This is a genomic window from Paenibacillus sp. NRS-1781 (assembly GCF_050467745.1).
Taxonomy (GTDB): Bacteria; Bacillota; Bacilli; order Paenibacillales; family Paenibacillaceae; genus Paenibacillus; species Paenibacillus terrae_A.
Genome location: NZ_JBITPI010000012.1, coordinates 1 through 115343, shown reverse-complemented (window position 1 = coordinate 115343; position 115343 = coordinate 1). Strand labels below are relative to the sequence as shown.

Genomic DNA, 115343 nt, shown 5'->3' with positions numbered 1-115343 from the left:
TGCTGGAGGAACTGCGAGATTGTATGAAAAATGGTAAAACGACGGTCATTATCGCGACTCACATTATGGACGAGATCAAGCGCCTGGCCGATTATATTGTCCTGATGCATGAAGGACGGCTGCTCGGTAAGCTGGAAAAGGATCACCTGCTCGAAAATAGCAAGGAAATGTGGTTTGAGGGGACGCCAGAGGAAGCATCGGAGCTGCCGGGAGTTATAGAGACAGAGAGTGATGGCGGATTGCAGCGAATTATAACGTTGGCAGCCGGAGAAGCTAGCGTCATATTGGACCAAGCGGGTATTCGCCCGATTCGTATACGGAGTCTGGAGCTGGATGATATTTTATGGCATTGGTCTGCGGGACAATTAGCAGATGGCGAAGAGATTTTGGAGTAGAAGAAGGGGGCTGGGGATTCATGAGTATGCTGCAATTGGAGCAGGTAGTGAAGCAATATGGCAACCACACGGCGGTTAATGGCATTTCGCTGGATGTGAACGGCGGGGAGATTTACGGATTGCTGGGTGGTAATGGGGCTGGCAAAACGACAACGATGCGCATGGTGCTCGGCCTGATTTACCCTGATGGCGGAAGCATTCAATATGAGGGCAAGCCATATAGCAAGGAGCTTCAACGGACGATGGGTTATTTGCCTGAGGAACGAGGGTTGTATCCCAAGGTAAAGGTGAGCGAGCAAGTTAACTATTTAGGCAGGCTACGTGGAATGTCGGCTAAGGAGGCGGACAAAAGTTTGCGCTATTGGCTGGAACGCTTCGGCGTGCCTGAATATTACAATAAGCGGATAGAGGAGCTATCCAAGGGTAATCAGCAGAAAATGGGCTTTATTGCAGCCGTTGTGCATCGCCCGACGCTGCTCATTTTGGATGAGGCATTCAGCGGACTTGACCCTGTGAACGTCGAGCTGCTGAAGGATACGGTAAAGGAGCTGCGGGACGACGGGGCTGCAATTTTATTCTCAACCCACCGTATGGAGCATGTGGAGGAGCTGTGCCGCCATATTACGATTTTGCATCGTTCAAACACCGTTGTGCAGGGAAATGTGCGAGAGATTAAAGGCCGCTACCCGCGTGAAAAGGTTCGTCTCATCACGACTGGCGAAGTGAACGGGCTGGAACAACTGCCCGGCGTGCGCCGTGTAGAGCGAATGGACCGGGGTTGGATGCTGCATATTGAACAGCCGGATGCGGCCAAGTTCATTTTACAGACGGCGCTGGAGCAAACGGATGTAGAGCATTTTGAAATTAAAGAGCCTACGCTGAATGAAATTTTCATACGAGAGGTGGGTGATTCTCATGAATAGACTGGGTACGGTTATCGGTTTTACGTTTCGCCAGAAGGCGAGAACCAAATCCTTTGTCATTACGACGCTGGTGCTGGCATTGCTCATTACCATTGGCATGAATCTGCCGTATCTGATTTCTTTGTTTAAAGGAGAAGGGACGGGTGGCGCAGGGGGTTCCGGTAAATCTGCTGCTGAGCATCATCGTCTGGGACTGATCGCCGGAAGCCGGACTGAGATCGCGGATCAGCTGGAGCAATTTACGAAGGCTCAGTCTAACCCGGTAGCTACCTGGGTGCGTTATGACAACGCACAAGCTCCAGCAATGAAGCAAGCCTTGAAAGATGGGGAGCTGCAAGGCTATGTGGAGTTAGCGCAGCCTGCCGCAAAGGGAGAAGCTATTCCCAAGGTAGAGTATGTATCTATTGAAAAAGCGCCGTCCCCGGCTGTAATCACACTGCTGCAAACTGGACTTCAGGAGGCAAAGGTCAAGGCCATGATTGGCGGAAATGCATTGACCCGTGAACAGGTTCGTGAAATAAGCACGCCTGTAACCGTGGACAGCCGAGAAGTGAACAGTCCGTCTGAGGCAGGTCGTGCTGCCGGAACAGAGGACAAAGAAGCTTCGATGATTAACTACGGCTTGGTCTATGTACTCATGATTTTGTTCTTCACCTCGTCGATGATGACAGGCAATATGATTGCTTCAGAAGTGACTTCAGAAAAAAGCTCGCGTATCATGGAAATTCTCATCACGAGTGTATCGCCGTTGACCCAGATGTTTGGGAAAATCATTGGTATCTTTCTGGTGGGTCTGCTGCAAATTGCTGTTTTTGCCGCTGTGGTGTGCGCCAACCTCATGCTGCCGCATAACAGCGTTATCCTCAGTTCGGCCGGGCTGGATCTGTCGCAGTTGAATACCACAGTGCTTGGATATGGTCTGGTTTTCTACATCCTCGGTTACTTCCTGTACGCGGTATTGTTCGCTGCTGTCGGCTCCATTGTCAGCCGTACCGAAGAATTGGGGCAGGCGGTCATGCCGATTACCATGTTGTCACTGGCAGCCTTTTATATCGGTATCTTCAATATCGCCGCACCTGACACGATGTTCGTCAAGGTCGCCGGGTATATTCCGTTTTTTTCGCCGACCGTCATGCTGCTGCGGATTGGTCTGGAGCGGGCGAGCCTGCTGGAAATCTGGCTGTCACTTGCCATTCTGGTCGCCTCCATCTTGTTCTTCGGTTGGCTGGCCGCCAAGATCTACCGTACTGGCGTCTTAATGTACGGCAAGCGTCCTTCGTTCAAAGAGCTGCGTAAGGCGATGAAGGCGTATAAGATATAGGATTGAATTTGATTTGTGTGTGCCTGTAATACATGCTCACACTCGTCGCTACTCTCCTTCGCCTAAGAAACAGAGGTTGTGTGGTGCTTCTCCTTGGTCTTTCCGCGGTCGCGACGACTCAGCAGAAATCCGACCAGAGACGCCGTGGATTGCTGGAAAATCATCCCGAGCACAACAGGCAGCGCTACCGGGGCCGGGAAGTAGGTGATGGCAAGTACTGCTCCCGCGCTGATATTGCGCATGCCGCCGTTAAAGACAAGCGCCGTACGGTCCGCATTGTTCCACCGCATCAGCCCTGAGATCAGATAACCAATCCCATATCCGGTGGAAGCAAGGACGATTATGGATAGGCATACTCCGACAAGCTTAAGATTAAAATCGACCAGATAAGGCGCGATTACAGATCCGTTAATCATCACGACAAGAGCCATGGCCAGCTTGGAGAACGGACCCAGCCGAGGTCCCCACACCTGCTTGATCTTCCCTTTGGTCCATTCGTTCAGCACCATGCCGATGAGCGAGGGAACGACAATCATCCAAAATAGGCTCTGCATCATCGCCCAGGTGTCAAGCTGCACATCCGCTCCGACCAACAGGGACATCATGCCAGGCACGGCGAATGGAGCCAAAATCGTATCGATCAGAATAATAGCCAATGTCAGCGCCGTATTGCCTTTGTAGATGTTGACCCACACGAAGCTGGAAATGCCCGTAGGAATAGCCGCGCCAAGAATAAGCCCGGTAATCGTATATGGATCGTCGCCAAAAGCCAGATGTCCCAGCATCATGGCGAGAAGCGGCATGGCCAGGTGAAGAATAAACAGACAGGCGATCAGCGGACCGGGATGCTTTATCACATGGACAAAATCCTTGAAACCCATGCTGATGCTGCCTGCGAAGGTCATGAAGGCAAACAGCCAGGGAGAGAATTCGGTGTATTCCGTCAACGACGTACCGATCAGGACGCCAATGAGTATGCTGGTGGGCGTGATTAGCGGCATAGCTGCATTTAGTCTTCGATTCAACGTTCGGAGCATACAAAACTTCCTTTTTTAACCTTAAGTATAGACCTTGCACCCCCGATTCGTAAATGATCTGTGACTTGCGGTAGCCCGATAGAAGCAAATTTGAACGCTCCTGATGAATATAGATCAACCCTTCAAATTATTTCGGTATACCAAAGGAGAGCAGCCCATTATTTTTTTGAATAGTCTGGAGAAGTAGTACGGGTCCCTAAAACCGAGTTGTATGCTAATCTCTTTAATAGAAGCATTTGTTAAGTCCAAAAGCTGACTGGCCCTCTGTATCTTCATTCTTAAATAGTAATCGACTGGAGAGTAGCCGGTTGATTGCTTGAATATCAAGTTCAAATGCTGCCTGGATACCTGAACATGCCGACTAAGCTCCTCCAACGAGACGCTGGATTCCAATTGTTCGCTCATATAACGTGTTGCCTTATCAACATGGCTCTGGTACGTACTGTCTTCCTTGCGAAATGCAACAGATAAAACAAAACTCAGCAGATAACGAACAGTTTGCGACACTTGAACTAAATGTATAATAGAGTATGATTTGTTCAATAAAAGGTCGTAACACTGATGAAATAGCTCCAGTAGTTTGACTTCATCACTGGCAGCCATTGTAACATACGTTTTAAAAGGGTCAAACAATACCATGAAATCGTCCATTTGGTCCCCTTGGAGATGAAACCAGTAAATCGTCCAAGGATCTTCATCGTCAGCCCCATAAGCATGTGGCATGTCCCTGGGAATGTAAGCAAAGCTTCGCTCCGTCATACAAATGGTTATGTTATTCTCCGTTCGTACCCAACCTTTTCCGCTGGCACAGTAGATGAATATATAAGAGTCACAGCCATGCGTTCTTTCGCGAAAATGATGACGGGCATGGCTAAAGCAGCCTATATCCGTAATATATAGATTTCGTGTAAGCGGATTCAATTTTAATTTATTCAACATATAGGGTGGAAGGACATATAACCTTTCACCCTCAAATCCATCAGCTTTCTTATTCATAATCTATTCATCCCCCCAGTTGGGCGCAGCTCTAATGAAGAAATACGTATATAATCCATCATAAACAGTGGATTGTCAATTGTCTGTAATGCCGCTTACTTGTAAGCTCTGAATATAAGAGCGACTACAAAGGAGTGATGAATTTGAGCAACTTCGATGCTAAGGCACGCGTGTGGGAGGAGACCGTGCAGGTCCCTACGTACGGCATTGGCAAACCCGACAAAAATCCAATGTTTCTGGAGAAACGTGTCTACCAAGGAAGTTCCGGTCGAGTGTATCCGCATCCGGTAATTGATAAAATTGAGGATGATAAGAAGCTCGGAAATTATCAATTGGTTTTTCTGGAAAATAAATATTTGCGTATTGAGATCATGCCAGAGCTGGGAGGTCGTATTTATCGTGCGGTCGACAAGACCAACGGTTACGATTTTGTTTATTATAACAGGGTCATCAAACCAGCGCTCGTTGGCTTATTGGGGCCATGGATATCGGGAGGCATAGAGTTTAACTGGCCTCAGCATCACCGTCCCAACACTTACGGACCCGTCGAATACAAGCTGGAAGAACGTGAGGACGGAAGCGCGACAGTATGGGTGAGCGAAATGGATCGTATGTTCGGCACGAAAGTAACCGCTGGCTTTACACTTCAACCGGATAAAGCATACCTGAAAATTGGGGCCCAGCTATACAACCGGACTGCCGAGCCTCAAACGTTTCTATGGTGGGCAAATCCAGCCGTAGCGGTACATGATCACACTCAATCTGTTTTTCCTCCGGACGTATCAGCCGTGTTCGACCATGGAAAGCGAGATGTATCCCGTTTCCCGATCGCTACGGGCACTTATTATAAAATGGATTATTCTGAAGGTGTTGATATTTCCCGATATAAAAATATTCCTGTCCCCACCTCGTACATGGCCTATAAATCGGACTACAATTTCATAGGTGGTTACGACCATATGAAGCAAGCCGGGCTTTTGCATGTGGCCAACCATCATATTTCTCCCGGAAAAAAGCAATGGACATGGGGCAATGGCGAATTCGGCCAGGCATGGGAGCGGAATCTGACTGACGAAGACGGTCCGTACATCGAGTTAATGACGGGTGTATATACCGATAACCAACCGGATTTTACTTGGCTTCAGCCGTATGAAGAAAAATCGTTCACGCAGTATTTTATGCCTTATAAACATATTGGTATGGTCAAAAATGCTTCAATTGATGCAGCCGTAAGTTTGGACATGGATCGCAGCGAAGGGACAGCACAGATTGGAGTTTATGTGACTTCGCCATTTCTTAAAGCCATCGTGGAATTAAGCAGCCAGCGGAGAATCTATATTAAGGAATCTGTAGATCTGGAACCTGGTATGGCCTTTGTACAGAAGATCGATCTCTTGGCTGAGGATGAGGATAATGAACTATGCTTAACCGTCAAAGAAGCAGCAGGGAGGGAGCTGATTAGCTACCAGCCGAAGAAAAAGCAAGTTGAACAGATGCCAGCTGCGGCAGCTCCCCTGCCAGAACCGGAGGAATTAAGAACTAACGAAGAATTGTATCTAGCAGGACAACACTTGGAGCAATACCGTCATGCCACCTTTGAACCCGAGGCGTACTATCTGGAGGGCCTGAAAAGAGATAAAAATGACAGCCGCATAAATGTAGCTTATGGTACGTTGCTTCTTCGTAGAGGGTTGTATTTAGCAAGTGAAGCGTGCTTCCGTAAAGCCATTTCGCGGGTAACCTGGCGTAACGCTAACCCCTATGACGGTGAGGCCTACTATCAGCTTGGTTTATCGCTAAAGCACCAAGGGCGACTGGATGAGGCGTTCTCTGCATTTTATAAATCAGTATGGAATGCGGCATGGCAAGACAGCGGGTATTTCTCACTTGCGCAGATTGCGACGGAAAAAGGGAACTATGAAGAAGCATTGGAGCTGGTCGAGCGTTCGATCATCCGAAATGCTCGTAATTACAAAGCACGCAACCTTAAGTCGGCCATTTTTCGTAAGCTTGGCAACTACGAAGCGGCAATAGCTTTTTCCAGGGAAACGATTACGCTCGATATCGCCGATTTTGGAGCTTACCGTGAGCAGGCATTATCTTTAGAGGCTCTTGGGTTACGATCTGATGCTATAACGGTCTTCGAAGAATTGAAAAAATGGATGCGTGGAGATGTGCATAATTATATAGCAGTAGCATCGGACTATGCGGCGGCAGGACTTTATGAGGATGCGGCATTCGTGCTGGAAGGAGCTCCAGAGCAGGCGCAAACCTACCCTATGCTGCATTACGTTCAGGCCTTCTGCTATGCTAAAATTGGCAAGCACGAGCAGGCGAACAGGGCTCTCGCTCAGGCAGCCGAAGCAGTACCCGATTACTGCTTTCCTAACAGTTTGTTTGAGTTAGACGTGTTGCAATCTGCAATTCGAACGAAACCGGGGGATGGAAAGGCTCATTATTACTTGGGCAATTTACTCTATGATAAGAAACGGCACTTGGATGCCATTGCTTGCTGGGAAACTTCACGTTCCATTGATGATACCTACCCCGTTGTTCACCGTAATCTTGCGCTTGGATATTTTAACAAACAAGGCCAAATAGAGAAGGCTCGCCATTCGTTAGAGCAGGCCTTTGCAGGCAATACATCAGACGCGCGTGTTCTTTATGAGCTTGACCAGCTTTATAAGAAGCTGAACATCAAGGCTGATGACAGATTGAACTTGCTAGAGAGTTACCCGGAGATCGTTAAGCTTCGCGATGATCTGTTTTTGGAATATGTAACCGTTCACAATACGATGAAGCAGCATAGGATAGCGTTGTCCTTACTGACAGGCAGAACATTTCATCCATGGGAAGGCGGAGAGGGTAAGGTAACCGGACAGTATAGACTTGCCAAAATAGAGCTTGCCAAGTCCGACCTGAGGTCTGGACGGATTGAACAGGCTGTAAGAGGGCTGCGAGAGGCTTTAGTTTATCCGGAGAACCTTGGCGAAGGTAAGCTAAAGGGCTCCCAGGATAACGATATCTACTATTATTTGGGCTGCGCGTATGAGCGATTGAAATTAACAGATGAGGCAGCGCTGGCCTTTTCCACGGCCTCTCAAGGACTGGAGGAACCCACCAACGCCATGTATTACAACGATCAACAGCCGGATATGATATTTTACCAAGGATTGGCCTGGAAGAAACTCGGTCATGTCAAGGAAGGCAATCGCCGATTCAACAAGCTGATTGATTACGCTGAAAGACACTTGTTCGAACCCGTGAAAATGGATTACTTCGCGGTTTCATTACCCGACTTTCTTATTTTTGAAGATGATTTGAATATTCGTAATCAGATCCATTGTACTTATATGAAAGCACTTGGCTTGCTTGGATTAGGGCGACAGGACGAAGCTATTCTGCATTTTGAAGCGGTGCTTAAGCTGGAAGCTAACCATCAAGGAGCATTGAATCATATGGACTGGGAGGGGAGCTTAATTGAGTAATCTCTTGAAAAGGTTACCGCGCAAATTGACGATCACAATGTGGGATTTCTCTTGGTATACCATGACACAGGAAGGTGAGCCCTATAGCGATCTTGAAGCCCGTTTTAAAGAAGCGGTCGAAAGAGGCTACAATACGATCCGAATATGTGCTATGCCATTCATGTTGTTTACGGCAGATGGCAAACGCCCCGGACCCTTGGAGTTTGCGAGCCTTGGGAAAGTAGGCCAGCGTACGCGCTGGTATAACTGTCGCGGAGGCGCAGTGCTGGATGGGCATGCTCATTTGCTTGAGCTATTTAGACAAGCAAAGGCTCATAGCTGTTACATTATGTTATCCTCCTGGGAATATCAGCAGAGTCCCAGCTTTCTGGCTCATGCTGAGCTTAGAGATGAATTAGCTGCAATTCCACCTAAGGAAAGATGTATGACCATTGCAAGGTCGATGGATCAGTTGATTCGTTTCGTTACAGCGGAAGGCTATAGAAACCAGATTATCTATACAGAGTTGCATAACGAAGTGGAGTTTGGACAGTTAAACGCCGTCGCAACATCTGAAGGCATAGCAGAAACGAATATATCAGCGCTTATTGAAGCCATGCAGCCCTATGTAGAGGAAGCGGTTGGCTATCTTCGCCAATGTCATCCCGATATGATGATGACGGCCAGCTATACGTTAAATGAAGCCTACCCTAAAGCTTACGTCGCGCGCAATATGCAGGTTGCCCATTTTCATCTGTATATTAAAGGGGTGCTTAATGAGCTAATGGAAGCGGCAGGGCTTGATGATGAGCTGTCGCCATTCCCCAATCCCTTTGTACAATCCCTATTAAGAGAAGACGCACCTCCATTTGCAGAGTGGACCCTGCCTCCGGAGCAAAATTGGCGGATGGAAGGCAATCCGGTTGGCATGAGGCTTATTTATTTGCACGACTGGGTGGAACCCGATCAATGGGATTTATTTTTGTATGATCGGTATGGAGATCATAAAATGGCCATGTTGCAGAAGGCGGACTCCCGATTGGAAGAAATTCATGAATGGACCCGTCATTCCGGCATTCCCATTGTCATAGGAGAAGGCTATGTAGGCTACACGCCGCTGTACGCCCAATTTGAAGAAGGCCCAGTCGGTAAATTTATCGCTGAATATGTATTGCGAAAAGGAATGGCACTTGGATTCTGGGGAATGACCCTCTGCTCCAACTGTGCTCCGCATCATCCATTCTGGAATGATGTAGCCTGGCAGCGCAAGTGGAATCAATTTATCCTGAATTCAATATGAACGAGTGAGGGGAGTGAACTTCATGAGAAACTATCGAATTACGGTCACAGACGATCACAAGTATATTGTTAAAGGTCATATTCAGCTTGGCGGCACCCATCCAAAAGGAGAGGAGATCGGATTCACTAACTATTTTATGGAGAAGGATGGAGAGCCCTTTTTCGGCATTTGTGGTGAATTCCATTATGCCCGTTATGATGAACGCTATTGGGAAGATGAAGTGATTAAAATAAAAATGGGCGGCGTAAACATCATTGCAACTTATATTTTTTGGAACCTGCATGAAGAGGTTGAAGGTGTTTTTAATTGGAGTGGGAATAAAAACCTTCGCCGTTTCATCGAGTTGTGTGGCAAACATCAGCTATACGTTATGATTCGGATCGGACCCTTCAATCATGGTGAAATCCGAAACGGCGGTATGCCGGATTGGTTATTCGGTCGGCCCTTTGAGGTTCGTTCTAATGATGAGGGGTATCTGTTTTATACAAGAAGAATGTATAACCAAATCGGTGCGCAGGTTAAAGGATTGTTATATAAGGAGGGGGGGCCGATTATCGGCACCCAAATCGAAAACGAGCATTATCATTCATCTGCTCAGTGGGCATTGACTGTAGGAATTAATGATATGTGGTTAAACAGTGGAAGTGACGGTAATTCGCATCTGTTAAAACTTAAAGAAATAGCTCTGGAAGCGGGGATTGATACTCCGATCTATACGTGCACAGGATGGGGAGGAGCCACAACGCCTGTACCTGATATGCTGCCCCTATGGGGCGGATATGCCTACTGGCCATGGATCTACTACGAAGAGGGCCGTCTGGAGGGGATGGACGAGCATCCTGCGACACCGGAATACATTTTTCGAGACAAGCATAATAACAAGATTCCAAGGAGCTACAATTTCGAGCCGCTATATGCCCCTGAAGATTATCCGTACGCTTGCTGCGAGATGGGTGGCGGTATGGTTCAGTTTTATAAATACCGGTTTGCCTTTCCCTATCGCAGTGTTCCAGCGATGACTGTCATGAAGGTTGCAGAGGGCTGTAATCTGATCGGGTACTACATGTATCATGGGGGTTCGAATCCTAGGGGTAAGGTTAACCCGTTCACCAATGATCTGGCTACACCTAAAATATCCTATGATTTCAATGCCATGATCGGCGAATTCGGACAAGTAAGGGAATCATACCAAAGAACAAAGCTACAGCATTATTTTTTTTCAACCTTCCAAAAGCAATTCTCCCTAACGAAAACTATTTTGCCAGGCGATACGTCCCAAATGGACCCTTATGATGTAGATACCTTGCGATATGCAGTGCGCTCCAGTGCCGGATCGGGTTACCTGTTTCTGAATAATTTCCAAGACCATGTCGAAAATGTTGACCTGTGCGATTTTAAGGTAAGCATTGAGCTACCCGAGGAAACGATTGTCATACCTAGTCAAGGTGAGCTGACGTTAGGACGTGAAAGCTTCGCTATATTGCCATTTAATTTCAATTTGGATGGAATGAAGCTCAAATATGCAACGGCACAGCTGATAACAAGGATAGAAGAGGCTGGAGAAGTATATTATTTTTTCGTTGTACCGGAGGGTATGAAAGGAACCTATGCAATGGAGTCAAAAGATATGATCAGTGCCACCATCGACAAAGGTTCGATAGAGCAAATGGATGGGAGCACGATCATTAAGGTTGGGGAAGAGGAAGATAGTCTCATCCACCTGGTAGCTGAAAGTGGCAATAAAGTCTCCATCTACACGATGACTGATGAACAAAGTCTTAATTTTTGGAAGGTAAACCTGCAAGGTCGGGACAGAGTCATTGTGACAAGTGCCAATGTACTTGTATCTGGAGCTGAGATCAAGCTGGAATCAACGGATCAGGAGATGGTGACACTGAGTGTATTCCCGGATTTTGACACCCCGATCACATCCATTTCCGGTGGAGAGCTGCTTGAAATAACAGAAAGTGAATTATTTAAAACGTATCATTTAAAGGCTCCCAAGAAAGAAATACACTTCAATTTGAAAAGGGTTAATAACGATAAATTCACTCTTGATTTCAATGTAAATGCGTTTGACGGAATCAAGGAGGCTCTACTGCGTATCGATTATACTGGAGACATCGGTTATGCTTTCATTGATGGCGAACTGATTCACGATAACTTCTGCAACCATACGACCTGGGAAATGGGTTTGAAATCCTTTGAGCATCGGCTTATCGAACAAGGAATGTATGTGTATGTTTCCCCCATTCGAAAAGGCAAGGTTCTCAACAGCAATACGACCATGGCTGGCTGGAAAGAGACGACGGAGGAACGAATCGTGGACATCAGCTCGGTCAGCATTGTACCTGTGTATGAGATCAAAATCACCATGTAACCCGGGCAGTTTTCGATGTTGATCTCCAGATCGATGATGGTCCTCAGAATTACATATAACAATCGAAGTGAGCCCAAAGGGACACTTTTTATAAATTGGCTAGAGAAGTTCTAAATTCAATATAGTATAAATAAATTTATACTACAGTCACTCCCTTGGCGCTGGCTGTTTTACTAAAAAGAATAGCATCCATGACTGAAATAAAATGGTACAATTGATGTGCATTCTCCATGAGGAGGGATACCTGCATGACCATGACCATGGGACAGATTGTGAACCATCTGACCAAGGGAATAAGCACACCTCACACGACCGTAGATCTGCTTAACCCAGGGCATGTGGAGTTTGAAGTGCAAGGAATTGTAACCGCTTTCTGCGCGTCGCAGTATGTGATAGAAGAAGCTATTTCTCTAGGCGCAAATTTTATCATTACGCATGAAGGCATTTTTTATAGCCATCTGGGGATACAGGAAGGTTTACGGCATGACCCTGTCTTTTTGCAAAAATCCCGTCTGATTGCCGACTCGGGTCTAGGTATTTATCGTTTTCATGACACCATGCACTGTTATCAGCCAGATGGAGTGATGGTTGGACTTCTCCAGGCACTTGATTGGCACACCTATGTTGTGAAACAGCAGCCGACGTCCGCCATTTTGACGATTCCAGCTATGGAAGTTAAGGAGGTCGCTGAATATATCAAGGCCAAGCTTCATATTCGTTATGTACGGGTAGCTGGGGAGCTTTCCATGCCATGTGAACGAGTGGGGATTATGGTAGGCTACAGGGGCGGTACTGAACTGGCCATTCCGCTATTTCTAAATGAAAATGTGGATTTGATCCTTGCTGGTGAAGGACCCGAATGGGAAACACCAGAATATGTGAAAGACGCTGTCTATCAGGGCCGAAGTAAAGCCCTTATTATGCTGGGACATGCTGAAAGCGAAGCGCCTGGTATGAAATATCTTGCTGATGTACTTTCCGCCCAATTTCCAATGCTTCCCGTACACTTTGTTGAAGATCGCCCGGTGTTTCAAATATTGTAATCGAGAACACATCTATTGTGATGATCATCCCGCGCTATTGTTATTTCCGTTCATCAATTTTTATGAAATGGAGGCAAGATGATGGGAAGCAGAGTGATTACGCCATTCAACACAGACTGGGAATTTATAGAAGGAAATTTCACGGGTGCCGAGAAGATGGATTATAACGATGAGCAATGGCGGCTCCTTCAAGTTCCTCATGACTGGAGTATAGAACAATCCTTTGATCCACATATGCTGTATGGCGGGAATCAAGCTTATTTGCCCAGATGGTCTGTCGGATGGTACCGCAAGCATTTTAATGTGAAGCCCTCTTCTCCCAAACAGCGCGTTTACATACAATTTGATGGTATTCACCATAACAGTGAGGTTTGGATCAATGGGCATTTTGTGGGCAAGCGGCCTTATGGATATGTTAGTTTTCAATATGATTTGACTCCATATATTCGGTGGGATGAGGATAACGTGATTGCTGTCAAAGTGGACAATACGACTCTTCCGCCTGACAGATGGTATTCGGGGTCCGGTATTTATCGTCATGTCTGGCTGATTTGTACGGATTATATTCATGTAACCGAATGGGGGACTTACATCACCACACCTGAAATTTCGCCAGATGAAGCCAAGGTGAGTGCCAGAATCCAGGTTACTAATCATCATGAGCATGCTGTAGAGTGTAATATTGTGACTGAAATTCTGGACTCACAGGGACAAGTAAAAGGAAAAATTGAAAACCGAGTGACTCTATCGGGCTTTGAAGCGGGCGAAATGGAGCAAAAAACGCGGGTTTTAGAGCCAGAATTATGGTCACCGGAGAACCCGGTGCTCTATGAAGCTCAAACCATCATTTATTGCGACAATAAAGAGGTAGATTGTTATCGAACCCCTTTTGGCATAAGAGAAGTGAAACTGGACGCTCAAAAGGGTTTATTTCTGAATGGAAGCAGCTTGAAGTTAAAGGGAGTTTGCATTCACCATGATTTAGGCTGTCTGGGAGCTGCTTACCATGATACAGCCATGAAAAGAAGGCTACAGAAGCTGAAGGAAATGGGCTGTAATGCGATTCGTTTTGCCCATAATCCGATGGCGCCTGAATTGTTGGATCTTTGTGATCAGATGGGGTTCCTGGTAATGGACGAAGCTTTTGACAAATGGAAATCTCTTTCCTATGAGCATTTATATGATGAATGGTGGGAAAAGGACCTGGAGGCGATGCTCGTAAGAGACAGAAACCATCCCAGCGTTTTCATGTGGAGTGTGGGGAATGAAGTAGAGAACCAGGGCCAGCCGTCCATGCTCAGGATGCTGGAGCAGCTCGTTGCCTTTTGCCATGAAAAGGACCCTACCCGGCCTGTTACCTGTGCGCTTGAGCCGCATAATACACCGATCAGCCTGCGTGATGGTTCGATTGAAGCCAAGGTAGAGCATACCAGGCTGCTGGCACAACGAGTGGACGTTCTGGGGTTAAACTATCAGGAGCAGTGGTATGAGCACTACAGAAGCGCCATGCCGGATACACTAATCCTTGGAACCGAGACTTTCCCATACTATCGTGGTAAAGATAACCGGGTTAAAGGTTATTTGCCCCACAATCCCTGGTTTGATGTCGTTAATCATGATTATGTGATGGGTCAATTTGTTTGGAGCGGGATTGACTATCTGGGAGAAACAAGCTATCCCTCCAAAGGGTGGTCCTCGGGTCTGATTGATACTTGCGGGTTCCGCAAACCTGTATCCTATCTTCAACAAAGCTTATGGTCAGATGAGCCTATGGTGCACATTGCTGTACTTTACGAACGTATGAAGCCGGAACACAATCCATCGTGGACGATGCACTGGAAATCTCCGGGTATGGAAGATCATTGGACATTTCCTGAATACGGCGGAAAATTGGTACGGTTAGTTACCTTCACCAATTGTGAGCGCGTGGAATTGATCGTGAACGATGAATCTTACGGTGAGAGAAAGCTTGCCGATTACCCTGATCATTTAATCAAATGGGAGCTTCCCTATACTCCGGGCACCATCCGGGCTATTGGCAGTATTGGAAATCAGAAGGTCTGTGAGCATGAATTAACCACTTCCGGGCTTCCTTATGCTCTAAAGTTGGAGGTTGATCGGACGGTTCTACCTGCCAATGGTCATGAAATATCTCATGTGGAGGTAACTGTCTCAGATCAAGATGGAATCACTGTACCTAATCAGGAATTTGATGTGACCTTTACACTACATGGTGATGGTCGTATCCTTGGAATAGATAACGGCGATCTCACCCGTGATGAACCCTTCCAGGGAAACCAGATACGAACACACAGAGGCAGGTGTCTCGTTATTGTGCAATCCGGATATCTGGCAGGTGAGCTGTTGCTTCAAGCTTCAGCAGATGGAGGGTTGCAGGGAGAAACCAGACTAAATATTGAGCATGAATACAAATGACCATTCAATAACGGTGATGGCAGTGTAGCCGCTTCTGAAAAAATTCAGGAGCGGCTATTGTTAGTCTAGAAGATATCGGCTTTTTTTGATGTTTCTTTGATCCCATTGTGTCCTGTTACACCTTTGGCTTGGCCGTATCTCATGGTTTCTATTTCATCGACATCCGCTCCCTGATGGTAACCGCCAAACTCAAGGGAGGACTTCATTCAGCAGATGAACCTAAATCCGTAATGGATAACTTAACATCGAAAGTTACGGGGATTTGACTGAATTTATAATCCCAATCCTTCTTTACCTTTTTCCACACTTGAGGTTGCTCAATATACAAGTGCTCGCCAAAACCGGCAACATCGACTTTATATTCCGATTGTAGCTTATGCATAAGAGTTTTAAGCCTCCTTGTTACTTCTTTTTCAAACTCTTTCTCAGCCTTTTTGATGTTTTGTGTCTTGGTCGGGTCCATTTTATCATCCCAGTCTTCAATTAAACGCCCTTTGGATTCAATTTTGACATGAAAGGAGATGTCGTTTCCCTCAGTCACCTTAGTGGTTATTTTGCTATTTACCGATTTGATCTCATAAGTTATAGGTTGATTCCGCTCATCATATGTTTTAATAGCTCCACCCTCAACATCATCTTTAATCCAACTAATACTTTCCACGTCTTGTTGCCCCAAATTGCCGAGCCAGTGGCCGGTGTCTCCCTTAATAATACTGGCACCTGAAAATTCAAGTTCTCCTTCGGCTTCAATAATGTTTTGCAGGATATAGCTTTTTTTGGAATGCATCAGCCCATCCAATTCAGACAAATTGATCCCTCTCATTAACTTGCTGGTTCTGAAATGGTTTCGAATCATATACAATATATGGAAAGAAGGGACCTCGTCCTTATATTTTGTGACCAATGTGTTAGCTGCTCGTCCCTTACTTAAGAAAACCAGGCAACTCGGTCGAATATCATTATCACGAAGCACAAAATCCATTAATTGCTGCATCGCCTGTTGTTTCGCCAGTTCGGTAGAAACCACGATGACCTTCAAGTGGTGACCAATAATCGGGCGATCCAGGCGGATGGAGAGTTGCCGGAAGATTTCAAGTACAGAATCCCCGGTGCCAGCTATATTGATATAGTTTGGCCCTTGTCCACCTGCTTGTTTTGCCGCGTTTCCAAAAGACTTTTTGGGGACGATTTGCACAGTGGCAGTAATTTTATTTTTCTTGAAGTAATAGCTGCCTTCCTTCTCCAGGTCCTGCTCCACTGTGCTAGGCTCACCCTTATCCAGTGACAGTCCTGTATACATGCTTAGCTCCTCTATTTCTCTGCTGCTCCAGCAACCAGCTTGAGTTACCAGAAGAATGAAGGCAAGCAGCAAAGATAGGATATGTCGTCTATACATTTTGCTTCATTCCCTTCTTTCTTATTATTAAAATAATGGAAAGAAGTACCGGGACCAGAAAAAATAAAATAATTCCCATGTATCCGATCGCATCGCCCAGACTAAACACTTCACTCATACGTACAGGAACCATAGTGGAGATGAAAATAAGCGGGATTAAGACAAATACAGCATAACGATATTGAAGGCCAAACACCTGTGAGACACCTAAGGATGCATTGAAGAAAAAACTGCAGAAATTACAAAACATTTGCATCATCCAAATCACCAGCAGCGGAAACTCAAGACGTTCAAAAAGAAACCCCGGGATTTCAAAGCTGCGCATTAAATTAATGGTGGGCCAGGTACTTGTCACAGTAGAATCCACCGATAACCCGCCGACTACCATAACGACTGTCAAAAAGTACAATACCCAAGGAATGCTGATTCCTGCTACCATAGTCTTGGCCGCTTTTTCAGGGTGCTGCAAGAAAGCGACCAGTGTCATGATGACTTCACATCCAGTGAAAACAAGGACGGTCGATTTTAGTCCCTTAACTACTGGAAGAATACCGTTACTCAATACAGGACGAAGATGGTCAATTTCAAAGACCTTTAGGCTAAGGACAAAACAGAGGAGCAAAAAGAAAAGACTGATCGGGAGCACAATCTGGTATAACCGCGCGATGGGATTAATGCCTCCAAAAACCAGATAACTTCCCACCCAGATGAATGGAATTACAATCGCCCAGATGGGTGTCCCTTCAAGCAAAAAATAAATCGTCACTTCAGCTAAAACGCGAATCTCAAAGCCGGCGATGATTAGAAAATATATAATTAATAGCAGACTTAAAAATCCTCCAGGAATGATACCCACGATTCTTCTGGAGTATTGATACACAGTGTTACCGGGAAATTGTTGGCTTAATTTCACCATAAGCAAGACCACGAATATGACAATACATCCGCCGATCAGGACAGAAAGCCATGCATCAGGAGTCTTTACCGTCTCACTAACACCTCTCGGGAGTGTCAAAATCCCTGCGCCCAATACAGTATTGGTCAGGAATACTGCCGCCTGTGTGGATGTGATCTTATCATCAGAGCGTCTGAACACAATATTTCCTCCTTCCTTCGGGTGCTACGATTTGCGCTTGCTTTGCTGAGTTTTCATCATAACGGGTCTTCGTTTCATCATCGTCAAAGGAGCACGAATAAACAGATCCTTCCAGTCGCTTAGACGTATGGGTGTGAAAGGAGTAATATACGGTACCCCAAAGCTTTTCAATTTCGTCATATGGATACAAATTAACAGGAAGAACAATACCGTTCCGAACATGCCCAGAAGGGCTGCAAAGAGCATTCCGGCGAAACGTAAGAGACGCAGGGTAATGCCCGCGCTGTATGACGGTATCGAAAACGATGAAATGGCAGTAACCGAAACAACAATCACAAGGAAAGGGCTAACAATACCCGCATTGACAGCAGCGTCGCCGATGACTAAGCCTCCCACAATGCCCATGGCAGGACCAATAGGTTTGGGCAATCGTATGCCGGCTTCCCGCAGGATTTCGATAGAGATTTCCAGAATCATAACTTCGATGACAGATGGAAAAGGGACTCCTTGACGGGTCTCGATGATGCTAACGATCAGCTTGGTTGGAATCAAACCGGGATGAAACGATATAAAAGAGATATATAAAGCAGGACCCATAAGCGCTATAAAAGCTCCGAAAAATCGCAACACGCGTAAAAGTGTCCCTGGAATCCAGCGCTCATAATAGTCCTCGGGAGATTGGAGCAGCATGCTGAAGGTCACCGGAACAATAAGTGCAAAGGGAGTACCATCCAGCAGAATCGCTATTCTTCCTTCCAACAAAGCACTCATGACACGGTCGGGGCGTTCAGTGTTGTGAGCCTGCTGGAATGGACTTAAATAATTGTCTTCAATAAGTTGCTCCACATAACCGGATTCAGGTAAAAAATCCATGTCTATTTTTGAAATTCTGTCCTTCACTTCCTGAAGAAGATCCGGATTTACAATATCCTTGATGTACGCGATAACCAGATCTTTTTTGATTCTGCTTCCAACCTGAAATTTCTTTATTTCCAGACTTTTATTTAGGCCTTGACGTCTAAGCATCGAAGTGTTTTCACTTAATACTTCCGTAAAGCCGATTCTGGGACCCCGAAGTAATGCTTCAGAGGTCGGCTCATTCACGGGTCGAACGGGGCCGTTAGGGGGCCCGACCAGCAGTGCTTCATTCAGGCCTTCCATTAATAACACGGTATAGCCCAAAAGGATTAATTCGTACAGATTCTCCATATCTGCAACTTCACTGATTTGCGTAAGTGGCATCAAGCTTTCTTTTATAAAAGACTTACTTATGCTTTCCGATTGTTCCTGTTGGCCGTCAAGCATCAATACCTGCAATACCTGCTTGTTTATAAGCCCTTCATCCTGCATACCTTCTATGAAGATTAACACGGACCGTGCATGAAATTTCTTAGCCATAAACTCACGAAAATGCACATCACTATTCTCGCCTATAGCCTCTTGGAGTGATTTCAAATCGGCATCATAATTCCCTGAAATTTTGGAGCCTGTTGCCTGCTGCTGATCAGCGTGGTCTTTATCATCCATTGGACGGTCAGCAGGTTGTTTGGAATTCGCTCCCTTACTTCCTACAAGTGAATATATTGAGCGGTTTATATAATAAATCCCTAATGGAAAAATCAACGCGAGGGCTGCCTGAAATAATGTAGCCCAGCTTGGAATATAAGGTACTATTTTAGACCACATGATGATGACCCCCAAACAATTCAATTCATGTCCCCGTAGAATAGCAGGTTGTCCATAAAGTATTCCTTGTAAAGGATTTATTTACTCATTACTCTGTCTGATGACTTGCTATCTCTTCATAACACTTCCGAAGATGCAGAGAAGGAAAGGATATATATAGAAAATTTGGATGGGATAAATGGTAGGAGAAAGCAAAAAAAACCGCTTCTGGGGCATGTTGAATGGTTGTTCCATTCTTCCTGAGGACGGTTTCTTTGTCGATTAATCTATAAAATATATGATGTGGAGTGCCATAGAACTTAAGCTGTTCTGTAGAAAGGATTGCTGCGCGATTTAATTAACGGATAGGGATATCCCTTGTACTTTGACGTTTATCATGCCAATGGATAGGCCCGTATATTTCTCGATGGCTTCCCGAACATTCCTCTGTAATTCTCTGCCTACATCGTACATTCTTGTTCCGTAATGAACGACAATGCTTAAATCGACATCCAGTCCTGATTCTGTCACATGAAGTTCAATGCCATTGTGCAGGCTTTTCCCACTTAACTTGTTAGTGATTCCTTCGACGACTCCTGTTGACATCGATGAGATTCCCATTGTTGCCGTTGCTGTCTTGCCAATGATTTTAGAAATAGTATCTTTGGAAATCGCAATACTCCCCAATACGTTTTGAATTAACATGTAGATTCCTCCTCGCGTGGTTCGCCTCTTCATAATCTAGTGTGATCAGTAATCAGATGCTTTGAATCCATGGTAAAAAGTATTTACAACCAGTGCCGCCGCAGAATTTTTCGCAATATTGCCGTTCCTTACTTGTTGCCATGTTAGAAATAGTAACGAGTAGAGGACATTCATGATCCAATCTTTATCGATATGCGGGTGAAAATAACCTTTTTGTTGCAATATTTCAATCACATGCAGGATGGGTTCCCTTAGCTTCTGATCCGCTTCTTCAATATCCTTGTTGAAGTTGACGGATGCATCATGAGCAAGAAAATAAATTTTGTCTCCTAACGGAATAAGTGCCTCAATCAACTCTGGAATGTAATTTTCATAGTTTTCCTCGTCCAAGGAAATCCCTTTCATGGTTTCACTTACGACTTCGATGGCCCGAAATCCCAGATAAATCATCAGTTGCTCTCTGCTTTCAACATATCGATGCAATGTGGCAATACCAATTCCTGCATAATCAGCAATCTCATTCATGGAGGCGTTTGGCTTGTCAATAAGTAGCATGGTAGCTACATCCAAAAGGCTGTTAAGCCTCACTTGCTTGATCGTTGTCATGTCTTTCTTCATGGGAACTCCTTATTTATTTGATATCATATATTATTAATTGATAGTTTTTTGTATCATTTAATTGAATTTTAAATCAAATACTGAGAAGAGTCAAATAGGAGCATCCACTTTTCAAAAATCATCATAATAACTCAATTTCAGTTTCTTACCTGAATCCCTTGAATTTGAATAGGGAAATCCCTAAACATTTATAATTTGAACTATATTGTGACTGTGATCACATATAGCTCAATCTGCTGTATTTAGAATAGTAGCATAAGCAATATTCATAAGAACGTAGGAAATCTTGTCGAATGAATGGAGGACCGGTACATGACAAACGGTAAACAAAAGCTTGTTGTGATTGGAAACGGTATGGCCGGCATCAATACGGTCGAGCAAATTTTAAAATTAACGGATAAGTATGAAATTACGGTCCTGGGAAATGAGCCGCATCCGAACTATAACAGGATCATGCTCTCTTATGTACTGGAAGGTAGTAAGACGATTGATGATATCATACTGAACGATTTGCAATGGTACGAGGACCAAGGTATTACTTTATATACTGGGAAAACGGTGCGAAGCATCGACGGAGAAAGAAAGAGGATTTACACGGAGGACGGACTTGAAATGGATTACGATGTAGCTTTGGTGACTACTGGCTCTCAATCGTTTATCTTGCCTATTCCGGGAAAAGAATTACCAGGCGTCATCGGTTTTCGAGATATCGCCGATTGCTCGGCAATGCTTGAGGCGGCGAAAACCTATAAAAAGGCAGCAGTCATTGGTGGAGGGCTGTTGGGACTGGAAGCGGCTAAAGGCTTGGTCAATCTCGGCATGGACGTAACGGTCGTTCATTTGATGGAGGATCTGATGGAGCGTCAGCTGGACCCGGAAGCTTCTACGATGCTGAGGGCAGAACTAGAACGTCAGGGGATCAAGTTTGCTATGCAAATGCAAACTGCAGAGGTGTACGGTCAAGATCGGGTACAGGGACTGCGGTTTTCGGACGGAAGCGAACTGGAAGCGGATTTGGTCGTTATGGCCGTCGGGATCAAGCCAAATATTCAGGTGGCTGTGCAAAGTGGCATGGAAACGAACCGTGGAATTGTGGTCGATGATATGATGAGGACCTCCATGCCGGATGTATATGCAGTAGGGGAGTGTGTTGAACACCGAGGGATCTGTTACGGTCTGGTTGCTCCGCTGTTTGAACAGGGAAGTGTAATTGCCAAACATTTGGCAGGTGCGGATACCGAGGGCTATATGGGATCGGTGGTTTCTACCAAGCTCAAAATTTCAGGAGTGGACGTTTTCTCGGCTGGTGAATTCATAACTGCTTCTGAGCATACGGTGATTGTAGCCAAGGATGAGTGGAAGCGCACTTACAAAAAAGTGTTGCTTCGGGAAAATAGGATTGTTGGAGCCGTACTGTTCGGAGATGTGAGCGAATCTGCTAGTCTTCAGAAGTATGTGCGGCAGCAAACGTTGATGACAGATGAGATATATGGACAGCTCATGGGTACCGGATGCAGTAAAGACGGGGCTAAAACCTTATCCGCTGAAACGATGGCTGATGATGAAATTGTCTGCGGCTGCAACGGTGTGACCAAAAAGGCAATTGTTGATGCGATCCATGAAAATGGATTGACCACAGTCGACGAAATTAAGGCATGTACCGGGGCAACGCGGTCCTGCGGAGGGTGCAAGCCGGTCGTTGAACAAATTCTCCAGTATGTTCTTGGAGACAGCTTCAAGACGACAGCCAAGCAAGGAATATGTGGCTGCACAACATGGAGCCGGGATGAGATTGTAACGGCTATTAAAACCAAGGGTCTTACAACGACGCGTGAAGTCATGAATGTGCTTGGTTGGCATAATGATGAAGGATGCTCCAAATGCCGCCCGGCGCTGAATTATTACTTGGGTATGATGAACCCGGATACCTATGAAAATGAGGAAGATTCCCGGTTTGTGAACGAGCGGCTGCACGCGAATATTCAAAAGGATGGAACGTTTACAGTTGTGCCAAGAATGTACGGCGGTGTAACAACTCCAGAGGATTTGAAGAAAATAGCTGATGTTTCTCTTAAATACAACGTTAAAGTTGTTAAAGTAACAGGAGGACAGCGGCTGGATTTGATTGGTGTCCGTAAAGAGGATTTGCCTAAAGTGTGGGAAGAACTCGATATGCCGTCGGGATATGCCTATGCCAAATCTCTTCGTACGGTTAAAACCTGTGTTGGATCACAATTTTGCCGATTTGGTACACAGGATTCTATGGGAATGGGAGAATTGCTGGAACGGAAATTTGAAAGATTGGATTTTCCGGCAAAATTTAAATTAGCGGTCAACGGATGTCCGCGCAACTGTGCGGAATCATGTACAAAGGATATCGGGATTGTAGGCAATGATGGAGGCTGGGAGATTTTTATCGGTGGAAACGGTGGTATAAAAGCGCGGTTGGCTGATTCGCTCTGCAAAGTGAAAACGGACGATGAACTGATTGAGATTGTGGGAAGCGTGATGCAACTGTACCGGGAAACAGGCCAATATCTGGAGCGTACTTCGGAATGGGTGGAACGGACCGGCCTTGAAGAGATTCGGAAGGCTGTCGTGCACGATGTAGATCATCGCAAAGCTTTAATAGAACGGATCGAATTTGCACTGCAACAGGTTGAAGACCCATGGAAAAAGATCATCAACGATGCCGATTCGCGCAAAAATTTATTTGAAGTCGTTACACCGTCTGTTGTGTGAATGTATTTAAAATCATGCCTGGAGAAGGGAGCAATCAAGCGAATGATCAAACATGCTGAGTGGCTTATCGTCGGTCACAGTAAGGATTTTCCAAATAGAATGGGGCGGACGATTCGGTTGGATGATAACGAAATCGCAGTTTTCCGCACTTCGGAGAACAAGCTTTACGCTGTTGAAAATTCCAGCCCGCATCCTAAAGGGGGGCCGCTTACCGAAGCGATGGTATCCGGTCATTACATTTATGATCCGCTATGTGATTGGAAGATTGATTTGGAGACGGGTATCGTTCAAGAGCCTGACCACGGACAAATTAAAACATTCACCATTCGGGAAGATGGAGAAGAAGTGAAAATATCACTTTAATGCACTTTAATGCAAATAAGAAAAGGCTCGGCAGGAACAAGTCCTGCTGAGCCCTTTTCGTCTTGGATCAGGTAATGGTAATGCCTGCGCTCGCATAACCCACGACGGTGTTTACGAGGGAGAGTCCCGTAGCTGTTGCAGAGAAGACAAGGAGCAGGCGAGTCTGCGCAGTTACTGGTATAGCCAATCCGGTAGTGATGCCATTGGAAATGGTACCCAAGGCAATGATGCCAGTCAGTGGTGGAGCTAATGTAACGGTAGCCCCAGGGACCGCTGTAAAGGTGTTATCAGGTGTAGTCGAACTAAACAACTGGGCAGTAATCGTCGCGGTTGATCCAACGAGAGTTAGCGCAGCTGTTGTACTGAAATATCCAGCAATGGATGTAATTACACCATCCCGTGGTACAGAAAAAGCAAAGTTAATCAGTGGCCCTACAAGTGTACCTGTCAGGTCAATGACTCCACCTAAAAGACTAATCCCTGTTGCTGAGCTTCCAAAGCCGATCAAACTTGTGGTTCCAACCAGCCCGCCGAGAATGGTTGTCAAAATTGCTGGTCCACCCGAAGCAAATGGAATGATTGCCCCCGAACCGGTGGCTCCAGTAACCCCTGCTGTACCCGTGGCCCCTGTAGCGCCCGCTGCGCCCGTAGCCCCTGTAGCGCCCGCCGTGCCCGTGGCTCCAGTAGCGCCCGCCGTGCCCGTAGCTCCGGTAGCGCCCGCCGCGCCCGTAGCTCCGGTAGTGCCCGCAGCGCCCGTAGCGCCGACAGCGCCATCCGCGCCCGTGGCTCCAGTAGCGCCCGTAGCACCCCCGGCGGGTCCTGCCGCGCCCGTAGCCCCTGTAGCGCCAGCGGGTCCAACTGGACCCACAGCTCCTTGTGGTCCAGCAGCACCTACCGGCCCTGGTCCACCGACAGGTCCTGGAGCACCGCCAGGCCCAGCAGGCCCGCCAGGCCCGCCAGGCCCAGCAGGCCCGCCAGGCCCGCCAGGCCCAGCAGGCCCGCCAGGCCCAGCAGGTCCAGCAGGTCCAGCAGGTCCAGCAGGCCCTTGTGGACCGGGGGTTCCTGTCGTGCCACCCAACGCAATACTGATAGCCGTTTCGGCGCTTCTGATTGCACTGATCAAGCTGTCTTTAAGAGCAGGATCAAGGGGTTCCTGCAAAATAATAGACAATAAGACCTCCAGCAGTTGTTGCAGTGTTGTTCCAACACCGATCGGGGAGAAAGGAGTGGCTTCCGACGCTACGATAGCCAGTTCCAACGCCGCTAATAAATCTGTCTTAGCCGAGCCTCTAAGTCTCAATTTATGCGCGAGAGCTAATAAGCGCTGTAAAATCTGTTGCAATGAAGTTACATTAGCCGCAGACGGGTGTGCGAAAACGAGTGGGATGATGGCGACTAATTCCTTAATCAGCTTGAGAAGTTCTTCCGTTTCTCTGCTAATTTTAGGTGGTTTGCAGTCCTCGTCTTTTTTTGAAGCACCACTGAACCTGAACGGTTTTCTGTGTTTCATGTTCAAATATCTCCTCCTCACCATTCTCTCTACTGTAGAGGTGACAAGTGGATCATCGCCCCGCTTCGCAGATATAACAGTATATTTTCTGAAGCGAGAAGGGTGAATCACCACACAAAAATTATTATTGGAGGCTTGTACATAAGCTTTAAGAATGTGTACAAAGTATCGTGGACCGAACCAACAGGCACTGACGTTTCCCTGAACTTTATGCCAGAGGAAAAACGAATGTACGGCATTATTTTCTTCCCTAAATGGGTTCATGAGCATCCGGAAATCACTGTACGCTATCAGAACGATTTTATTCCGCTGATGGAAGAATCACGTGAAAAATACGAAACCTATCCTAAATTTGTTGTTCCTGAATTTGCAGATATTACATTCATAGAAAATGCGGGTGTAAACAACGAAGAATTGATTTCTCAAGCGCCCTACGCAGGAATGACAGACGATATTCGTGCAGGTAAGCTGCCAGCATAATCAAACATTTGCTGATGGTGCAAAGCCTGGGTCTTTGATAAGCAGTCTCAGGCTTTTTGTTGTGTGGATTGGAGAATCATACGTCACAGCAGATGTAATAAGCGGATACTTGCACCCGTTTCTTTTATTATCTTGCCGATAGTCCTTTATATTGACACAAAGACAACCCCGGATATCCTTATCCCGGGGATTGTCTTTATGCTCTCTTAGATCCAAAAATCATAAAACTGATCGCGGCTAGAACCCAGACACCCATACCGCCGTAGAGCATGATCAAGCCAAAGCCGTGCACAAGCGCTGCATGGACGACGGCTCCAGACGCATCCAGAGAGGACAGTTCTGGCAAACTCTGCTTGAGCGATACAGTATTTCCGGCAGCTATTTTTTCGGCTACAGACCGCAATTGCACTGCATTGAGAGTCCCGGAAAGGGCACCCTTCAAATAAGACAGAATACCTTCCTGCAAGATGAATCCCATCACAGCGATGTTGATGGCTAGACTGATGAATCTGGCACTCATATCTATACCGGAAGCCATGCCTGCACGGGCACTCGGGACAGAGCCGGTAGTCGTATTGGTCACAGGTGTGTTGGTTAAGCCAAGCCCAATACCAGCCAACAAGGAGCCAGGGAGCATGGTCAACCAACTGGCGTGATCGCTGCTGCTGCCATATTTCATCAAAATGAAGCCCATACCGAGGATGAACATACCTGATGGAATGACTATGCGCGGCTGATAGCGGAGCGAAAAACGCTCTGCCAGAGGCGGAATTACCAAGGTGGGCAGCGCATAAGCCAAGAGAGACAGTCCGGAGGCTATGATACCGTAACCCAGGCCACTCTGGAAATAGATCGGCAGATAGATCATGAACGGCCAGAAACTGAAGTTCATGCCGATGGAGCCAAGGAGAGCGCCAGAGAAATTACGTATCTTGAATACGGAAAAGTCAAACATTGGATGGGCGCTGAGCTTTTCCGCAAATAGAAAAATAATGAAGCTTATGGCTACTGCAACAAGGATGGTGATGGATGCTCTGCTGGTAAAGCCGAGTTCCGGCCCTTGCGTGATAAAGTATGCAAGGCCAAAAACTGTCAACGAAAGCGTGATGATGCCGATAATGTCCAGCTTTTTCACCTGCGGATCTCTGGACTCCTCTATGCCACCGAAAACAAGAATCAAAGTGAGGATGGTCAACGGAACGTGGACCAGGAAAACCCAATGCCAGTTCAGCACGGCCACGATCATGCCGCCGATGATAGGTCCAAAACCGAGGCCGATACCGAACACGATCCCCCATATGCCAAAGGCTTTGCTGCGTTCTTGTCCTTCCTGAAACCGATGTGAAAGAATTGCTATCTGGCAAATCTGCATCGCACCCGCACCTATCCCTTGAAGAAACCGGCTGATGATCAGAACCGATGTGCTTTGCGCCAAGCCACAAATCAAGGATGTAATACCGAACAAGACGAGGCTGATTATAAAAATACGCCTCCTTCCATACCGATCAGCCAGCGTTCCAACAGCCATCAGAACTGTGGCACATGCAATGGTGTAAGCGTTCATAATCCATTGCATATCCTTAAGATCGCCCTGCAATACTTTTTCCAGAGTTGGTAGTATCACTGGCACACTGGAAATTTCGAGGCCGAACATCAATGCGGACAAGCATATAGCAGCCAATGCAAATATATTTTTGCGGGAGAAGGGTAGGCTCACTGAGAGGTCCCCCCAGACTTTTGTTCACGGTCTGGACATCCGCCAGCGCAACTATAATATTGCACCTCATTTATTGCTCCTGCCTTATTTAAAACGTATTTGCTCAAGGGTAGCCATCCTTTCTATCTTTTCTGGTTTGGTTCACCTTATAGATGTGAATTTTATTATATATTCTAAATCATTCATTTTACATAGAACAATCAATCTATTATGATGATAATACAAAGTAATTAAATGAATTTCTCATATAAACATTAAATTTAAAGGAGAGAATTCAAAATTGGATCATATAGACAAACAAATCCTCTTTTATCTTCAAAGTCAGGCAAGGCTTTCAATGACGGAGCTAGGGAAATGCGTGGGTTTGTCCCAACCTGCTGTAACAGAACGAGTTAAACGAATGGAAGAAAAAGGGGTTATTCAGGAGTATCGCACTATCATCTCTCCTGAAAAAATAGGCAAGGATACGGCAGCCTTTATATTGTTTCGGACTAGAGATTGCCATGCATTTCTTGATTTTGTCCATACCTCTCCACATGTTGCCGAGTGCCACCGTATAAGCGGAGATCACAGTTATTTATTAAAAGTAGTGACCAACTCAACGCACACCCTGGAAGAGTTTAGTAACCAGTGCGATAAGTATGGAACCTACACGAGCCTGATTGTCATGTCGTCACCGATTGAGCATAGACTTCTCATTCATTCTCTGGAAGAAGCAAGTGGAGCTGCTCATTCAGAAAAAGATTAAGAATGAAAAAAGACAACCCCGGATATCCCTATCCCAGGATTGTCTTCATCACGAAAATGTATAGTTAAGCTGATTAAACGGGCGTTACGTCCTGAATCGCTTCTTCTTCTTTCCAAATCACGTTCTCGCGATAGTTTGATCCCCAATCGTACATCGCTCTCAGTACCGGAATCAGGCTTTCGCCATGCTCGGTCAGTGAGTATTCCACATGCGGAGGGACGACAGGATAGACCTTACGAAGAATGAGTTTATCCTCCTCCAGCTCGCGCAGCTGGTTGGTCAGCATTTTTTGCGTAATGTGGGGGATCAGCTTTTTCAGTTCACCGAACCGCTTGGTGCCTTCCAAGCCGAGATGCCACAAAATAATCAGCTTCCATTTCCCGCCGATGACGGCGAGGGTCAATTCCTTATCACAATTAATCAGCTTCAAATCAATCCGGTCTTTTACAGTAGTGATGTTCATCGACCTCCTGTCCGTAGTTACTCCAAGTATACTATTTATGGCTACTATACGCAAAAGTGGATACATCCATTTTGGAAACTAACCATACTTTTGGATACGGACGGACCGGACAGTGACACGTGATGCTGCACGAACAGTTGAGAAGCCTGCGACGGTTAAGAAGGAATGACGATGGTGTTAAATGATTCCGGCTCCAGCTCGAAATGATGTGTAGCCTCTCCAGCGGACAGATTCAGCACACGCGATTCGTGGAACGGATTGGCAATGACCACTACCGTTTGTCCGTCAGCATTGCGGAAAGCAACGGCATTTCCCGTCCATGATCCATGGAGTCCAATGCGTCTCGCACCCGGCAATACAAAATGAGAAAAGTGCTTCATCACGTAATATTCCGGGTTCAGGGTACGCTTACGATCCGCCGGATCAACGGTGATCATCGAATTTTGCTCCCATCCCCATGTGCTCTTGCCCTTCGGCTCCAAGACCATGTTCCAGTAAATATAAGCATTCACGCCATTGGTGAAGTAGTGCTGGTACAGGTTATATACATATTTGGCGTAGTCCCACGAATTTTCTCCGTTCCCACACTCATTTTCTGTCTGCATGTAACGAAGCTCTGGGTAGCTGGCAGTGGTGCGTTGGATGGCATTCTTACCTGCCCACTGATAGCCTACGCCTTTAATATATTTGTAGGCCTCCGGGTCACTCAGCACGGTATGGGCATATTCATCGAATCCGGTGGATGTTTTCTTCATTAATTCCTTCCACGGATCGGGCGCATTAATGGTACCCAGCCAAATTTCCGTATCCAGTCCGTACTCCTCGAAGGCAGGGCCTAAATAGTCGCGAATAAATTCACGCAGCTGTTCTCCGGTCCATACACAGGAAGGGAATTTTTGATCGGCAATGACTTCATTTTGAACATGGACCTGATGAATCGTAATGCCTGCCTCGCGGTAAGCCTGTACAAATTTAACGAAGTACAATGCATACGCTTTCAAAATATCTTTTTCCCAGCGCAATGTGCCGTAATTGTAAGCCTTGGGCGATTTCATCCATGTCGGTGGGCTCCAGGGTGAAGCGAACAGCTTCAAGTCCGGGTTAAGCTGTAACGCTTCCCGAATGAAAGGAATGAGATACTGCTGATCACGCTCAATGGAAAAGTGCTTCATTTCCACATCGCCATCCGTTTCATTGTGGCTGTACCATTCGAGCGCGTAGTCACTGGCTCCAATAGGGAGTCGGCAAATCGTGAATTTGTGCTCACCCTCCGGGTGGAAGAGAGAATGAAGCACCTGCTCCCGTTCGTCGCTCTCCAAATGGTTCAAGGCCACATAGCCCAGTTCATTAAAACAGCCGCCAAAGCCTTCGACGAGCTGATGCGTTTCCCCCGTGATGGTCAGGTTGGCCTGTGCTTGAGTTTCGCTAAGATGATGAGATCGGGATTGCCAAGCTTGAGCTTTGGAAGTGGAAAACCACTGAATGGTCTGATTGGTCATGTATTACCCTCCTGTGAACGCTTTTTGTATCTCTTCTTATTATAGGGTAGGATCATAGGAGGTGAGATGGTCTGAGCCAAGACAAATTTGCCCTAATCCAAGCTGTATTCTGCTGATCCGAAGTGCCAAGAACACATTAAGAACACATGTCTTTGGTATGCTGATGTCCTAGAATGACCGAAAGAGGTAAATCAATTGAAAAAAAGGGTTCTTCTCGCGGAGGATGAAATTCGAATCCGTGAAGTCATTGCGGATTATTTTAAACAGAACAATTGGGAAGTCTATGAAGCAGGCAATGGAAAAGATGCGCTAATTTGGTTTGATTCGGTGCAGCCCGACCTGATCATACTCGATATTATGATGCCGGAGCTGGATGGTTGGGAGGTATGCCGTCAGGTTCGCAGCCGTTCCGGGGTGCCGATCATTTTGCTGACCGCCAAATCCGGTGATGATGATAAAATATTGGGCTTTGAGCTGGGAGCAGATGACTACGTTACCAAGCCTTTTAGCCCCAAGGTGCTAATCGCCCGCGCGAACGCGCTGATGAAAAGGGTGGAGGGCCATGTGCTGCCTGAGTCGCATGTCCTGCGGTTCGGCACAGCCATTCTCAATACGATGGCTCATCGGCTTGAGGTAGATCAGGCGGCAGTCGAGCTGACGCCCAAGGAGTATGAACTGCTGCGGTTGCTTATACATAACAAAGGTATGGTCATTTCACGGGATGCGATACTTAGCCGGGTGTGGGGAATCGACTTTGAAGGAGACACGCGGGTCGTGGATACGCATATCAAAAAGCTGAGAAGCAAGCTGGGCCGTGAATCACGCCATATCCGGACTGTTTTTGGTACAGGCTACAGATTTGAGGAGGAAGAATGAACAAACGGGGAGTTACCTTTAAGTTGTTCATTATGACCGTTGCATTTTTTCTTTGTTTTTACGGCATGGTGATTTTGTGCCAATTGCTGTTTTTTGAAAAATTTTATCAGCAGCAGAAGATTGGACGTGTGGAAAGCCGTTTGCAAAGCTTCAGTCAGAGCTATGTCAGGGAAGCTTGGGGCTCGGACAGGGTTTCGCGGGAGGCAGCTCGCTTTATGCTTCAGAATAAGAACCAGCTAGCTATTGTCACGCTGGACGGCAAAGTAAAGCTGGATGACCCATTCCACATCAATCTTAGAAAAGCAGACGGGCAGATCGTTAAAATATCGCTGTCTCTGTTTATGAACCAATTTGGAGATGAGCTGAGGGCAGCCCGGATTCAGTCGGGTGACTCATTAACCGTTGAAGGTGAAGTGTTGGAAACTGACGGCATCTCTTCTGCCTATTTCATTTATCCGGCAGGCATTCAAAAGCCTGGCTCCAAACATATAGGAACCACCTCGGAAGCGTCGAGCACAGAGGGGAGAGTAAGGCTGTCCGGTACGGTGACCGAAATTGTGCTGCCGGATCTGAAAACCTGGAGCCAGCGGCAAGGCTTGCTGTTTAGTGCGCTGGAGGAATGGTTTCCTTTATCGCAGACCCATTTGGAAAAGCTCAAGAATTTTGAAGTGCTGGAGGAAGAGTGGAAGGAGCCTTGGACGGGTGTGCGTAATGCGGTCATTGTCCATCCTGTGCGACAAAGCACCGGAGAGATCGACCTGCTATTCACAGTGACATCGTTGCAGGAAATCAGCGAGACGAATGAAGCTCTGCGCTGGTTCTATCTGTACCTGGGCATCGGGGGTTTTGCGCTAATTCTTATTTTGTCCTTGTTCTATTCCCGAATGGTGACCCGCCCGCTCATTGCCTTGAACAAAACCGCCAAGCGGATGGCTAAGCTCGATTTTACAGCCCATACACCGATAAGGCAAAATGATGAGCTGGGCAGCCTGTCCTACAGCATGTATACCCTGTCCCAGAACCTGGACACCGCGTTGCGCGAGCTTCAGGAGGCTAACCAGCAACTGGTTGAGGACATGGAGCAGAAACAGAGGATGGAGGCTGTGCAGCAGGACTTTTTTTCCAGTGCCTCTCATGAACTGAAGACCCCGCTTAGTATTGTTAAAGGCTTCGCCGAAGGGCTACAGGATGGCGTTAGTGCCGGGAAGCAGGACCACTATATCAAGGTGATTGTGGAGGAAGCGGACAAAATGGAGCGACTGGTCAAGGATATGCTGGACCTCGCCAAGCTGGAATCCGGTACCCTCAAGCTTCGCAAAACGACCTTTATACTGAGCGAGCTGGTGGAGGAAGTCGTGGACAAGCTGTTCCATCTGCTAAAGGAAAAGCATCTGGAAGCAGTCATTATCCCTGCTAATGAGCTGCCGATTCATGCCGATGCCGGATGGCTGGAGCAGGTGATTTTCAACTTCGTCATCAATGCCATCCGGCATGCCGAGGAAGGAAGCTCGATTACGATCCGTATCGAAGGCTCCGGGGAAATCAATACCTTTTCCATTGAAAATAAAGGAGAAACGATTCCCGACGATCAGCTGGAGCAGATTTGGGAACGGTTTTACCGGGCCGAGCTTTCACGCAGCCGTCAGACAGGGGGAACCGGACTGGGACTGTCGATCGTCAAACGGATTTTGGATTTGCACGATTTTCGCTATAGGGCGGAGAATACCAGGGATGGTGTTCGTTTTGTCGTCATATTCGGAGGTTAAGCTATGGCAAAGGAGTCAAGCACTATGAAATGGAATTGGTTGCCCTCACTATGCACGATGGCAAATCTGGGGGCAGGGGTACTATCCCTGTTTTACACGATTCATGAACAATATATGACCGCTTTTATTCTAATTATGGTGGCTGCTTTGTGGGATGTGCTAGACGGCTTGCTGGCAAGGCTGCTGCATTGCTCCAGTGATTTTGGCAAGCAGCTAGATTCGCTGGCAGATGTGGTCTCATTTGGCGTTGCTCCTGCTTTCTTGACCTTGTTCTACCAACTGGGAGGTACACATTGGATGGGGCCGCTTGTGGCTGTTTTGTTTGTGATATGCGGTGCAGTGAGGCTGGCAAGATTCAACTTGATGGCTTTTAGTACAGGCTTCGTAGGCATGCCCATTACGGCTGCGGGCGTTATTTTGTCCTTTATGTTTTTATGGAGTGAGCATTTGCGACCCGAATTATTGCTTGGGCTCATGGTAGTGCTGTCTTTCTTGATGATTAGCCGTATTCCGTTCCCGTCCTTCAAAAAAAAACCGATCAGGAGGTAGCACCCTATGGAGTCGGCCATGAGCATGATTACACAATACGGGTACATTGCTATTTTTGCACTTCTTGCTCTCGGGATTATCGGTCTTCCAGTTCCTGATGAAATTATTATGGTCTTTGTCGGCTATCTGTCCTCTATTATGGTACTGAATTATTCAATGTCTGTACTGGTCAGCTTTATGGGGGCCATGACAGGCATGATGATCAGCTACACGCTCGGCAAAAAGCTGGGACAGCCATTAGTGGATAAGCACGGCAAGTGGGTCGGGCTGACACCGAAGCGGTTTGCAAGGGTGAAGGGGTGGTTTGCACGCTTCGGGCTGTGGACCCTTCTGGTCGGTTATTTCATTCCGGGCGTCAGGCATGTGACAAGCTACTTGTCTGGAATTAGCGCAATGCCTGTTCGAAAATATATACTGGTCGCAAGCGCGGGCTCTCTCGTATGGACCCTTATTTTTATCTCGATTGGTTATATTACCGGAGCGAATATACACTTTCAATAAGGTTATACCAAAAGTAATGTAGCATTTTTCATGTATTCCACCGATAATATAATAAAGAAACATGGTCCATTTTACTTTACGTTATTTCATTTATATTGGCATTACGGCTGTCATCAGACTCATTATTGTAGATCACGATGATGCCAAGAATACATTTTGGTGGTCCATTGCCATCCTGGTCATGGTAGGTTCTCTATTGATCGCTAACAGTAAATTGTTAAAAAGAGAAAGCTAATCGTTAGGACAGATTACAAGGTTGACAGTCAAGAAGGAGAGAGGGAATAAAGACGAATGGTAAGAAATTGGATGAATCATGCGGGTGTTAGACGGGTAGCCGTCCTTGCAATAATCATTTTGGCGTTGTTTTTATTAAGAAGCATGATGAATATTATTTTGTTAACGCTGCTGCTTACGATCCTGATCGGCAGTATATATAACGGAGTGAGCAAGCTGATTAAGCGGTTCGCCAATGTGCCGCCTACGATTGTGCTGCTACTGGTGTACGTATTGCTGATTCTGATCATCATATGGGGAGTTTATCGGATGGTGCCGCTGATTAGCGTGCAGGTCAAGCAGGTGTACCTCATGATTCAGCAAGCATATATGTACCCGGATCGTAACCAATGGAACGAAACGATTATTGAATTTATGGATACGCTGAATGTTCAACGGCTATTTGAGCCTGGCTTGAATGCAGTCATGAAAGTAAGTCAACTGGGCACACAACTGCTGGTGTCGATAATTTTGAGCTTATTCTTCCTGATGGAAAAATCCTATATTACACGCTTTACAGCTACGTTTAAGCATAGCAAGCTGGGGTGGTTTTTTGAAGAAGTGGGTCACTTTGGCCGCATGTTCCTGGGTACGTTCGGGAAGGTGCTGGAGGCTCAACTGCTGATTTCACTGATTAACTGTATATTGACCACGATTGCGCTCTGGATTATGGGTTTTCCCAATCTGCTCGGTCTTGCATTGATCATCTTCGTATTGGGTCTGATTCCGGTGGCAGGTGTGTTCATCTCACTGTTGCCGCTCGGTCTGATTGCCTTTAGCGTCGGAGGCATTCATTATGTCATCTACCTGATTATTCTGATTGTGGTGATCCATGCGATTGAAGCCTACTACTTGAATCCGAAGCTGATGTCATCCAAAACCAATTTACCGATTTTCTTTACCTTTGTCGTCCTAATTTTCTCTGAACATCTGATTGGAATTTGGGGCTTGATTGTTGGTATCCCGCTGTTTGTCTTCTTCCTCGATCTGATCGGGGTACAGCGCAAGCAAGAGAAGGATACCTGATTTGACGAATGCTTGCGAAGCCGCAGGCATTTTTTAATTCTGGGCTATCTGTAGTACACTGAGTACAAAAGATGTTGCGAGTTAAATAAGGAAACGAGATGATATGGGTGGATCAGAAAATCAAGGTACTGGCTATATCGGGGAGCCTTCGTCAAAAGTCCTCCAATACAGCCTTATTAAAGGCTACCATTGGGTTAGCGCCAGAGAATATGATATTTACGATGTATAACGGATTGGGTGAGCTTCCTCATTTTAACCCGGATCTGGATGTAGAAGACGGGCCGGCTTCCGTCAAGGAGCTGCGGGAACAACTGAAAGAAGCGGATGGGGTATTGATCTGTACGCCGGAATATGGGAATGGTGTTCCGGGTACTTTGAAAAATGCATTGGATTGGATCGTTTCTTCGGGCGAATTTGTAAATAAACCTACAGCAGTTATTAGCGCGTCACCTTCTCCTATGGGTGGGAATCTGGCCCATGCCTCTCTGTTGCTAACACTGCAAATGATCAATGCCGAGATTGTGGAAAATGGAAAGGTCATGATTCCGCATATCACATTGAAGCTAAATCAGGAAGGCGTAATTACCGATTCTGAAACCAGGCAGGAGTTACAAGCATTACTTCAAGGGCTTGACCAAACTTGTTCGAGACAGACAGTATAGAGTAAAACAAAAGCAGACCCTTCATGAACACATCATGGAAGGATCTGCTTTTTAACTTAATCAAATGTTAGATAGTATCCAATAAGCTCTCATATACCTTTAATCGGGCATATACCGTTTCAAGTATCGGATATGCATCATTACTGCCAGAAGCCAATGCAAGAAGTGAACCATGCAGGTGACTCGCTTCAATCGGAAGCTTTTTATGCATATCACGTTGCATGGATGACATCATCTCTGGTCGTAAGGACTCCATCGTTTTCAATGTATGAGCTTCCATCTCTGAATCAATCGGTATCCCTGCGTTGCGAGCAAGTGTGACCATCTCATGCAGCAGCTTTTCGTATATAGCACGTGACTCTGCCGTGGCAAGTATAGTCCCGACAGAGGTATCCATTAGTGTTGTGATTCCGCTCAAGCTGGCAACAAATATATATTTCTGCCAAACTTCACGCTGGATATCCTGACTTCGTGTGACTATGAAGCCTGCATGATCAAGATGATTCAGCAGTATTTGTGTACGCTCTGATTGCACGCCGTTCCATTCACCGAAGACGATACGGTGGAATGGACTTGTCTGAACGACAGAACCATCATGATCTAGCGTAGTTTCGATATAACAAAGTCCTCCCAGCACTTTTTCCGGACCAAATTGCTTGCGTAAAGAGTCAAAATGTTCGTAACCGTTAAGTAACGGAAGAATCATGGTATGTTCACCGATATAGGGCTCAAGATCGAATTGCAATTGGGGCAGATGATACGCTTTGACCGCAACGATAATGCAGTCGAACGGCTCGACAGCTTCACCATATGTAATAGCACGGATTGGCGTGTGAAAATTCCCATGAACACTTTTAACAATCAGACCGTTTGCTTTCAAACTAGACTTTTTGGAAGGACGTACGAAAAAGGTTACGTCTTCTCCTTTTTGAATAAGACGTCCTCCGAAGTAGCCTCCAATAGCCCCTGCACCTACAATCAAAATTCGCATCATAGGGTCCCTGCCTTTACTTTTGCATTCCCGTACAGTCGTTCTACTATGTTCTCATCTGCCTTAAAAACATGCTCTTCGCCCGGAAAAGAACGGTCCTTCACGTCCTTGACATATTGCCCGATGCTGTCGCGGATCAGAGTACCTATATCCGAATATGTTTTTACGAATTTTTTCTCCCGGTAAGAAGAGGAGTATTGCAGCATGTCATGGCAGACTACACCAGCTACCTCAGCCAAACCAGCAGACGGATAATCATATGCCATAATCATGCTTATAGGTAAACCTTCTCGTTTCATTTTCTTCAATTGCAAAATATTAAGCGCCTTTGGAGTTGCCATGGTTACATTCAATCCTTTCCCTATCTATGTTTTAGATCACAAAAAAAACCTTTCAGCACATGGCCGAAAAGGTCCGAAAGGCAAAAAAAGAGTCAATTTGCGACCGTTCTTTTGTCTCGGTCCTTGCGGATCAGAGCAAAATCCAACGAGTTCACCTCCATAGGCTCACACATCTACATATTGAATTACACTAAACTAGAGTACCGTTCGAAGTTGTCGATACAGCCTCTCACGGAAGTGTATCAAAATATAGGGTTCTTGCATAACTTTCTCTGCAATACGAACAGAACAAACCCTTCCAACTTCCTAATGGGAAGCGAAAGGGCTTCAGCTTGCAGATACAGTATATAAAATATAGTTAAATCTTTAGACCTGCACGAGCTCACGAACTCATGGACGGTCGATAAATTCGTACAGAAAGGATTGACCCTCTCGATAGAAACGTGGATCGTATACGCCCAGACGCTTTCCGTCGTCTACAACGACCACGAAGGGCGACCATTGCACAAGCGTTTGTGCCTTTGGATTGCTGGCAAACAGCGCATCCAGATTAGCCTGGTCCTGGGATGGCAGCTTTGTTACTGTACGAAAGCCTGTCCACAGGGAGCCTTTACTCAGGGTGACTACGGAGTCCTTTTTGCTAATCACAGTGAACACACCCGGGACAAAATCGGCAGATAGCGCTGCCTGCTCATAAGGTGCTTGTGTCTTTTGCTGGTGCAGAATGAGCATGCCTTGGGCAGTCTGGACGGTGAAATGCAGCGCCATCAGCACCCAGACGATCCGGTAGACGGCCATCGAGGAAATTCGAGCAGAACGCCGGAAGCGGACATAGAGGAACCCCGCCAGCATCAACGCCCATAGAACAAGGTCCACAATCGGAATCGTCCCGAAGGTCACTCTCATCTGCGAGAAAGGTTCAAAATACCCCGTGCCCCAAGCGTTAAACAGGTCGCTCGTATCGTGAATGAACACCGCCAGCAGGGATATTCCAAACCACCGCCAGCCGGATTGTCGGAAGAGCAAGCGCACCAGCAGGGCAATACATGCCGCCCACACGGGAACGAGGAACAGTGAATGGGTAAGACCCCTGTGCCACATCTGGTATCGCCCCGACACATCCCACAACGCAGAAATCACATCTATATCAGGGATTTGCGAGCCAACAACGGTGGTGAATAGCAGTGCGCCCTTTTGCCTGCGCGTCATGTCCTCCTTCTTGACTGCGCCGTATAAGGCCAAGCCGAACAGTGTATGTGTAATAGTATCCATAATGACTCTCCTTTTGGCACAGATACTTTAATTGTAGCATGGTCCTGGTGTATTTGGAGAGTGCGGAGGTGATATAATAGGGCACAAATAGCTTCATAGGATGATGACTGAGCAGAGGAGAGAATACTGATGTATGAGAAGATTGTGGCATATGGTCTAGGCAAAAAAGAAGCGATAGAGGATTACCCTTTTGGTCCTGAGCCACTGGCGCTGAAGGTGGGAGGCAAAGTATTTGCTCTCCTGAGAGAAGCGAACGGTATTTGCCAAGTATCTCTGAAATGTGATCCGGTTATTGCGGAAAACCTGCGTGAGCAAAACGAGGCGATAAAGCCGGGATATCATTTAAATAAAAAGCATTGGAACACGGTAACGGTCGATTCTACTTTCCCGCTGGAGGATTTGTACAGCATGATAGACCATTCGTACGAGCTGGTTTTCAAAAGCTTGACCAAAGCGCAACGTGAAGCCATTACAATGAGAATACGGGCAACCGATCTGTGAAAGGTGTGAGGTTAAAGTGTGGGATCAATAAGAGGCTTGAAGATCGAACATTTTTACTTGACAGAAAACACGTAAAGATATATTCTTAATTTAAAGATAATTGATTTAAAAATAATATTAAGGAGTGGAACGGGAACATGGGCGAATTGGTGAATATTATTCAAGAGAGAAGATCAGCTTCTAAATACATTCCTGATGTAACAATAGATCAAAAAGAACTGGAAGAGATATTTCAGCTGGTGAAGTTTGCTCCATCGGCTTTTAATTTACAGCATGCGCGCTATATCGTGGTTCAGGATTCGGATGTGAAACAAAGACTGCATGATGAGGCAAGTAAACAGTATAAAATATTAACGGCTTCGGCGACCATTGTGGTACTGGGGGATACCGAGGCGTATACGAAAGTAGCTGACCTCAATGAAGGGTTTCTGAACCTGGGCGTCCTGAGCAAGCAGGAATATGACAGCACGGTGGAATCGGTAACCCAATTCTATCGCGAACGGGGAACTGTCTTCCAAAGAGAAGAAGCGATCCGTAATGCCAGCCTGTCTGCCATGCAATTTATGTTGATTGCCAAGGACAAAGGCTGGGACACTTGCCCGATGATCGGTTTTGACCCGGAGAAGGTACGGGAAGTATTGAATATTCCTGAGAATTTTGTGCCAGCTATGCTGATTACCTTGGGGAAAGAAGATGTATCTGGTCAGCGTGCACGTGGATACCGTAAGCCAGTTGGGCAATTTGTCAGCTACAACGGATTTTGAAATGTATAAATAAAATCAGATTAGATGAGGAAAAGGAGTGACTGAGATGTCATTGAAAACAGCAGGAATTCATCATATCACGTCCTTTGCAGCAGATCCGCAGGGCAATGTTGATTTTTACGCAGGCGTGCTTGGATTGAGATTAATTAAAAAGACGATTAATTTTGATGCTCCTGAAGTATATCATTTGTATTTTGGTAATGAACAAGGTAGCCCAGGAACGATTATTACCTTTTTTCCGGCGCCGGGTACACGCAGGGGTAAGATTGGGGGCGGACAGGTTGGAATTACGACGTATGTCATACCTTCCGGTGCTTTGGAATACTGGGAAAATCGTCTGCACAGCTTGAAGGTGTCTTTCTCGAAGGCCACTCGTTTTGGAGAGTCATTCATTCAGCTCCGAGACAATGAGGGCTTGCATTTGGAACTGGTGGAGCGGGAAGGAGGCCCGGCGAACACGTGGACAGCAGGCGGCGTGCCTGCGGATAAAGCGATCAAGGGCTTTGGCGGCGCCGTGCTGTTCAGTGCTAATTCCAAGCATACGCAAGGCGTGCTGGAGAACGTTCTGGGCATGACTCCCATCGGAGAAGATGCAGATGCAGGCTACATTCGCTATCAGGCGACTGGCGATTTGGGCAATCTGATCGACATTCCGGTCAAAGATGTACCGTGGGGCAACGGTGGTGCGGGTACGGTTCACCATATCGCCTGGCGTGCGCAGGACGATGCGGAGCATCAGGTGTGGAACGAAACGGTTCGCCAGCATGGCTTTGGGACGAGCGGTATTGTGGATCGCCAATACTTCAATGCAGTATACTTCCGCGAGCAAGGTGGTATTTTGTTCGAGATTGCGACCGATCCGCCCGGCTTCACTGTAGATGAGGAATTGAATGAATTGGGTCACAAGCTGATGCTGCCAGAGTGGTTTGAGTCACAGCGTTCCCTGATTGAGTCTCATCTGGTTCCCGTTGAAGTTAGAGTATTGAAGCAGGATTAATTAGGATAGACCACGACACATCAGGATAAGTAATAAAAGGTCCAATTGCGGGGTGCTTCTACCGCAATTGGACCTTTTCGCTTTTGGATCTTTCCAGTGCGGTCATACACCATGAGCTGTCTTAAAAGTTCGGCTTCATAGCGGTAAACCTGTCTAGATCATTAACAGTTCACGAATCTCCAGCTCGGTCAGTGCCGAAAGGGTTTCTTGTCCCGGCTGGATGACCTGGTCAATGAGATTTTTCTTTTTTTGCTGTAATTCATACATTTTGTCCTCTACCGTACCTTGCGTGACGAGACGAATCACCTGCACGACTTTTTTCTGGCCCATCCGGTGGGCGCGATTGGCAGCCTGTTCCTCTACAGCGGGATTCCACCACAGATCATACAAAATGACGGTATCTGCCCCGGTGAGATTCAGGCCGGTTCCTCCTGCTTTCAGAGATATCAGGAATAGATCGCGTGCTCCTTCATTAAAACGGCTGCACAGCTCCACACGTTCCGAAGCGGGAGTCTGCCCGTCCAGATAAAAGTAGGACACTCCTTCCTGAGCAAGCTCACGTCCGATCATTTGAAGCATCGTCGTGAATTGTGAAAAGATGAGCATCCGCTTGCCTGAACTAAGGCATTCCGTAATGATCTCAAGCAGCTGCTCAAACTTGGCTGAGCTTCCGGTGTAGCCCTCAATGAACAAGCCCGGATGACAACAGAGCTGGCGAAGCCGGGTCAGACCCGCAAGGATCTTGATCCTGTTTTTCTGGAAGCCTTCCTCATTCAGATGCTTTAATGTCTCATGCTTAAGCTTGGCCAGATAGGCGGTATACAGCTTCTTCTGATCCGGCAGGAGCCGCGACACCTGAACGGATTCGATTTTTTCAGGCAGCTCCTTCAGGACGTCGCTCTTGAGGCGGCGCAGCAGAAACGGTCGTACCCGCTTGGCGATCACATTCCGGGTGAGATTGTGAAATGCTCTTTTTCCATCGGGAAATAGCTCGGGAAATACCACATCGAAGATGGACCATAGCTCCTCCAATGTATTTTCCACCGGTGTGCCAGTCAGAGCAAAACGGTAACGGGCTGTTACATCCTTCACAGCCTGTGCTGTTTGGGTGGCATGGTTCTTGAATGCCTGCGCCTCGTCCAAAATCAGCGTGTGGAACGATAGCTTGCCGTACAAGTCCGTATCCCGACGCAGCAGAGGATAGGAGGTGATAATGACATCATACTGCGCTGCGTCCCTAATGATTCGATTACGCTCATCCGCGGTGCCGTCTGCAATAGCGACACGGATATGGGGTGCAAACTTCTCCAGCTCATTCCGCCAGTTGTACACCAGTGACGCAGGAGACACGATGATGGCTGGAAGCTGCTGCTTACGGATTTCCGGCAGCACGGAGACGAGGAAGGCGATGCTTTGCAGCGTTTTGCCCAGTCCCATATCATCTGCCAAAATGCCCCCGAAACGGTAATGCGCCAGCGTCTTGAGCCATTGAAAGCCGTAAACCTGATAATCTCTGAGGATCGGTGCAAGTGTGTCGGGTACTGGAAAGTCGAGATGATCTGGATTACGAATATTCTCCAGCAGTTGGCGAAACGTTTTGCCCAGCGTCAGGTTCTTCCCTTGGTCATGGGGATCTATTAAATACAGTCCTTGCGTAACGGGGATGCGAATTTGTGCGGCATCCAGGTCGCTTTTGCGAATTCCCGTTTCGTTCATGAACCGGATCAGTTCCATGTATTCCTCTGTTTCCAGCGGTAGCAAAGCGCCATTCGGCAAGCGGTGATATCTTCGCTTTTCCTCCAATGATTTTAGCAGCTGGCGGATTTCGGATTCCGGAATGCCCTCGATATCAAATTTAAATTCAAGCCAATCGGTGCGTTCGTCCAGCTCTACTCGTACCTTCGGGGTGGGCAGGGTATTGTTTATTTTCGATTTAACAGCACCTGTGGCATATACCTCTACCAGCTTTTCCAGCTGTGGCACTGTATGATATAGAAAATCATATTCCGCATCCTCATCTTCCATAACATATCCACTGTCAGTTTTGGCGAAGGAGCTATGCTCCATCAGATCCAAAATTTGTTGTTCCTGCTCCCCGTCCCGTATCAGAATACGGTCGTTGTCGGGCTTCCGCTCGTCGGTTTCCAGTGGGTTCACGATGATCTCCCCGTATTGGAACTCCAGTCCAGCCAGCAGCTTGTCTCTTACCCGATCCAGATATAGCTTCGCCTTTAAAGGCTGCTGTGTAACCCGCTCAGAGACAGAACGTGTCATGTGGACACGTCCAAGCTTCATCAGCCCGGGAACAACCTTATCCATAAAGGACTCCATCTGTTCCGCTGCAATCTGAATCCTCCGCTTATGATGGACTTCGACCATCCGTTTTAGCTCGGACAGACGTTGCAGCGGATCATTCTTTTGCTTTACGAGCTTGCCATCGGCAATGACGATGCCGTAGTCCTCCATAATGGTCAGATCATCCAGCCCTTGAATGCTTAGCTGGTAGCCCTCGGTGTCAGTCTCGGCTCTATCGAATTCGAATTGCAGCGGAAGCATGCTGTCCGACTGAGGAATACCCTCGGTTGTGTTTCCGTGAATTTCAAACTGGACGCCCTGTGCTGCTGCCAGCAAGGGGAGCAGCTTTTCCCAGGCCGCAGGTGGAATGAGCAGCATCCGTTCTCCACTCATATGGCTGCCAGAGGACGAATACGTACCCGAGGTTTCCCGGATCATTCTCTCATTACGACGAACCTGAACCAACTGTTGAAGAATAGCGTCATGCTCGAGTCGAAATCGGTACAACTGAGGCTCGTATGAAAAGTTTCTCGTAAACATGTAGCTGTCGCCACGATCAATACTGTCGAGAAACGGACGGATTTTCTGGACGATATACAATCGTTTGGGCCCGGCTTTCATTTCTATACCAAACATGTACTTTTGGTAACCATAGGCAAAGGGACGAATCACAAACTGAAAATCCAGAATAGCGCGGGTATCCAGCAGGGTAAGGGTGCTGCGAAGCGGCTTCTTGCTGCTGAATAGCTTTAGCATACTGTCGGTCAGCTGGAGGTCGCTCTGCGTGATACCGGAGAATCGTGCCGTCCGGGCGTGATCATACGGAGCAGCGGAAGCAGTATAGATTCCGTCTGCTTCAGTTCCTTCTACTGAGTCTGGGGTCATGTCCGAATGGAGTTTGGAAGCATAAGAACGCACAGACAGACTTTTTCCGCTCAGCATTTCATAGACGTTAATAAGAACAGCAGTAATATGCTTACAATACCGTCCGGTGGTTTGAAATGTGCTACAGGTGCATTCTGCGCGGATATTGCCGTTAGGACGGATCATAGCGGCAACGGCATAGAAGCGATTTCCTTTGATCGTAGCCTCATACACACCATCATCATGATCTATTTGGGTGAAGGCCACTCTTTTGGCCCGATAATAGGCGTCCCCGTCGTCATAAGCGGCTTGACTGCATAGCTGTCTAATGACCCGCCGGGTAAGTTCAAAGCTCATGGTTCGCAATCCTCTCTTGAGTCGTTCCGTTTTCTTTTATGATAACAGAACAGGCGTGATCGTGGACACATGCGGATGGTTATTTGGGCGCTGTTTGGAATATTTTGATATTGTTTTTACAAGCTGTACATAGCAGGATACAATGGAAGTGTATAGAAAGGAGGCGGACGCTTTTGCAAGAAGAAGATAAAAAGGCTAATTCCAAATCCGGCTCATCCAAATGGTATCTAGGCAGTGCGGCGGCGCTGCTTCTTTTGAAGGGGAAGTCGTTGCTGGCTCTATTGAAATTCGGTAAATTCGGCGGTGCGCTGTTATCTATGGCGACGACGATTGGCTTCTACGCGCTGCTGTACCCGTGGGGCTTTGCGGTTGGTTTTGTGCTGCTGCTGTTCGTGCATGAGCTGGGGCATGTATGGGCTGCCAAGCGGAAAGGACTTCCGGTATCGGCACCGTTGTTTATCCCTTTTCTGGGTGCGCTGATTACGATGAAACGGCATCCCCTGGATGCGCAAACAGAGGCGTATGTGGCGATGGGCGGCCCGCTACTGGGCACGGTTGGGGCTATGGTGGTATACGCGGGAGCCTACGCAACGGACAGTCCGCTATTGTATGCACTGGCGTATATTGGTTTTTTTCTGAATCTGATCAATCTGCTGCCGATTCACCCGCTCGACGGCGGACGAATTTCCACGGCAGTAACGCGGTGGTTGTGGCTAGTAGGCTTGTTGGGTGGAATCGTCGTCATTGTGTATTTAAAATCCTTTTTATTTTTCCTGATATGGGCGCTCTTTGCCTACGATTTGTACAAAAAATATGTTAAACGCAATAAAGGAGAGGTCAAGCTCCTATCTTCATTGCAAAAGCCGCTAGTTAACGTACAGCATCTGTATGAGCAAGGATACCCGCTACCCGGACCGGAGCATACCCGTAGACTATCCTTTAATACCTACTCGGATCTGGAAGGACAGCAATATGTGACGGTGTATATGGAAAGTCTGGATGTGGAGCAGACGCTTTTGCTGCCACAGCAGTGTCTTGTCCAGGATGTAAGGCTGAATGGTGTGGAGCATATCCCGACACCGGATGCGTATCAGCTTAAACTGCTGTGTGAGATTGACTACCTTCCGTTTGAAAATGATAAATATTATGAGGTACCCACGTCATCACGCTGGAAATTCGGGATGGGTTATTTGGGACTGGCCTTGTTCTTGATGGGGATGATGTATGTGGTGCATCAGCATATAGGGGATGTAAGGCTGTAATGAAAAAAGGCGCGGAATTTTGCTATTTTTAACCTGCGCCTTTTACAATTTTATTAGATAAGGGATATCTTATATTTTTATTATTTAAAATCAGAAGCTTCTACGGGTACCTTTCCTTTAATTAGGAACCACCTGTTATTTTTGTGATTTTGAATGATCCCAATATCAAAAGTGATTGAATCCACATTGTTTTCCAGAAGAATATCGTGGGATATATTGGCTTCCAACGTATACTGAACGGAGTTATGATCTGTTTTATGATGAGAGAACTTTAAATCAGACGCATACTTTCTAATGTGAGAAGGAAGCAGATATTCTATTTTGGAGTTGTTATCTTGAGGAAGTATGATATCTACCAGCAAGTGTCCGTTTTTGAATTTCAAATGAAAATTCTTAACTTCAAGAATTTGTTTCTCAAAATCATTTAAATTTTCCTCCTTGAATTTTTCGAAGTAGTATTGACCAGGATTTAATCGTACAATTCTCCCATCCTCAAGAAGGGCCTCAATGGCATTAAATTCAGGAATGAAATTGATATTTGCAGTCAATTCATTTTCATTGATCATAGTTATTTTGACATTATCTAATACAACTTCATTATTTAATAATAAAGATGCCTTTTTAATGTTTAGGTCTTCTATTCTGTAGGGGAAACTAATCTTAATTTTTTGAGGGCTATCATCATGAGAATTGAAAATAAAATAACTATTCTCACGTACACGTACTTGTCGTATATATTCCAATTGAGTGTTTATAGTTTCATCTGATTTATTTATAACTTTTTCTTGGCTAGTGTTGGTACATCCAAATAAAAAAATAGAATGAGTCAGCACCAACATGGTGATTAGAATAAAACGTAGTCTCAATATGTATTCACCTCTTTTTGTAATTGGTAAACCCTCCTCATTTCGAGGAGGGTATGTAATCAGATTATTTTAAATTAGCGTGGATTATCATAGAGCCAGTATTCTACACCGCCGTTGTTATCATAACTTGAAGCTGTGTATTTGGTATCTCCGAACCATCCCGTATCTGTATACTCATAATTTCTTTTTATACCTCTTGCAGCGCTTTTTAATTCAGCAGTATGCCAAGGTTTAATGGTCACGTCAATGGAAACTTTCTTTCTATATTCCTGACCGATCTTTAAACTCATCTCACCTTCTGCAACTGCTGAAAAACCATATTTTATAGTTCCAGTTACTTCGCCAGTCATTTTTGATTCCGTTTCCAAATTCATTTTTACACTTTGATTACTTCCATTGTTGAATCTGTCGTAAGCTCTTGAACAATTAAGAGCTTACGACATTTTTTAGAACATTTTATTCTGTAAATCCCTTTGAAGAGACTTTTGTACTCCAACTGTAATCACCTTAATCCTGCTCAGTAACCGGGCCTAGTGTTTGGCGGTATTTGAGCGGACTGGTGCCGGTCCAGCGCTTGAACTGTCTGCTGAAATGAGCCAAGCTGGAGTATCCGAGCAGGGAAGCTATCTTGTTCAGCGGCAGATTGGGCTGCTGGATCAGCACTTTCGCCTCGTGCAGCTTCGTCTCCGACAGGTAGTGACGCGGCGAATAGCCGTATACCTTGCGGAATACCTCCTGTGCATATCCGGGACTGATTCCGAGGGAGGCTGCCACATATTCAATGCGGAACGTCGGCTCGGCAGATTCATCATCCCGATAAGGCTTGAACCTGGATTGGATGGCCTCCATAATGGCCTTGGCATACTGAACGGATGAGGGCGAAAGCGTAGGCTCCATCCCGGTAGAGATCATTTGCGAGAATATCCCGAACAGCTCAAACAAGGCAATTTGCATGCGAAAACGATCCGCTGTCGTATATGTTCCGTTCTCCTGCATCATGCCAATCCAGCTGTGCACGATCTTTTGCAGCTTTATGTTCGTTTCAGTACCGGCTGGAAAAAAAAGCTGGTTGCTCTTAATCATCTCCTGACGGAATAACGGATCATCTATATTAAAATGGGTACTGAAATAATACATCCCGTCCGGGGAAGCACATTGACTCACATGCTTGAATCCCGGTGGAATGATCAGAATATCCCCGACACCAACCGAATACACATTATTCTCCATGATCGTCTCCTGACGACCCTCCAAAATCAGTACAATTTCAAAACCGATATGTGACTCTTCTGGCATACACCAGTTTGCTTTTACCCGGTGAATATGAGCGCCAAAAAACTTTACATTCCAGTCAATGTTAGGAAGCCAATGGCAATTTTCGAACAGAGCTGGGTCTACTCCAGAATTCAATATCATCAGATCACCTTCGATTAGGGCAAATTTTACACCGCTTAGACAATCTTATTGTACCTAACATGTAATTATAATAAAAGAGCGTTTACAAATCCTATAATATAAGCTTTTATATAAAAGAGAGCACTTATATAAGGATTGATTGAAAACGATTCCATTTCGAAATCAGGAGTAACTATGGAAACAACATCAATCCGCATAGGGTATGCGCTGGCCTTTGCAGGCTATATCCCGAATGTACCGCAGAGCGGACAGGTTCGCATGACTGGCAATGACCCTTAGCACACGACACTCTACTACGAACATATTGGAGGACGACCTGATGAAAAAGCTGCTGTACGGCGTTGCTTATTATGATGAATATATGCCTTATGACCGTCTGGACCAAGATATTCAAATGATGAAGGATGCGGGCATCAACGTGGTTCGAATTGCCGAATCCACCTGGAGTACGCATGAACCGCAAAACGGAGTGTTTGATTTTACCTCCGTGGATCGGGTGCTGGATGCAATGCATAAGGCGGGCATTGAGGTCATTGTAGGCACGCCAACCTATGCTGTACCAACATGGCTGGTCAAGGAGCATCCTGACGTATTGGCGACAACACCACAAGGCCCGGGCAAATACGGGGCCCGTCAGATTATGGACATTACGAACCCGGTGTACCTGTTCCATGCCGAGCGGATCATACGCAAGCTGATTGGACGGGTGAGTCAGCATCCGGCGGTAATCGGTTTTCAGACGGATAACGAAACGAAGCATTACAACACAAGCGGGCCGAATGTGCAATTGCGATTTGTGAAGCATTTGCGTGAGCAGTTTGAATCACTGGAAGAGCTGAACCACAAATTCGGCCTTGATTACTGGAGCAATCGGATCAATAGCTGGGAGGATTTTCCTTCTGTGGTCGGGACGATTAATGGAAGCCTGGGCGCAGCCTTTTCCCAATTCCAGCGCAAGCTGGTCACGGATTTCCTCGCCTGGCAGGTCGCGCTCGTGAATGAATACAAGCGGGAGGATCAGTTTGTTACGCAAAACTTTGATTTTGAGTGGAGAGGCCATTCCTTCGGCATTCAGCCGGATGTGGATCATTTTGCGGCATCTCAGGCATTTGATGTGACGGGGGTGGATATTTACCATCCAACACAGGATGATTTGACCGGGATCGAAATTTCCTTCGGTGGTGATGTGGCGCGCTCCACGAAGAATAATAATTATCTGGTGCTGGAAACGGAAGCGCAGGCTTTTACCCATTGGGTTCCCTATCCGGGGCAATTGCGACTGCAAGCGTTCAGTCATCTGGCTTCCGGGGCCAATATGGTGGCCTACTGGCATTGGCATTCCATCCATAATTCCTTCGAAACATACTGGAAGGGTCTGCTGAGTCATGATTTTGAACCCAATCCTGTCTATGAGGAAGCACAGACCATCGGGAAGGATTTTGCGAGATTGTCTCCGCATCTGGTCAACCTGAAAAAGAAAAACAAAACAGCCATCCTGGTCAGCAATGAAGCGTTGACATCAATTAACTGGTTCAAGTTCAATATGAATAGTTCGCTGAATTACAATGACATTGTACGTCGCTTGTATGACGAGCTGTATAAGCTGAATATCGGTACGGATATCGTTCATCCGGGTACGGAGTCATTTGACGATTATGATCTCTTGATCGTACCCGTTCTCTACTCTGCACCGAATGCGTTACTGGAAAAGCTGAACCGTTATGTGGAAAACGGCGGTCATGTGGTATACACGTTCCGAAGCGGGTTTACCGATGAGCATGTGCAGGTGAGAACCTCCCGGCAGCCGGGCGTGATTAGCGAAGCCTGCGGCATTCATTACAGCCTGTTCGTGGAGCCGAAGAATGTAACGCTCAAGGATAATCCTTTTGAAGTGGCAGCAGAGGAGAATCAGGTGGATACGTGGATGGAGCTGATTACACCGACAACTGCCGAGGTGTTGGCCTATTACGACCATCCGCATTGGGGTAAATATGCCGCAATTACGCAAAACCGTTATGGTCAGGGAACGGCGACCTACATTGGCTGTGTCGTAAGCCCGGCGGTCATTCGTGAGCTATTCCGTTCTGTCGCGAAGCAGGCGGGAGTGTGGGGAGTAGATCAGGAAGTCTCGTATCCGATCATTGTTAAATCCGGTACGAATGAGCTGGAACGGACGATCCGGTACTATTTTAACTATTCCGAACAAGCAGGCTCAGTTGTGTATCCGCATGGAGACGGCAAGGAGCTGATCGGACAGCAGACAGTTGTTCAAGGACAAACGCTTCAATTAGAGCCTTGGAGTGTTATAATTATCGAAGAAGCGTAAATGATGAGTAATGAGCTGAAATCGACATATAAATGAAATTATATATGTGTCCAGCCGGGAATACCCGGAAAATGAGCGCCCCTGCGTATAGCGGGGCGTTTTCGCATATAGCTGAACAGAGGGGAGCATCGCTATGCCAACCCGAGTAGTTCGCTGGTTTCGGGCACTGACAGCCCCGTATCGACGCAGCATTCAGCTCAAGCTGATTTTGACGATGATCGTCCTTTCTGTGCTGCCGGTTATTGCCGTCACGGCGCTGGCTGCGGAAAAAAGCAGAGCGTCGATGGAAACCGAAGTGGTGGAGACGAATATGTCCAATATGAAATGGACGGGAATCTATGTCAGTGACCAGTTAGATCGTCTGAACCACCTGATTTACAGCATTCAGATCAGCCCCGATCTGAGCGATTATTTGAATGAGCGTGAGCCGGACAATCTTTCCAGCCAATTTAATGCACAGCGAAAAATGCTCAATACGCTGGCAAATGTATATTATTCGGCCGGGAGCCATGTGATCGGCATCCAGCTCTATTTGAAGCAGCCGCAAACGCTGTTTACCTTCAATGGGATGCAAAATGCCATTACGACGGTGAACGGTATCCCCCCTCAGTATGCCGAGATGTGGAAAGCGAATAAGGATTATTCGATTCGCATAAGCCCCGCTGCCCCGGAACGATTTACACTGACCCGCAGTATTCGCCGTTTTGAGGATCAGAAGCAGACGGGTGCTATTTCACTGGATGTGCTGTGGTCCCAATTCGATCAGACGCTGGGTTTGCTGGGTCGGGGGGATCAGCATCAGGTTTTTATTACAGGTTCAGATGGAAAGGTGATGTATCCGTCGCAGATTCGCCAGTCCCCTCCTGCGGAGGTACTGACAGCACTTCGGGATGTTCAGCCGGGGCCGGGAATGATTAAGACTGCCGGTAATTATGTATTTTATAATGAGTTGGATGTGGTAGGGCTGAGGCTGGTCAAAATCGTACCCACCTCCTCCATTAACCACAGCGCTTTTTCGACCATGCTGTACGGGATTATTATAGGCGGGATCTCCATATTGGTTTCGATCTGCATGGCTGTTTTCATCGCATGGCGTACCGCACGCCCGATTGTCCATTTGGCCCGGTCGGTGCAGGAACTGGAGATGATCAAGGGACCTGCTGGAGAACCCAGTACACGCCCGGATGAGATTGGAATGCTGGAAAGAAGTCTGCATGGCATGGCAGGACGAATCCGCGAGCATATCCAGACGGAATATAGTATGAATTTACAAAAAAAGACGGCCGAGCTAAAAGCGCTTCAGGCGCAGATTCATCCCCATTTTCTGCAAAATACGCTGCAAATGATCGGCAGCATGGTATTTTCCCAAAAGCCAGAGGACACGTATGAGGTCATTCGGTCGCTGAGTGAGATGTTCCGCTACGTGGTACGGGAGCCGCAGGATATGGCCTCCTTACGCGCGGAAATTGACCATGTAGGTCACTATATGCGCATCCAGCAGCGGCGGTTTCCGCGACGACTGGTGTTTCAGGTGGAGACGGATGAACAGGCGCTGGATGTTCGTCTGCCCAAGCTGTCGCTTCAGCCATTGCTGGAAAATGCGTTTCAGCACGGACTGGATCGTAAGGCGGGAGCATGGCGGGTGGGAATCCGAGTGGAGCTTATGGAAGCAGACCTATGCATTACAGTCTGCGATAATGGTAGCGGCATGGCTCACGACAGGCTGGAAGAAGTAAGGGCACGACTGGAAAATCCATCGCAGGAGCCGATCTGGGCGCAGGGTAGCCATATCGGATTAAGCAATGTGGCTTCACGCATACGGATGAATTTTGGAGTGAATTACGGGGTGACGATAGACAGTGAGCCGGAAAGCGGTACACATGTCACCATCCGTATTCCATTCACATTAGCAGGGGAGGAAAATGGATGATCCGGGTATTAATCGTCGATGATGAGCCGTGGAACCGGGATATTCTAAAGACATTTGGCGCATGGGAAAGGCTTGGCATGTCGGTGGTTGGCGAAGCTGAGGACGGAGATGAGGCGTTCAGGCTGGCCGGGGAATTATCCCCGCAGATTGTGATTACCGACATGCGTATGCCGGGTGCGGACGGAGTGGAGCTGCTGCAAGCGCTGAATCACCATTTTCCCGATATGAAAATCATTGTCGTGAGCGGCTATGACGACTTCGCGTATGCCAAACATGCCATTCGGTACAAGGCCGTCGATTACTTGCTGAAGCCCGTCAATCCCGTCGAGCTGAATGCAGTATTGCTTAAATGCAAAGACGATCTGGAGGCCAAGGCAGCGGAACAGCAGCAGGAGGCGGCGGAGCTGGACTATGAGTACTTCCACAAGCTGTCCCGGTATAAGCAACTGCTGCGACTTTATTTTAATGAGCTGAATCGGGAGGGCGTACAAATGACCTGCAAGCAGGTTTGGCAGGAGCTGGAGAGCTACGGGGAATCCAGTCCACATATGCTGGGCAGGCTGGTGCAGGAGCTTCTTTCCCAGCTTAAGGAGCTGGCAGCGTCCAACGGGCTGGATACGCCCACTGCCAAGGCTGGATTTCCGCTCTCGCAGGACACGCTATCCTCTGCGGATCGTGCGCTGGAGTTTGTGTCGGCATGTTATGTGCAGGAGCTGGAGCAGCTCATTCGGCAACGGAAGTATAAGAACAAGCTGAATCTGGAGGAGGTTCGGCACTATATGGACAGCCACTTTGCCGAGCCGATTACACTGGAGCAGCTGGCGAAAAACTTTTTTGTCAGCAAGGAGTATATGAGCAAGGTATTCAAGCAGGAGTATGGTCAAAATGTAACGGACTATATCGTGCAGCGGAGAATGGAAAAAGCGCGCGAGTGGCTGGCAGATAAACAAATTTCGATTAAAGCGGTGGCGGAGATGGCGGGATATGAGGACGTATCGTATTTCTACCGGGTGTTTAAAAAGCATTTTGGCATGGCGCCCGGTGAAATGAGGAAGGAGCAATGATGTAGAGAGATAACAGCCGTAGTTTAAAAAAATCCAACCCAACAGGCTAATGATGTCCAATGGCAGAAGTGACCTCCCATCCTATAATGAAAGCGTATACAAAACAAGTAGTACAAAGGAATTAGCAGCCAGTGGGTCACAGTTATTTTCAACTTAGGGGAGGTCATTTTGCATGAAGATGTGGAAAGGTGTATTGAGCACAATGCTGGTTGGCACGTTGTTGGCCGGGTGTGGAGCGAATTCTTCAGGTAGTGACAGCAGCGGTTCCGGTGGAGACGGTAAAACGGTTAATCTCAAAATGTTTATCGCACAGCCCCGTTTGAAGGAGCATTACGATAAATATATTAACGCATTCGTAGCGAAGGAAAAGAAAGATAAAAATATCGACGTTACGGTGCAATTGGAGATGCCGCCTTCCGACAATGCCGCACAAATTTTGAAGACGAGACTTGCATCCAACGATGCGCCGGATGTGTTCGCTCTGCATGCAGTGAATGAAATTCCTCCGTTTTATAAAGCGGGCTATTTGGAGGACCTGTCCGGGCAGCCATTTGTCAGCAAATTGATGGATAGTGTGAAGCCCTCGGTGACGACGAAAGACGGCAAGGTCGTGGCAGTTCCTTTGGAAACGATTTCATGGGGCTACTTGTACAATAAAAAGATATTTAAGGACCTGAACTTGAAGCCACCGGGAACGCTGACCGAAATGAAGGCTGTGGTCGAGAAGCTCAAAGCGAATCATGTGAAGCCGTTCCTGCTGTCCTACAAGGAATCCTGGATTCCACAGTTATTCGTGCCGCTGACAGCGGGTGCGATGATGAACACACAGGACAAGGATTTTATCGAACGGATGAATCAGGACAAGGGCTCTTTTTCCGAAATGAAGAGTATGTTCGACATTATTGATCTGGTGAACAGCAACGGTACAGACAAGGCGCTGGAAGTCGGCGGGGATGATGGATCGGCGGCCTTTGCTGCGGGGAAAGCGGCAATGTGGATTCAGGGGCCGTGGTTTGCGGAAACGATTTTGAAATCTGATCCAAAAATGGATTTTGGGGTAGCTCCGTTGCCGATTAATGACGATCCGAATGCGACATTGATCAATCTGTCGACTTCGACTTCGCTGGCTGTATCCTCTACAAGCAAAAATAAAGAGGTTGCGCTCGATTTTGTCAACTATGTGTTGGACGATAAGGATTCCAGCGCATTCTATGAAGCATTGAAATTCAACCCGATCTCTAAAGTGCATACGTTCAAAAGCTACCCTTGGGTCAATGACGCTACCGAATATGTGAAAGCAGGTAAGTCGTATCAAGATCCGTCCATTCCGCAAGCGGTCAAGGATGAGGCAGGCAAATCGCTGCAATCCTACTATGCAGGCCAGCTCTCGCAGGATGACGTGATTAAGGCGCTGGATAAGGCATGGAAATCATATAACAAAGTAAACAAGTAACGGAAACCTATAGAATTACATCAGGAGGGGGGAGACTCCATGCCCTTTAAAATCTATAAAAAATACGTGATGCTGCTGGCGTTTACCGCCCCGGCGCTGATCTTTTACGCCATCTTCCTGCTTATTCCAACGATCAGCGGTATGTACTACAGCTTTACAGACTGGAACGGATTGAATCCGAATTACAGCTTTATCGGCTTGGGGAACTTTGTGGAGGCGCTGAAGGAGGACCCGGATTTTCTCAATTCCCTCTGGTTCACGCTCAAATATGTACTGGTCATGATTGTGCTGCAAAATGTGCTGGCGTTAGCTCTGGCGGTGCTGATTGAATCACGTACACGTACCAAAGGATTTTTTCGGACGATATTTTTTATGCCGAATATGATCAGTACCATTATTAGCGCATTTATGTGGACGTTCGTGTTTTCCTCCGTGCTGCCGCAGATTGCCGAAAAGACAGCTATCGCCTTTTTGGGCCAATCGTGGCTGGGCGATCCGAAGGTATCCTTCTTTTCCATCATTATTGTATCGCTCTGGAATGGTGTCGGCTATATGATGATCATTTATCTGGCTGCGCTTCAGGGTGTACCGCAAAGCTTGAAGGAGGCCGCTATTATTGACGGGGCGAACGCGTTCCAGACGTTAAGAAGTGTGACGCTGCCGATGATTACCCATGCGATTACCATCTGTTTCTTCCTGACCCTGAACGGTGCCTTCAAAGTCTACGAGGTCGTCTATGGACTGACTGGCGGAGGGCCGGGGCGCAGTACGCAGGTAATTACGATGAACATTTATGAGGAGGCGTTTTCCAACAACTTCCGTTATGGTTACGCAAGCGCTAAATCCGTTATTTTGTTCGCCATCGTGCTGATCTTCACGCTGATCCAGTTACGTGTGATGAAGAAGAGGGAGGTGGAGGCATGAGTCTGAAAAAAGCCAACTCCTTGTTGATTACCCTGATCCTCTGCGTGGGCGCTGTGGTGTCCTTCTTCCCGATCTACATGGCGGTAATTAATTCCTTTAAAACGCAGGGTGAGATGTTCGCATCCTTTACGGCGCTGCCAACGAAGCTTCATTTTGAAAATTACAGTCAGGCTTTTCAACAGACCCATTTGCTGAACAGTGCTCTTAATTCCACGATTATTTCTTTTATTGGAATAGGCGGCATCGTGATCTGTTCGGCGCTGGCGGGCTACAAGCTCTCTCGTACACGGGGAAAAATGAGCAGTGCGATCTTCTCCCTGTTTGTTGCATCCATGCTGGTACCGTTTCACTCCATTATGATACCGCTTACAAGAATGGCAAAGGATTTGTCCGTCCAAGGCAGTACGTATGGTCTGGCGCTGATCTATATCGGCTTGGGTGTGAATATGGCGATCTTTTTGTATCATGGATTCGTCAAATCCATCCCGCGTGAGCTGGAGGAATCGGCACAGATGGATGGCTGTAATGAGTTCCAAACATTCTTTCGGATTATATTTCCTTTGCTGCTGCCGATCACTGTCACGATTGCGATTTTGGATTTCCTGTGGATTTGGAACGACTTTTTACTCCCGCTGTTGATGCTGACGGATGTGAACCACTACACCCTGATTCTTTCGACAAACATGCTGTTCGGGGAGTATAACAAGGAATGGTCGCTCATTCTGGCCGCACTTGTACTGACCTCCATCCCGGTTATCCTGATCTATTCGTTCTTCCAAAAATTCATTATGGAGGGAATTGCGGAGGGAGCAATTAAGGGGTAAAATGGAAAGCCTTCCTATCAACAAGGAAGGCTTTTTTTCTGATTCAGCTTTTTTCGCGCCAACGTTTCAATAAAAAGATAGGAAGGGTTACAAACAAAATTGCAAAGGCTACAATGATCCACCACTGAGGGTCAATGATATACAACACGACTCCGATCAGCAGAACTGTTGTTATTATGGAAATTCTCACTTTTAACATTGTTCTCTTACTCACCCTAGCTTCTAATTTTGGCAGCGTTATGAGGGTGATTGCAGTTAACGCAGCAAAAAATATTGAGGTAAATGAATTATACATAATATCAGCTCCTATAGGACTTACAATAGTTCAACGTTTTATTGTGGAGGCACGTGTAGGTTATTGACCACCCATAAGTTTAAAAAGAAACAGAGAATAAAGATTGCTAAAATGGCTCCGACAATGATTAAAATAGTTTTCATTTTCCAAGTTAGATTCTAAAAACTCGATTCCCACAGTATCTATCATTTTAAAATCCCCCTTCAATGCACAGTAAGTACGATTATAGAGCAAAGTCAACTATCCCTCAGCCATTTTTTGAGTGACTTCTATTTTTACTCCAGCTATACAGGATACGAACGATAACGACTGCACATCCAACAATAAGGACTGTTGTATGCCATGTCCACGCCTGTAGTCCGCTAAGAAAAACAGGAGTTACACCCAAAGCGACTGCAAAAACAAGTCCTATAATGGTTACTATATCTGGAGCTTTGCTGTCCTTTCCCATGGAGCTTTTAAAGATGTTAAACAGTAGGCTACCAGCAAGGATTAACACAAGGATCACAAACAAATAGACATTCATGAAATCACCCCTTAGTTACTTGTAATATCGTAGTAACCGACATGTAAATTGAGGGTTACACCTCGTCCCTGGTTGTTGGCTTCGATGATAGCGGCTGGCAAAGTCGTTCCTTGTAATCCAGGCACTGCCGTCATTAAAGCAAAGACCAGAGACGATGTGGACTGTATATTTTTAGCTTATAATTAAAAATAAAAGCGTAACTGTTATCAGAGTTAGATATATACTAGAAACCAGTTTTCCCATTTCAGCTCCAAATTCTTTAGGATTTTTAAATCCAATGATTAAACTTGGAATGAAAAAAATAATGGATAGAAAAAGGGTGTAGTGAAACCCAGTATTATCAACAGGGTTAGACCATGCGGGCAATCCTAAAAGGGAAAGCAACTGATCCCCCAATATGTAATTGCCAAATTCAAAAGAAACAAGCATACCAAGAAGAGATAAAAGCAGTGAAAGTGATCCCCAACCTACTTTTTTTTCGTTCCTTCTCAATAAGTTAAAGATAATTAGTAAAATTGCAATTGTTTGTATGCTGTATGTCAATATTGTTGAAAACATGAAGTACCTCCTTGAATTATTTGTCTATGTATTATATGAAGTAAAGTCGACAAACAATACTGGTGGCCCTTAAAGATGTGTTAGGAGCCACCAATAAAAACTAATTTATTGTTACATAATGGGAGCCAGTTACACTTTCACTGTATACTGTCCCAACACCTTGAAAGAAAATAACTAAACTATATCTTCCAGAGCCCTTTATTAGCCACTTTTTGTTGTAATAGCTATTTTTTTGTTTTATTATCTCTGCCTTTTCTCCAGCCATACAGGATGCGTCCAATAACAAGAGTAGAACCAAGCACAACGACTGTATAGTGCCAAGTCCACTCTTGTATGCCACTGAGAAAGACAGGAGTGATGCCTAACGCCAGTCCGATCACTAATCCTATAATTGTTACTACATCAGGCGCTTTACTACCTTCTCCTTGTCTTTTCTTAAAGATATTAAATAGTATATTGCCAGCAATGATTGCAATAAAAAGGACAAGCAAATATATATTCATAAATTATGATCCTCAGTTCTTAGTTACTTGTTACTTCGAAGTATCCGGGGTGAAAATTAATAGTTACACCTCTTCCGTAATCGTTAGCCTTCAACCGATTTAGCACCACCGAAACTCCAGTAGTAAGTATCACCGATGGTACGATTGTTCCTTGCAAGCCGGGGATTGCGGCAAGAATTGCAAATACAAATGCAGAGGTGTCCCTTGTGTTTTCGATCGCTTCAATTTGGTGCTTCGTCTCAGCGTTCGTGAGAGTTAGCGCATAACCCCACCAGTACCAATTACCGTACATATTCGTACCAATCTCTTTGTAGTTAGGGTTTGTGACAAGTTCCCCATTTTTTGTTTGCAGAATCCCATTTTTAAGTTGCTCATTTACAGATTCAACAGCTTTAGAGTAGTTAGTGAAAACCTTCTCACTCACCACAGATTTTGCGGCAGGATCAAGGACATAATGATCCCCATCCAGTTTTATAAACTTTTCAATATCCGTGATAGCATTTAAGGTTTCAGTGTCTACGCTCAGTTGTTTAACCTCTTTGTTTGCTTCTGCTTGTTCCGATTGTTGAATAGGTGCGGCAGAAGCTGCGATTGGAGCTACTGCCGTAAGAGCTAAGACACCCGTAAGAATTACTGCTGTGTTTTTCAATTTTAACATACTAACACGTCCTTTTCTATTATTTGTATTACTACACAACGGTAACACATATAAGGAATCATTTGTATAATTTTTTAAAATAAAATGTAAAATCATACTAAGGTACCATACTACCACATTTATCCTTTCGTTTATAAATTTTCTCTCATCAAAGGCATATATTTCTATCTTTATGAAAATAAGGATCATATGTCTTGGAGGGGTGTATACATTGAATGATGCGATAATGAAAAGAGATTTAGATAGCTTAGGGAGAGTTGTAATCCCAGTGGAAATAAGAAATCGGTTGGGTATCAACAAGAACACAGAAATGGAGTTTTTCACAACTGAAAGCGCTATTGTAATGCGTAGATCAGAAAGTGAATCATGTCTCCTATGCGGGGGAAACAAACAACTCATTCCCTTCAAAAAATCTTATGTATGTATCTATTGTGCAAATGTTCTCAAAGGGTACCCAATCGCAGAAAATCAGCTACCCTCTACATCAGTAGATATTCAAAATGTATCTGATGCACAAACGGTTAAGCTCCTGTTAGACCTCATGAAACAATATCCCGGTGCTTCCATGAAAACCTATGCGCAGCTATTGAAGATTTCACCAACTTATGTCTCTTTCCTTAAAAGTAAGACGACTGAAATAGATCCCCCCTAAATAAGACTAAGTGTTACAATAAATGGGCGAGCGACCTCATCACAAGTTTCTCGCCCAGAACCATGGATTGTTTGAGTACACTAGCGTGACCAAAGCCATGTTTATTTTGGAGGTCATACAGTTGTTGTCTAGCTACTTCTACCGCTAACACAAAAGACCTCCTATAATTAAGGAAGTCTTTTATGTTTGACCGCTGTGATAGGGCCTACAATAATTCAACTGTAAATACGAAAAAGCATAAAGTCTAGTCCTATGGTGTTACGTTAGTAACAAGCTGAGAAATTCCTACAATAACCAAGAAAATGTAGATTAAAACAATTCCCAAAACAGAGAACCCTACAATTTTCTAAATTTTTTTGTTCATAGTTATTAGGAAGGGACAACACGAATGTTATTGACCACCCATACGTTTAAAAAGAAACAGATAATAAAGATCGCTAAAATGACACCAATTATAATAAAAATAGTTTTCTTTTTCATGCCTCAGCCTCAGTTAAAATCCCAAGTCCAATAACCATCAACGTCACCGTATATTGTAAAGTTGTTCACGCCCACGATTGCTCCAAGTTTAGGGTGAACAAAAGAAGTGGTAAACACTGACCGTTGTACTGCCTTACCACTTGAGTTAACATATCCTTTATCGTCTTTTACATCCATTCGACCCATTGGCACTAAATAACGCTCTATTGTGCCGCCACCATTCAGCACTTGTGATATTCTTTGGTTAGAAGGAGTACCTTCCACGCGATATTCCACTCGTTCGCGTAATATTACAATATCCACGCCTAGAACTGTCGCTGTAGCTCGCTGAGAAACAGCGTAATCTTTTGCTTGGGGAGATACCTTAGATGGTGTGACGGTCTGTTCATTCTTTACTGTAATATCACCACCATTTAACGACACCTTATCTCCGTTGCTCGTAGCTATTGCATTCAGGATTGTTTTATTAATCTCAGGCTCATTTATATACTTGACGAACTTTTCCTGATCTGCTTGAGACAGGTCTGAAAATTGCTGTGCTGTTTCTCCTGCATCCTGCCCCTTGAGCCACGCTATGTAGTCTTGTGGCGAATTAATCTCGGTTGTCTGTGTATTCTGTTCAGTGGTGGGTTCAATGCTTGTCGATTGTGCAGATGCGGCTAGTGGAGCTACTGCCGTAAGAGCCAATACACCTGTAAGAATTACTGCTGTACTTTTCAATTTTAACATACTAACACGTCCTTTTCTATTTTTGTATTACTACACAACAGTAACATATATAAGGTATCATTTGTATATTTTATTGAATAAAATGTAAATTGATACTAAAGTATCATATTACCACTTTTACCCTTTCGGTTATAAAATTTCACTCGCATAAGGCATATATTACTATATTTTAAATAATAAGGATTATGAAAATTGAAGGAGTGAACACATTGGGTGACGCGTTAATGGTAAGAAATTTAGACAGTTTGGGGAGAATTGTGATCCCTATAGAAAATAAGAAGGCGACTTGGCATTAACACGGATACTCCAATGGAGTTTTTCACTACGGAGGATTCCATCATCATGTATCGAGTAGGTAACGAATCATGTCTTCTATGTGGGAAAACCAAGCAATTAATTCAGCATAAAAATTCTTATGTATGTATCTATTGTGCAAATGACCTCAAAGGGTACCCAATCCCAAAAAATCAGCTACCCTCTACATCAGAAGATATTCAAAATGTATCTGATGCACATATGGTTAAGTTATTGCTAGACCTTATGAAACAGTATCCTGGTGCCTCTATGAAAACATATGCCAAATTGCTAAAAATCTCACCAACTTATGCATATTTTCTTAAAAATAAGTCGGAGGAATAATGTCTTCACTCAGATTATGTACTACATAAAAGGCGAGCGGCGCCCCCAAAGATAACTCGCCTTAATCAGTTGCATTTAAACAGTCGGATTCTTTTTACGTCTATAATAAGTGTATTGATATTGATTGATAAGTTCGCCCAGAACCATGGATTGTTTGAGTACACTAGCGTGACCAAAGCCATGTTTATTTTGGAGGTCATACAGTTGTTGTCTAGCTACTTCTACCGCTAACACAAAAGACCTCCTATAATTAAGGAAGTCTTTTGTGTTTGACTGCTGTGATAGGAACTACAATAATTCAACTGTAAGTACGAAAAAGCATAAAGTCAAGTCCTATGGTGTTACGTTAGTAACAAGCTGAGAAATCCCTACAATAACCAAGAAAATGTAGATTAAAACAATTCCCAAAACAGAGAACCCTACAATCTTCCATACTTTCTTCTTATTCATTAATCTCCTTGACTATTAGTTAGGGACAACACGAATGTTATTGACCACCCATACGTTTAAAAAGAAACAGAGAATAAAGATCGCTAAAATGACTCCAACAATGATTAAAATAGTTTTCTTTTTCATTAATATTAGTTAATTAAAATCCCAAGTATGGTTAGCTAATGTCTCCTGTGTACTGACCAGTAGTACCCCAAGCTTCGCCTCTAACTTCGTTACCGTTGGCTCTGAATTGAATTACGTATTCCCCTGAAGGCATCCCATTAGGGAATGAACTAAGACTGGTCCACGTTAATGTGTCTCCTTTGCCAACAGTTTTATAGACATACTCTTTCCCGTTACCTTGCAAGCTCCAAGTGAGATTTGATGTTCCTGTATTCCGAACTTTAATCCTTACATGTCCATAACCTTTTTTAACAGTTAAGTTCATCGTCGGACTTGTCCCACCAAGAAGCTCGCGTACCTCTTGACCAGTTGATTGGATAACTATACCTCCATGATCCTTCGATACTTTGGTTCCCTCAGTAGGAGCAGCAGCAGAAGCTGCGATTGGAGCTATTGCCGTAAGAGCCAGCACCCCCGTAAGAATTACTGCTGTGTTTTTCAATTTTAACATACTAGCACGTCCTTTTCTATTTTTTGTATTACTAAACAACAGTAACATATATAAGGTATCATTTGTATATTTTTTTGAATAAAATGTAAATTGATACTAAAGTATCGTATTACCACTTTTATCCTTTCGATTATAAAATTTAACTCGCATAAGGCATATATTACTATAATTATTAAAAAAAGGACCATGAAAATTAAAGGAGTGAATACATTGAGTGACGCGCTAATGGTAAGAAATTTAGACAGTTTGGGGAGAATTGTGATCCCTATAGGAATAAGAAGGCGATTTGGCATTAACACGGATACTCCAATGGAGTTTTTCACTAGGGAAGATTCCATCATCATCTATCGAATAGGTAATGAATCATGTCTCCTATGTGGAGGAACCAAGCAATTTATTCAACATAAACAAAAATATGTTTGTATCCGCTGTGTGAATGGTCTCAAAGGTAACCCAATTCCAGAAATTCAGCTACCTTCTACACCGGAAGATATTCAAAATTTATCTGATGCACAAATGGTCAAACTATTTCTAGACCTTATGAAACAGTATCCTGGTGCCTCTATGAAAACCTATGCCAAGTCACTAAAAATATCACCAATTTATGTAAAATTTCTTAAGAATAAATCAGAGGAGTGATGTCTTCACTCAGATTATGTACTACATAAAAGGCGAGTAACACCCCCAAAGATTACTCGTCCCAATCTGCTACATTTAAACAGTCGGATTTTTTTTACGTCTATAATAAGTGTATTGATATTGATTGATAAGTTCGTCCAGAACCATTGATTGTTTGAGTACACTAGCGTGACCAAAGCCATATTTATTTTGGAGATCATGCAGTTTTTGTCTAGCTGCTTCTACATGGTGACTCAAAATGTTGTCGGTTTGCATCACAGTTCCCCCTTTGTACTCTTATTTTAGGGATTCATGTGGAAACCATTGAAAAGTAAATGTTTGGTACATGTTCTATATATTCCAAAGAGAAAAGACGTACTCTAAGAGTACGTCCCTTAATTCACTTCATCTAAAATGGGTTACATTTCGCCGTGATGATTCGGTTGATAACTGGGCTCTTTATCTTGAAATTGTAAGGGGACAGTTACAAGGGAAACTAACATAAAGCTGGTTACTAAAAAGGGTCTTACTCTTCGTCTTCACCCACAGCATTAACCAATTTTCTGTAAAATGCCCTGGTGTTAGAAGGTGCATGTTCTTGAAAAGAAACAAAAAGCCTCATACACCTCATTGCTTGTATCCTGTTATTGATTGCAATAGATATTTCCATGCAAATCAACAGAGATCTAAACCCATCTGAAAACATACTTTTACGCAAATAATAGAGCGCTAACTTTCTTGAAAAATGTATAAAACGCTCTGTTATGAATCGTTGAGTATAAAAGCTTTCAACTTTTTGTTGCCCCAGATAAGATGAAATATCCGCTTCGAATTGCTTTAGAATATCGTCTACATCAAAATGATATCGGTTAGCCGCCTCAAGAATGATGTCAAGCGCGGGAAGAACCTCATCTTTTCTTGAAGAAATATAGGCTACATAATCGGGAAGTACGTTCCTTTCCCCCGAAAGAAGCTTAATTGCATACATATTTACTACTGCCCATTCCTCATACTTATTTTTCCCATCTCGAGGTTTCTTCATCGGTATCCGTTACCCAGCTTAAATTAGCATACTTTTTGATATGATACAGTGCCTGTTCATAATCTCCTCTTTCGTCACAGGCTTGACCGCGAAGTAAATGTGAGAATGCCCAGTAAGCGAACAGAGGGAAGCTTGGCTGCTTTGAATCTTCTTTTTTTACACGATGCTGCCGTTTGCTCAATTTGTATTGAATCTCAGCCTTTTCTCCCAAAGCTTTAGCGAATAATTCTACTTTGTCCCATTTATGTAACGCACGATATGTATTCGCTAAAGCCTTTAAACCATCTAGTTGGTCTAGTTCGTCCAAACGTTCAACGTAGGTTCCAAACTGCACGGCTGCTTCATAGTTTTTTTCCTGGTCATCTCCTTGTCTGCTCTGAAACAGGCGGTACTGACATATAGCCAAGCGCTCCGAGTGCTGCTTATTCTCACTTAGAGCCACGTTTTCATAAAGTATAGCCGCTGCCTCATACAAACCGTCTTCAAATAGTTTCTCAGCCAGTTCAAATAATGGAGTAGCATAGCCCAACTTATCCAATAACATATTCACGACTTGCTGAATACAATCTAACTTGTTCAATTTTGCACAATTTTCCAAAAAAGGACTCATTCTACGCCAGTTGGGACTAGCATCAGCTAAGTATTCGGGGATATAACGTTCATAATAATAACCAATGGGATGCCTCATCGCTTCTGTTAATCTGTCCAATTGATAGACTGAAAACTTACGGTTTCCATTAATGAGGCTGCTAACTGTGCCGGGATTCATCTTTGATTTCCTAGCCAGATTGCTAATGTTTAAATCATGTTCGTTCATGTACTTGACCAATTCTGCGAGTATCGTGGTTGTATTGGACAAAATAAACCACCCCTTTAAAGGAAACTTATTAGGATATCAATCCCTGTAAAATAGGAACATCAAAATCAAATGACAAAGTGTCAATTTCAGAAATGAGTATACCATCTTTTGGGATGTTTTTATATATCTTTCAATACGCGTTTGGTAGTGCATTGGTCCATTTGAATCTGCAACAGCGATCGTAAGATCAAATGGCACGCGGAGCGGCCACAGCCATACAATATTTCATCTGAATGTCAAAGGGGATGATTATGTTGGCTACCTTCTCGGCCGCCCTTCAAGTGAAAAAGCGGCTGGCCAAGCAAGTCTTAAAAATGTCCGGTGTCCACGGCATCGGCGTAGGGTATAGGGACCCTGCTCGTCCCAAAAGGGGGGCCGCTGTCATTGTGTACACAGATCGGCTGTCTACGGCCTCTACCGGGCTTCTGTCGGCTACAGCACTAGGCAAGCAAACGAGCGTTCCTGTCCGGATTGTAAAGTCTGGAAAGATGAAAGCCCATGCTACGGACTATATGACGCGTATACGCCCGGTCATTGCCGGCTACAGTGTCGGGACGATTGAAGGCTCCGGTACAACCGGACTCATCGTTGCCCCAACTGGAGCGCCGGCTACACGTTATCTTTTCAGCAATAACCATGTACTCAACCCGTCCAATACAGACAATCGGGAGGCCACGCTTCAGCCCGGCGGAGCCGATGGGGGGACGGATACCCGAGATCGTATAGGGCGGTTGTATCGGTATATACGCCTGAATCCCAAGGGAACCAATTTCATTGATGCGGCTCTGTCCTTGCCGACCCGCAACAGCTTGCTCAGTCCGCGCTACGCTACGGTAGGCGTTGTTCCGGGGCATGTGACCGCTTATCGTGTGGGAGAAAAATTTAAAAAGGTGGGGCGTACGACTGGATTGGTGAAAGGTACGGTAGAGTCCGTCTATACGGATCTACAAATTAATTACGGCGGAAGCTTGGGGCTGCTGACCTTCCAGGATCAGACTGTTATTAGAGGCACCACCCCTGTATCGCTGCCCGGGGATTCCGGCTCTGTCTGGCTCAGACAGTCGGATAATTATGCGGCAGCGGTCAATTTTGCAGGCACGGCAGATGGTCGTATGTCCATTGCCTTCCCGGTGCAGTGGTTCATGCAGGCGTTTAACACACGGGTAGCCCGCCCCGTCGGGGCAGGCCAGGTGCGCAAAGTAGATACAGGATCATCCCCACGCTCTTATACAAGACAGCTCACCAGCAAGGAATTGGCACGCTTACAGCCAAGAACAACGCGGATTAAAAAGAGCTAATACCCCGCAAGTGAAATCGCCATCAATACCACGTATGAAAATCCATTTTCCATTTCATCATAAGCCGGACGGCCTCTAAACCGGGAAGCAACAAGACTTCCACGAGAGCCGCCCGTCTTTTTTACTCCAATGAATAGGGCATATAACCATTCATAGCGTGAGTGATTCACGATACAAATCATTTATGGCACGAATCATTCACAAGTTAAACAGTTAATGGCATAAAATAACGACATTCGTTTAATCTGCCCCTTCGGCATACGAACGGGCTGCCTTTTTAGGGCCTGCAACAGCGCTGCTTACCGAGGACAAGCTGTGAAAACGGCTTTAACGCCATGTTCGTGTTGCGCGTGGCCTCCACACCGTCTACATACATAATCGCTGTATTGCCTGACAGCGTCACGGCTACACGCTATGTGTGGAGGTGGATAGAAAATAGATTCATATAAATCGGGTGCATAGATGACAGATGCAAAGCAATTTATACTATTTATTTAAGGGAAAATGCCGATAAAACTATTATGATATACGAATTTTACTTGAGAGGACATACATGATGAGCATAGTAGATTCTTTATTGAAGGTAGTACCATTGATTCGTCAGGTCATCAGAGAAGATGTTACCATTTTAGTTATGGACAGGGTGCAATATTTATATTTCTCACCGGGGGAGTTTATGAAACTCGATTACAAATCCGGTGACCCTCTGGCCGAGGAAGAACGTAATTTTGCCCGCTTGAAAAATGGTAGAGAAAGATCGTTGACTCACTACGATAAGGAACAGTATGGCTTTGCGTTTGATGCACTTTTTCTCCCGATTCAAGAGGAGAGCGGAGAGGTGGTTGCCACTTTATGCGTTTGCTACAGCATGGACAACCAATCGATACTGCAAGAATTGATGGCTCGAACCGAAACCATTACAAGCCAATTGGTAGAGAGCATTCAGTCCGTCGCAGCCCATTCGCAGGAGCTATCTGCCACATCGCAGCAGATATTGCATAACTCACGCGAAGCTGTTCAGAATTCATCCAACGTGTCGGAGGTGGCGGGCTTCATCCGCGAAATTTCAGATCAGACCAATCTGCTCGGTTTAAATGCAGCTATTGAAGCTGCTCGCGTCGGAGCGGCAGGGGCCGGGTTCGGAGTCGTCGCTCAAGAGGTACGCAAGCTGTCGGTAGATACCAAGGAAGCTACAACCCGGATTGAAAAATCGCTTCAGGACGTTACCCGTACGATTGCACATATGGAAACTGAGATTTCGGATATTACCACATCCTCGCACCAGCAGGCAGAACTGGTAACCAGCTTTATGGAGATTATTGACCAACTGAATGTTACAAGCAAGGAGCTAAAGGTGTTTGTTAACAAAATCATTACCTACGAAGAATAAGAGATACCTGATTGTAGAAAGCTTGGGAGTCGCGCTGGGGTAGCGCGGCTTTTTTCATTTTACAGGTACGTGTATAAAGCCATTGTTACTGCGTCGCATCATCATATAAACTAGACATATGCCGGAAATCAGCACTCAGAAGGTGGAGATCGCTATGGAAATGAAGATAGAGTTGCCGAAAATTCCTTCAGACTTACCTGTATTAACCGATGAAATGTACTCCTTGCGATCCAAGGATGAGTTTAGCACGGGGTCTGTAGAGGATATAACCATGGATAATGTGGAAGCTTCCAGGGTTTCATTGGAGAAGATGACTTTTAAAAATGTTACGATTATGGAATCGTCCTTGCCGGAAAGTGAATGGACAGATGTTATTTTCGATAAATGCGATCTGTCCAATATTAACTTTTCCGGTTCCTTTATTCACCGGGTAGAGTTTAGAAATTGCAAGCTGCTCGGAACAGACTTCTCCAGAAGCAGACTCCAAAATGTTCGTTTTCTGGATTGCTTAGGGGATTATTCGATGTTTCGCTTTTCCAATTTCAAGCAGGTTGGTTTTGAGGATTGTTCATTAATAAGCGCCGATCTTTATCATTTGACGCTACAAAAAATCTTTTTTACCCGTTGCAATATGGATCAGGCCATGCTGTCAGGGTCCAAGCTCAAGGGGGTTGATCTGAGCGATTGTGAATTCGATGGACTACAGGTAGATATCGAAGACCTGGACGGGTGCATAATCTCTCCACATCAAGCCTCGTCTTTTGTGGGGCTGTTAGGGCTAGTGATTAAATAAGGGGGATTATTATGTTTCAGTATCAGGAGCAGCAATATGAGGGCATTGATTATAGCGGGAAAGATTTAAGGGAGGGTGAACTTATTCGTTGCACCTTTGAACGTTGTACCTTTACGAACGGTTCGTTGGAGGAAATCATGACCAGCGAATGTCGTTTTATCGAATGTAATTTTCAAGGGGCGCTGTTGAACGGTTCTATTCATACTGAATCGGCTTTTATCAATTGTAACTTTATTGAAGCCAACCTGTTCGTCTCCAAATTCAGCAATTGTAAAATGACGGGTTCAGACTTTTCAAAAGCAAAAATAGACGGCATTACGCTCGTTCAGGGGGACTGGTCTTATACCAATTTGCGGCAGGCCCGGCTGGAAAAACAGGATTTGAGAGGAGTACGCTTTTATGAAGCGGATCTCTCGGATGCCAATCTACAGAAGGCAGACCTCAGAGATTGCGACCTGACCAGAGCAAATTTAGCTCATGCCAAGCTACAGGGAGCCGATTTACGTGGTGCTAATATGGATGGAGTCGATTTTAAAGCATTTGTTGTCAAAGGTGCACGAATGGATCGAGATCAAGCTCTATCGTTCTTGCGCTCGTATGGTGCGAAGGTCGATTGAGGCGAAGGCTCCACTCAACTGCTCTTCTGTATTAGGACTTTTGAAGGACAGACATATATCATCCTCAAGCCCGTTGTTCTTACCGCAAAGGAACTTTATAATACGATAGATTTGTGTAGTAAGGGGGCAAAACCGTGATGAGAGCAGGAGTCAGAAGTCGGGAAGGTCGACGGTTGTTACTGGAGGCAGGGGCTGAGGAGTTCGCTCAGACCGGTTTTTATCAGACCAAGGTAAGCTCGATCGCGGCGCGTGCGGGATTGACACAGCCGGATTTTTATATTCATTTTGAGAGTAAGGAGCAGATGTATGAGGAGCTTGTTGAGAGCTTCCGTATGTTGGTGAATGAGACGGTCCAATGCATGAAGATGGAACGGGAGCAGAGCCAAGCTGAAATTTTGAGCCGGGGAGAAGTGTTTCTGGAATCCGTTTTTCGTATGCTATCCAATAATCCGGCGATAACCCGTGTCGGATTTTATCAGGCGGCAGACTCGGTGCGCATCAAGGCAGAAATGGCAGGTCATATTAAAAAAAATCTGTTTGCTGCACAGCGATGGGGCTCTTGCCGTGAGGAATTGGACCCGGAGCTGACGGCGGAATGCGTCGTTGGCTTGATTGAACGGTTGACGTTAACCCAATTACTGACTGGACGCGAAAGTCCATCCGTGCTTGCCAAGCAGACACGAAACCTGCTGTATCATGGCTTGCTGACGCATGATGCAAATGGAATCAACGCTTAAAAGACCTACATTTGGGCGGGAGGAGCGGCATCTGTACCTATCATGGCTGGTATCATACGCATAAGATGCTTTTGTAAACCATGAAGGGAGGAATCAGCATGTCTGGAGTAGGCGCTGGTTATGGAGCTTTCACATCTACAGGAGCGATTCTCGTACTTTTCATTTTGCTCGTTATCATCTCTAAAGCATTCGTTATCTAATTCGTTGCTAAACAATCTGCATTCGAGCGATTTGTTTGTAATCAACGAAGAGAGGAGGAAGTTGAGATGGGTGAAGTAGAAAGAGGTTGTGGCGGTGGCTACGGCATGTGGACTTCCACTGGTGTGATTCTGGTACTCTTCATTTTGCTGGTTATCATTACTCGCACTATTTTCATCTAAATTCTATATCTTGGGCTTGAGCGCCAATGCTTCGGGCCTATGACTACGCAAGCCGGAACATGAACCGTCTCCAATAGGGGCGGTTTCTTTTTTTAAAAGCGAGCCATTCGTTATTATGAGGAAATCGGTCTGTTGCCCTCCCCACGGTGCAGCGAAGGGAATATGCGGCTGTATACGCAGGAGGAATACCGTGAACGAAAAATTTTCCGAACAGCATACAATATAACACTGGATACAAAGAACCACCGGATACTGGCTCTTTCGCCTGAATAATATCATCCGGTGGTTCTTTGTACCTAGTATTAAATTCTCGCCATGGCCATTCATTGTTTTTTGTCGGTTAACTATGATGTTTCGTAATACAGCTCAAATGTAATGGTGCATGGGATTGGTGATGAATACCTATGTAGAATAGCAAGCTGTAGTTATAGCATTTTTTTGAGCTGAGATATACGGGCTTGGGAAACGTCAAGTATCTTTGCATATTCGTGCTGTGCTGCATTGGGTTGCTTCTGCATCAATTCTTTTAGGCTTTCGATCATCTGTTGCGTTGATCGCCGCAAACGTTTGGATTGCTTCAATGGCCTTTCCCTGTTGGAGAAAGTCGATTTGGACGGCCTGGTGATAGGGCTGGAATTTGTACCATTTTTCAAATCATGAATACATTCCCCACAAATAAAGCTGTCTCTAAAATAAGTCAATTGCTCGGCCGAACCACACATTTTACACGTTATACCGGTATATTTTCGTAAGGCGAGAGTACCCGTTTCCTCATCAGCGAAAATCTCAATAGGATCACCCATCTTGTAATCCATTGAAATTCGCATTTCTTTGGGAATGACGATACGACCTAACGAATCTAATGGACGTGTCATACCTGTACTTTTCAAATGATAACCTCCTTTTTTTTATATCCTTATAATACTAAATGAAGAGGAGAAAAAAGAATAGGCTTAGAGGAGCAATCGCATATATTAAGTAAACTGTTGAAAAGTATACAAAAAAATTCTATAAAATGGTATACTTTTTTTGAAAAAAAACAATAATTCTAGCACAGCATCACCAAAATACAGATTAGAGCATGCAACTGTACTCCATCAATCTATGATTCAAGATGAGTTGAAGTATAATAATAACGAGGAGGAGAATGATCATGTACTCCATTAGAGAGGTTCAAGTCAAGAGCGGATTGCCCGCATCAACACTTCGTTATTATGAAAAAGAGGGGATATTACCTGATGTCGGTCGGGATGAAGGTGGAAGAAGAGTATATACAGATAAACAAATCGACTGGATCAGGTTTGTCATGGCTATGAAAGATACCGGGATGACGATTGAAGAGATTAAGGCATACCTTGAGCTTAATGCAATAGGCGAGGCCACCGTACATGAAAGAAGAGACCTTCTCGTAGCTCATCAGAAAAAGGTAGAAGAGCATATGGCCCAAACACAACACAATTTGGAGAAAATCATTCAAAAGATTGCCTACTATGATCAAGTTGTTATGGGAAAAAGTTGTTATGGGAAAAAGCCGTTTGCTTAAAAAGCAAACGGCTCTTCGGAGAGCCAGGGCACTATATATTTCTGGTAACCTCATACGCATCCCAGACAGCGTACATAATATTTTGTACTTGCTTGGCATCACCAATTAAGTAGGCTTCGGAAACGTCATTTTGGATGTCTTCATAAAGCGATTGTTGAGGAGTATATCCTACAGCCAGAATCGCTGAATCGGCCTTTAGAATCGTTTCTTCACCATCTTTGTTTTTAAGAACATATTCTTGATCGTTGGCATCGACAATTTTGGTGTTGGTCAGGAGATGGATATCCTTAAATGCAACAAGGTCACGCAGCATATCTTCATTTGCATGGCAGAGGGGTCCGCCTACGGTTAAAATATCTTCTTGCATTTCCACCAAGGTTACTTTTTTACCTTGATCAGCAAGCCAGAGTGCAGTTTCGCATCCCACAAGCCCGCCCCCGACAATTACAGTGGAAGCACCGGGATCTTTTATCCCAAGCAGAACCTCTTCTGCGGAATACACCTTGGTAGATGTACCGATGGAGAAGGTTTTGGGAGAGGAGCCGGTAGCAAAAATAACGGCATCTGCTGCATATTCCTTTACGGTAGTCCGGTTAACCTCGGTGTTCAATTGGACGTCAACCTTTAAATCCTTTAATTCCCCTTCGTACCAGGTCGCAAGTAAATGGTCGTCTTCCTTGAAGTCTGGAATTCCGCCCGGGATTAGATTACCTCCCAATCGGTTATTTTTATCAAATAAGGTAACGTGATGTCCCCGAATAGCAGCTACACGGGCAGCTTCACATCCTGCCGGCCCTCCACCGATCACCAAAACTTTTTTGGATTGATCTGCTTTTCCGAGTGCGTAGTCTTTTTCTCTACCGCAAGCTGGATTAACGGCACATGAAATCGTTGCAAAAGATGCCAATCGACCCATACAGCCCTCCTGGCAGGAGAGGCAAGGACGAATCTTTTCTATTTTCCCAGCCTTGATTTTATTGGGGATATCAGCATCAGCTAACAATGGTCGACCAAGTGCGATCATATCGGTTTTTCCTTCACGTATAGCCTTGCTGGCCAAGTCTGGATTATCCAATCTGCCAGCAGTAATCACAGGTACCTTTAGAATGGTTTTTAAAATTTTGTTATAAGGCAGATAAAGTCCTTTTTCCTGATACATGGGTGGATGTGCCCAATACCAAGAGTCGTAAGAACCGACATCGCCATTAAAAGCATCATACCCGGCTTCCTCTAATATTTTGGCAGCTTCAATCCCCTCTTCAATATCCCGTCCCTGCTCCTTAAACTCTTCGCCGGGCAATCCGCCCTGACGCCAATCTTTAATAAAGCTTTTGATGCTGTATCGAAGAGATACCGGGAAATCCTGTCCACATTCAGCTTTGATGGCTTGAACGATCTCTATGGCAAATCTTAAGCGGTTTCTCAGACTTCCTCCGTATTCGTCTTTCCGATGGTTAAAGAAAGAAATCGCAAATTGATCCAATAAATAGCCTTCATGAACCGCATGGATTTCAATACCGTCAAAGCCTGCCTTTTTGGCAATAGCTGCGGATTCCGCAAATTTTCTGATATAGGTGTGGATTTCGTCAATGGTCAGCTCACGACACGTTACATCGGGAAGCCAGCGATGAGGAATGGGAGAAGGGGCGACAGCCGTTTTACCAACAATTGAAGGGATACTTACCCGGCCAAATCCAGCGGATAATTGTAGAAATATTTTTGCGCCGTATGCATGAATCCGCTCCGTCATCATTTTACCGGTTTTAACGAAATTCAAGGGATTTAGAGTAGGACAGGGCATGGACGGCAGGGCACATTTCTCGATTTCATTTTCAACCATCGTTACACCTGTAATGAGTAGACCTGTCCCACCTTTTGCACGTTCAACATAATATTCGATGCCACGTTCATTAAAGGTACCATCGGCATCACAAAGCCCGCCAGGACCCATGGGAGCCATGACAAAGCGGTTTTTAATTTCCAGTTTTCCAATTTTCATAGGCTCGTATAAAATTTGATGTTCTTCTTTCATAAGAATACCTCCTAAGTATGAATCATTCGTTTAACTGAATGCATTCACCGAATATATTCAGTATAGAATAGGAGTAGGTATTATTATGTGATTGTTTTCACAATTAAACAAAATAGCATTTCCTATTATAATTAAGTAATATGAACAAGGCACCTGAGAAAGAGGAATACTTACAATAGAGAGGGAGAGTAAGTGAGTGTCAAAAAAACAATTGAATGGACGCAAGCTGCAAAGTCTGCAAACTAAAAAAAATATATATAACAGTACATTAGAGCTGATGCATGACAAGAGCCTGGAAAAAATTAAAATTGAGGATATCTGTCGGAAGGCTGGCGTGTCAGTAGGGTCATTTTATAATCATTTCAAGACTAAAAGTGATATTTTGGTGGAGATGTATGCACAGGCGGATGGCTACTTTGAATTGAAATTTAAGAATGAACTGCCGTCAGAAAGTATTATGCAGGATCTTATTCAGTATTTTGAGGTTTATGCGGAATATAATCAGAGTGTTGGTTTAGAGACGGTGCAACAGCTATATACAAGTAATAACAAGCTTTTCATTACTAAGGGTCGTGGTATGCAGCATATACTTCAACAGATTATAGAGAGAGGGCAAGCCGTGGGAGAGCTGGATCAAACCATGACATCCGAAGAGATAACAGACTACTTATTTATTGCTGCTCGTGGGGTCATGTACAACTGGTGTCTTCATGACGGCGACTCGGATTTAATTGTAAATATGCGTGAATATATGAGTCGCCTGATCACGATCTTTAAATTAAGGAATTGATTCTAACGGGTAAAAGGTAATACTAAGGCAATAATGCTGGGTTGACTCTGCGAGAAGAAGTATAAAAAGGGATGAACAGCAAGCTAATTTAATGGCTTGCTGTTCATCCCTTTCGTGTGTAAGCAGTTTTACATGCTGCTGTGTGTCGCTCTCATGCCTTGCTGGCTGTTGTTACCGTAGTGTTGCATGTTACCGCTGCCTGCATAATGCTGTCCAGTTGCACCCATGTGCTGCGGAAGGCTTTGATTCATGTGGCTTCCCATACCATAGGAGGACGGTTGCATACTACGGGAGGCGTAGTTATCGCCAAAGCCGGGCTGAGTCATTTGGCTGCTGGAGCGGATGGTGTTTTCCAACTGACTACACAATTGAATGACTTGCTGGCATTGCTGCACAGCTTGTTGATGGTGCTGGATTGCGGTTTGGATCATTTGAGCTGCATTACGTTCACGCTGCACCAGGTCCTCCAAATTGGATGCATTTTGTTGCTCCTGTTGCAGCAACTGCTGATACATGGCAGTTCCTTGCTGTGTTTGTTGCACCAATTGCTGCATAATTTGTTCACATTGACGAAGCTGCTGTTGTGGAGCCATGGTGTTGTTGTACATTGTTATCAATCTCCTTCACCGGATGGTTTTGGGTTCCAGACCCTCATATATTGTGGCGAAGGAAGACGATGATTATACGCGGATTATGGTTACAGACCGGCTACCAGAATAGCCGTAAATTCCTCTAGGAATACACGATCTTCGTGGTCAAAGCGGGCTTTTAACGGGCTGTCAATGTCCAGCACTCCCAGCAGTTCCCCGTTCTTGATGAGGGGGATAACGATTTCGCTGTTGGATGCCGCGTCACAGGCGATATGGCCCGGGAACGTATGGACATCCTCTACGACAAGGGTTCGTCGCTCCACGGCGGCTGTACCACATACACCGCGCCCCAGCGGAATCCTTATACACGCAGGCTGGCCCTGAAATGGACCGAGTACAAGCTCCGTTCCATCATAGAGATAGAAGCCGCTCCAGTTAATATCCGGCAGAAAATGACCAAGCAACGCAGAAGCGTTCGCCAGATTTGCAATGGTATTGGGTTCATCATGAATGAGTGCCCGGAGTTGCCCGAGAACCGATTCAAATTGTTCGTGACGTGTGCCTTCGTAAGGAATAGCCTGAAACATATAGTCCACGCTCCTATCAGGAAATTTTTTACCATTATCCGTTGTGTATATTGGCAGAAAAAGGTAATTATGCAAGCTGCTTTTACCATTGGTTAATTAATTTAAGATATAACGATTGTATATATTCAGTCAAGAGGAAAATACATCTGTAGCCTTTCGGAGACCTCCGTACTCTAATCTTGGTACAGTGTATTTTCTCATGGATACCGGATCGGCGCATTTGTGGAGCAGGGGGGTGGTTGTATTTGTTGGAGGGGTATGCTTAAATGTAGCGTATATTTATTGCACTTTGATACTGGAAGGATGATTGAACATGTGTGCATATGCATGTAAGGGGCATATACCACTGCTGGAAAGCCCGCGTCTTCGGCTGCGAAAGATGGAAACCGGGGATGCGGCCACGATGTTTGCCTGCTGGTCTGACCCGGAGGTTCACCGTTATATGAACCTTACGGGGATGTCCGGGCGTGAGGATGCAGAGGATATGATCAAGCTGTTGAATGAGCTGGCACAGACGGAGGATGCATTGCGCTGGGGCATAGAGCTGAAGGAGAACGGGAAGCTGATCGGTAGCTGTGGCTTTAATTATTGGCAGACTGAGGGAGCTTATAAAGCCGAAATCGGCTATGAGCTGGCCAAGCCCTATTGGAGAAAGGGCTATATGTCGGAGACACTACGGCTGGTGCTGTCTTTCGGTTATGACACGATTCGGCTGAATCGGATGGAAGCGCTGGTAGACCCGCGAAATACGGGATCGCAAGCTCTGTTGTCCTCTATGGGCTGGACGCAGGAAGGGCTGTTACGGCAAGTGCAGCATACGTCTACAGGCTTTAAGGATATGCTGATGTACTCCTTGCTGCATGAAGAATGGCTCAGATTGGAGGCGAAGCGAAATGCTGTTTCAGTATAACGGAGGGTCGTCGCCGCTGCACAGACTGGGGCCATTAAGTAAGCTGATCCTGGTGGGATGCTGTAGCCTGCTGTCGATGGCATGGGATTCAACACTACATGAAGCTGCGCTGCTGGGTGTACTGATCGCTGCGGCTTGGTTTGGGGCAGGCTTAACGTTGGCACGCCAGCTTCGGGCTATGTCATTTCTGATTGGTTTGGGTATTCCGTATTTTATATTGTCTATTCTGGCGATTCGGGAAGGACATATCGTGGCAGCTTGGGGGCCGATCTGGATTACAGCGGAAGGACTGGATATCGCAGGGGCGTTGACGCTGCGCATTTTTGTGCTGTTTTTGACCTCGTATATTTATTTGTCGACCACCGATCCCAGAGATTTTGTACAGGCTTTGAATCTGCGTTTGCGTGTCCCTTATCGGTTTGCGTTCGGTATTTCGGTGGCACTGACGTTTCTCCCCTTATTGGAAGAGGAAGGACGTACCATAATGGCGGCACGGCGTGTACGTGGACAGGAACCGCCGCGTGGGCTGCGGAATCGGCTATCCTGGTGGGGCGGGTATACGGCTGCTGTGCTGGTGAATGCCGTGAGGCGGGTTCAGCAGACGGCGCTGGCGATGGAGGGCAAAGGCTTTGGAGCATATGCAGACCGGACTTATCTTCACATGCTGGATCGTCGTCGTTCCGGCTATGTATGTGCTGTGGTTGCTGTATTAGGTACTGCTGTTTTATGGTGGAGCTTATAGGGAGCAGCCTCTTTTTTTGATCTCATTGTCAACCATATAAATAAATTTAGGTTGACAATGAGAGCTTGTATGAATACATTTAGAATGTGCTAGTTTATATTTGGAGAGGAGATAGGGAATTACATATGAAGGAATCTCGTTTTTTTGCAAGGTTTACGACACTGGATATCGTACTGATGGCGATGCTGGCAACGTTGAATGGAGTCATGACCGTTTATTTGTCGATCATTAACAAAACATTAAACAGTCTGGGGGGACCTATCGCCACTTCCGCCATTGTCGGGCTGTACATGATATATGGTTTGCTGGCCTATTATATTATTCGTAAGCCGGGTACGGCGGTTATTGCTTATTCATTCGGTGCAGTGGTGCAGTCCTTTATGGGCTCCGTTTACGGAATCGCTTCTATTATCGCGGCTGCGGTCTGCTATATGATTGTGGCTGAACTGGTATTTGCTTTACTACGCTATCGACGCTGGAATGCCGTTTCGTTGATGCTGGCAGGCGGGGCTATGGTTCCGTTGTGGTTTATCGTGGCAGCTAATATATTCGGCTATATGCATTGGGGCTGGAAGGTACTGACGATTACACTGGTCGTGCGAATCCTGAGCGGCATTGTACTGTGCGGTCTGCTAACCAAGCTATTGGGCGATGCGTTGAATCGGACAGGACTGTTAAAACGTTTTGAGCTGGGACGAGCTTCACGTGCAAAATGAATTTAGCAATTATGGTTCTGGATGTAAAATAGCTGTGTCTATGAAGGAGTTTGGCTATCGGTATGATGATCAGGCCGAACCCGCGATACAGGGCTTGACGCTGGACATTGCGGTGGGTGAGCATGTTGCGATTGTCGGGGCCAGCGGAAGTGGAAAGTCTACGCTGTGCCAGCTTCTCCATGGTGGATTGTCCCGTTCGGGTGAAGGTGAACGGACTGGGGTGCTGACCGTATACGGGATGGACCCGGACACGGCTGATCTGGCGGCTGTCGCCTCTACCGTCGGCGTCGTGCTTCAGGACCCGGATGCCCAACTGGTACAGGGAATCGTCGAGGACGAGATTGCCTTCGGGCCGGAGAACCTGCGCGTGCCTCCGGCGGAAATAGCGCAGCGTCTGACGGCTGCGCTGGAGGCCGTCGGCCTTGCCCCCGAGCGCGACTCCTTCGTGCGTCGCCTCTCGGGAGGCCAGCGCCAACGCACCGCTATCGCTGCGGTGCTGGCGCTGGAAGCGCCGCTCGTCGTGTTCGACGACGCAGCGGCGCAGCTGGACCCGCCGGCTGGACGCGACTTCGCCCTGCTATGCCGGCGGCTCCATGCCGCAGGCCGGACGGTGGTCACCGTGTCCGGCCGCATGGACGATGCCGCGCGTGCAGCGCAGCGCGTCATCGTGCTGGAGGGCGGGGCTGTGCAGCTGCAAGGCCCGCCCGACAAGCTGCTGCGCGAGCATGGCGCGCAGTTGGCCGCCTTGGGGCTGCTGCCCTCTCCCGCAGGGAGGGGAGGCGTGCCTCAAGGGCCGGGGGCGAAGCCCGGTCTGCCGTTGCTGGAGGTGAAGGGGCTGGCCTTCACCTATCCCGGCAGTAGCCGGGCAGCGTTGGCTGGCGTGAGCCTTGCCCTTGCGCCCGGCGAACGAGCCGTCCTGCTGGGCGAGAACGGCTCCGGCAAGTCAACGCTCGGCAAGCTGCTGATGGGCCTCCTGCCTGCACCCAAGGGGTGCATGTGGTGGGAGGGTCAGGATATGGCGAAGCTGCCGATCCATCAACTGGCCGCCGGGATCGGTTATGTGTTCCAGCAGCCGGAGCATCAGTTTGCGGCTGCAACGGTGTGGGACGAATGCTTGTACAGCGTCCGCATCAAGCTTGGATTGCGGGCTGGCGAGCCGATTCCTGCTGTATATGAGGAACGGGCGCAGCGATTGCTGACAGCCGCCCGACTGAATCACAGGCTGGATGCCTCTCCGTACCTGCTGAGTGGCGGTGAAAAAAGGCTCTTAAGCGTAGCTGCGCAGTTCATTCTGCCCAAAAAGCTTTACATTTTGGATGAGCCTACTGCCGGAACGGATTATGAAGGAGCGAGCATCCTGCTTCGCATGTGCGTTGAACAAGCGGACCAGGGAGCAGCCTTCCTGATCATCACCCACGATATGCAGTTTGCTGAAAGCTTTGCCAGTCATGCTCTGTGCATGGAAGAGGGCCAACTTTATAAAGTGGAAAATAGTGAGATTCATCATACGATTACAGTTGACAAAATTTAAGTATATGTAGACAATCATATATATACATCGTACAAAACAGGCGGCCTATATAGGTCGCCTGTTTATGATTATGAATTGCGGGTAATACCAATCCTGTGCAATCGAATTGTACAGGTGCAACACAGCTTATACCAGGAAAGGATTTGTGATTTGCTTGGGAAAAGATAAACCCATGAAGCGCGGGCTCGTGCTGACCGGTGTTTTGCTGGCCACCTTTCTGGCCGCGATTGAGGGAACCGTCATCGGTCCTGCCGGACCGACTATTGTTAGTGAACTGGGCAGTGTGAATTTGCTCAGCTGGATTTTTACGGCCTATTTGCTGACGATGGCTGTAACCACACCTATTTTCGGCAAGCTTAGCGATTTATTTGGCCGCAAACCGATTTTTCTGATCGGCTGTTCATTGTTTGTACTCGGTTCTTTGCTTTGTATGCTGGCTGGTAGTATGGAGCAGCTTATTTTGTACCGGGCTATTCAAGGGATTGGAGCGGGCGGCGTGATTCCCGTTACCTTTACCATTATCGGAGATATATACAAAATGGAGGAACGCGGCAAAGTTCAGGGAATGATCAGCTCGGTATGGGGGATTTCTTCCCTGATCGGGCCTTTGCTGGGCGGTTACGTGGTTACTTATTTTGGCTGGGAATGGATTTTCGGTTTTAACGTCCCTTTTGGACTGCTTGCAATGTTCTTCATCGCTCGTTACCTGCGTGAGCAGGTAGCCAAGCGTACCGCACGTATCGACGTGCCGGGAGCCGTTACCTTTACCATCGGAATGACAGCCCTGCTGCTCGTATTGGCGCTGGGCGGACAGTATATCGGCTGGGCTTCTCCTGAATTGCTGACCTTGGCCGCCGTAGCTATTTTATTTCTGATTCTGTTTTTGGTTATCGAAAAACGCGCCCAGGAACCGATGGTTCCGCTAAAGCTGTTTCGGATACGGGATATCGCTTTTTCCTGTGCCGCAGCACTGCTGGTCAGTTCTCTGCTGATCGGCCTGACCAGCTACCTGCCGCTTTGGATTCAAGGCGTACACGGCGGAGATGCCGCTTCATCCGGTTTGGCACTGGCTCCAATGTCAGTAGGCTGGCTGTTTGGTTCCATGATCGGGGGACGCATTTTGCTGACTTTAGGTTCGCGTCGAACCTCATTAGTGGGACTGACCCTGATTGTATTGGGTGCCTTCGTGATGACCTTGATGGGCCAAACGGCGCCGATCTGGCTGCTGTTCCTGTCCACATTACTGTATGGATTGGGCTTTGGCTTCTCCATGACCGTGTTCACGATTATTGCCCAGTCTTCGGTTGGGTTCCAGTTGCGTGGTGCATCTACAGCATTGAATACGTTCCTGCGCACACTGGGACAAACGATTGGTGTGGCAGCCTTCGGATCATGGCTGAATTACCGCATTGCTGCCCAGACAGCAGATGGACAGCTTACACAGCAGGGGGTTACGCAGGAGGATATTAACGGCCTGCTTGCACCTCATGCCTCACAAAGCTTGAGTGACAAGACTGCTGGCTTACTCCGTTCTGTGCTGGAAAACAGTCTGCATTCCCTGTTCATCATCATGGTCGTTATTGCAGTCATTAGTTGGTTTGTCGTTCTCGGACTTCGGAACCGTCCACCGGGTACGGAAGAAGAAGCAAACAAGCCCGCAAAGGCGGCACAGGGAGGAACTGCATAGGAAGAGAGGTATGAACATACAGAATATATACGGAAATAGCGGTAGCTTGGGACAGGAAATCATGTCCAGGGCTGCAAGCTGAAAAGTCCGCCCCAAATACAAAAGGGGCGGACTTTCTATTAAAGTTGGAATGATATGAGCTAAACGCCTAAAAACTAATGGTTTGGTAAAACTATTTGTGATAGGGTGACAGGTTGTCAGCGCTACGGCCCAGCTTTTTGAGCAAACCGATAAGCTGATCTCTTTCGGTTTCGCTGATTCCGCTAAAAGCACGTTCAATCTGACGTGTATAGTCAGGGTAAATTTCGTCCATGACGCGTTGTCCTTCGTCCGTCAATTCCGCATATATAATCCGGCGATCCTGGTCGCACGGGTGACGGTGCAAATAACCGCGGCTTTCCAGCTTGTCGATAACATAGGTGACATTTCCGCTTTGCAGTAACAGCTTTGCTCCAATTTGCTGGATCGGCTGCGCTCCCTTGTGATACAAAACCTCCATTACGGCGAAGGCCGTTGGGTTGAAGCCCACCGTTTTGATGCCAGCAACCGCATGCTCATTTACACTCTTGAATGACTTGCCAAACACGCTATACAAATGCATGGATTGCTGTGTCACCAGTGTCCGGTAATCTATCATCTTCATTCCGCCTTTATGTATGGATTTGGGCATCCTTTGACCGCTCGGCTTGGATGACCGGGCAACCATACCCTTGCTACTAGCATAAAGGGATTTACGTAATGAGAACATGCGATTTGTCACAGTAGCTGTTTTTTTAACTATTTAATTTCAAAGCTTTAAAGTAAATTTTTGAAAAATAAAGGTTTTGAATGTAAAAATACCGTCCCAGATGGTTATATTAAAAAATAATATATATTTTGGATCCAAAATAAGATACAACAAAGGAGATGAGGCACATGGAGACGGGTTCTTTTCGTTTTCAATTTCGTGATCCGCAGCAGGCTGCCCGAGCCTGTGAAACATTAAAAGAAATCGGGTACACTGCCAGCACAAACGGTGACACAGGTCTGAGTGTTCATATTGAGAACCAGGATGTACTATCTGCACTGGAGATTTGCCAAGCCTATGAGGGTAACATAATTGAGGCTGGGAACCATACTTCCGATTCGGAAGCCATTCCTGGCTTGCAAGGAAGTGTGTGGGTGCCAAATCCGGGCTATCGTTCGGAGGATTGGATCATTCCCGCTCACATCATCAACGAGGATTGGAGCGAAGCGTATAAGAACAGTTCCTCCCCAACGAACAGCAACAAGACCAAGGAGCATAATGTCAGCTCCGATCATCAACCCGAAGACGATGTTGACGGCTTCTCTGGCAGCATCCATATCTGACTTCACATGAATGAGCGTAATCACCGACTTAAGTCTCTTTAATTCCCTGTCTACTTTAGCGCTCGTCTTTGCCACGGGATTCTTACCCTTAAATGTTTTATATAAAAAAGAATCCCGTGGCAACAGTGATCGTAAGATCAAAGCCTAAGCGTTGCGTCTCCACACTCCAAAAGCAAGCCCACTCCTACAGCATTTCGTTTAAAGACGCCTGTGTTCCCGCCGTATGCCCCGTCGTAAACGCCGCCGTAATATTATAGCCGCCCGTGTATCCGTGAATATCCAAAATCTCGCCGCAAAAAAACAATCCCGGCATCAGCTTGGACTCCATCGTTTTCGGATTGATTTCCTTCAAGTTCACACCGCCTCCGGTAACGAATGCCTCCTTCAGAGAGAGCGTACCGTTCACGCGGATCGGAAATGCCTTGATTCGCTGGGCTAGCTCCTGCCATTGCTGCTTCGGAATATGATCATACGTCAAATCCTCACGCAGCTCGGTTTGCTGGAGCAGCAGCGGAATCAGGCGCTCCGGCAAATAAGGCTTAAGCACGTTTTTAATCGCTTTTTTGGCATCGGCTGCCGCCAGCTCCAGTGTTTCGCGGTAGACTTCATCAGCATGCTTGTGAGGCTGCAAATCCAGAGTCAGCAGCACCGTGCTGGTTTTGTCCTTTTTCATCCCTTTTACGACAAACTGACTGCATCGCAAGGCGGAGGGACCCGACAGGCCAAAGTGTGTAAAAATCATGTCCCCCTCGTGGGTAATTAGCTTCTTTTGCTTCGCATTCCACACGGTCAGGCTAATGTCGCGCAAGGATAGACCTTGCAGCTCCTTCGTCTGAATAAACGTCTCACCTGATGTCAGCGGTACCTCCGTTGGATACAGCTCGGTAATCGTATGTCCTGCTTGCTCGGCCCATGCGTAGCCATCACCTTCCGAGCCTGTATGCGGGACGGACTTGCCGCCAACCGCTACAATAACGTTACGGCTGCGAAGGGTTTCCCCGGAACGCAGTCTTACCCCCGCAGTGCGGCCTTCTTTGTATAGAACCTCCTGTACGGGGCTACCCGTCCGAATGTCTACTCCTTGAGAACGAACCTTGTTGACCAAAGCATCGACAACCGTTTTGGCCTTATCCGTCACCGGAAACATACGTCCGTTGTCTTCTTCCTTTAAGGCTATGCCCAGTTGTTCAAAAAAGGCGATGATATCCCGATTGCCAAAAGCCGCCAGCGCACTGTGCAGAAAACGTCCATTGCCGGGGATGTGCCGGATCAGCTCGTCCAGCTCTTTTGCATTCGTGACGTTGCAGCGCCCTCCACCGGAAATACCCAGCTTTCGTCCGAGTTTATTTCCTTTTTCGAGCAAAAGCACCTTGGCGCCCTCACCGCTGGCTGCCGCAGCGGCCATTAATCCGGCAGAGCCGCCTCCAATCACAATAACGTCGTATGTCATGAACCTCTTCCTTTTTGTTGAAAAATTTTTCGAAATCTCAAAATAGGGTAACAGGATTTTCACCATATCGTAATACCGTTACCTTAGATACACATTATCGCTGTATTTCTGTATAAAGATATACCCTATCAAAAGCTTGGGTATTCACGTAAAGACGTCATCTTCTATGAATCTATATTTCGCAGAATTTGTCGTTCTATACCGGGATTTTAACACATATATTGTAATATATTGTAGCCTGTGCTTTAATTCAACTAACGGCGTCAAGGAAAGATGATGAGGGGGAGAAGTCCTTGTTAATTGCGTTGAAGGAAAGTGTGCTTCAAGTTCTCCTTGCCGTGATGTCGGCGGGTTTTTTCTCTATATTAACGGATTATGGGGATAAGAAAAAGGTTTGGGGTGGCAATCTGCTTTTCGCATCTAATCAAAGGATCCTTTTTTGGTGCTGCTTGCCAGCCATATTGCTGTGTTCGCTCTTTCAATATCAGTCTCCTTATGGCCTACCTTCCAATCTGGGGATGATCCCCCTCGCTGTTGGCATCATGTACGGCAGACGGCGCACCGCGTGTATTCTTGCCGCTTCTGCGCTGGTTAGTGTTCTAATTATAGCCCAGTCTACGGCAATGTCACCAATGTATGTGGGTACGGGTTTTATTCTTTTTCCTTTTATGCTGCTGCACGTCAAGTTCTTTCAAAGAGGAACATTATTGGACAAAAAACTTCTTATTTCTGCCTATGTTGCGGCTGATTTGCTGTTTAAGGCGTTATTCTCGCTACTGTGGGGCAAACAGGATGTTTGGGTATTTGTTCCTGATCTTCTTACGACGCTTTGGAACATTGCAGCAGGTGTGCTGGCAAGCTTCTTGGTCGTCAGTCTGATGAGAAATGCCTTCGAGAAGCTGGCGTTGCGGCGGGATGTGACCGAGTTTACGAGCAAATATCTAATTGAAGCCGATAAGCTGCGTCAAGTTATGGATCTGATGCCGTTAGCTCTAGTCACTCTGGACAGCGAAGAACGGGTTATACATATGAACAAAACGATGCTGGAACTCTATCGGGACGTCGATCCGTTTATTACACTCCCTGAGGTGGTGGGGCGTCCTTTGACATCGCTGTTTGGTTTAAGCACTGCACCAGTGGTCAATGAACGGGTTGCGAGGGCCCTTGAAGGAGAGGCGGGTGCTGATTTTATAAATGTGCCTCCCAAAGTGTTTTTCTCAAGCTTCCTGCCCATTCGTGATAAACATGTAAGCAAAACGACGGGTGTCATTATCGCCTTGCAGGACATTACAGAGCTGGAGACACTGCGCAGCGAATTTAGCAATTTCGAGAGGCTTAGTCTGGTCGGACAGATGGCGGCGGGCATTACTCATGAAATACGCAATCCGATGGCGGTTGTGCGAGGATTTTTACAGCTCATGCGCGAAAAGAGTCCCGATTCCCTCGGTCACTATTATCGTATTGTGATGGAGGAGCTGGACCGGGCGAATGGAATTATTAACGATTTCCTGTCACTTGCCCAGAACCGAATTGTCGAGAAGGAGCAATGCCATCTGCATGATATTATCCGTGAACTCACTCCTCTGCTGTGGGCAGATGCCAATCTGAGAGGACAGACGATTGAGCTGAAGCTGGAGGATCATGTCGCAATGCTGCATTTGAACTCCAAGGAAATGAAGCAATTGCTGCTCAATCTGTCGCGTAATGCGATGGAGGCTATGGGGGATAAAGGTGTGCTGACGATTTCAACGCATGAAGAGGGCGATTTTGTGGAGCTGGAAGTGAAGGACACGGGTCCCGGTATTCCGCAAAATCAGCTTGAAAAGCTGTTTCAGCCTTTTTACACGACCAAAACGAAAGGTACAGGTCTGGGCCTGGCCTTATGCCAAAGCATTGTAGAGCGTCATCACGGTACGATTGCCGTAGATTCGGTGGAGGGAATGGGAACGCAGTTTAAAGTTCGCTTGCGCAGAACCATTCCAACTCACAGGGATCATTCTGAATCACCTTCCATGAATTCCATATAGAAATAATTGTACCAATATATATCTGGATTTTTGCAAATTGCGCGAAAAAGATTGTATAATAAAGATTAGACGTCCATGTCTTACACACGGCAGAGGCTGAAATGAAGCAACGTAATATACATGATTTTTCGAAAAGGAGTGAACGAATATGTCGATGTCTTTTGATCAATATATGAGAGATTCTGTTCAGCCGATGCGCGAAGAACTGACGAGTCTCGGAATTCAGGAGCTGCGTACTCTGGAAGATGTGGAGGCCAAGCTGCCTGATGCCAAAGGCACAGTGCTGGTTGTTGTGAACTCGGTGTGCGGTTGTGCCGCAGGTCAATGCCGTCCGGGTGTAGCCGAAGCGCTGAAGCATGATATTACACCGGATCACCTATACACGGTTTTTGCTGGTCAGGATAAGGAAGCAACGGCGAAGGCACGCGAATTTTTCGCACCATATCCGCCATCTTCTCCTTCGATCGCGCTGTTGAAGGACGGCGAACTGGTTCACTTCATCGAGCGTCATCAGGTGGAGGATCGTTCGGCAGATCAAATCGCTGCTGATTTGACCAGTGCATTTGACCGTTTTTGCCGGTAAAACAGCTCAAGCTAGGCCCCGCATTTTTCGCTTGCGAAACTTGCCGGGGCTTTTGTATGTTGGCCTGTGAAGAAATTCCTAAAAAAGAGGTGCTTATCTGATGAGTTTGCAGGAACAGATTATTGCTGAATTGGGAGTACAACCTACCATTAACGTAGAGGCTGAGGTCCGCAAGCGTGTGGATTTCCTCAAGACGTATGTCACGAAAACCGGAAGCAAGGGTCTGCTGATCGCCATCAGCGGCGGGATCGACAGTGCCGTAGCCGCTGCCTTGTGCAAACAGGCTACGGACGAGCTGACGCAGGAGCAAGGCGAAGAGTACAAAACGCTTGGCGTATTCCAGCCCTATGGCAAGCAGGAAGATATTGAGCACAGCTACGCGGTAGCCAAAGCGTTCGACCTGAAATATGCCGGGGAAACGAACATTCAGGAAGCGGTGGACAGGGTTGCCGTGGAAGTAGAGCATTCGTTGAAGGATATCGGTCTTGAGCGTTCCATTACTCCACAAGTGAGAGGGAATGTGAAGGCGAGAACACGTATGGTGGTTCAGTACGCGCTTGCGAATGAACTGAATCTGCTCGTTGTGGGTACGGATCATGCCTCGGAAGCCATCACAGGCTTCTATACCAAGTGGGGCGATGGTGCTGTTGATATTACGCCGCTCAGCACGCTGAACAAACGTCAGGTGCGTTTGCTGGCGAGCTACCTGGGAGTTCCGCAGGCCATTCTGGACAAAGCCCCTACAGCGGGATTGTGGGAAGGCCAGACGGATGAAAAAGAACTGGGCATCTCTTACGAAGCGAACAGCGACTATCTGGAAGGCAAGGAAATTGACCCGGCGGCACGTGAAAAGCTGGAAAGCTTCTTCACACGCACAGCGCATAAGCGGACAAGCATTCCAGGCATTTAAGCAGCGAACAACTATGGAATTGTAAAATAATAATGCGGCGATCCGCCCGGCGGATCGCCGTTTGTATTAACGGCAGGGTATAGCCTTAATTGGTAATCCATTCAATAAAGCGGCGGGTTTCGGTAATCGCCTGATCCAGCGGAAGGCTGCTTCCCTGAAACGGATGAACGGTATTGAAGGTATGATTGCCCCCTTGAATTTGTACCCACTCAATATCAGGACGAACTGAGGTAAGCAGGGCAGAGCCTTCACGCAGGCGTTTGGAATCATCGGTACCTTGAATGAGTACGGCAGGCAGTTGGCTGTCTTTAAGCCTGTCCACGATGGCAAAGCGTTGGCGATTCTGTTCCATATCTTCCAAAATAACAAGATCCAGCGGAAGCTGCTGCCCGGTTCTGGCGTTTGGTACGTAGCTGCGCCCCTTGGTGCGCATTTCTTCTTTTTGCGGCAAGGTGAACAGGTCCAGGTCAGTCATGCCATTCCATGAAATGACGCCTGAAATCTCGTCCGGATGATCCAGTGCATAGATGAAGCAGCTTCCCGCACCTCGGCTGTGTCCTAACAGAAACAACGGCAGTTCTCTGAACTCGTGGCGTGCTCTCAGATTTGTCAGCAATACGTCCAAATCCTCTTGTTCCCGGCTGTAGGTGTTCCGTGCGAATTTTTCCAGCTCGGTAAAATTCGTTAGATCCTCACCTATGCCGTTATGTGAAAAGTTGAAGGTTACGACATGGTTGTCTGTGCTCAAGGCTTCTGCTATATAGGGGAACATGCCCCAATCCTTGAAGCCCTTATAGCCATGAGCGATGACCAGCAAGCTTTTGGCTGTATTTTTGGCGGGAAACCAGGAAGCTCGGATGACCGCATCTGCTCCTGCTTCCGTACCTGCTTCAATAACGAGTGATACTGACATTCTATCCTTCCTTTCTAAGGGAATTTAAATGGGCATATAAGCTAAATCAACATTCGCAAAGTGCCTCTCTTATTTTAACATATTTTGGTGTCGCTTTGACGGCTTTGTGACTCGCCATGATGTGGACACGCTGTTACAATAGGGGCAGTAAAGTATAAAAGGACGGGGAATACCCAAATGATCTACGGAATCGGACATGATGTGCTGGAAATAAGCCGGATGGCTGACATATTGGCAGGCAAGCATGCAGACGCTTTTTTAAATCGGGTGCTGACCCCGGCTGAACGCGACCTTGCGGTGGAGCGAAGGGGCAGGCTGGCGGAGTTTGTAGCAGGGCGCTTTGCCGCGAAGGAAGCGATAACGAAAGCCTTTGGCTGCGGAATCGGGCAGATCATCGGGTTCGGCGATATGGATATTTTACCGGAGCCTGGGGGCAAGCCAGCGGTTTATTTGTCTGCCCCTGCGTGGGACAGACTGGGGCTGCCGGGTGCGGGCGGCTCGGATTACAGCATTCACCTGAGTATTACACATCAACCCAACATTGCCTCTGCTTTTGTGATTGTTGAATATAAGGAGACGTGATGTGATGACTAACCATACATTGGAACAAAAACGTTATTTCAGCTTCGAGCTGCTGAATTGGTATACACGAAGCAAGCGGGATTTGCCGTGGCGCCGCCATAGGAATCCTTTTTATATCTGGATCTCGGAAATTATGCTTCAGCAGACGCGTGTAGATACGGTGATTCCGTATTTTAACCGCTTTATTGCACGCTTTCCGACGATTGAGGCGCTGGCGGAGGCACCTGAGGAGGATGTGCTTAAGCTGTGGGAAGGGCTGGGATATTATTCCCGAGCCCGGAATTTGCAAACGGCGGCGAAACAAGTGGTTGAGCTTCACGGCGGAGAGGTGCCGGATGATACGCAAGCTGTCGCCGCTCTGAAAGGCGTAGGTCCGTATACGACGGGAGCGATTATGAGCATCGCCTTCAATCGGCCGGAGCCTGCTGTGGACGGTAATGTGATGCGTGTGCTGTCGCGTTATTTTCTCATTGAAGAGGATATTATGAAGGGCAGCACGCGAGCGCATATGGAAAGTCTGGTGCGGGAGCTGATCCCCGAAGGGAGAGCCTCCGACTTCAATCAGGCACTGATGGAGCTGGGGGCGCTGGTCTGCACGCCGAAGTCGCCCCAGTGCCTGACCTGCCCGGTCATGGAGCATTGCTCAGGCCGATTGGCAGGCCGCGAGGAGACGCTGCCGGTCAAGACGAAGGCGAAGCCGCCGCGACTGGAGCCGCGTTCTGTCGCCCTCATCGAGGGCAGCGGCGCGAATGCAGGCCGCCTGCTCGTGCGTCAGCGCCCGGCCAAGGGCCTGTTGGCCCGCATGTGGGAGCTACCGCACGAGCTTGTCGGGCCGGAGGGCTACAACGGCCCGGTGCCGGATGAGCCAGCTATGGATCACCTGGCGGCTCATTTGCTGGCGGAGGGCGTGCTCGCCCGTCCGGTGCGGTTCGTACGTGAGGCGGAGCACACGTTCAGTCACATTCACTGGAACCTGCGTGTGTTCCAGTGTGAAGAGGTCGCCAGCCCTGTCGGAGAGGCGGGCGGACAGTCGCTGGCTGCCGAGCAGCGGGTAGGCTACAGCACCGACGGTGCGAAGCCCGGTGCGCTGATTGCGCTGGTGGAGCAGGAGAAGCACACGCGCAATGCGCCGCCAGCGGGGTACCGCTGGATCAGCGAGGCGGATATGGCCACCTTGGCGTTTCCCAAGGTGTTCCTTGATCTGATCACCGAATATTTTGCGAAGCAAAAAGGGACCTTGGTGTAGGTCCCCAAGCTGTCGGGAGAAGTCCTGACAGCTTTTTTTGTTCTTTTTTCGTTCAGTCCAACATCTCATTTAAATAACGATACATATAGGCAGTGTCTATCCATGGTGTAGCCGAGTGCGCAGCGAAGGATTTATCTACATCGCCTGTTCAAAAATGTCGATCACTTCCTGCTGTGTAGGCTGAATCGGATTGGTTACACCGCAGGCATCCTTGAGTGCGTTGGCAGCGAGAACAGCGAAGTCTTCACGCTTGACGCCGAGTTCTGCCAGCCCGGAAGGGATGTTGACCCGTTTAGCCAGCCTTTCAATGGCGCGCAAGGCGAGGCTTGCACCTTGTTCTGGTGTAACACCGTCCGTTTTTTCGCCAAGTGTACGGGCAATGTCGGTGAGTCGTTCGGCGGAAGCCTTGGCGTTGTAGCGCTCTACATGCGGCAGTAAAATGGCGTTACAGACCCCGTGCGGCAGATTATAAAAGCCACCCAGTTGATGCGCCATGGCGTGAACAAAGCCCAATCCGGCGTTATTGAACGCCATCTTTGCGAGGAACTCGGCGTAGGCCATTTGGCTACGGGCTTCCACATCGTTTCCGTCATCGACGGCTTTGACCAGATGATCCCGAATCAGCTCAATGGCTTTAAGCGCGCAGGCATCCGTGATCGGTGTGGCATTGGTGGAAACATAAGCTTCAATAGAGTGAGTGAGCGCATCCATCCCTGTTGCGGCAGTTAAGGACTTGGGCATAGCCATCATCAGATCAGGATCATTGACGGCAATGAGTGGTGTCGTGTGCTTGTCAACAATCGCCATTTTGATATGACGCTCTTCATCCGTAATAATACAAAACATAGTCATTTCACTAGGGCGTGTCTTCAAAGTGTTTAAGTAGGAATATATTGGTTAAAACCATTAAATGAGTACACGATATGAAATTCAAGATCAACAATGGCGGCAGATTCAAGATCTTTTTCCACCTAAACGAAAACCACAAGGAGGACGTCCTGCAGTGGACAATCGAATCATGTTGAATGCCATGCTATGGGTGGCCCGTTCAGGCGCCCCTTGGCGTGATTTGCCCGATTTCTTTCCCAATTGGAAATCTGTCTACACCCGCTTTCGACGCTGGCAGAAAGCGGGGATTTGGGATGAAGTGTTAAAACACGTTTCGCTGGATTCCGATGAGGAAAGCGTAATGATTGATGCCACGATTGTGCGAGTTCACCAGCATGGATCAGGCGCAAAAGGGGGCAAAGCAAGCAAGCGATCGGACGTTCCCGTGGCGGATTAAGCACCAAAATTCATGCTGTGGTGGATGCGTTAGGCAACCCACTTCGCTTTGAATTGACCGGAGGCGAGGCGCATGATTCCGTCCATGGATACGAAATGCTTAAATCCATGAAACTGACCATGAAGCAAGTCTTGGCCGACCGAGCTTACGATACGAATGCAATCCGGGCTTTTTTGGAAGAACAGCGGGCCATCCCCGTGATTCCGGGAAAGAAAAACCGCCGAGTGCCCCCGAAATATGATCGGGACATCTACAAAGAACGTCACTTAGTAGAATGTTTCTTTAATAAAGTAAAAAACTACCGTCGTCTGGCGACTCGCTATGATAAATTAGCGTGTACGTTCAGGGCGTTTTTGACCTTGGCATCCATTTTAGTGTGGCTTGCTTAAGTTTGAAGACACGCCCTAGCAAATGGTAATACATGGGTTGATTGTATTAGATGAATACACGATACGAAATAAAAGAGACGACCTGTTTCCACCTGAACGCCCCCCCCAAGGAGGACGTCCCGCATTGGACAACCGAATCATGTTAAATGCGATGCTTTGGGTGGCCCGTTCAGGCGCCCCATGGCGTGATCTACCTGACCACTTTCCACATTGGAAATCCGTCTTCACCCGCTTTCGACGTTGGCAAAAAGCGGGGATTTGGGATGAGGTGCTTAAGTCTGTTTCCCTGGATGTTGACGAGGAAAGTGTAATGATTGATGCCACGATTGTACGCGTTCATCAGCATGGATCGGGCGCAAAAGGGGGCAAAGCATCGAGTTTATCTTCAATATCTGCGCAAAATAACCATCAATATCGGCGTTTAATCGCTAGCCAACAGTTGAAGAAGTTCAAACTTCTAGCCTCCGTATTAGCGAATGTTACATGACCAAATACAATAAGCTTTATTTTTAGGCACGTTCTCATACCATTAAGTTTAGGCAATATCTAATCGGGATTAGACGCATGTTCGTGTCCCTCGACACCACGGTTCAGCAAATTCCAAAATTGTTCAACCATGACTGATGCCGGATATGGCATCGAACGGGTAATCCACCATTCCAATACTCCCACTGCCGCTGAAATTAAAAATTGCACCGTAATGTCCCTGTTCATTTCCTGATCAAGGTTGATCGAATCCAGATGCTCGCTCAGACTTTGCCGTAACATTGTCTCCATTTGGTTCCGAAAAACCCTACTTCCCTTGCTCGTCAGCATTATGGAATAGAAAGAAGCATGTTGCTCCAAATATTCAAACGTGCGCAGTAGTGCGGTTTTGGAAGGGAGATGAAACAAGTCATCTTCAGACATACAATTGCGTAGTAACTCGTTAATTTGAGCTTCCATGCATTGATCGCGCAGATCGTACTTGTCAGCGAAATGCAAATACACCGTTCCGCGATTGACATTCGCTTTCTCCGCAATTTGATTGATCGTTATGCTCTCGAATTCCTTTTCTGACATCAGCCTCATAAAAGCATCAATAATTGCTTGCCTCGATTTTTGAATACGCCTGTCCATATCCTTCCCCCCTTTATACCATCCAAAAAAAAATGATCACTTCGAAGCCCTCTGTTGAAAAATCAACAACCGAGCTTGTTTTAACCATTGAACACCATTTATTGCTCTGATACATTCACTATATAAAATTTATGTTGATAATTCAACATATGTTCAATTATAGAGGAGGTATAATCATAAAATCTATTTTTTACAATATTTGAAATAATTTAATTTACATTAAATCAGGAGGGTTTAAAAATTGAAACTTACAGGAAACACGATTTTTATTACAGGCGGCGGTTCGGGAATTGGACGTGCGTTAGCAGAAGCTCTCCACAATCTTGGAAACAAAGTTATTATCTCTGGTCGACGTAAAGAGCGTCTGGAGGAGACGATCAAAGCGAATCCCGGCATGTCCGCAGTGGAATTGAATGTACAAGATCCTGCCAGCATAGAGGCGGCCGCCAAACAGTTAATCGAAGAATACCCGGATTTAAATGTCTTGATTAACAACGCTGGCATCATACAGTCCGATGACGCGGCGAGCGTGATCGATGAGGATGTTTTGGTTTCGACTGTCACCACAAACTTGCTAGGTCCAATTCGGTTGACTTCTGCATTAATCGAGCATTTGAAGTCCAAAGAAGAAGCGGTTGTCATCAACACGACTTCGATACTTGGATTTGTACCGTTAGCGACAACTGCTGTATACTCCGCGACGAAGGCAGCACTTCATACCTATACGCTGTCCCAAAGGTACATGCTTAAAGACACTTCGGTAAAAGTAATAGAAATTGTGCCACCATGGGTTCAAAGCAACAACGATGAACCGCGTGCGATGCCACTTGCGTCATTCATTGATGCAACGATAAAGGTACTTGGCACGGATACAGACGAAGTTCTGGTGGAAGAAGCGAAAATGTTTCGAAATAACCCTGGGCCGAACGAAGGTGTTTTTGTGACCCAGCTTAACGATATGATGAATTCTGAACCTCCAAAGATTCATTGATCCACCTGTAATTCAATTTTCCGAAATTTAGGCGAACATGAATTAGACACTTAGGTCTGTCTAATTCATGTTCATTTTATTGTAACTTGCTCGTGGAGTAAGAAAAAGCGCCAAGCGGTCACGCTCAAGAGCTTAGCGAATATTTTCGTTAAAATGTTGACGGTCCCCCATGTGTTCCCATTTAATCAGTTTGAAGACACGCCCTAGCTGTGCCTGCCGTGGTGTTAATGGCAATCAGAGGGAAGGAGGGCTTCGCGGATTTATCCACGCCTTCGTAGTCGCCGATCTGTCCGCCGTTGGAGGCCAAAAGCGCGATGCCCTTGGCACAGTCATGCGGTGACCCGCCTCCGAGCGAAATAATAAAGTCGCACCCGGATTGGTTCAGTAGCTCCAAGCCCTCGTTTACATTGGAAACCGTGGGATTCGGCTGCGTGCGCTGTACACAACGGATTTTACGTTTAGACTGTCCAACATGCTCGTTACTTTTTTCACAATCCCAATATCAACTAAAGGCTTATCGGTTACGATCAATACATGTTTAAAGCCCAATTTTCCGATTTCTGTACCTGCATCCGCCAGTGCACCCGAGCCCATAAGACTCATACCCGGCATCATGAATTTGGAGGTTCCCGTCATAAATATGCATCCACCTTTGTTATTATTTTGAGGTAAATTAAGGTATAATGATGGAATTAAAGGATCTTTCAACCATCCTTATATTCTTATCATACTGCCCTATATTGGCGGGAACTAACGCATTTTATTATAAAATATCGTGATTTTTTAAAGGGTGAAACGATGGAGCATTCCAAAACTTTAGGCGACTTTAATCGTTATAGTGAGCTGAAATATGGATATGAAACCGAGCTGATCCGAATTTTGTATTATGAGCTTCCAGAAAATTATTACGAGAAATATGCTTCATACGAATACCCGAAGCTGTGTACGATTTTGGAGGGGAGAAAAGAAGTCAAAATTAATGAAACGGAGCATTTTGAATACGATTCTCAGGAAATTATCCTGCTTCCTCCCCAGTCCAGCGTTGAAATGAGGATCAAAGAACACACCAAGGCACTGGTCTTTGAATTAAGCGATCAGTTGATGGAACGGTTAAGGAACGTGGTAGAGGAGGAATTTCAGGTCCCGGAGAGTTCCCCGACTCATGCGGTGGTTCGCTGTGAGCTGAACGAAAAGGCGAATTCACTTACCGCATCTATGGAGCGGATCAAGCAATATATGGCACATCCCGCCGAAAGAAAAAATTTCCTGATTGATCTGGGCGCCCAGGAAATGGCCTATCATCTGCTACAGATGCAGGTGCTTGAGCAGAATCTGCTTACGAACCATCGGCATCCTGTGTTTCGGGCAATACGGGATATTCAGGAGCAGCTGCCTGGGATCAGGCATGTGAAGGATTTGGCGGATAACTATAATATGTCACATGCGAATTTCACGAATCAGTTTAAAAAAATAACAGGACTAACCCCGCTTGACTATATAACGAATCAAAAAATGCAGCTTGCCAAGCAATGGCTCCAGCATCGGAACGTGACAGAGGTCGCTTTTGATTTGAATTATGAGAGCGTTTCCTATTTTATCGGTCTTTTTAAGAAAAAGTACGGGGTTACACCCAAGCAATATCAGATGAGTGTGCAGCGCCAAGTTGTAGTTACGTAATGTGAAAAAAAGCCAAGCGGCGATTCCACAGTAACTGGGGAATCGCCGCTTGGCTATCTTACAGATATAGTGTTACCAGCTTATTTTTTCGCTGCTGCGTAACGTTTGTTCACTTCATCCCAGTTAATTACATTGTAGAATGCTGCAATGTAATCCGGGCGTTTGTTTTGATATTTCAGGTAGTAAGCATGCTCCCAAACATCCAGTCCAAGTACCGGAGTCAGACCTTCGGAGAGCGGGCTGTCTTGGTTAGGAGTGCTGGTGATTGCCAGTTTGCCGTCTTTGCCGACAACCAGCCAAGCCCAACCGCTACCAAAGCGTGTTGTAGCTGCTTTCGTGAAATCTTCTTTGAATTTGTCATAGCCGCCCAGCTCGTTGCTGATTGCTTCTGCAATAGCGCCAGTTGGTTGTCCGCCGCCGTTAGGGCCAATAACTTCCCAGAACAGGCTGTGGTTGTGGTGTCCGCCACCGTTATTGCGAACCGCAGGGCGGATGCTTTCAGGAACGCTGTCCAGATTGGAGATCAGATCCTCCAGGCTTTTGCTTTGCAGTTCAGGAGCGCTTTCCAGAGCTGCGTTCAGGTTTGTTACATATGTGTTATGGTGACGATCATGGTGAATTTCTACTGTCAGCGCATCAATGTGCGGCTCCAGTGCGTCTTTCGCGTAAGGAAGTTCTGGTAATTGAAATGCCATTGTAAAATCCCTCCTGATTATATGGTTTGGGTAAGGTGTCCCTATGTAATAATACCCTCTACAGTTATATTAAACCGCATTCAGGCTATTTTATCAACATTTTTGTTTGTAAAATAGCAAACTGGGTAATACGACCTGGTAGCTATCATGTCCAAAAACCCGCTTGGAATACATGTATATAGGTAATAAGAGGAAAATTATGTAGCTCAAAAATGTAAACGTTTCATATACAGCGCTTACATGAGAAAAAGGGATGTATTCCATCTAAAAGTGTGGTTTAATGTTCAAGGAAGCAGAAATTTCGGCTTTTTTGTCGACTGCTATATCTTGTCATGTCTGCGGATATGACGAATTTGAGGGAATTCACCCTTTTCCTGTTCTTCAATTCATATATAGCAGATCGTTTGCATTTTTATCATAATGCCTTGTGATTAACACCGTGCTAAGAACTTTAAGGATTTATGTAAAAAATGATGGTGCTGTCTCAATTTGTTTTATTAAGCTTACGAAAAGGGAGATATTACTTATGCACGTTCGTTCCTTTCAATTGAGTGATGTGAATCCAGTAATGGAACTCATGCAGATTGCCTTGTCTGAGGAGTGCTACAAAGAGACGGTGGGTGCTTTTGCCCGTCAGCTTTCGTGGGATTCTGGCTTGATCGTCGTTGCGGAAGAGGATGAAGAGCTGGTTGGCGCTCTAATCGGCACGATTGATCAGAATCATGGTTGTTATTATCGTATTGCTATTCACCCGGACCATCGTCGGATGGGAATTGGCAAATCGCTTGTAGAGTCCATGGAGCAGCGTTTTCAGCAACGTAAGGTTAGCCGCATCTGGGTAGCCGGAGACAAGCATAACAGCGCGGCCATGCCTTTATATGAAGCGATGGGCTACGGGGCAAGCCAGATTTTACAGACTTTTCAGAAGCTCAGCATTTTGGCTCCTCATTAATCGGCAATGGTTATAAAGAGAATCGAATATTTTCAAAGCTAATACTTCCATCTAGAGCATATCTGAGTAACCGTTGCAATCGGGTACGGGATATGCTTTTCTATTTATAACAGGGTTGAGGAGGTTTTTTATGGACGCTTTGGCTCCTTCGTCAGGTCCGCTTCCCTCGCCGGAAACGTCCAAACCTGTAGGTCGTGGGGGATATATACGCGATTGGTTGGTGACTCTTCTGATTGCGATGACCGTCTTGCTGCTGCTGAACCTGTTCGTGTTTAATTTGTCTACGGTCAGGGGGCATTCCATGCAGCCGACACTTATGGAAAGCCAGCATTTGTTCGTTAACAAGCTGATTTACAATTTTCATGATCCGGGCAGAGGGGATATCGTGATATTACAAGATCCCGACTCCAAGTCGTCCAGCCCGAGATTTTTAGTGAAAAGAGTCATAGGTACTCCAGGGGATGTAATCTGGGTTGAGCATAATCATCTATATGTGAACGGCGAGCTGCAAAACGAGCCTTACACCGACTCGGAGATTGAGGACGGTGATTACGGTCCTTTTACAGTAGAGCCGGGGCACTTTTTTGTCATGGGCGATAATCGACACGCCACGGGCAGCAAGGACAGCCGATATTTTGGCAGCATTAAACCTCAGGATTTGCTGGGGCGTGCGGAGTTTGTATTTTGGCCGTTATCCGAGTGGAAATGGCTGTAAAGTAACCATAGTTTATCAATGCGGAACGTGTGCAAATCGTCAGGACCATGACGGAGCAGGCAGTTACCGATCAGGAAAGGAAGAGGATTATGAAAGAAGTGATGGTATATACCGACGGCGCTTGTTCCGGCAATCCCGGACCTGGGGGGTGGGGCGTCGTTTTGCTATATGGAGAGCATCGCAGGGAGTTGTCCGGGGCAGAAAAAATGACGACAAACAATCGCATGGAGATCAAGGCTGTCATTGAAGCGCTTAAGCTGCTCAAGGAGCCTTGCCATGTAAAGGTACACAGTGACTCCGCCTATGTCGTAAACTGCTTCAAACAGGGCTGGATTAAGAATTGGCTTCGTAACGGCTGGCGCAACAGTAAAAATCAGCCAGTTGAAAACAAGGAGTTATGGGAAGAACTGTGGGAACTGATGAGTAAGCATGAGGTAGAGTATGTGAAGGTCAAGGGTCACAGTGACAACGAGCTGAATAATCATTGTGATTTTCTGGCGACCAGTGCTGTTAAAAATTTACGGTAGCATCTGCTGAACTATTCTGTTGAAATTTAAGATATGAAAGAGAGGTGAGTATCGGATGCAACGCGGACAGACACCAACGGCTGCCGGAACCGCTTTGACTTGGGCCTCGCTCAAGCAGGAGATTATCCAAGCCGCTCCAGGACTGGGCATCGACTCTATCGGGTTCGCATCCGCCGATCCCTTTCTGTCTCTAAAAGCAATATTGGAAGAGCATCGCGCCAAAGGCTATGAATCCGGTTTTGAGGAGCCGGACATTGATAAACGGATCTACCCGGAGCTTTACGGTTCGCAGCCTGCATCCCTGATTGCCATTGCGGTGGCTTATCCTTCCAAAATGAAGGACCCGCCGAAGTCAGACAAAGGCAAGTACCGTGGTATTTTGGCGCGTTCCGCCTGGGGTAAGGACTACCACTTAGTGCTGCGCGAGGCCATGGAAAAGCTGGAGGCTTTTATAGGTGAACGGGTTCCCGACGCGATTATGAAAAACATGGTGGATACCGGGGAGCTATCAGATCGGGCTGTTGCGGAACGGGCGGGTATTGGGTTTAGCGGAAAAAATACGATGATGATTTCACCAACACTGGGATCATGGATTTATCTCGGTGAGCTGCTGACGAATATCCCTTTTCAGCCGGATGAGCCGGTTACGGACGGGTGTGGGGAGTGTACAAAATGCTTGGATGCGTGCCCTACGGGCGCGCTTGTTGGGCCGGGACAGCTCAATGCCCAGCGGTGTGTGTCCTTTTTGACGCAAACGAAAGGATTTCTGGATGAGGAATTTATGCTGAAAATCGGGAATCGGTTGTACGGATGTGATACCTGCCAAATCGTATGCCCGAAAAATCGGGGCCTCAACTGGGATCATCATCCTGAGCTTACACCTGATCCCGAAATTGTGAAGCCACTGCTGCTGCCGTTACTGGATTTGAGCAATCGTGAATTCAAAGAGAGATTTGGTCAAAGTGCGGCAGCCTGGCGGGGAAAGAAGCCGATTCAGCGCAATGCGGTTATTGCGCTCGGCAATTTCAAGGATATTAGTGCCGTGTCCAAGCTGACGGAGGTTTTGCTGGATGATCCGCGTCCTGAACTTCGGGGCACGGCGGCTTGGGCTTTGGGCCGAATAGGAGGGAAAAACGCAATGACAGCGATCAAGCAAGCATCTGAGAAGGAACAACATGAGCAAGTACGCGAAATGGTCGCGCAGGCGCATTCCAAACTTGAGGAACGAGAACAGGCTGAACAGCAAAAGGTCTCAGAAGGGCCGACTACGATCTATTATGATGAAATGGAGACACCTATAGGCATTTTAACGCTGTGTGCAACGGACCGGGGGCTATGCCGGATTGATTTTGACGTTTTTCATGCGAAGGAGGCGCTGCTTCAGCAATGGGCCCGTACATGGATTGGGGAATATGTCTATGTGCAGGAGCCGGAAAAGCTGCGCGAGGCTGCGGTTCAACTGCGTGAGTATTTTGCCGGGAAACGACGGGATTTCACTGTGGCCTATGATTTGAGGGGCACCCCTTTTCAGGAGCAGGTATGGCGTGCGCTGCAAAATATTCCGTATGGTCAAAGCGTGTCCTACAAGGATATCGCGGAGTCAATTGGCAGAGCCAAGGCGGTACGTGCGGTTGGAGGAGCGAACAACAAAAACCCGTTGCCCATTCTGATTCCATGTCACCGGGTATCGGGTGCGGACGGGAGCTTGGTTGGATATGCTGGAGGCCTGCCGATCAAGATGAAGCTGCTGGATTTGGAGAAGGAATGAGGACAAGTGTTTGCAAATTGTGATTTGCTAGCTGTCCCATGTTTTGCTATGATAGGTTCGTGTATAATTCAAGAGGTTTCATATAAATATACAGAGGTGACGACTTCGTGGTATGGAATATTGTCATTCCGATCATTACCCTGATTGTTGGTTTGGTCGGGGGATTTTTCATCGGTGCTTATTATCTTCGCAAACAGCTAGAAAAGATGCAAAACGATCCTGAGACGCTGCAAAAAATGGCCAAACAGATGGGTTATAACCTGAATGGGAAGCAAATGCAGAAGGCCCAGCAGATGATGAAGAACCAGCAGTTCTCCAAAAATCAGCCAGGTCAGCGTAAAAATCAGGGCAATCGTAAATAATGAGCAACATAAGCACGAATGCCGCATGAGGTTGCACAGAGGAGGATTACTGTGGCTGGCGTAAAAGATTATATTAACCGCAAAGCTGCGGATAACCGGGATAAAATCGAGTACCATGTGGAGCAGATTCTACAACTGATCGGTGAGGACCCCAAGCGTGAAGGCTTGCTGGAAACACCGGCACGCGTAGCGCGCATGTATGAGGAGATATTTGCAGGTTATGAGGTTGATCCCCGGGATGCGCTGGGTGTAACATTCGACGAAAATCACGAGGAGCTTGTGATTGTGAAGGACATCGTCTATTACAGCCAGTGTGAGCACCATATGGCTCCTTTCTTCGGAAAAGTGCATATCGGCTATGTACCCAGCGGCAAAATTGTAGGACTAAGCAAGCTTGCCCGTCTGGTTGAGGCTGTGACGCGTCGTTTGCAGGTTCAGGAGCGCATTACGGCACAGATTGCAGATATTTTGAATGAAGCGGTCTCCGCTCACGGGGTTATGGTGGTCGTGGAAGGCGAGCACTTGTGTATGTGCGCAAGAGGCGTCAAAAAGTCTGGCAGCAAAACGGTAACATCTGCGGTACGTGGAACGTTTCGTGATGATGCTGCGCAGCGTGCAGAGTTCCTCTCGTTGCTCAAGGATTGACCGAACAGGCGTGACGGTGATGTGATGATTAAAAAAGAGTGGTTTACGCATAGGCGTAACCACTCTTTTTTGCTAACATGAGAATAGGTAGCCGGTAGCTGCTTTGAAGGAGGATAGCGTATGGAGAATGTACATATGTCAGCAGACAAAACAACGGTTTTGCCTGATCTGCAATGGTTTCAAGCGCCACTCGTGACCACTCAGACGGATGTTTTGTCTCCACTGGCGTGGGAGGAACTGGCCTGTCGGCAAGTAGGGCAAGGAGCTGCGCCTATTTTGCATCTATGGCGACACCCGGCTGCGCTGGTGATCGGCCACCGGGACCGCAGGCTTCCGTACGCGCCGCAGGCGATGGAGCGTGTGCGGAACGCCGGAGCCTCGGTATGTGTGCGTCCCTCGGGCGGAGCGGCCGTGATGCTGGACAGGGGGGTACTGAACCTGTCCCTGATCCTGCCGAATCCGCAGCGAGCAATCAGCCTGCATGAAGATTTTCGGCTTATGGCGGGGCTGATTGCCGATGCGCTGGCCCCGTGGTCTGCCGATGCACAGACCGGGGAAATCGTCGGGTCCTTCTGTCCCGGCGATTACGATGTCAGCGTCCGAGGCCGCAAGTTTTGCGGCATTGCGCAGCGGCGGCAGGCCAAGGCCTATATCATCACGGCCTTTGTGATGATTGAGGGCAGTGGCGCGGAGCGCGCACAGGCGGTGCAGCGGTTCTATGCGGAGGCAGCCGGAGCTGCGCCGACGGGCGTGCCGAAGCCGGATTATCCGCAGGTGAATCCGGCAACGATGGGCAGCCTGGCGGAGCTGGCAGGGGTGCCGTCGGTTGAGGCTTATACGGCATCGCTGCGCCGTGTAGTCGAGAGCCGGGCGGCGATTGTGCCTGCCGATGGCTCACTGCTACAGCCGCAAGGACTGACGGAGCAAATGAGAGCGCTCAGAGAGCGATACGATTCGCAGGTGTAGTGGGAAGTATGTTCCTGGCTACAGAGGAGTCTTAGCTTAGAACGGCTGCCATCTCAGCTTAGAGGCTTGGGCATAGCGTTTTTCCACCTCAGGCCAGTTCACGACATGCCACCAGTCCTCAATGTATTTGTTGCGCTCGTTCTGATGCTTTAAGTAATAGGCATGCTCCCATACATCTATCGCCAGCAACGGAATGGACTCCCATTGAGTCAGGTTCTGGTGCTTTTCGGCCTGCAAAATTTCAAGCCGTCCTGCACGTGGACTCCACGTCAGGATAGCCCAGCCGCCGCCCTCGACCTTCTCGGCTGCTGAGCTGAATTGCTTCTTGAATGCCTCATAGCTGCCAAAGTCCTTTTTGATCTGCTCCGCCAGCGGCCCGCTTGGTGTTCCACCGCCTTGAGGACTCATAATTGTCCAGAAAAGAGTGTGCAGATAATGGCCTGCACCGTTAAACGCCAGCTCGCGTTCCCAATGCTTCACAAGGTCAAAATCACCCGTTTTCCGGGCTTCCTCCAGTTTTTTCTCCGCTTTGTTTAAATCATTCACATAGCTTAGATGATGCTTGTCATGGTGGATACGCATCGTTTTCTCATCAATGTACGGTTCAAGCGCATTATAGGGATAAGGAAGCGGCGGCAAACGATGTCCCCCGATAGGAACAGATCGGCCGGGGGAAGTTTTTTCCGTAGCCGAAGGCTCTGTCTGGCTGGACTGGACGCCTTTGTCTTTGTTCGCCCACGGTCCTTCCCACCTCGTGCCGTCTGTTTGCCCTGTCTGCCGCTCTCGCAGCGCATCCTCGGGGTAATCCTCACCCTCTGTCGCCACATGAAACAACGCAGTGGCCCGCGCAATGGAGCCGGGCTCCTGAAAGGGATTGGTCGAGATCAGGAAATACTGGCTCTCATATGCCGCATGCAACACAATTCCGGTGGATTTCGGCTGCTGTCGTAACGCATGGCTGTGCTCGGTCAGCAGACTGAGCTGCCGTACATACTCCTGTGACTGGCGGTTTGCGGTTTGCAGCAATTCGTCCAGACGATGATTCAGCTCTTGTGAGATAGGCTGTGAATCTGATGCCGATCCTGACCCCGATTCTCTCGATTGCCCGGCTTGTGCTTGTGCAGCAGCTGACGACCGCTCCCATTGACGATGCCACGCCTGATCTGCCGGATCAAGGGCGCTTCGCTGCTCTTCAAGCAGCTCTATAGCGGTGCGTTCCGTCTGCTCGAATACCGTCCTCCAGTCATCCAGCAGCCGCACGTAATCAGGCTCCAGCCCCTCTGTAGCGGACTTAATTACTTCCACATGCCAGCTTTCCTGCTGCTTCCAATGCCGGATTTCCTCCAGCACACGTAAGGGCAGGAAAGACCCGTAAGTACTCAGCATCGTTTTTACCTCCCGTATCCCACTATGGCTATCCGGGCTGGTCCCAAGAACCTGACCCGGATGCATACGTACCCAGTATATTCGCCGTCTCATCGGGAATATGTCTATAAACTCCCCGATCCGGCACGGACATGTAATGTGGGACAATGAATACATAGTTGGACGCAAAAAAGAAGCCTCGCTTCGACACGGGCTAAGTGTCCATAGACGGGCTTCTCCATATTAAAAGGAGTATGGCTTCTACAATAGAAGCGTTACTTCGTAGTCGTTTGTTTACTGGCATTAGCGATCATTTTCTTGTCCTCCAGCTCTTGTACACCGCTTAAAAACGTCGATACCCGCCGCAAATACTCACGTGGATGCTCTCTGAAAATAAGCTCATGCAGCCCTTTTTTGACAATCCATACACTGGAAAGCGGGTTGGTTTGATTGGCAGCGAGCTTTTCCGCAATCGGGTAAGGAGCCTTTTCATCCTGCGTCCCATGTACGAACATGATCGGGAACGGATAGTTTTCTGCTTTGACCTCTTGATATGGAATCTGATGCAGGCTGGTACCGTTCAAGACTGGAAACAGCAGCTCCAGAATTTCCAGAGACGGATGGCGAGGCAGATCAATTTGATTATGAATGTTATGGTACAGTGTATCCGGCTCCAGCAGGAAGGTGCTGTCCAAAATCATGGCGTCCACATCCTTGGTCTGCAAGCCCGCCTGAAGAGCAGTTCCTGCCCCCATCGAGAAGCCCCATACGATAATCTCCGAGGAACCGCGTTGCTTCGCAAGCTGGATCGCCCCGAGAAGCTGCTGGGATTCCGCTTTGCCTCCGGTTGCGACGGCTTTGTTATTTTGTGATGCGAATCCGTAATCGAACATGACAACGTTAAAATTCAAACGGTGGGCATAATGGGCCAGATCATACATCGGAATCCAGCTTTCTTCGCGGTTGGCCCCATAACCGTGGCTGAAAATAATCGTTTTCTTCGATTGATCTGCCGGGATATACCAGCCCTGCACCATCCGGCTGCCGTCCTTGGCGGGGAAGCTGACATCCTCGTAGGGCATTCCTTTGGCCTGCATCGGGTTCGAGTACAGTGGCGCGACAGCTGGATTCGTCAGTACCCATGCGATATAGGCGTGCAGGGTAATAAAGCAAAACAATAGAAAAAATACGACCGACAGCAGCAAGGCAATGACAACATGCTTGATCCGCAGCAGCCGGGGATTGATCAGTGGGGTGGACGGCTCCTGGACAGCATGCTGTAGCTGAGAGCTGCGCTGGGATGTCGAAATCATGTAAGAGCCTCCTTATATAAAAATGAACTTCGTTTCATATAATTCTAGGTACAATTTCACTTGAAAATGATAGTCTATGCCCGTATTGATACCTATTATCGTATGATGCGTGTTATCCAAAGTCAACGGCTGAACCGGAAAAGTAAAAATGATGCAAAGAATTGTCGATGTTTGTCCTCGTTCTGTAATATGGCTGTCACAAAAACATTGGTTTACAGTAGCCACGACTATTCTATATAATTTATGTAACCATGTTTCATGGTGTGAAACGAATATGGAACAAAGAGGAGCGGTTCACAATGGAAGACCGTAAATTAACCGTTCGCGCCGTGGAGCGTGCGCTTGATATACTGATGTGTTTTACCGGAGATTCCGATCTGGGCCTGACAGAGATTGCCTCCAAAATTGGTTTACATAAAAGTACCGTCCATCGGCTGCTGACCACGCTGGAGGATCGGGGCTTTGTCGTTCGGAATCCCGCAACGGAAAAATATCGGCTTGGCATCCGGATATGGGAGCTATCCACCCATCTGTCACAAAGCGACGAGCCGGCGATCCTGTTACAGCCAGCGATGGAAGGATTGCGTGACCGTCTGGGCGAAACGGTCAGCCTATACCTGCGCGATGGCAGCATGCGTATCCGCATTCAGGCCGTGCAGAGCAATCAGGCGATCCGTCGCGTTGCGCCAGTGGGTGCGCGCATGCCGCTGGCTGTAGGAGCCTCCAGCAAGGTACTGGCGGCCTTTATGCCGCCGCAGGAGCTGGAAGTCCTGCTAAGCGGGGACGAATGGCCGCCCTCGGTAGATCCGGAGGTTTATAAGGCTCAATTGCAGGATATTCGCGAGAAGGGCTATGCGACCAGCTATGAGGAACGTGAGCCGGGCGCTGCTGCTGTGGCTGCGCCTATCGTGAATCGGAAGGGACAGGTCGCTGCGGCCTTGTCTGTATCCGGTCCGGTCAGCCGACTAGCGCCCGAGACGCTGCATGATTTTGCACCGATTTTGATCGAGGCTGCCAAGGAAATGGGGCTTATGCTTCCATAATTTTTGGAAAAAGGGACCAGGGAAGGGTTGCCAAAGCCGCAAATTTGAAGTAGTCTGATGGGGATGGCGGGTTGTCCTATATAGCCGCCTCATACGAATAGAATTAACAGAGTTACTGGGGGAGCCTGTAATGCCGGGCTGAGATGGAATCGCACTAGATTCCGGACCCTTTGCACCTGATCTGGATCATACCAGCGTAGGGAAGTAATCGGCCATTGAAATGTATACGCAGCCGCTGTCTACGGCAACGCATCGGAGTATGTTTCCGCGTGCGTAGCCGTCTGGATAGCTGTTTCGTTAGATTAGCCGGTTCCCTGGGGAACCGGCTTTTTTGCATAGATCAGCCAGCCTGGGGTGGTTCGGATCGGTGTGTCATTTCATCGAAACGGGAGGATTGGACAATGAAACCGACAGAAACAGAGGGAACAGCAGGGAACGCAGTGGATGAACAGACCGGAGGGGTAAAGCCCTTTCCAGGGAGCCGCAAGGTGTATATTCAAGGCACGCGGCCGGGCATTGCCGTGCCGGAGCGTGAAATCGCGCTACATCCCACACATACGCCACAGGGCACGGAGCAGCATGAGCCGTTACGTGTGTACGATACGAGCGGTCCCATGACCGACGAAGCCTATCAGGTCGATATCCGTCAGGGCTTGCCTCCATTACGGCGAGCCTGGGCACTGGAACGGGGCGATGTGGAGGCTTACGAGGGGCGTGCCGTCAAGCCGGAGGATAACGGGCTGAAACCCGGCTCCAAACGGGAGACGGCTGAATTTCCCGGCGTCACCAACCGTCCGCTCCGTGCGCGGCAAGGGCGTACTGTAACGCAAATGCATTTCGCTCGGCAAGGGATCATTACGCCCGAAATGGAATTTGCGGCCATCCGCGAAGGGGTAGAGCCTGAGTTTGTGCGGCAGGAGTTGGCGGCAGGGCGAGCTATTTTGCCTTCAAATATCAATCACCCGGAAAGTGAGCCGATGGTGATTGGTCGTCATTTTCACGTGAAGATTAATGCGAACATTGGTAATTCTGCGGTTACGTCCTCCATCGAGGAGGAAGTGGAAAAAATGACCTGGGCTGTACGCTGGGGCTCGGATACGGTCATGGACCTGTCCACAGGCCGTAACATCCATACGACGCGTGAATGGATCATCCGTAACTCCCCTGTGCCGATTGGGACTGTACCGCTGTATCAGGCGCTTGAAAAGGTGAACGGCGAAGCAAAGGCGCTAACATGGGAGTTGTATCGTGACACGCTGATTGAGCAGGCGGAGCAGGGCGTGGACTATTTCACCATTCATGCGGGCGTGCTGCTGCGGTATATTCCGATGACGGCAAGCAGAATGACGGGAATTGTGTCCCGTGGAGGGTCGATTATGGCGGCTTGGTGTCTTGCGCACCATCGGGAGAACTTTTTGTACACGCATTTTGAAGAAATATGCAAAATCATGAAAGCCTACGATGTGTCCTTTTCCCTCGGAGACGGTCTACGTCCAGGCAGTATCTATGATGCGAATGATGAGGCACAGTTTGCTGAGCTGGATACGTTGGGCGAGTTAACGCAGATTGCCTGGAAGCATGATGTTCAGGTTATGATTGAAGGGCCGGGACATGTCCCGATGCACAAAATCAAGGAGAATGTGGACCTGCAAATGGAGATTTGCAAGGAAGCTCCCTTTTATACACTGGGACCGCTCACGACGGATATTGCGCCCGGCTACGATCATATTACCTCGGCGATTGGGGCGGCAATGATCGGTTGGTTCGGGACGTCCATGCTGTGCTATGTGACGCCGAAGGAGCATTTGGGCCTGCCGAACAAGGATGATGTTCGTGAAGGAGTCATTACGTACAAAATTGCGGCACATGCAGCCGATCTGGCCAAAGGCCATCCACGGGCGCAGCAGCGGGACGATGCTTTGTCCAAGGCACGCTTTGAATTCCGCTGGCGCGACCAGTTCAATCTTTCGCTCGACCCTGAGCGGGCCTTGTCCTACCATGATGAGACGCTGCCAGCAGAGGGAGCCAAGGAAGCACACTTTTGCTCAATGTGCGGTCCCAAGTTTTGCAGTATGCGTATCACGCAGGACATTCGCGCCTATGCGGCAGATAAGGGGCTGGACACCGAAGAAGCGGTAGCCGCCGGGATGCGTGAGAAGGCAGAGCAGTATCGGGATGCCGGGCAGTAAATCCTTAAACTTATAAACACATGAATAACAAAAGCCGTGGTTCTCTACAGATGATGTAGGGGCCACGGCTTTTTAGCTTATGTAAAGCGGGATCATCTAACCGGATAAACGGCTGCTTTATTTTTTACCCATTTTCTCATTCAAAATGTCCTGAAAGCTGAGCTTCTTCTCCGAGCTGTCTTCCTTCTTCTGCATACTCACTGCGTTGGCACGTTGGTATTGGTGATGAAAGGGCATCAAGGTGTGTACAGTTAAATTCATTGTATTCATGTAGGTAGTTCCTCCAATTCCATTTTGTCAAATTCAGATTGAGTTGCTTAGGACGTCTGTATAGGACTATTCGTATGTACTTGATGCCGTAATACCGGGTAGACTGCTTGGTAATGTTTCAATCATTATAAACGCATTTTTTCAAATTAAAACGCTTTTTACATAAAACAGGAAGATGGTCATATGTGTCCAAAATGAGGATTAGGTGTATGGTCATTCTGAGGGAAAATGTGCCTAGGTCCAGAACAAGGGCCAGAGGCCCGTTTTCTTAGTTTAGTAGTCGGGACCGTGTTTTTTTGTCGAAGATCCTTATATAAGTCAAAATGAAGTCAGTCTGGTGGCGAATTAAAGTGTCAAAGTTGTATTGACTTTATGTTTGGGAGTGGATACCATGAACTGGTTGTAAGCGTGTTTTAGCTACTAGGATCAGCCAATCCATCTGGCGATTCATCCTTTGAAATGTTTAAGAAAGGACCAGGACATATATGAAAAAAAGAATTGCAGACATCGCATTTATTATTCTGGGTGCGTTTTTTTTCGCGCTGGCTGTTAATCTGTTTGTTATCCCGAATGAGTTTGGCGAGGGGGGCGTTACAGGGGTCACGATTATTTTGTACTACCTGTTTCAGTGGTCCCCTTCGATCGTCAATCTGGCGATCAATGGCTTGCTGCTGATTGTCGGGTATAAATTTTTGGACAAGAGAACGACCCTGTACACCGTGATTGCAGTCGCTTTTAACTCGTTGTTTTTACATTTAACGGCCAACTGGCGGATTGATTCGCATGAGCCGACGATTAACGCCGTATTTGCCGGGGTTTTGGTGGGTATCGGGATTGGTTTGATCGTGCGAGTAGGCGGAACAACGGCGGGAACGGTCATTTTGGCCCGGATCGCCAACAAATATCTGGATTGGAACATCAGCTATGGCTTGCTGTTTTTTGATCTGATTGTTGCATTTTCGTCCTATTTTATTATTGGCCCGGAAAAGCTCATGCTGACCATTGTTATTTTGTACGTCGGTACGAAGGTTATGGATTTCATGATCGAAGGTCTGAACCCGAAGAAAGCGGTCATGATTATTTCGGAGCATCAAAAAAAAATTGCAGAAATGGTCATTACCCAAATGGATCGGGGAGTTACAGTCCTGTCAGGCCACGGGTACTACACGAAAAATCCGAAGGAAGTTCTGTATATTGTCATCAGCAAGCAAGAGGTGTCAGCGCTTAAAAAGATTGTGAAGGCTATCGACACAGCGGCGTTTATCACGATTCATGACGTGCGGGATGTGTTTGGCGAGGGCTTTTTGGATATTTCGAAGTAGTTGGCGTGCAATATATAGGAGAATACAGTTGAAAGTCGGTCCTGAGGAATCGGCTTTTTTGTTGTTGTGATGAATCTATCAATAATCGAATCTGAGTAGGTAGGTAATAACTTCTTTCCAGAAAGAAAACTATTTTTTGTAAATAATATTAGTAAATTGTGATTTTTTTCTCTATTTCTTTTGAAGAATATGTATTATTATTAGACAAAAATATATATTTTATTCAAATATATTCATTTTAATTCTTTTATTTTACATTTTATTGAGATGGTTGTTTTAATTTATCGAAATTTTTAAATATGAATGGAAAGAGGGGGCCTTACTTATGAGCTTGATTTCACCAAATACGTTAACTGTTCTAGGGACCTATAAGTGTACTGCTGCTTGTAAAGAGTGTTGTTTCGAATGTGGGCCACATTTAAAACAAAGAGTTCCATTAGAAGATATTATTGCATTTATCAAGGAAGGAAAAGAAGCTTTTGAAACTTTAAGAGGAGTAGTTTTTTCAGGTGGAGAATGTTTTCTGCTAGGTAATGATTTGGTTGAGGCCGTCAAGTGTGCAAGTTCTTTGGGACTTAATACAAGGTGTGTTAGTAATGGATATTGGGCTAGCACCACTCAGGCTGCCAAGAGAAGAATAGCGCCTCTTAGGAATGCAGGATTAAAGGAACTGAATTTTTCTACTGGCAACGACCATCAGGAGTTTGTTCCTTTTGATAATATTGTGAATGGTGCCATAGAAGCCGCTAAGTTTGGTATTAATGTCATAATTGTGGTAGAAGGATTTGAAAATTCGACTTTTAAATATGAAGATGCAGTTAATCATCCAGAACTCAAAGATTTCATGAGTCGTGATCAGCATAGATATAACATTCGGATTATTAACAATGTATGGGTTCCCTTTTTCAAAGAGAGGGAAATCGTTCCGCTTAATATAGCTAAGAGAAATTATAAATCAATGGATTCTTTTGAAGGATGCGATAATATCCTAACTAATTTGGCATTAACTCCAAATTCACAACTAGCAAGTTGTTGTGGCATAACGATGGAGCATATTAGAGAAATGAAAATTGGAGAATTTAAATCTGAAAGTTTGGAAGAACTTTATAATAAACAGTTTGAGGATTTTTTGAAATTATGGATATGGGTAGATGGACCGGAACGAATATATCATTTTGCAACTACAAAAGAACCAACATTAGGATTTGATGCTACTATAACTCATAACTGTCAAGCTTGTGCTGTTATTTATGGAAATGAATCTGTAAAGGAGGTGATTTCCAAATATTGGAGTGAAATAAAAGACGAAGTGTTATTCAGGTACTATGTAAAACGGAAGTATTATTTACAAGCAGTAAAAATATCTTAAAGGGAGAAATGAAAATGGGAAGTAAAAAAACAAGATTATACCAAAAGCCGTTAAGCGTATTAAATATTACAGAGGCACAACAAACAAACGAAGGCTTTAGATTGAGTTTTGAAGACCTTCAGCAGCCCACAAAATTGGAAGAATGTATTGAATCCATTATGAGTTCACAACAGGCACTTATGAAGTTTTTTAAAAATCCTAAAGCATATTTTGAAAAATTTAGCGTAGGCTATATTGATATTGACCGGGATAGAAATGATATTAGAAAGTTGCTCATATCTGCAGAACCTGAAATCGGCGATTCAATACTTAATCGCAATGCTGTTAAGTTTGTGGAGATACTGAAAAAAAATAAAATGCTCCCTGATAAATTCATTATCAAGGCAGAGGCAGATGCTGAGCCTCAAGCACTTGCTGCTGCTGTAGCTGTAACTCCAGCAGTTGTTTATACTTCGTTGGGGGTAGTAGCACAAGTAGGTGTAGCAGTAACGGCAGCTGCTGTTGTTGGCCTAGCACTCTGGACGGCTGTAAAAGTTGCGGGAGTAGCCTCTGAAAAATTTCAATCATTAAATTTTTCAAAAGAAACTCCATCAGTATTAGCAATGGCAGAGCTGCTGGCTGACTATGAATTTGCTGCGAAAGTAGACGAGGTGCTAATAAACAAGTTTAATGATGAGCTAAATGGACTATTTCCTAGATTGTCACAAAAGCTATCTCTTGATCCGATCCTGTAACAAGCTGATATTTAGATTTATTACAGTTTAATGTGTTGGTAAGAAGTATCTGGGGGCGTGGATAAAAGATGTTACTCTTATTGATTTTGTGGCTTCACTTCCATCCCCTTGTTTTACATTAAAGTGTTATAAATCTAAGTTCTTTGTTTGCCCTGTAGTTTTATATTTCCGGGAATACAGAAATATGAGTTTGTTAAAAAGTATCAGAGTAATATCCAATCATACTATACTCAAAGAATTTTATTGCATCTACTTCTAAAATCAACTGAAAATCAGATCGAAAGTGAGGTTGTTTTGAATGGAGAATAACTATGATTTTAAAAAAGAATTTAAAAAGCCGTGGATTCAGATTTCTATTTTATTTATTATGTTGCATTTCATAAATTCATTTATTTTATTGCCTTCAATGAACCCTCTAAAGCACCCTTTAGCTTTTTTTATTGTGTCATCAGGAGCGATGATTATCTCTTTTCTAATTGTTGTCTTGTACCCAAAATTCTCGAAACATAGAGAACAATTTTCTGAAAATAATTTGATTCCATATCGTAAAATATGTTCCAGTATGTTTGTTGTTCTAAATTTTATTTTTCTTTTTTTAATGTTACTGTATTCAAATGCTATTTACTTCAGTCCCTTAAATATAGTTTTACTAGTTTCGGCGATATCGCACTTAACAGTAGGTGTCACATTCACTAAATTAACACCTAACCGTTTAATTGGTTTGAAGTTCCCATGGCTGCTTTCGAATGAAAGTGCCTGGAAGAAAACGCATCGCATCTCTGCTTATATTTGGATAGCCTTTGGCTTAATAGGGGTGGCTCTAGGATTAGGACAACAAGTTAATGAATACATGGTGCTCGCTTCTTTTTTACCAACGGTGATCAGCTTGTTTATTTCTCTTCTGGTCAGAAATAAGTAGCTTCTACGGATACGAATATACAATTTTGACAGGGAAAACAATATTCAGAGGTGGGGATATGCAGGACATATTCAAGGCAATGGCTGATCCAACCCGTAGAGAAATTATTTCTATTCTTATTCAGCAAGACCTCACGGTAAAGGAGATTAATCAAAGGATAAATATTCCTGATTCCACGTTAAGCCACCATTTGGAAATTTTATATCGAAGTGGACTGGTCTCTAAAAGAAAATCTGGAACCTTTATCCTTTATTCTGCGAGTTTATCTGTACTTGAAGAGTTCATTGCATTTATCTCATTGAAATTTACTAAAACTTAACTTAGGGAAAGGGAAACTAAAATAGGGATCGCTCTAGGGTTAGGGCAACAAGTTAATGTATAGTGGTGCTTGTTTCTTTCTCTTATTATTAGTAGTAAATATAAAAAAATAATGATAGGGAGGGAAGTAACTTATGTCGTATATGAAGAAATATATTTACAAAAGAAAATTTCAGCTACTACAAGTCATTTTTTTATTGTTTCTTTCTGTGCTACTTTCTACACCTGGACCTTATTATATAAAGATTATAATGGATAAGGTTTTAATAGAGAAAAGAATTGATATTTTATTTCCACTTATTTGCTTCATCATTGTTGTTGCAATCTTGCAGGTATTATTGTCTATTACGCAGAGTTACTTTTCTTCAAGTTTTATTCAAAAAATGATGATTGATATGCGTGAAGATCTATATAGACATATTTATAGATTGGATTATATGACGTATATCCGAATACCAAGGGGGGAGTATTTAACCAGAATAACAAATGATATCGAGATTGTAGGACAAACATGTACAAGTGTTGTTCTAAATGTTCTAATAAACAGTTTAACCATAGTAATATATATTGGGGTAACAATGTATCTTAACTGGAAATTAACATTAATAGGGGTTATAACAATTCCTTTTTTTGTTATAACTATACAACTCCTTAGTCGGAAACTTCACGGTTTAAGTATGCAACTTCAAGAGAATAAGGCTGCAATTCTAACCAGTTTGGATGAAGATTTTGCAGGTATGAAACATATTAAGCTAAAACAAGGTTTTAAAGAAAGATATGGTGTATATTCATTACACATTAAAAATTATGCAAAGATTTTTATTAGAGTCACCGTATGGTCTAATTTTTTTACCTGCCTATCTTCTTTGATTGCATTGTTAGGACCCGTATCTATTTTAATTGCAGGTACGTATTTAGTTCATCAAGGTAAAATAACGATCGGTAGTTTGCTTGCCTTCTATGGATATATTGGCGCTCTTTATCAACCGGTAAGCCAAATTTCTACAATATTACCTCAACTGGAGGTTATGAAAGCTTCACTGGCTCGGATAAAAGAAGTATTGTTATTTCCTGTGAAGGAATACCCGGCTGGAGAAAAGGACTTACCCAATAAGAACTCGATTGTTTTTAGAGATGTAAGTTTCATAACCCAGGAAGGTAATCCCTTGCTAAATTGTATTTCTTTTAGAATAGATCAAGGGCAAACAATCCGCTTGGACGGGGCCAGTGGAGCTGGAAAAACGACAATATTGAATTTGTTGCTTGGTATAATAAGGCCAACAACAGGAAAAATTTTTTATGGGGACAGTGATCTAGGTACTTTTTCAACGAATCAGATTGCTAGACATTTTGCGTTTGTGTCACAGGACTTCTTTTTATTTAACGGCACAATAATGGAAAATATTATATTCGGTCTGGTAGATGTGGATACAGAGAAAGTGTATGAGGTGTGTGAAGGTTGTGGCCTGCATAATGAGATTATGGCTCTCCCCTCACAATACGATACTCTTGTTGGCCCTCATGGAATTTCGCTAAGTGGAGGACAAACCCAACGTTTAATGATAGTACGTGCGTTGTTACAGCATCCAGATGTCCTTATATTGGACGAAGCAACTTCAGAATTAGACTTGAAGAATGAAAGTCTTATTTTTCATAACTTACATCAGAATTATCCTGATACAATCATCATAATAGTAACTCACAAAGTCAATCATGAAATGAAAATATCAGCGGAATTTAATTTGGAAAACGGGAGAATTTCGCACATGAGCTCTACATTGTAAATCTTAGTTGCTAAAATTATTAGTTAGAATCACATCATGGTCTGTTGATTATTTAGATTATGGTTATTTAGAGATACTGAAAGAATAGGTAAGTAATTATAACCGTATTTAGTGACGTAATGAAATGGATTTTAGCTTTTTAAGGAGGACTTTCATGCGAAATAGATTAAATATTTACACGCCTGTTGAATAACCAA

110 protein-coding genes, 5 pseudogenes and 1 riboswitch (1 of these 116 running past the window's edge) are annotated in these 115343 nt (G+C 46.3%); of the genes and pseudogenes, 70 read left to right on the top strand and 45 right to left on the bottom strand.

The features are described 5' to 3' along the window. The 3 genes in view from ACIFO6_RS04115 to ACIFO6_RS04105 are tightly spaced (at most 20 nt apart) and all read left to right on the top strand, a layout consistent with a single transcriptional unit that may run on beyond the window. Positions 1–395, top strand: the final stretch of a protein-coding gene (locus ACIFO6_RS04115; RefSeq protein ID WP_430038480.1) for an ABC transporter ATP-binding protein. 490 nt of this gene lie to the left of the window's left edge; the window shows 395 of its 885 coding nt (coding positions 491–885); its start codon lies off the left edge, out of view; it ends in the stop codon at positions 393–395. Between the two features lie 20 nt (positions 396–415). Further along, a complete protein-coding gene (locus tag ACIFO6_RS04110; RefSeq protein WP_430038433.1) occupies positions 416–1318 on the top strand; it encodes an ABC transporter ATP-binding protein in 903 nt (300 codons plus the stop codon). Next, positions 1311–2639: an ABC transporter permease gene (locus ACIFO6_RS04105; RefSeq protein WP_430038431.1), complete on the top strand. Its 1329-nt coding sequence runs from the start codon at positions 1311–1313 to the stop codon at positions 2637–2639. Before ACIFO6_RS04110 ends, ACIFO6_RS04105 begins: the two co-directional genes overlap by 8 nt. A gap of 62 nt (positions 2640–2701) precedes the next feature. On the opposite strand, the gene ACIFO6_RS04100 is transcribed toward ACIFO6_RS04105, so the two are convergent. Beyond that, positions 2702–3676 carry a bile acid:sodium symporter family protein gene (locus ACIFO6_RS04100; protein WP_430038429.1) on the bottom strand — a complete coding sequence of 325 codons (975 nt, stop codon included), beginning with the start codon at positions 3674–3676 and terminating at the stop codon, positions 2702–2704. 114 nt (positions 3677–3790) lie between these two features. Beyond that, positions 3791–4672: a helix-turn-helix domain-containing protein gene (locus ACIFO6_RS04095; protein WP_430038427.1), complete on the bottom strand. Its 882-nt coding sequence runs from the start codon at positions 4670–4672 to the stop codon at positions 3791–3793. A 137-nt stretch (positions 4673–4809) separates the two neighbouring features. Between ACIFO6_RS04095 and ACIFO6_RS04090 the strand changes: the two genes are divergently transcribed. The 5 genes from ACIFO6_RS04090 (at position 4810) to ACIFO6_RS04070 (ending at position 15298) form a co-directional block, all read left to right on the top strand. Beyond that, positions 4810–8160, top strand: a complete 3351-nt coding sequence (locus tag ACIFO6_RS04090; protein ID WP_430038425.1) for a DUF5107 domain-containing protein — start codon at positions 4810–4812, stop codon at positions 8158–8160. Beyond that, positions 8153–9439: a cellulase-like family protein gene (locus ACIFO6_RS04085; protein ID WP_430038423.1), complete on the top strand. Its 1287-nt coding sequence runs from the start codon at positions 8153–8155 to the stop codon at positions 9437–9439. Before ACIFO6_RS04090 ends, ACIFO6_RS04085 begins: the two co-directional genes overlap by 8 nt. 22 nt (positions 9440–9461) lie before the next feature. Next, complete coding sequence (locus ACIFO6_RS04080) at positions 9462–11819, top strand: beta-galactosidase (RefSeq protein WP_430038421.1); 2358 nt, start codon at positions 9462–9464, stop codon at positions 11817–11819. A 248-nt stretch (positions 11820–12067) separates the two neighbouring features. Continuing rightward, positions 12068–12862, top strand: a complete 795-nt coding sequence (locus ACIFO6_RS04075) for a Nif3-like dinuclear metal center hexameric protein (RefSeq protein ID WP_430038419.1) — start codon at positions 12068–12070, stop codon at positions 12860–12862. Positions 12863–12943: 81 nt separating this feature from the next. Next, positions 12944–15298 (top strand): glycoside hydrolase family 2 TIM barrel-domain containing protein, encoded by a 2355-nt coding sequence (locus ACIFO6_RS04070; protein ID WP_430038417.1) that lies wholly within the window; start codon positions 12944–12946, stop codon positions 15296–15298. A 202-nt stretch (positions 15299–15500) separates the two neighbouring features. Here ACIFO6_RS04070 and ACIFO6_RS04065 read toward each other — a convergent pair whose 3' ends face one another. From ACIFO6_RS04065 to ACIFO6_RS04045, 5 genes are all read right to left on the bottom strand, one after another. Continuing rightward, on the bottom strand, positions 15501–16694 hold the full coding sequence (locus ACIFO6_RS04065) for a Ger(x)C family spore germination protein (RefSeq protein WP_430038415.1): 1194 nt from the start codon (positions 16692–16694) through the stop codon (positions 15501–15503). Then, positions 16687–17790: a GerAB/ArcD/ProY family transporter gene (locus ACIFO6_RS04060; RefSeq protein WP_430038413.1), complete on the bottom strand. Its 1104-nt coding sequence runs from the start codon at positions 17788–17790 to the stop codon at positions 16687–16689. The genes ACIFO6_RS04065 and ACIFO6_RS04060 overlap by 8 nt, the downstream gene beginning before the upstream one ends. Before the next feature lie 24 nt (positions 17791–17814). Further along, positions 17815–19476: a spore germination protein gene (locus tag ACIFO6_RS04055; protein WP_430038411.1), complete on the bottom strand. Its 1662-nt coding sequence runs from the start codon at positions 19474–19476 to the stop codon at positions 17815–17817. Positions 19477–19809: 333 nt separating this feature from the next. Further along, positions 19810–20160, bottom strand: coding sequence for an Asp23/Gls24 family envelope stress response protein (locus ACIFO6_RS04050; protein WP_430038409.1), 351 nt, complete (start codon positions 20158–20160; stop codon positions 19810–19812). 45 nt (positions 20161–20205) lie between these two features. Further along, positions 20206–20778: a TetR/AcrR family transcriptional regulator gene (locus ACIFO6_RS04045; protein WP_430038407.1), complete on the bottom strand. Its 573-nt coding sequence runs from the start codon at positions 20776–20778 to the stop codon at positions 20206–20208. 312 nt (positions 20779–21090) lie between these two features. Between ACIFO6_RS04045 and nirB the strand changes: the two genes are divergently transcribed. Then, the gene (gene nirB / locus ACIFO6_RS04040; protein ID WP_430038405.1) at positions 21091–23520 is read left to right on the top strand and encodes a nitrite reductase large subunit NirB; all 2430 of its coding nucleotides are present in this window, start codon (positions 21091–21093) and stop codon (positions 23518–23520) included. Positions 23521–23562: 42 nt separating this feature from the next. After that, a complete protein-coding gene (nirD, locus tag ACIFO6_RS04035; protein ID WP_430038403.1) occupies positions 23563–23883 on the top strand; it encodes a nitrite reductase small subunit NirD in 321 nt (106 codons plus the stop codon). A 67-nt stretch (positions 23884–23950) separates the two neighbouring features. Here the strand turns inward: nirD and ACIFO6_RS04030 are convergent, their stop codons facing one another. Further along, entirely contained in the window at positions 23951–25393 is a 1443-nt protein-coding gene (locus ACIFO6_RS04030; protein ID WP_430038401.1) for an exosporium glycoprotein BclB-related protein, read from the bottom strand. A gap of 150 nt (positions 25394–25543) precedes the next feature. Here ACIFO6_RS04030 and ACIFO6_RS04025 point away from each other — a divergent pair. Continuing rightward, positions 25544–25873 (top strand): annotated as a pseudogene (locus ACIFO6_RS04025) (phenolic acid decarboxylase); the annotation flags it as partial. A gap of 196 nt (positions 25874–26069) precedes the next feature. Here the strand turns inward: ACIFO6_RS04025 and ACIFO6_RS04020 are convergent. After that, positions 26070–27590 carry an MFS transporter gene (locus ACIFO6_RS04020; RefSeq protein WP_430038399.1) on the bottom strand — a complete coding sequence of 507 codons (1521 nt, stop codon included), beginning with the start codon at positions 27588–27590 and terminating at the stop codon, positions 26070–26072. Positions 27591–27870: 280 nt separating this feature from the next. On the opposite strand from ACIFO6_RS04020, the gene ACIFO6_RS04015 reads away from it, so the two are divergent. Continuing rightward, positions 27871–28338 carry an Lrp/AsnC family transcriptional regulator gene (locus ACIFO6_RS04015; protein WP_430038397.1) on the top strand — a complete coding sequence of 156 codons (468 nt, stop codon included), beginning with the start codon at positions 27871–27873 and terminating at the stop codon, positions 28336–28338. 73 nt (positions 28339–28411) lie between these two features. Here ACIFO6_RS04015 and ACIFO6_RS04010 read toward each other — a convergent pair whose 3' ends face one another. Then, on the bottom strand, positions 28412–28801 hold the full coding sequence (locus ACIFO6_RS04010) for a winged helix-turn-helix transcriptional regulator (RefSeq protein WP_014279676.1): 390 nt from the start codon (positions 28799–28801) through the stop codon (positions 28412–28414). Positions 28802–28956: 155 nt separating this feature from the next. Next, positions 28957–30300, bottom strand: a complete 1344-nt coding sequence (locus ACIFO6_RS04005) for a glycoside hydrolase family 30 protein (RefSeq protein ID WP_430038395.1) — start codon at positions 30298–30300, stop codon at positions 28957–28959. 195 nt (positions 30301–30495) lie between these two features. Between ACIFO6_RS04005 and ACIFO6_RS04000 the strand changes: the two genes are divergently transcribed. The 7 genes and pseudogenes from ACIFO6_RS04000 to ACIFO6_RS03970 all read left to right on the top strand — a co-directional run bounded on the left by ACIFO6_RS04000 (position 30496) and on the right by ACIFO6_RS03970 (position 35953). After that, on the top strand, positions 30496–31176 hold the full coding sequence (locus ACIFO6_RS04000; protein ID WP_430038393.1) for a response regulator transcription factor: 681 nt from the start codon (positions 30496–30498) through the stop codon (positions 31174–31176). Continuing rightward, positions 31173–32942, top strand: a complete 1770-nt coding sequence (locus ACIFO6_RS03995) for a sensor histidine kinase (RefSeq protein ID WP_430038391.1) — start codon at positions 31173–31175, stop codon at positions 32940–32942. The genes ACIFO6_RS04000 and ACIFO6_RS03995 overlap by 4 nt, the downstream gene beginning before the upstream one ends. A gap of 24 nt (positions 32943–32966) precedes the next feature. Then, positions 32967–33491 (top strand): CDP-diacylglycerol--serine O-phosphatidyltransferase, encoded by a 525-nt coding sequence (pssA, locus tag ACIFO6_RS03990; protein WP_430038389.1) that lies wholly within the window; start codon positions 32967–32969, stop codon positions 33489–33491. Positions 33492–33497: 6 nt separating this feature from the next. Further along, positions 33498–33992, top strand: a complete 495-nt coding sequence (locus ACIFO6_RS03985; protein ID WP_430038387.1) for a DedA family protein — start codon at positions 33498–33500, stop codon at positions 33990–33992. A 67-nt stretch (positions 33993–34059) separates the two neighbouring features. Further along, a pseudogene (locus tag ACIFO6_RS03980) lies at positions 34060–34227 on the top strand (phosphate-starvation-inducible PsiE family protein); the annotation flags it as partial. Between the two features lie 56 nt (positions 34228–34283). After that, entirely contained in the window at positions 34284–35291 is a 1008-nt protein-coding gene (locus ACIFO6_RS03975) for an AI-2E family transporter (RefSeq protein ID WP_430038385.1), read from the top strand. Between the two features lie 98 nt (positions 35292–35389). Next, positions 35390–35953: an NADPH-dependent FMN reductase gene (locus ACIFO6_RS03970; RefSeq protein ID WP_430038384.1), complete on the top strand. Its 564-nt coding sequence runs from the start codon at positions 35390–35392 to the stop codon at positions 35951–35953. A gap of 67 nt (positions 35954–36020) precedes the next feature. On the opposite strand, the gene ACIFO6_RS03965 is transcribed toward ACIFO6_RS03970, so the two are convergent. From ACIFO6_RS03965 to ACIFO6_RS03955, 3 genes are all read right to left on the bottom strand, one after another. After that, on the bottom strand, positions 36021–36944 hold the full coding sequence (locus ACIFO6_RS03965) for a ketopantoate reductase family protein (RefSeq protein ID WP_430038478.1): 924 nt from the start codon (positions 36942–36944) through the stop codon (positions 36021–36023). Next, complete coding sequence (locus ACIFO6_RS03960) at positions 36944–37216, bottom strand: 3-methyl-2-oxobutanoate hydroxymethyltransferase (protein ID WP_430038382.1); 273 nt, start codon at positions 37214–37216, stop codon at positions 36944–36946. The genes ACIFO6_RS03965 and ACIFO6_RS03960 overlap by 1 nt, the downstream gene beginning before the upstream one ends. Before the next feature lie 459 nt (positions 37217–37675). Continuing rightward, positions 37676–38557 (bottom strand): metal-dependent hydrolase, encoded by an 882-nt coding sequence (locus tag ACIFO6_RS03955; RefSeq protein WP_430038381.1) that lies wholly within the window; start codon positions 38555–38557, stop codon positions 37676–37678. 129 nt (positions 38558–38686) lie between these two features. On the opposite strand from ACIFO6_RS03955, the gene ACIFO6_RS03950 reads away from it, so the two are divergent. The 3 genes from ACIFO6_RS03950 to ACIFO6_RS03940 all read left to right on the top strand — a co-directional run bounded on the left by ACIFO6_RS03950 (position 38687) and on the right by ACIFO6_RS03940 (position 40819). After that, complete coding sequence (locus ACIFO6_RS03950) at positions 38687–39058, top strand: MmcQ/YjbR family DNA-binding protein (RefSeq protein WP_430038379.1); 372 nt, start codon at positions 38687–38689, stop codon at positions 39056–39058. Between the two features lie 137 nt (positions 39059–39195). Next, on the top strand, positions 39196–39822 hold the full coding sequence (locus ACIFO6_RS03945) for a nitroreductase family protein (protein WP_430038377.1): 627 nt from the start codon (positions 39196–39198) through the stop codon (positions 39820–39822). 46 nt (positions 39823–39868) lie between these two features. Beyond that, the gene (locus ACIFO6_RS03940) at positions 39869–40819 is read left to right on the top strand and encodes a ring-cleaving dioxygenase (protein ID WP_430038375.1); all 951 of its coding nucleotides are present in this window, start codon (positions 39869–39871) and stop codon (positions 40817–40819) included. Positions 40820–40972: 153 nt separating this feature from the next. Here ACIFO6_RS03940 and ACIFO6_RS03935 read toward each other — a convergent pair whose 3' ends face one another. Next, the gene (locus tag ACIFO6_RS03935) at positions 40973–44335 is read right to left on the bottom strand and encodes an SNF2 helicase associated domain-containing protein (RefSeq protein ID WP_430038373.1); all 3363 of its coding nucleotides are present in this window, start codon (positions 44333–44335) and stop codon (positions 40973–40975) included. A gap of 173 nt (positions 44336–44508) precedes the next feature. On the opposite strand from ACIFO6_RS03935, the gene ACIFO6_RS03930 reads away from it, so the two are divergent. Beyond that, positions 44509–45597, top strand: coding sequence for a site-2 protease family protein (locus ACIFO6_RS03930; protein WP_430038371.1), 1089 nt, complete (start codon positions 44509–44511; stop codon positions 45595–45597). Positions 45598–45677: 80 nt separating this feature from the next. Here the strand turns inward: ACIFO6_RS03930 and ACIFO6_RS03925 are convergent, their stop codons facing one another. The 3 genes from ACIFO6_RS03925 to ACIFO6_RS03915 form a co-directional block, all read right to left on the bottom strand. Beyond that, on the bottom strand, positions 45678–46436 hold the full coding sequence (locus ACIFO6_RS03925; RefSeq protein ID WP_430038370.1) for a hypothetical protein: 759 nt from the start codon (positions 46434–46436) through the stop codon (positions 45678–45680). A 101-nt stretch (positions 46437–46537) separates the two neighbouring features. Next, positions 46538–46837 carry a hypothetical protein gene (locus ACIFO6_RS03920; RefSeq protein ID WP_430038368.1) on the bottom strand — a complete coding sequence of 100 codons (300 nt, stop codon included), beginning with the start codon at positions 46835–46837 and terminating at the stop codon, positions 46538–46540. Positions 46838–46970: 133 nt separating this feature from the next. Continuing rightward, a complete protein-coding gene (locus ACIFO6_RS03915; RefSeq protein ID WP_430038366.1) occupies positions 46971–47879 on the bottom strand; it encodes a helix-turn-helix domain-containing protein in 909 nt (302 codons plus the stop codon). Positions 47880–48198: 319 nt separating this feature from the next. Between ACIFO6_RS03915 and ACIFO6_RS03910 the strand changes: the two genes are divergently transcribed. The 6 genes from ACIFO6_RS03910 to ACIFO6_RS03885 all read left to right on the top strand — a co-directional run bounded on the left by ACIFO6_RS03910 (position 48199) and on the right by ACIFO6_RS03885 (position 56400). Further along, positions 48199–50205 carry a beta-galactosidase gene (locus ACIFO6_RS03910; RefSeq protein WP_430038364.1) on the top strand — a complete coding sequence of 669 codons (2007 nt, stop codon included), beginning with the start codon at positions 48199–48201 and terminating at the stop codon, positions 50203–50205. A gap of 133 nt (positions 50206–50338) precedes the next feature. Beyond that, positions 50339–52135 carry a sensor histidine kinase gene (locus tag ACIFO6_RS03905; protein WP_430038362.1) on the top strand — a complete coding sequence of 599 codons (1797 nt, stop codon included), beginning with the start codon at positions 50339–50341 and terminating at the stop codon, positions 52133–52135. Beyond that, a complete protein-coding gene (locus tag ACIFO6_RS03900; RefSeq protein ID WP_430038360.1) occupies positions 52132–53199 on the top strand; it encodes a response regulator transcription factor in 1068 nt (355 codons plus the stop codon). Before ACIFO6_RS03905 ends, ACIFO6_RS03900 begins: the two co-directional genes overlap by 4 nt. Positions 53200–53371: 172 nt before the next feature. Continuing rightward, a complete protein-coding gene (locus tag ACIFO6_RS03895; RefSeq protein ID WP_430038358.1) occupies positions 53372–54652 on the top strand; it encodes an ABC transporter substrate-binding protein in 1281 nt (426 codons plus the stop codon). Positions 54653–54691: 39 nt separating this feature from the next. Continuing rightward, positions 54692–55576, top strand: a complete 885-nt coding sequence (locus ACIFO6_RS03890; protein ID WP_044645320.1) for a carbohydrate ABC transporter permease — start codon at positions 54692–54694, stop codon at positions 55574–55576. Further along, the gene (locus ACIFO6_RS03885) at positions 55573–56400 is read left to right on the top strand and encodes a carbohydrate ABC transporter permease (RefSeq protein ID WP_430038356.1); all 828 of its coding nucleotides are present in this window, start codon (positions 55573–55575) and stop codon (positions 56398–56400) included. The genes ACIFO6_RS03890 and ACIFO6_RS03885 overlap by 4 nt, the downstream gene beginning before the upstream one ends. A 43-nt stretch (positions 56401–56443) precedes the next feature. Here ACIFO6_RS03885 and ACIFO6_RS03880 read toward each other — a convergent pair whose 3' ends face one another. The 6 genes from ACIFO6_RS03880 to ACIFO6_RS03855 all read right to left on the bottom strand — a co-directional run bounded on the left by ACIFO6_RS03880 (position 56444) and on the right by ACIFO6_RS03855 (position 59036). After that, positions 56444–56695, bottom strand: coding sequence for a hypothetical protein (locus ACIFO6_RS03880; protein WP_430038354.1), 252 nt, complete (start codon positions 56693–56695; stop codon positions 56444–56446). Between the two features lie 247 nt (positions 56696–56942). Next, positions 56943–57221, bottom strand: a complete 279-nt coding sequence (locus tag ACIFO6_RS03875; RefSeq protein WP_430038352.1) for a hypothetical protein — start codon at positions 57219–57221, stop codon at positions 56943–56945. An 11-nt stretch (positions 57222–57232) separates the two neighbouring features. Then, positions 57233–57355 (bottom strand): hypothetical protein, encoded by a 123-nt coding sequence (locus ACIFO6_RS03870; RefSeq protein ID WP_430038350.1) that lies wholly within the window; start codon positions 57353–57355, stop codon positions 57233–57235. A gap of 37 nt (positions 57356–57392) precedes the next feature. Further along, the gene (locus ACIFO6_RS03865; protein ID WP_430038348.1) at positions 57393–57779 is read right to left on the bottom strand and encodes a hypothetical protein; all 387 of its coding nucleotides are present in this window, start codon (positions 57777–57779) and stop codon (positions 57393–57395) included. 224 nt (positions 57780–58003) lie between these two features. Beyond that, positions 58004–58282 (bottom strand): hypothetical protein, encoded by a 279-nt coding sequence (locus tag ACIFO6_RS03860; RefSeq protein ID WP_430038346.1) that lies wholly within the window; start codon positions 58280–58282, stop codon positions 58004–58006. Between the two features lie 19 nt (positions 58283–58301). Next, a complete protein-coding gene (locus tag ACIFO6_RS03855) occupies positions 58302–59036 on the bottom strand; it encodes a hypothetical protein (RefSeq protein ID WP_430038344.1) in 735 nt (244 codons plus the stop codon). 115 nt (positions 59037–59151) lie between these two features. Between ACIFO6_RS03855 and ACIFO6_RS03850 the strand changes: the two genes are divergently transcribed. Next, positions 59152–59592, top strand: a complete 441-nt coding sequence (locus tag ACIFO6_RS03850) for an AbrB/MazE/SpoVT family DNA-binding domain-containing protein (RefSeq protein WP_430038342.1) — start codon at positions 59152–59154, stop codon at positions 59590–59592. Between the two features lie 489 nt (positions 59593–60081). Here the strand turns inward: ACIFO6_RS03850 and ACIFO6_RS03845 are convergent, their stop codons facing one another. From ACIFO6_RS03845 to ACIFO6_RS03835, 3 genes are all read right to left on the bottom strand, one after another. Continuing rightward, positions 60082–60801, bottom strand: a complete 720-nt coding sequence (locus ACIFO6_RS03845) for a hypothetical protein (RefSeq protein WP_430038340.1) — start codon at positions 60799–60801, stop codon at positions 60082–60084. Positions 60802–61515: 714 nt separating this feature from the next. Further along, positions 61516–61674: an aspartyl-phosphate phosphatase Spo0E family protein gene (locus tag ACIFO6_RS03840; protein ID WP_430038338.1), complete on the bottom strand. Its 159-nt coding sequence runs from the start codon at positions 61672–61674 to the stop codon at positions 61516–61518. A gap of 373 nt (positions 61675–62047) precedes the next feature. Further along, the gene (locus tag ACIFO6_RS03835) at positions 62048–62506 is read right to left on the bottom strand and encodes a hypothetical protein (protein ID WP_430038336.1); all 459 of its coding nucleotides are present in this window, start codon (positions 62504–62506) and stop codon (positions 62048–62050) included. Between the two features lie 210 nt (positions 62507–62716). On the opposite strand from ACIFO6_RS03835, the gene ACIFO6_RS03830 reads away from it, so the two are divergent. Next, complete coding sequence (locus ACIFO6_RS03830; RefSeq protein ID WP_430038334.1) at positions 62717–63145, top strand: AbrB/MazE/SpoVT family DNA-binding domain-containing protein; 429 nt, start codon at positions 62717–62719, stop codon at positions 63143–63145. 75 nt (positions 63146–63220) lie between these two features. On the opposite strand, the gene ACIFO6_RS03825 is transcribed toward ACIFO6_RS03830, so the two are convergent. Together ACIFO6_RS03825 and ACIFO6_RS03820 are read right to left on the bottom strand one after the other, a co-directional pair. Continuing rightward, a complete protein-coding gene (locus tag ACIFO6_RS03825) occupies positions 63221–63400 on the bottom strand; it encodes an aspartyl-phosphate phosphatase Spo0E family protein (RefSeq protein WP_134911264.1) in 180 nt (59 codons plus the stop codon). A 250-nt stretch (positions 63401–63650) separates the two neighbouring features. Next, positions 63651–65025: pseudogene (locus ACIFO6_RS03820) on the bottom strand (transcriptional regulator). 251 nt (positions 65026–65276) lie between these two features. On the opposite strand from ACIFO6_RS03820, the gene ACIFO6_RS03815 reads away from it, so the two are divergent. The 7 genes and pseudogenes from ACIFO6_RS03815 to ACIFO6_RS03785 form a co-directional block, all read left to right on the top strand. Next, entirely contained in the window at positions 65277–66323 is a 1047-nt protein-coding gene (locus ACIFO6_RS03815; protein WP_430038332.1) for a hypothetical protein, read from the top strand. A 553-nt stretch (positions 66324–66876) separates the two neighbouring features. Beyond that, the gene (locus ACIFO6_RS03810; RefSeq protein ID WP_430038330.1) at positions 66877–67713 is read left to right on the top strand and encodes a methyl-accepting chemotaxis protein; all 837 of its coding nucleotides are present in this window, start codon (positions 66877–66879) and stop codon (positions 67711–67713) included. Positions 67714–67867: 154 nt separating this feature from the next. Next, entirely contained in the window at positions 67868–68506 is a 639-nt protein-coding gene (locus tag ACIFO6_RS03805; RefSeq protein ID WP_430038329.1) for a pentapeptide repeat-containing protein, read from the top strand. Between the two features lie 11 nt (positions 68507–68517). Then, positions 68518–69123: a pentapeptide repeat-containing protein gene (locus tag ACIFO6_RS03800; RefSeq protein WP_430038327.1), complete on the top strand. Its 606-nt coding sequence runs from the start codon at positions 68518–68520 to the stop codon at positions 69121–69123. Between the two features lie 137 nt (positions 69124–69260). After that, positions 69261–69860 carry a TetR/AcrR family transcriptional regulator gene (locus tag ACIFO6_RS03795; protein WP_430038476.1) on the top strand — a complete coding sequence of 200 codons (600 nt, stop codon included), beginning with the start codon at positions 69261–69263 and terminating at the stop codon, positions 69858–69860. Between the two features lie 98 nt (positions 69861–69958). Continuing rightward, complete coding sequence (locus ACIFO6_RS03790) at positions 69959–70060, top strand: hypothetical protein (RefSeq protein ID WP_014599460.1); 102 nt, start codon at positions 69959–69961, stop codon at positions 70058–70060. A gap of 285 nt (positions 70061–70345) precedes the next feature. Next, positions 70346–70426 (top strand): annotated as a pseudogene (locus ACIFO6_RS03785) (MerR family DNA-binding transcriptional regulator); the annotation flags it as partial. A gap of 239 nt (positions 70427–70665) precedes the next feature. Here the strand turns inward: ACIFO6_RS03785 and ACIFO6_RS03780 are convergent. After that, entirely contained in the window at positions 70666–71130 is a 465-nt protein-coding gene (locus ACIFO6_RS03780) for an AbrB/MazE/SpoVT family DNA-binding domain-containing protein (RefSeq protein WP_430038325.1), read from the bottom strand. Between the two features lie 263 nt (positions 71131–71393). Between ACIFO6_RS03780 and ACIFO6_RS03775 the strand changes: the two genes are divergently transcribed. After that, positions 71394–71783: a MerR family transcriptional regulator gene (locus ACIFO6_RS03775; protein ID WP_430038323.1), complete on the top strand. Its 390-nt coding sequence runs from the start codon at positions 71394–71396 to the stop codon at positions 71781–71783. A 31-nt stretch (positions 71784–71814) separates the two neighbouring features. Here ACIFO6_RS03775 and ACIFO6_RS03770 read toward each other — a convergent pair whose 3' ends face one another. After that, a complete protein-coding gene (locus tag ACIFO6_RS03770) occupies positions 71815–73815 on the bottom strand; it encodes an FAD-dependent oxidoreductase (RefSeq protein WP_430038321.1) in 2001 nt (666 codons plus the stop codon). Between the two features lie 196 nt (positions 73816–74011). Here ACIFO6_RS03770 and ACIFO6_RS03765 point away from each other — a divergent pair, with 196 nt between their 5' ends. Further along, positions 74012–74605, top strand: a complete 594-nt coding sequence (locus ACIFO6_RS03765) for a TetR/AcrR family transcriptional regulator (RefSeq protein WP_430038319.1) — start codon at positions 74012–74014, stop codon at positions 74603–74605. Between the two features lie 128 nt (positions 74606–74733). Here ACIFO6_RS03765 and ACIFO6_RS03760 read toward each other — a convergent pair whose 3' ends face one another. Next, positions 74734–75213, bottom strand: a complete 480-nt coding sequence (locus tag ACIFO6_RS03760) for a hypothetical protein (protein WP_430038317.1) — start codon at positions 75211–75213, stop codon at positions 74734–74736. Positions 75214–75302: 89 nt separating this feature from the next. Next, entirely contained in the window at positions 75303–75782 is a 480-nt protein-coding gene (locus ACIFO6_RS03755) for a GAF domain-containing protein (RefSeq protein ID WP_430038315.1), read from the bottom strand. Positions 75783–76095: 313 nt separating this feature from the next. Here ACIFO6_RS03755 and ACIFO6_RS03750 point away from each other — a divergent pair, with 313 nt between their 5' ends. The 5 genes from ACIFO6_RS03750 (at position 76096) to ACIFO6_RS03730 (ending at position 81368) form a co-directional block, all read left to right on the top strand. Then, on the top strand, positions 76096–76692 hold the full coding sequence (locus tag ACIFO6_RS03750; protein WP_430038313.1) for a GNAT family N-acetyltransferase: 597 nt from the start codon (positions 76096–76098) through the stop codon (positions 76690–76692). Next, entirely contained in the window at positions 76676–77434 is a 759-nt protein-coding gene (locus tag ACIFO6_RS03745) for an energy-coupling factor transporter transmembrane component T family protein (RefSeq protein ID WP_430038311.1), read from the top strand. The genes ACIFO6_RS03750 and ACIFO6_RS03745 overlap by 17 nt, the downstream gene beginning before the upstream one ends. Before the next feature lie 125 nt (positions 77435–77559). Next, positions 77560–78150: an ECF transporter S component gene (locus ACIFO6_RS03740; RefSeq protein WP_430038309.1), complete on the top strand. Its 591-nt coding sequence runs from the start codon at positions 77560–77562 to the stop codon at positions 78148–78150. 40 nt (positions 78151–78190) lie between these two features. Continuing rightward, on the top strand, positions 78191–79681 hold the full coding sequence (locus ACIFO6_RS03735) for an ABC transporter ATP-binding protein (protein ID WP_430038307.1): 1491 nt from the start codon (positions 78191–78193) through the stop codon (positions 79679–79681). 172 nt (positions 79682–79853) lie between these two features. Continuing rightward, positions 79854–81368, top strand: a complete 1515-nt coding sequence (locus ACIFO6_RS03730) for an MDR family MFS transporter (RefSeq protein WP_430038305.1) — start codon at positions 79854–79856, stop codon at positions 81366–81368. Positions 81369–81540: 172 nt separating this feature from the next. Here ACIFO6_RS03730 and ACIFO6_RS03725 read toward each other — a convergent pair whose 3' ends face one another. Then, the gene (locus ACIFO6_RS03725) at positions 81541–82005 is read right to left on the bottom strand and encodes a MarR family winged helix-turn-helix transcriptional regulator (protein ID WP_014279758.1); all 465 of its coding nucleotides are present in this window, start codon (positions 82003–82005) and stop codon (positions 81541–81543) included. A gap of 278 nt (positions 82006–82283) precedes the next feature. On the opposite strand from ACIFO6_RS03725, the gene ACIFO6_RS03720 reads away from it, so the two are divergent. Then, positions 82284–82718 (top strand): hypothetical protein, encoded by a 435-nt coding sequence (locus tag ACIFO6_RS03720; protein WP_430038303.1) that lies wholly within the window; start codon positions 82284–82286, stop codon positions 82716–82718. A 184-nt stretch (positions 82719–82902) separates the two neighbouring features. Here the strand turns inward: ACIFO6_RS03720 and ACIFO6_RS03715 are convergent, their stop codons facing one another. Next, a complete protein-coding gene (locus tag ACIFO6_RS03715; protein ID WP_430038301.1) occupies positions 82903–84168 on the bottom strand; it encodes an NAD(P)/FAD-dependent oxidoreductase in 1266 nt (421 codons plus the stop codon). 293 nt (positions 84169–84461) lie between these two features. Between ACIFO6_RS03715 and ACIFO6_RS03710 the strand changes: the two genes are divergently transcribed. The 3 genes from ACIFO6_RS03710 to nadE all read left to right on the top strand — a co-directional run bounded on the left by ACIFO6_RS03710 (position 84462) and on the right by nadE (position 87688). Beyond that, positions 84462–86195, top strand: a complete 1734-nt coding sequence (locus ACIFO6_RS03710; RefSeq protein ID WP_430038299.1) for a two-component system sensor histidine kinase NtrB — start codon at positions 84462–84464, stop codon at positions 86193–86195. Between the two features lie 148 nt (positions 86196–86343). Next, the gene (locus ACIFO6_RS03705) at positions 86344–86778 is read left to right on the top strand and encodes a BrxA/BrxB family bacilliredoxin (protein ID WP_430038297.1); all 435 of its coding nucleotides are present in this window, start codon (positions 86344–86346) and stop codon (positions 86776–86778) included. Positions 86779–86878: 100 nt separating this feature from the next. Then, positions 86879–87688 (top strand): ammonia-dependent NAD(+) synthetase, encoded by an 810-nt coding sequence (gene nadE / locus ACIFO6_RS03700; RefSeq protein ID WP_430038295.1) that lies wholly within the window; start codon positions 86879–86881, stop codon positions 87686–87688. Positions 87689–87773: 85 nt separating this feature from the next. Here the strand turns inward: nadE and ACIFO6_RS03695 are convergent, their stop codons facing one another. Further along, the gene (locus tag ACIFO6_RS03695; protein WP_430038293.1) at positions 87774–88601 is read right to left on the bottom strand and encodes an alpha/beta hydrolase family protein; all 828 of its coding nucleotides are present in this window, start codon (positions 88599–88601) and stop codon (positions 87774–87776) included. Between the two features lie 177 nt (positions 88602–88778). Here ACIFO6_RS03695 and acpS point away from each other — a divergent pair, with 177 nt between their 5' ends. Together acpS and mutY are read left to right on the top strand one after the other, a co-directional pair. Further along, positions 88779–89183 (top strand): holo-ACP synthase, encoded by a 405-nt coding sequence (gene acpS, locus ACIFO6_RS03690; RefSeq protein ID WP_430038292.1) that lies wholly within the window; start codon positions 88779–88781, stop codon positions 89181–89183. A 4-nt stretch (positions 89184–89187) separates the two neighbouring features. Next, entirely contained in the window at positions 89188–90429 is a 1242-nt protein-coding gene (mutY, locus tag ACIFO6_RS03685) for an A/G-specific adenine glycosylase (protein ID WP_430038291.1), read from the top strand. A gap of 135 nt (positions 90430–90564) precedes the next feature. Here the strand turns inward: mutY and ACIFO6_RS03680 are convergent. Beyond that, a pseudogene (locus tag ACIFO6_RS03680) lies at positions 90565–91290 on the bottom strand (L-threonine dehydrogenase); the annotation flags it as partial. 49 nt (positions 91291–91339) lie between these two features. On the opposite strand from ACIFO6_RS03680, the gene ACIFO6_RS03675 reads away from it, so the two are divergent. Both ACIFO6_RS03675 and ACIFO6_RS03670 read left to right on the top strand, forming a co-directional pair. Then, a protein-coding gene (locus ACIFO6_RS03675; protein WP_430038289.1) for an IS5 family transposase occupies positions 91340–92103 on the top strand; the annotation gives its coding sequence in 2 pieces (ribosomal slippage) (positions 91340–91681 and positions 91684–92103; 762 coding nt in all). 22 nt (positions 92104–92125) lie between these two features. Then, on the top strand, positions 92126–92590 hold the full coding sequence (locus ACIFO6_RS03670) for an IS5 family transposase (protein WP_430038288.1): 465 nt from the start codon (positions 92126–92128) through the stop codon (positions 92588–92590). 59 nt (positions 92591–92649) lie between these two features. Here ACIFO6_RS03670 and ACIFO6_RS03665 read toward each other — a convergent pair whose 3' ends face one another. After that, a complete protein-coding gene (locus tag ACIFO6_RS03665) occupies positions 92650–93222 on the bottom strand; it encodes a TetR/AcrR family transcriptional regulator (protein ID WP_430038286.1) in 573 nt (190 codons plus the stop codon). Positions 93223–93463: 241 nt separating this feature from the next. Here ACIFO6_RS03665 and ACIFO6_RS03660 point away from each other — a divergent pair, with 241 nt between their 5' ends. Continuing rightward, positions 93464–94213 (top strand): SDR family oxidoreductase, encoded by a 750-nt coding sequence (locus ACIFO6_RS03660; RefSeq protein WP_430038285.1) that lies wholly within the window; start codon positions 93464–93466, stop codon positions 94211–94213. Between the two features lie 181 nt (positions 94214–94394). Here the strand turns inward: ACIFO6_RS03660 and ACIFO6_RS03655 are convergent, their stop codons facing one another. Together ACIFO6_RS03655 and ACIFO6_RS03650 are read right to left on the bottom strand one after the other, a co-directional pair. Next, positions 94395–94664 carry an iron-containing alcohol dehydrogenase gene (locus tag ACIFO6_RS03655; RefSeq protein ID WP_430038473.1) on the bottom strand — a complete coding sequence of 90 codons (270 nt, stop codon included), beginning with the start codon at positions 94662–94664 and terminating at the stop codon, positions 94395–94397. Continuing rightward, the gene (locus ACIFO6_RS03650; RefSeq protein ID WP_430038283.1) at positions 94616–94849 is read right to left on the bottom strand and encodes an iron-containing alcohol dehydrogenase; all 234 of its coding nucleotides are present in this window, start codon (positions 94847–94849) and stop codon (positions 94616–94618) included. Before ACIFO6_RS03650 ends, ACIFO6_RS03655 begins: the two co-directional genes overlap by 49 nt. A 162-nt stretch (positions 94850–95011) precedes the next feature. Between ACIFO6_RS03650 and ACIFO6_RS03645 the strand changes: the two genes are divergently transcribed. Then, positions 95012–95890 (top strand): helix-turn-helix transcriptional regulator, encoded by an 879-nt coding sequence (locus ACIFO6_RS03645; RefSeq protein WP_430038281.1) that lies wholly within the window; start codon positions 95012–95014, stop codon positions 95888–95890. Between the two features lie 80 nt (positions 95891–95970). Here ACIFO6_RS03645 and ACIFO6_RS03640 read toward each other — a convergent pair whose 3' ends face one another. After that, positions 95971–96585: a superoxide dismutase gene (locus ACIFO6_RS03640; protein WP_137061541.1), complete on the bottom strand. Its 615-nt coding sequence runs from the start codon at positions 96583–96585 to the stop codon at positions 95971–95973. 526 nt (positions 96586–97111) lie between these two features. Between ACIFO6_RS03640 and ACIFO6_RS03635 the strand changes: the two genes are divergently transcribed. From ACIFO6_RS03635 to ACIFO6_RS03605, 7 genes are all read left to right on the top strand, one after another. Then, positions 97112–97537: a GNAT family N-acetyltransferase gene (locus ACIFO6_RS03635; RefSeq protein ID WP_014279774.1), complete on the top strand. Its 426-nt coding sequence runs from the start codon at positions 97112–97114 to the stop codon at positions 97535–97537. A gap of 130 nt (positions 97538–97667) precedes the next feature. Beyond that, complete coding sequence (gene lepB / locus ACIFO6_RS03630; protein WP_430038278.1) at positions 97668–98252, top strand: signal peptidase I; 585 nt, start codon at positions 97668–97670, stop codon at positions 98250–98252. Positions 98253–98341: 89 nt separating this feature from the next. Continuing rightward, entirely contained in the window at positions 98342–98779 is a 438-nt protein-coding gene (rnhA, locus tag ACIFO6_RS03625) for a ribonuclease HI (protein WP_430038471.1), read from the top strand. Positions 98780–98834: 55 nt separating this feature from the next. After that, positions 98835–100547 carry a tRNA epoxyqueuosine(34) reductase QueG gene (gene queG / locus ACIFO6_RS03620; protein ID WP_430038276.1) on the top strand — a complete coding sequence of 571 codons (1713 nt, stop codon included), beginning with the start codon at positions 98835–98837 and terminating at the stop codon, positions 100545–100547. A 107-nt stretch (positions 100548–100654) separates the two neighbouring features. Beyond that, positions 100655–100909 carry a YneF family protein gene (locus tag ACIFO6_RS03615; RefSeq protein ID WP_044646118.1) on the top strand — a complete coding sequence of 85 codons (255 nt, stop codon included), beginning with the start codon at positions 100655–100657 and terminating at the stop codon, positions 100907–100909. Between the two features lie 51 nt (positions 100910–100960). Further along, positions 100961–101554 carry a GTP cyclohydrolase I FolE gene (gene folE, locus ACIFO6_RS03610; RefSeq protein WP_430038275.1) on the top strand — a complete coding sequence of 198 codons (594 nt, stop codon included), beginning with the start codon at positions 100961–100963 and terminating at the stop codon, positions 101552–101554. 120 nt (positions 101555–101674) lie between these two features. Beyond that, positions 101675–102520: a lipoate--protein ligase family protein gene (locus tag ACIFO6_RS03605; protein WP_430038273.1), complete on the top strand. Its 846-nt coding sequence runs from the start codon at positions 101675–101677 to the stop codon at positions 102518–102520. Between the two features lie 36 nt (positions 102521–102556). On the opposite strand, the gene ACIFO6_RS03600 is transcribed toward ACIFO6_RS03605, so the two are convergent. The 3 genes from ACIFO6_RS03600 to ACIFO6_RS03590 all read right to left on the bottom strand — a co-directional run bounded on the left by ACIFO6_RS03600 (position 102557) and on the right by ACIFO6_RS03590 (position 105198). After that, the gene (locus ACIFO6_RS03600; protein WP_430038271.1) at positions 102557–103906 is read right to left on the bottom strand and encodes a Fe-Mn family superoxide dismutase; all 1350 of its coding nucleotides are present in this window, start codon (positions 103904–103906) and stop codon (positions 102557–102559) included. Positions 103907–103934: 28 nt separating this feature from the next. Then, complete coding sequence (locus tag ACIFO6_RS03595; RefSeq protein ID WP_430038269.1) at positions 103935–104096, bottom strand: hypothetical protein; 162 nt, start codon at positions 104094–104096, stop codon at positions 103935–103937. Between the two features lie 64 nt (positions 104097–104160). Beyond that, a complete protein-coding gene (locus ACIFO6_RS03590) occupies positions 104161–105198 on the bottom strand; it encodes an alpha/beta hydrolase (RefSeq protein ID WP_430038267.1) in 1038 nt (345 codons plus the stop codon). Between the two features lie 299 nt (positions 105199–105497). Between ACIFO6_RS03590 and ACIFO6_RS03585 the strand changes: the two genes are divergently transcribed. Beyond that, on the top strand, positions 105498–106241 hold the full coding sequence (locus tag ACIFO6_RS03585; RefSeq protein ID WP_430038265.1) for an IclR family transcriptional regulator: 744 nt from the start codon (positions 105498–105500) through the stop codon (positions 106239–106241). A gap of 107 nt (positions 106242–106348) precedes the next feature. Next, positions 106349–106461: riboswitch (TPP riboswitch) on the top strand. A 181-nt stretch (positions 106462–106642) separates the two neighbouring features. Further along, positions 106643–108430, top strand: a complete 1788-nt coding sequence (gene thiC, locus ACIFO6_RS03580) for a phosphomethylpyrimidine synthase ThiC (protein ID WP_430038263.1) — start codon at positions 106643–106645, stop codon at positions 108428–108430. 117 nt (positions 108431–108547) lie between these two features. On the opposite strand, the gene ACIFO6_RS03575 is transcribed toward thiC, so the two are convergent. Next, positions 108548–108700 carry a hypothetical protein gene (locus ACIFO6_RS03575; RefSeq protein WP_010348453.1) on the bottom strand — a complete coding sequence of 51 codons (153 nt, stop codon included), beginning with the start codon at positions 108698–108700 and terminating at the stop codon, positions 108548–108550. A gap of 485 nt (positions 108701–109185) precedes the next feature. On the opposite strand from ACIFO6_RS03575, the gene ACIFO6_RS03570 reads away from it, so the two are divergent. The 6 genes from ACIFO6_RS03570 (at position 109186) to ACIFO6_RS03545 (ending at position 115146) form a co-directional block, all read left to right on the top strand. Continuing rightward, the gene (locus ACIFO6_RS03570; RefSeq protein ID WP_430038261.1) at positions 109186–110022 is read left to right on the top strand and encodes a YitT family protein; all 837 of its coding nucleotides are present in this window, start codon (positions 109186–109188) and stop codon (positions 110020–110022) included. Positions 110023–110347: 325 nt separating this feature from the next. After that, the gene (locus tag ACIFO6_RS03565) at positions 110348–111391 is read left to right on the top strand and encodes a radical SAM protein (protein ID WP_430038259.1); all 1044 of its coding nucleotides are present in this window, start codon (positions 110348–110350) and stop codon (positions 111389–111391) included. A 14-nt stretch (positions 111392–111405) separates the two neighbouring features. Continuing rightward, on the top strand, positions 111406–112125 hold the full coding sequence (locus ACIFO6_RS03560; RefSeq protein WP_430038257.1) for a hypothetical protein: 720 nt from the start codon (positions 111406–111408) through the stop codon (positions 112123–112125). Positions 112126–112423: 298 nt separating this feature from the next. Then, positions 112424–113044: an SdpI family protein gene (locus tag ACIFO6_RS03555; RefSeq protein ID WP_430038255.1), complete on the top strand. Its 621-nt coding sequence runs from the start codon at positions 112424–112426 to the stop codon at positions 113042–113044. Positions 113045–113069: 25 nt separating this feature from the next. Beyond that, on the top strand, positions 113070–113363 hold the full coding sequence (locus tag ACIFO6_RS03550; RefSeq protein WP_430038253.1) for an ArsR/SmtB family transcription factor: 294 nt from the start codon (positions 113070–113072) through the stop codon (positions 113361–113363). Between the two features lie 142 nt (positions 113364–113505). Further along, a complete protein-coding gene (locus ACIFO6_RS03545) occupies positions 113506–115146 on the top strand; it encodes an ABC transporter ATP-binding protein (RefSeq protein WP_430038251.1) in 1641 nt (546 codons plus the stop codon). The last annotated feature ends 197 nt before the right edge of the window (positions 115147–115343 follow it).

What these genes read in the sequence shown, in the direction of transcription:
- ACIFO6_RS04110 (WP_430038433.1), top strand. Translation starts at nt 416, where the DNA reads ATGAGTATGCTGCAATTGGAGCAGGTAGTGAAGCAATATGGCAACCAC.
- ACIFO6_RS04105 (WP_430038431.1), top strand. Translation starts at nt 1,311, where the DNA reads ATGAATAGACTGGGTACGGTTATCGGTTTTACGTTTCGCCAGAAGGCG.
- ACIFO6_RS04100 (WP_430038429.1), bottom strand. Translation starts at nt 3,676, where the DNA reads ATGCTCCGAACGTTGAATCGAAGACTAAATGCAGCTATGCCGCTAATC.
- ACIFO6_RS04095 (WP_430038427.1), bottom strand. Translation starts at nt 4,672, where the DNA reads ATGAATAAGAAAGCTGATGGATTTGAGGGTGAAAGGTTATATGTCCTT.
- ACIFO6_RS04090 (WP_430038425.1), top strand. Translation starts at nt 4,810, where the DNA reads ATGAATTTGAGCAACTTCGATGCTAAGGCACGCGTGTGGGAGGAGACC.
- ACIFO6_RS04080 (WP_430038421.1), top strand. Translation starts at nt 9,462, where the DNA reads ATGAGAAACTATCGAATTACGGTCACAGACGATCACAAGTATATTGTT.
- ACIFO6_RS04075 (WP_430038419.1), top strand. Translation starts at nt 12,068, where the DNA reads ATGACCATGACCATGGGACAGATTGTGAACCATCTGACCAAGGGAATA.
- ACIFO6_RS04070 (WP_430038417.1), top strand. Translation starts at nt 12,944, where the DNA reads ATGGGAAGCAGAGTGATTACGCCATTCAACACAGACTGGGAATTTATA.
- ACIFO6_RS04065 (WP_430038415.1), bottom strand. Translation starts at nt 16,694, where the DNA reads ATGTATAGACGACATATCCTATCTTTGCTGCTTGCCTTCATTCTTCTG.
- ACIFO6_RS04055 (WP_430038411.1), bottom strand. Translation starts at nt 19,476, where the DNA reads ATGTGGTCTAAAATAGTACCTTATATTCCAAGCTGGGCTACATTATTT.
- ACIFO6_RS04050 (WP_430038409.1), bottom strand. Translation starts at nt 20,160, where the DNA reads ATGTTAATTCAAAACGTATTGGGGAGTATTGCGATTTCCAAAGATACT.
- ACIFO6_RS04045 (WP_430038407.1), bottom strand. Translation starts at nt 20,778, where the DNA reads ATGAAGAAAGACATGACAACGATCAAGCAAGTGAGGCTTAACAGCCTT.
- nirB (WP_430038405.1), top strand. Translation starts at nt 21,091, where the DNA reads ATGACAAACGGTAAACAAAAGCTTGTTGTGATTGGAAACGGTATGGCC.
- nirD (WP_430038403.1), top strand. Translation starts at nt 23,563, where the DNA reads ATGATCAAACATGCTGAGTGGCTTATCGTCGGTCACAGTAAGGATTTT.
- ACIFO6_RS04030 (WP_430038401.1), bottom strand. Translation starts at nt 25,393, where the DNA reads ATGAAACACAGAAAACCGTTCAGGTTCAGTGGTGCTTCAAAAAAAGAC.
- ACIFO6_RS04010 (WP_014279676.1), bottom strand. Translation starts at nt 28,801, where the DNA reads ATGAACATCACTACTGTAAAAGACCGGATTGATTTGAAGCTGATTAAT.
- ACIFO6_RS04005 (WP_430038395.1), bottom strand. Translation starts at nt 30,300, where the DNA reads ATGACCAATCAGACCATTCAGTGGTTTTCCACTTCCAAAGCTCAAGCT.
- ACIFO6_RS03995 (WP_430038391.1), top strand. Translation starts at nt 31,173, where the DNA reads ATGAACAAACGGGGAGTTACCTTTAAGTTGTTCATTATGACCGTTGCA.
- pssA (WP_430038389.1), top strand. Translation starts at nt 32,967, where the DNA reads ATGAAATGGAATTGGTTGCCCTCACTATGCACGATGGCAAATCTGGGG.
- ACIFO6_RS03985 (WP_430038387.1), top strand. Translation starts at nt 33,498, where the DNA reads ATGGAGTCGGCCATGAGCATGATTACACAATACGGGTACATTGCTATT.
- ACIFO6_RS03975 (WP_430038385.1), top strand. Translation starts at nt 34,284, where the DNA reads ATGGTAAGAAATTGGATGAATCATGCGGGTGTTAGACGGGTAGCCGTC.
- ACIFO6_RS03970 (WP_430038384.1), top strand. Translation starts at nt 35,390, where the DNA reads ATGATATGGGTGGATCAGAAAATCAAGGTACTGGCTATATCGGGGAGC.
- ACIFO6_RS03965 (WP_430038478.1), bottom strand. Translation starts at nt 36,944, where the DNA reads ATGCGAATTTTGATTGTAGGTGCAGGGGCTATTGGAGGCTACTTCGGA.
- ACIFO6_RS03960 (WP_430038382.1), bottom strand. Translation starts at nt 37,216, where the DNA reads ATGATTATGGCATATGATTATCCGTCTGCTGGTTTGGCTGAGGTAGCT.
- ACIFO6_RS03955 (WP_430038381.1), bottom strand. Translation starts at nt 38,557, where the DNA reads ATGGATACTATTACACATACACTGTTCGGCTTGGCCTTATACGGCGCA.
- ACIFO6_RS03950 (WP_430038379.1), top strand. Translation starts at nt 38,687, where the DNA reads ATGTATGAGAAGATTGTGGCATATGGTCTAGGCAAAAAAGAAGCGATA.
- ACIFO6_RS03945 (WP_430038377.1), top strand. Translation starts at nt 39,196, where the DNA reads ATGGGCGAATTGGTGAATATTATTCAAGAGAGAAGATCAGCTTCTAAA.
- ACIFO6_RS03940 (WP_430038375.1), top strand. Translation starts at nt 39,869, where the DNA reads ATGTCATTGAAAACAGCAGGAATTCATCATATCACGTCCTTTGCAGCA.
- ACIFO6_RS03935 (WP_430038373.1), bottom strand. Translation starts at nt 44,335, where the DNA reads ATGAGCTTTGAACTTACCCGGCGGGTCATTAGACAGCTATGCAGTCAA.
- ACIFO6_RS03925 (WP_430038370.1), bottom strand. Translation starts at nt 46,436, where the DNA reads ATGTTGGTGCTGACTCATTCTATTTTTTTATTTGGATGTACCAACACT.
- ACIFO6_RS03920 (WP_430038368.1), bottom strand. Translation starts at nt 46,837, where the DNA reads ATGAATTTGGAAACGGAATCAAAAATGACTGGCGAAGTAACTGGAACT.
- ACIFO6_RS03915 (WP_430038366.1), bottom strand. Translation starts at nt 47,879, where the DNA reads ATGATATTGAATTCTGGAGTAGACCCAGCTCTGTTCGAAAATTGCCAT.
- ACIFO6_RS03910 (WP_430038364.1), top strand. Translation starts at nt 48,199, where the DNA reads ATGAAAAAGCTGCTGTACGGCGTTGCTTATTATGATGAATATATGCCT.
- ACIFO6_RS03905 (WP_430038362.1), top strand. Translation starts at nt 50,339, where the DNA reads ATGCCAACCCGAGTAGTTCGCTGGTTTCGGGCACTGACAGCCCCGTAT.
- ACIFO6_RS03900 (WP_430038360.1), top strand. Translation starts at nt 52,132, where the DNA reads ATGATCCGGGTATTAATCGTCGATGATGAGCCGTGGAACCGGGATATT.
- ACIFO6_RS03895 (WP_430038358.1), top strand. Translation starts at nt 53,372, where the DNA reads ATGAAGATGTGGAAAGGTGTATTGAGCACAATGCTGGTTGGCACGTTG.
- ACIFO6_RS03890 (WP_044645320.1), top strand. Translation starts at nt 54,692, where the DNA reads ATGCCCTTTAAAATCTATAAAAAATACGTGATGCTGCTGGCGTTTACC.
- ACIFO6_RS03885 (WP_430038356.1), top strand. Translation starts at nt 55,573, where the DNA reads ATGAGTCTGAAAAAAGCCAACTCCTTGTTGATTACCCTGATCCTCTGC.
- ACIFO6_RS03880 (WP_430038354.1), bottom strand. Translation starts at nt 56,695, where the DNA reads ATGTATAATTCATTTACCTCAATATTTTTTGCTGCGTTAACTGCAATC.
- ACIFO6_RS03875 (WP_430038352.1), bottom strand. Translation starts at nt 57,221, where the DNA reads ATGAATGTCTATTTGTTTGTGATCCTTGTGTTAATCCTTGCTGGTAGC.
- ACIFO6_RS03870 (WP_430038350.1), bottom strand. Translation starts at nt 57,355, where the DNA reads ATGACGGCAGTGCCTGGATTACAAGGAACGACTTTGCCAGCCGCTATC.
- ACIFO6_RS03865 (WP_430038348.1), bottom strand. Translation starts at nt 57,779, where the DNA reads ATGTTTTCAACAATATTGACATACAGCATACAAACAATTGCAATTTTA.
- ACIFO6_RS03860 (WP_430038346.1), bottom strand. Translation starts at nt 58,282, where the DNA reads ATGAATATATATTTGCTTGTCCTTTTTATTGCAATCATTGCTGGCAAT.
- ACIFO6_RS03855 (WP_430038344.1), bottom strand. Translation starts at nt 59,036, where the DNA reads ATGATTTTACATTTTATTTTAAAAAATTATACAAATGATTCCTTATAT.
- ACIFO6_RS03845 (WP_430038340.1), bottom strand. Translation starts at nt 60,801, where the DNA reads ATGTTAAAATTGAAAAGTACAGCAGTAATTCTTACAGGTGTATTGGCT.
- ACIFO6_RS03835 (WP_430038336.1), bottom strand. Translation starts at nt 62,506, where the DNA reads ATGTTAAAATTGAAAAACACAGCAGTAATTCTTACGGGGGTGCTGGCT.
- ACIFO6_RS03825 (WP_134911264.1), bottom strand. Translation starts at nt 63,400, where the DNA reads ATGCAAACCGACAACATTTTGAGTCACCATGTAGAAGCAGCTAGACAA.
- ACIFO6_RS03815 (WP_430038332.1), top strand. Translation starts at nt 65,277, where the DNA reads ATGTTGGCTACCTTCTCGGCCGCCCTTCAAGTGAAAAAGCGGCTGGCC.
- ACIFO6_RS03810 (WP_430038330.1), top strand. Translation starts at nt 66,877, where the DNA reads ATGATGAGCATAGTAGATTCTTTATTGAAGGTAGTACCATTGATTCGT.
- ACIFO6_RS03805 (WP_430038329.1), top strand. Translation starts at nt 67,868, where the DNA reads ATGGAAATGAAGATAGAGTTGCCGAAAATTCCTTCAGACTTACCTGTA.
- ACIFO6_RS03800 (WP_430038327.1), top strand. Translation starts at nt 68,518, where the DNA reads ATGTTTCAGTATCAGGAGCAGCAATATGAGGGCATTGATTATAGCGGG.
- ACIFO6_RS03795 (WP_430038476.1), top strand. Translation starts at nt 69,261, where the DNA reads ATGAGAGCAGGAGTCAGAAGTCGGGAAGGTCGACGGTTGTTACTGGAG.
- ACIFO6_RS03790 (WP_014599460.1), top strand. Translation starts at nt 69,959, where the DNA reads ATGTCTGGAGTAGGCGCTGGTTATGGAGCTTTCACATCTACAGGAGCG.
- ACIFO6_RS03775 (WP_430038323.1), top strand. Translation starts at nt 71,394, where the DNA reads ATGTACTCCATTAGAGAGGTTCAAGTCAAGAGCGGATTGCCCGCATCA.
- ACIFO6_RS03770 (WP_430038321.1), bottom strand. Translation starts at nt 73,815, where the DNA reads ATGAAAGAAGAACATCAAATTTTATACGAGCCTATGAAAATTGGAAAA.
- ACIFO6_RS03760 (WP_430038317.1), bottom strand. Translation starts at nt 75,213, where the DNA reads ATGTACAACAACACCATGGCTCCACAACAGCAGCTTCGTCAATGTGAA.
- ACIFO6_RS03755 (WP_430038315.1), bottom strand. Translation starts at nt 75,782, where the DNA reads ATGTTTCAGGCTATTCCTTACGAAGGCACACGTCACGAACAATTTGAA.
- ACIFO6_RS03750 (WP_430038313.1), top strand. Translation starts at nt 76,096, where the DNA reads ATGTGTGCATATGCATGTAAGGGGCATATACCACTGCTGGAAAGCCCG.
- ACIFO6_RS03745 (WP_430038311.1), top strand. Translation starts at nt 76,676, where the DNA reads ATGCTGTTTCAGTATAACGGAGGGTCGTCGCCGCTGCACAGACTGGGG.
- ACIFO6_RS03740 (WP_430038309.1), top strand. Translation starts at nt 77,560, where the DNA reads ATGAAGGAATCTCGTTTTTTTGCAAGGTTTACGACACTGGATATCGTA.
- ACIFO6_RS03735 (WP_430038307.1), top strand. Translation starts at nt 78,191, where the DNA reads ATGAAGGAGTTTGGCTATCGGTATGATGATCAGGCCGAACCCGCGATA.
- ACIFO6_RS03730 (WP_430038305.1), top strand. Translation starts at nt 79,854, where the DNA reads ATGAAGCGCGGGCTCGTGCTGACCGGTGTTTTGCTGGCCACCTTTCTG.
- ACIFO6_RS03725 (WP_014279758.1), bottom strand. Translation starts at nt 82,005, where the DNA reads ATGATAGATTACCGGACACTGGTGACACAGCAATCCATGCATTTGTAT.
- ACIFO6_RS03720 (WP_430038303.1), top strand. Translation starts at nt 82,284, where the DNA reads ATGGAGACGGGTTCTTTTCGTTTTCAATTTCGTGATCCGCAGCAGGCT.
- ACIFO6_RS03715 (WP_430038301.1), bottom strand. Translation starts at nt 84,168, where the DNA reads ATGACATACGACGTTATTGTGATTGGAGGCGGCTCTGCCGGATTAATG.
- ACIFO6_RS03705 (WP_430038297.1), top strand. Translation starts at nt 86,344, where the DNA reads ATGTCGATGTCTTTTGATCAATATATGAGAGATTCTGTTCAGCCGATG.
- nadE (WP_430038295.1), top strand. Translation starts at nt 86,879, where the DNA reads ATGAGTTTGCAGGAACAGATTATTGCTGAATTGGGAGTACAACCTACC.
- ACIFO6_RS03695 (WP_430038293.1), bottom strand. Translation starts at nt 88,601, where the DNA reads ATGTCAGTATCACTCGTTATTGAAGCAGGTACGGAAGCAGGAGCAGAT.
- acpS (WP_430038292.1), top strand. Translation starts at nt 88,779, where the DNA reads ATGATCTACGGAATCGGACATGATGTGCTGGAAATAAGCCGGATGGCT.
- mutY (WP_430038291.1), top strand. Translation starts at nt 89,188, where the DNA reads ATGACTAACCATACATTGGAACAAAAACGTTATTTCAGCTTCGAGCTG.
- ACIFO6_RS03670 (WP_430038288.1), top strand. Translation starts at nt 92,126, where the DNA reads ATGGTAATACATGGGTTGATTGTATTAGATGAATACACGATACGAAAT.
- ACIFO6_RS03665 (WP_430038286.1), bottom strand. Translation starts at nt 93,222, where the DNA reads ATGGACAGGCGTATTCAAAAATCGAGGCAAGCAATTATTGATGCTTTT.
- ACIFO6_RS03650 (WP_430038283.1), bottom strand. Translation starts at nt 94,849, where the DNA reads ATGACGGGAACCTCCAAATTCATGATGCCGGGTATGAGTCTTATGGGC.
- ACIFO6_RS03645 (WP_430038281.1), top strand. Translation starts at nt 95,012, where the DNA reads ATGGAGCATTCCAAAACTTTAGGCGACTTTAATCGTTATAGTGAGCTG.
- ACIFO6_RS03640 (WP_137061541.1), bottom strand. Translation starts at nt 96,585, where the DNA reads ATGGCATTTCAATTACCAGAACTTCCTTACGCGAAAGACGCACTGGAG.
- ACIFO6_RS03635 (WP_014279774.1), top strand. Translation starts at nt 97,112, where the DNA reads ATGCACGTTCGTTCCTTTCAATTGAGTGATGTGAATCCAGTAATGGAA.
- lepB (WP_430038278.1), top strand. Translation starts at nt 97,668, where the DNA reads ATGGACGCTTTGGCTCCTTCGTCAGGTCCGCTTCCCTCGCCGGAAACG.
- rnhA (WP_430038471.1), top strand. Translation starts at nt 98,342, where the DNA reads ATGAAAGAAGTGATGGTATATACCGACGGCGCTTGTTCCGGCAATCCC.
- queG (WP_430038276.1), top strand. Translation starts at nt 98,835, where the DNA reads ATGCAACGCGGACAGACACCAACGGCTGCCGGAACCGCTTTGACTTGG.
- ACIFO6_RS03605 (WP_430038273.1), top strand. Translation starts at nt 101,675, where the DNA reads ATGGAGAATGTACATATGTCAGCAGACAAAACAACGGTTTTGCCTGAT.
- ACIFO6_RS03600 (WP_430038271.1), bottom strand. Translation starts at nt 103,906, where the DNA reads ATGCTGAGTACTTACGGGTCTTTCCTGCCCTTACGTGTGCTGGAGGAA.
- ACIFO6_RS03590 (WP_430038267.1), bottom strand. Translation starts at nt 105,198, where the DNA reads ATGATTTCGACATCCCAGCGCAGCTCTCAGCTACAGCATGCTGTCCAG.
- ACIFO6_RS03585 (WP_430038265.1), top strand. Translation starts at nt 105,498, where the DNA reads ATGGAAGACCGTAAATTAACCGTTCGCGCCGTGGAGCGTGCGCTTGAT.
- thiC (WP_430038263.1), top strand. Translation starts at nt 106,643, where the DNA reads ATGAAACCGACAGAAACAGAGGGAACAGCAGGGAACGCAGTGGATGAA.
- ACIFO6_RS03575 (WP_010348453.1), bottom strand. Translation starts at nt 108,700, where the DNA reads ATGAATACAATGAATTTAACTGTACACACCTTGATGCCCTTTCATCAC.
- ACIFO6_RS03570 (WP_430038261.1), top strand. Translation starts at nt 109,186, where the DNA reads ATGAAAAAAAGAATTGCAGACATCGCATTTATTATTCTGGGTGCGTTT.
- ACIFO6_RS03565 (WP_430038259.1), top strand. Translation starts at nt 110,348, where the DNA reads ATGAGCTTGATTTCACCAAATACGTTAACTGTTCTAGGGACCTATAAG.
- ACIFO6_RS03560 (WP_430038257.1), top strand. Translation starts at nt 111,406, where the DNA reads ATGGGAAGTAAAAAAACAAGATTATACCAAAAGCCGTTAAGCGTATTA.
- ACIFO6_RS03555 (WP_430038255.1), top strand. Translation starts at nt 112,424, where the DNA reads ATGGAGAATAACTATGATTTTAAAAAAGAATTTAAAAAGCCGTGGATT.
- ACIFO6_RS03545 (WP_430038251.1), top strand. Translation starts at nt 113,506, where the DNA reads ATGAAGAAATATATTTACAAAAGAAAATTTCAGCTACTACAAGTCATT.